This is a genomic window from Rhizobacter sp. P5_A1, from assembly GCF_056400745.1.
This window is the reverse complement of record NZ_JBFUKR010000002.1, coordinates 224008-334653: the sequence shown is the minus strand read 5'-3', so window position 1 is coordinate 334653 and position 110646 is coordinate 224008. Positions and strand designations below refer to the sequence as shown.

110 protein-coding genes, 2 tRNA genes and 1 pseudogene (1 of these 113 only partly in view) are annotated in these 110646 nt (G+C 68.1%); 65 read left to right on the top strand and 48 right to left on the bottom strand.

Annotated elements, in window-relative coordinates; all coding sequences use genetic code 11:
• Positions 1–66: 66 nt before the first annotated feature.
• Complete coding sequence (locus AC1DTW_RS03410; RefSeq protein WP_477979135.1) at positions 67–723, top strand: GntR family transcriptional regulator; 657 nt, start codon at positions 67–69, stop codon at positions 721–723.
• 4 nt (positions 724–727) lie between these two features.
• Here the strand turns inward: AC1DTW_RS03410 and AC1DTW_RS03405 are convergent, their stop codons facing one another.
• From AC1DTW_RS03405 to AC1DTW_RS03395, 3 genes are read right to left on the bottom strand one after another with little or no spacing between them, the layout of a single operon-like run.
• Positions 728–1723: an aromatic ring-hydroxylating dioxygenase subunit alpha gene (locus tag AC1DTW_RS03405; RefSeq protein WP_477979133.1), complete on the bottom strand. Its 996-nt coding sequence runs from the start codon at positions 1721–1723 to the stop codon at positions 728–730.
• A 17-nt stretch (positions 1724–1740) separates the two neighbouring features.
• Positions 1741–2859, bottom strand: a complete 1119-nt coding sequence (locus tag AC1DTW_RS03400) for a BMP family ABC transporter substrate-binding protein (protein ID WP_477979131.1) — start codon at positions 2857–2859, stop codon at positions 1741–1743.
• An 8-nt stretch (positions 2860–2867) separates the two neighbouring features.
• Positions 2868–3689, bottom strand: a complete 822-nt coding sequence (locus AC1DTW_RS03395) for an outer envelope protein (RefSeq protein WP_477979129.1) — start codon at positions 3687–3689, stop codon at positions 2868–2870.
• Between the two features lie 332 nt (positions 3690–4021).
• On the opposite strand from AC1DTW_RS03395, the gene AC1DTW_RS03390 reads away from it, so the two are divergent.
• The 11 genes from AC1DTW_RS03390 to AC1DTW_RS03340 all read left to right on the top strand — a co-directional run bounded on the left by AC1DTW_RS03390 (position 4022) and on the right by AC1DTW_RS03340 (position 14472).
• Positions 4022–5056, top strand: a complete 1035-nt coding sequence (locus AC1DTW_RS03390; protein ID WP_477979127.1) for an aromatic ring-hydroxylating dioxygenase subunit alpha — start codon at positions 4022–4024, stop codon at positions 5054–5056.
• The gene (locus tag AC1DTW_RS03385) at positions 5053–6471 is read left to right on the top strand and encodes an amidohydrolase family protein (protein ID WP_477979125.1); all 1419 of its coding nucleotides are present in this window, start codon (positions 5053–5055) and stop codon (positions 6469–6471) included. The genes AC1DTW_RS03390 and AC1DTW_RS03385 overlap by 4 nt, the downstream gene beginning before the upstream one ends.
• A gap of 14 nt (positions 6472–6485) precedes the next feature.
• Positions 6486–7133, top strand: coding sequence for a TetR/AcrR family transcriptional regulator (locus AC1DTW_RS03380; RefSeq protein WP_477979123.1), 648 nt, complete (start codon positions 6486–6488; stop codon positions 7131–7133).
• A gap of 95 nt (positions 7134–7228) precedes the next feature.
• A complete protein-coding gene (locus tag AC1DTW_RS03375; RefSeq protein WP_477979121.1) occupies positions 7229–7816 on the top strand; it encodes an NAD(P)H-dependent oxidoreductase in 588 nt (195 codons plus the stop codon).
• Between the two features lie 4 nt (positions 7817–7820).
• Positions 7821–9107: an amidohydrolase family protein gene (locus AC1DTW_RS03370; RefSeq protein WP_477979119.1), complete on the top strand. Its 1287-nt coding sequence runs from the start codon at positions 7821–7823 to the stop codon at positions 9105–9107.
• Positions 9104–9565: a RidA family protein gene (locus AC1DTW_RS03365; RefSeq protein WP_477979117.1), complete on the top strand. Its 462-nt coding sequence runs from the start codon at positions 9104–9106 to the stop codon at positions 9563–9565. The genes AC1DTW_RS03370 and AC1DTW_RS03365 overlap by 4 nt, the downstream gene beginning before the upstream one ends.
• A gap of 19 nt (positions 9566–9584) precedes the next feature.
• Entirely contained in the window at positions 9585–10442 is an 858-nt protein-coding gene (locus AC1DTW_RS03360) for a creatininase family protein (RefSeq protein WP_477979115.1), read from the top strand.
• Positions 10443–10476: 34 nt separating this feature from the next.
• Positions 10477–11484, top strand: coding sequence for an ABC transporter substrate-binding protein (locus AC1DTW_RS03355; RefSeq protein ID WP_477979113.1), 1008 nt, complete (start codon positions 10477–10479; stop codon positions 11482–11484).
• Complete coding sequence (locus AC1DTW_RS03350; protein WP_477979110.1) at positions 11484–12293, top strand: ABC transporter ATP-binding protein; 810 nt, start codon at positions 11484–11486, stop codon at positions 12291–12293. The genes AC1DTW_RS03355 and AC1DTW_RS03350 overlap by 1 nt, the downstream gene beginning before the upstream one ends.
• Positions 12290–13099 (top strand): ABC transporter permease, encoded by an 810-nt coding sequence (locus tag AC1DTW_RS03345; RefSeq protein ID WP_477979108.1) that lies wholly within the window; start codon positions 12290–12292, stop codon positions 13097–13099. The genes AC1DTW_RS03350 and AC1DTW_RS03345 overlap by 4 nt, the downstream gene beginning before the upstream one ends.
• 17 nt (positions 13100–13116) lie before the next feature.
• Entirely contained in the window at positions 13117–14472 is a 1356-nt protein-coding gene (locus AC1DTW_RS03340; protein WP_477979106.1) for an FAD-binding oxidoreductase, read from the top strand.
• A gap of 20 nt (positions 14473–14492) precedes the next feature.
• Here AC1DTW_RS03340 and AC1DTW_RS03335 read toward each other — a convergent pair whose 3' ends face one another.
• A complete protein-coding gene (locus tag AC1DTW_RS03335) occupies positions 14493–16100 on the bottom strand; it encodes an alpha/beta fold hydrolase (RefSeq protein ID WP_477979104.1) in 1608 nt (535 codons plus the stop codon).
• Positions 16101–16192: 92 nt separating this feature from the next.
• Here AC1DTW_RS03335 and AC1DTW_RS03330 point away from each other — a divergent pair, with 92 nt between their 5' ends.
• From AC1DTW_RS03330 to AC1DTW_RS03320, 3 genes are read left to right on the top strand one after another with little or no spacing between them, the layout of a single operon-like run.
• A complete protein-coding gene (locus AC1DTW_RS03330) occupies positions 16193–16789 on the top strand; it encodes an RNA polymerase sigma factor (protein ID WP_477979102.1) in 597 nt (198 codons plus the stop codon).
• A 15-nt stretch (positions 16790–16804) separates the two neighbouring features.
• Positions 16805–17143, top strand: coding sequence for a hypothetical protein (locus tag AC1DTW_RS03325; RefSeq protein ID WP_477979167.1), 339 nt, complete (start codon positions 16805–16807; stop codon positions 17141–17143).
• Positions 17140–18423 (top strand): MFS transporter, encoded by a 1284-nt coding sequence (locus tag AC1DTW_RS03320; RefSeq protein WP_477979100.1) that lies wholly within the window; start codon positions 17140–17142, stop codon positions 18421–18423. The genes AC1DTW_RS03325 and AC1DTW_RS03320 overlap by 4 nt, the downstream gene beginning before the upstream one ends.
• Before the next feature lie 62 nt (positions 18424–18485).
• On the opposite strand, the pseudogene AC1DTW_RS03315 reads toward AC1DTW_RS03320, so the two are convergent.
• The 4 genes and pseudogenes from AC1DTW_RS03315 to AC1DTW_RS03300 all read right to left on the bottom strand — a co-directional run.
• Positions 18486–18782 (bottom strand): annotated as a pseudogene (locus tag AC1DTW_RS03315) (DoxX family protein); the annotation flags it as partial.
• A gap of 1 nt (position 18783) precedes the next feature.
• A complete protein-coding gene (locus tag AC1DTW_RS03310; RefSeq protein WP_477979098.1) occupies positions 18784–19557 on the bottom strand; it encodes an HvfC/BufC family peptide modification chaperone in 774 nt (257 codons plus the stop codon).
• On the bottom strand, positions 19550–20386 hold the full coding sequence (bufB, locus tag AC1DTW_RS03305; RefSeq protein WP_477979096.1) for an MNIO family bufferin maturase: 837 nt from the start codon (positions 20384–20386) through the stop codon (positions 19550–19552). Before bufB ends, AC1DTW_RS03310 begins: the two co-directional genes overlap by 8 nt.
• Before the next feature lie 37 nt (positions 20387–20423).
• Entirely contained in the window at positions 20424–20696 is a 273-nt protein-coding gene (locus AC1DTW_RS03300) for a BufA1 family periplasmic bufferin-type metallophore (RefSeq protein ID WP_477979094.1), read from the bottom strand.
• A 184-nt stretch (positions 20697–20880) separates the two neighbouring features.
• Here AC1DTW_RS03300 and AC1DTW_RS03295 point away from each other — a divergent pair, with 184 nt between their 5' ends.
• Positions 20881–21168, top strand: coding sequence for a hypothetical protein (locus AC1DTW_RS03295; protein WP_477979092.1), 288 nt, complete (start codon positions 20881–20883; stop codon positions 21166–21168).
• Here AC1DTW_RS03295 and AC1DTW_RS03290 read toward each other — a convergent pair.
• Both AC1DTW_RS03290 and AC1DTW_RS03285 read right to left on the bottom strand, forming a co-directional pair.
• Positions 21119–22228 carry a hypothetical protein gene (locus AC1DTW_RS03290; protein ID WP_477979090.1) on the bottom strand — a complete coding sequence of 370 codons (1110 nt, stop codon included), beginning with the start codon at positions 22226–22228 and terminating at the stop codon, positions 21119–21121. The two genes, AC1DTW_RS03295 and AC1DTW_RS03290, sit on opposite strands and share 50 nt — an antisense overlap.
• Before the next feature lie 97 nt (positions 22229–22325).
• Positions 22326–22402: transfer RNA gene (locus tag AC1DTW_RS03285), tRNA-Met, on the bottom strand.
• Between the two features lie 100 nt (positions 22403–22502).
• Here AC1DTW_RS03285 and ftsY point away from each other — a divergent pair.
• The gene (gene ftsY / locus AC1DTW_RS03280) at positions 22503–23693 is read left to right on the top strand and encodes a signal recognition particle-docking protein FtsY (protein ID WP_477979088.1); all 1191 of its coding nucleotides are present in this window, start codon (positions 22503–22505) and stop codon (positions 23691–23693) included.
• A gap of 6 nt (positions 23694–23699) precedes the next feature.
• On the opposite strand, the gene AC1DTW_RS03275 is transcribed toward ftsY, so the two are convergent.
• Entirely contained in the window at positions 23700–24455 is a 756-nt protein-coding gene (locus AC1DTW_RS03275) for a DUF2726 domain-containing protein (RefSeq protein WP_477979086.1), read from the bottom strand.
• 22 nt (positions 24456–24477) lie between these two features.
• On the bottom strand, positions 24478–25851 hold the full coding sequence (gene ffh, locus AC1DTW_RS03270; RefSeq protein WP_477979084.1) for a signal recognition particle protein: 1374 nt from the start codon (positions 25849–25851) through the stop codon (positions 24478–24480).
• A 51-nt stretch (positions 25852–25902) separates the two neighbouring features.
• Between ffh and AC1DTW_RS03265 the strand changes: the two genes are divergently transcribed.
• The 8 genes from AC1DTW_RS03265 to AC1DTW_RS03230 all read left to right on the top strand — a co-directional run bounded on the left by AC1DTW_RS03265 (position 25903) and on the right by AC1DTW_RS03230 (position 36533).
• The gene (locus AC1DTW_RS03265; protein WP_477979082.1) at positions 25903–26742 is read left to right on the top strand and encodes a cytochrome C assembly family protein; all 840 of its coding nucleotides are present in this window, start codon (positions 25903–25905) and stop codon (positions 26740–26742) included.
• Between the two features lie 12 nt (positions 26743–26754).
• A complete protein-coding gene (locus AC1DTW_RS03260) occupies positions 26755–26997 on the top strand; it encodes a PP0621 family protein (RefSeq protein ID WP_477979080.1) in 243 nt (80 codons plus the stop codon).
• Complete coding sequence (locus AC1DTW_RS03255; RefSeq protein ID WP_477979078.1) at positions 26994–28910, top strand: sensor histidine kinase; 1917 nt, start codon at positions 26994–26996, stop codon at positions 28908–28910. Before AC1DTW_RS03260 ends, AC1DTW_RS03255 begins: the two co-directional genes overlap by 4 nt.
• A gap of 26 nt (positions 28911–28936) precedes the next feature.
• Positions 28937–30484, top strand: a complete 1548-nt coding sequence (locus tag AC1DTW_RS03250) for a sigma-54-dependent transcriptional regulator (protein ID WP_477979077.1) — start codon at positions 28937–28939, stop codon at positions 30482–30484.
• Positions 30485–30486: 2 nt separating this feature from the next.
• Complete coding sequence (ampD, locus tag AC1DTW_RS03245) at positions 30487–31077, top strand: 1,6-anhydro-N-acetylmuramyl-L-alanine amidase AmpD (protein ID WP_477979075.1); 591 nt, start codon at positions 30487–30489, stop codon at positions 31075–31077.
• 411 nt (positions 31078–31488) lie between these two features.
• A complete protein-coding gene (locus AC1DTW_RS03240) occupies positions 31489–34425 on the top strand; it encodes a ribonucleoside-diphosphate reductase subunit alpha (protein WP_477979073.1) in 2937 nt (978 codons plus the stop codon).
• A 170-nt stretch (positions 34426–34595) separates the two neighbouring features.
• The gene (locus AC1DTW_RS03235; protein WP_477979071.1) at positions 34596–35813 is read left to right on the top strand and encodes a ribonucleotide-diphosphate reductase subunit beta; all 1218 of its coding nucleotides are present in this window, start codon (positions 34596–34598) and stop codon (positions 35811–35813) included.
• 285 nt (positions 35814–36098) lie between these two features.
• On the top strand, positions 36099–36533 hold the full coding sequence (locus tag AC1DTW_RS03230) for a histone H1-like DNA-binding protein (protein WP_477979069.1): 435 nt from the start codon (positions 36099–36101) through the stop codon (positions 36531–36533).
• A gap of 98 nt (positions 36534–36631) precedes the next feature.
• Here the strand turns inward: AC1DTW_RS03230 and AC1DTW_RS03225 are convergent, their stop codons facing one another.
• The 17 genes from AC1DTW_RS03225 to dusB all read right to left on the bottom strand — a co-directional run bounded on the left by AC1DTW_RS03225 (position 36632) and on the right by dusB (position 52795).
• Entirely contained in the window at positions 36632–37540 is a 909-nt protein-coding gene (locus tag AC1DTW_RS03225) for a carbohydrate kinase family protein (protein WP_477979067.1), read from the bottom strand.
• A gap of 54 nt (positions 37541–37594) precedes the next feature.
• Positions 37595–38590 carry a zinc-ribbon and DUF3426 domain-containing protein gene (locus AC1DTW_RS03220; RefSeq protein ID WP_477979065.1) on the bottom strand — a complete coding sequence of 332 codons (996 nt, stop codon included), beginning with the start codon at positions 38588–38590 and terminating at the stop codon, positions 37595–37597.
• A 32-nt stretch (positions 38591–38622) separates the two neighbouring features.
• Positions 38623–39525, bottom strand: coding sequence for a 50S ribosomal protein L11 methyltransferase (prmA, locus tag AC1DTW_RS03215; protein ID WP_477979063.1), 903 nt, complete (start codon positions 39523–39525; stop codon positions 38623–38625).
• Between the two features lie 124 nt (positions 39526–39649).
• Positions 39650–40999, bottom strand: coding sequence for an acetyl-CoA carboxylase biotin carboxylase subunit (gene accC, locus AC1DTW_RS03210; RefSeq protein ID WP_477979061.1), 1350 nt, complete (start codon positions 40997–40999; stop codon positions 39650–39652).
• 11 nt (positions 41000–41010) lie between these two features.
• On the bottom strand, positions 41011–41454 hold the full coding sequence (gene accB / locus AC1DTW_RS03205) for an acetyl-CoA carboxylase biotin carboxyl carrier protein (RefSeq protein ID WP_477979059.1): 444 nt from the start codon (positions 41452–41454) through the stop codon (positions 41011–41013).
• Positions 41455–41788: 334 nt separating this feature from the next.
• Positions 41789–42289, bottom strand: a complete 501-nt coding sequence (locus AC1DTW_RS03200; protein ID WP_477979057.1) for a TlpA family protein disulfide reductase — start codon at positions 42287–42289, stop codon at positions 41789–41791.
• A gap of 14 nt (positions 42290–42303) precedes the next feature.
• The gene (locus AC1DTW_RS03195) at positions 42304–42900 is read right to left on the bottom strand and encodes a hypothetical protein (RefSeq protein WP_477979055.1); all 597 of its coding nucleotides are present in this window, start codon (positions 42898–42900) and stop codon (positions 42304–42306) included.
• Between the two features lie 51 nt (positions 42901–42951).
• Complete coding sequence (locus AC1DTW_RS03190) at positions 42952–43731, bottom strand: transglycosylase domain-containing protein (RefSeq protein WP_477979053.1); 780 nt, start codon at positions 43729–43731, stop codon at positions 42952–42954.
• Positions 43728–44573 carry a shikimate dehydrogenase gene (aroE, locus tag AC1DTW_RS03185; RefSeq protein WP_477979051.1) on the bottom strand — a complete coding sequence of 282 codons (846 nt, stop codon included), beginning with the start codon at positions 44571–44573 and terminating at the stop codon, positions 43728–43730. Before aroE ends, AC1DTW_RS03190 begins: the two co-directional genes overlap by 4 nt.
• 83 nt (positions 44574–44656) lie before the next feature.
• The gene (locus tag AC1DTW_RS03180) at positions 44657–45523 is read right to left on the bottom strand and encodes an energy transducer TonB (protein ID WP_477979049.1); all 867 of its coding nucleotides are present in this window, start codon (positions 45521–45523) and stop codon (positions 44657–44659) included.
• A 7-nt stretch (positions 45524–45530) separates the two neighbouring features.
• A complete protein-coding gene (locus AC1DTW_RS03175) occupies positions 45531–47597 on the bottom strand; it encodes a ribonuclease catalytic domain-containing protein (protein ID WP_477979047.1) in 2067 nt (688 codons plus the stop codon).
• Positions 47598–47625: 28 nt separating this feature from the next.
• Positions 47626–48174, bottom strand: coding sequence for a crossover junction endodeoxyribonuclease RuvC (gene ruvC, locus AC1DTW_RS03170; protein ID WP_477979045.1), 549 nt, complete (start codon positions 48172–48174; stop codon positions 47626–47628).
• A 10-nt stretch (positions 48175–48184) separates the two neighbouring features.
• Positions 48185–49156 carry a phosphatidate cytidylyltransferase gene (locus AC1DTW_RS03165; protein ID WP_477979043.1) on the bottom strand — a complete coding sequence of 324 codons (972 nt, stop codon included), beginning with the start codon at positions 49154–49156 and terminating at the stop codon, positions 48185–48187.
• 1 nt (position 49157) lies between these two features.
• On the bottom strand, positions 49158–49775 hold the full coding sequence (locus AC1DTW_RS03160; RefSeq protein ID WP_477979041.1) for a lysophospholipid acyltransferase family protein: 618 nt from the start codon (positions 49773–49775) through the stop codon (positions 49158–49160).
• A 160-nt stretch (positions 49776–49935) separates the two neighbouring features.
• Entirely contained in the window at positions 49936–51513 is a 1578-nt protein-coding gene (purH, locus tag AC1DTW_RS03155; RefSeq protein WP_477979039.1) for a bifunctional phosphoribosylaminoimidazolecarboxamide formyltransferase/IMP cyclohydrolase, read from the bottom strand.
• The gene (locus AC1DTW_RS03150) at positions 51510–51749 is read right to left on the bottom strand and encodes a helix-turn-helix domain-containing protein (RefSeq protein WP_056461487.1); all 240 of its coding nucleotides are present in this window, start codon (positions 51747–51749) and stop codon (positions 51510–51512) included. The genes purH and AC1DTW_RS03150 overlap by 4 nt, the downstream gene beginning before the upstream one ends.
• Positions 51746–52795, bottom strand: coding sequence for a tRNA dihydrouridine synthase DusB (gene dusB / locus AC1DTW_RS03145; RefSeq protein WP_477979036.1), 1050 nt, complete (start codon positions 52793–52795; stop codon positions 51746–51748). Before dusB ends, AC1DTW_RS03150 begins: the two co-directional genes overlap by 4 nt.
• 111 nt (positions 52796–52906) lie before the next feature.
• Between dusB and AC1DTW_RS03140 the strand changes: the two genes are divergently transcribed.
• Both AC1DTW_RS03140 and AC1DTW_RS03135 read left to right on the top strand, forming a co-directional pair.
• Positions 52907–53392, top strand: coding sequence for a YqaA family protein (locus AC1DTW_RS03140; RefSeq protein WP_477979034.1), 486 nt, complete (start codon positions 52907–52909; stop codon positions 53390–53392).
• Positions 53393–53407: 15 nt separating this feature from the next.
• Positions 53408–54904, top strand: a complete 1497-nt coding sequence (locus AC1DTW_RS03135) for a carboxypeptidase M32 (RefSeq protein WP_477979032.1) — start codon at positions 53408–53410, stop codon at positions 54902–54904.
• Between the two features lie 61 nt (positions 54905–54965).
• Here AC1DTW_RS03135 and AC1DTW_RS03130 read toward each other — a convergent pair whose 3' ends face one another.
• Both AC1DTW_RS03130 and AC1DTW_RS03125 read right to left on the bottom strand, forming a co-directional pair.
• Positions 54966–55493 carry a phasin family protein gene (locus AC1DTW_RS03130; protein WP_477979030.1) on the bottom strand — a complete coding sequence of 176 codons (528 nt, stop codon included), beginning with the start codon at positions 55491–55493 and terminating at the stop codon, positions 54966–54968.
• Positions 55494–55575: 82 nt separating this feature from the next.
• Positions 55576–57321, bottom strand: a complete 1746-nt coding sequence (locus AC1DTW_RS03125; RefSeq protein ID WP_477979028.1) for a diguanylate cyclase — start codon at positions 57319–57321, stop codon at positions 55576–55578.
• Between the two features lie 186 nt (positions 57322–57507).
• On the opposite strand from AC1DTW_RS03125, the gene AC1DTW_RS03120 reads away from it, so the two are divergent.
• Positions 57508–59505: an SDR family oxidoreductase gene (locus AC1DTW_RS03120; RefSeq protein WP_477979026.1), complete on the top strand. Its 1998-nt coding sequence runs from the start codon at positions 57508–57510 to the stop codon at positions 59503–59505.
• Positions 59506–59562: 57 nt separating this feature from the next.
• Here AC1DTW_RS03120 and AC1DTW_RS03115 read toward each other — a convergent pair whose 3' ends face one another.
• From AC1DTW_RS03115 to AC1DTW_RS03100, 4 genes are read right to left on the bottom strand one after another with little or no spacing between them, the layout of a single operon-like run.
• A complete protein-coding gene (locus tag AC1DTW_RS03115) occupies positions 59563–60165 on the bottom strand; it encodes an ABC-type transport auxiliary lipoprotein family protein (RefSeq protein WP_477979024.1) in 603 nt (200 codons plus the stop codon).
• Entirely contained in the window at positions 60162–61148 is a 987-nt protein-coding gene (locus AC1DTW_RS03110; RefSeq protein ID WP_477979022.1) for an MlaD family protein, read from the bottom strand. The genes AC1DTW_RS03115 and AC1DTW_RS03110 overlap by 4 nt, the downstream gene beginning before the upstream one ends.
• A gap of 36 nt (positions 61149–61184) precedes the next feature.
• A complete protein-coding gene (locus AC1DTW_RS03105) occupies positions 61185–61955 on the bottom strand; it encodes an ABC transporter ATP-binding protein (protein WP_477979020.1) in 771 nt (256 codons plus the stop codon).
• A 9-nt stretch (positions 61956–61964) separates the two neighbouring features.
• Positions 61965–62729 (bottom strand): MlaE family ABC transporter permease, encoded by a 765-nt coding sequence (locus tag AC1DTW_RS03100; RefSeq protein WP_477979018.1) that lies wholly within the window; start codon positions 62727–62729, stop codon positions 61965–61967.
• A gap of 120 nt (positions 62730–62849) precedes the next feature.
• Between AC1DTW_RS03100 and argB the strand changes: the two genes are divergently transcribed.
• The 14 genes from argB (at position 62850) to tatC (ending at position 71309) form a co-directional block, all read left to right on the top strand.
• A complete protein-coding gene (gene argB, locus AC1DTW_RS03095; protein WP_477979016.1) occupies positions 62850–63785 on the top strand; it encodes an acetylglutamate kinase in 936 nt (311 codons plus the stop codon).
• On the top strand, positions 63782–64699 hold the full coding sequence (locus tag AC1DTW_RS03090) for a DMT family transporter (RefSeq protein WP_477979014.1): 918 nt from the start codon (positions 63782–63784) through the stop codon (positions 64697–64699). The genes argB and AC1DTW_RS03090 overlap by 4 nt, the downstream gene beginning before the upstream one ends.
• Positions 64696–65439 carry a pyrimidine 5'-nucleotidase gene (locus AC1DTW_RS03085; protein ID WP_477979012.1) on the top strand — a complete coding sequence of 248 codons (744 nt, stop codon included), beginning with the start codon at positions 64696–64698 and terminating at the stop codon, positions 65437–65439. The genes AC1DTW_RS03090 and AC1DTW_RS03085 overlap by 4 nt, the downstream gene beginning before the upstream one ends.
• Positions 65436–66107, top strand: a complete 672-nt coding sequence (slmA, locus tag AC1DTW_RS03080) for a nucleoid occlusion factor SlmA (RefSeq protein WP_477979010.1) — start codon at positions 65436–65438, stop codon at positions 66105–66107. Before AC1DTW_RS03085 ends, slmA begins: the two co-directional genes overlap by 4 nt.
• 18 nt (positions 66108–66125) lie before the next feature.
• Positions 66126–66806, top strand: coding sequence for a ligase-associated DNA damage response endonuclease PdeM (gene pdeM, locus AC1DTW_RS03075; protein ID WP_477979008.1), 681 nt, complete (start codon positions 66126–66128; stop codon positions 66804–66806).
• 66 nt (positions 66807–66872) lie between these two features.
• Positions 66873–67745 (top strand): ATP-binding protein, encoded by an 873-nt coding sequence (locus AC1DTW_RS03070; protein WP_477979006.1) that lies wholly within the window; start codon positions 66873–66875, stop codon positions 67743–67745.
• Positions 67742–68212: an NUDIX domain-containing protein gene (locus AC1DTW_RS03065; protein WP_477979004.1), complete on the top strand. Its 471-nt coding sequence runs from the start codon at positions 67742–67744 to the stop codon at positions 68210–68212. The genes AC1DTW_RS03070 and AC1DTW_RS03065 overlap by 4 nt, the downstream gene beginning before the upstream one ends.
• Positions 68209–68607, top strand: coding sequence for a phosphoribosyl-AMP cyclohydrolase (hisI, locus tag AC1DTW_RS03060; protein WP_477979002.1), 399 nt, complete (start codon positions 68209–68211; stop codon positions 68605–68607). Before AC1DTW_RS03065 ends, hisI begins: the two co-directional genes overlap by 4 nt.
• Positions 68604–68957: a phosphoribosyl-ATP diphosphatase gene (locus tag AC1DTW_RS03055; protein WP_477979000.1), complete on the top strand. Its 354-nt coding sequence runs from the start codon at positions 68604–68606 to the stop codon at positions 68955–68957. Before hisI ends, AC1DTW_RS03055 begins: the two co-directional genes overlap by 4 nt.
• Positions 68954–69343: a DUF4870 family protein gene (locus tag AC1DTW_RS03050; RefSeq protein WP_477978998.1), complete on the top strand. Its 390-nt coding sequence runs from the start codon at positions 68954–68956 to the stop codon at positions 69341–69343. Before AC1DTW_RS03055 ends, AC1DTW_RS03050 begins: the two co-directional genes overlap by 4 nt.
• 10 nt (positions 69344–69353) lie before the next feature.
• Positions 69354–69701 carry a histidine triad nucleotide-binding protein gene (locus tag AC1DTW_RS03045; RefSeq protein ID WP_477978996.1) on the top strand — a complete coding sequence of 116 codons (348 nt, stop codon included), beginning with the start codon at positions 69354–69356 and terminating at the stop codon, positions 69699–69701.
• Between the two features lie 61 nt (positions 69702–69762).
• Positions 69763–70002 (top strand): Sec-independent protein translocase subunit TatA, encoded by a 240-nt coding sequence (gene tatA, locus AC1DTW_RS03040; protein WP_477978994.1) that lies wholly within the window; start codon positions 69763–69765, stop codon positions 70000–70002.
• 34 nt (positions 70003–70036) lie between these two features.
• Entirely contained in the window at positions 70037–70522 is a 486-nt protein-coding gene (gene tatB / locus AC1DTW_RS03035) for a Sec-independent protein translocase protein TatB (RefSeq protein ID WP_477978992.1), read from the top strand.
• A gap of 4 nt (positions 70523–70526) precedes the next feature.
• Complete coding sequence (gene tatC / locus AC1DTW_RS03030) at positions 70527–71309, top strand: twin-arginine translocase subunit TatC (RefSeq protein ID WP_477978990.1); 783 nt, start codon at positions 70527–70529, stop codon at positions 71307–71309.
• Positions 71310–71331: 22 nt separating this feature from the next.
• Here the strand turns inward: tatC and AC1DTW_RS03025 are convergent, their stop codons facing one another.
• The gene (locus AC1DTW_RS03025) at positions 71332–72498 is read right to left on the bottom strand and encodes a S1C family serine protease (protein ID WP_477978988.1); all 1167 of its coding nucleotides are present in this window, start codon (positions 72496–72498) and stop codon (positions 71332–71334) included.
• A 110-nt stretch (positions 72499–72608) separates the two neighbouring features.
• Between AC1DTW_RS03025 and pdxA the strand changes: the two genes are divergently transcribed.
• The gene (gene pdxA / locus AC1DTW_RS03020; protein WP_477978986.1) at positions 72609–73649 is read left to right on the top strand and encodes a 4-hydroxythreonine-4-phosphate dehydrogenase PdxA; all 1041 of its coding nucleotides are present in this window, start codon (positions 72609–72611) and stop codon (positions 73647–73649) included.
• Here pdxA and AC1DTW_RS03015 read toward each other — a convergent pair.
• Both AC1DTW_RS03015 and mscL read right to left on the bottom strand, forming a co-directional pair.
• The gene (locus tag AC1DTW_RS03015) at positions 73646–76174 is read right to left on the bottom strand and encodes a DUF1631 family protein (RefSeq protein ID WP_477978983.1); all 2529 of its coding nucleotides are present in this window, start codon (positions 76172–76174) and stop codon (positions 73646–73648) included. The two genes, pdxA and AC1DTW_RS03015, sit on opposite strands and share 4 nt — an antisense overlap.
• Positions 76175–76313: 139 nt before the next feature.
• Complete coding sequence (mscL, locus tag AC1DTW_RS03010) at positions 76314–76742, bottom strand: large conductance mechanosensitive channel protein MscL (protein WP_477978981.1); 429 nt, start codon at positions 76740–76742, stop codon at positions 76314–76316.
• A 151-nt stretch (positions 76743–76893) separates the two neighbouring features.
• Between mscL and petA the strand changes: the two genes are divergently transcribed.
• From petA to AC1DTW_RS02980, 6 genes are all read left to right on the top strand, one after another.
• Entirely contained in the window at positions 76894–77493 is a 600-nt protein-coding gene (gene petA / locus AC1DTW_RS03005; protein ID WP_477978979.1) for a ubiquinol-cytochrome c reductase iron-sulfur subunit, read from the top strand.
• Between the two features lie 72 nt (positions 77494–77565).
• Positions 77566–78966: a cytochrome b gene (locus AC1DTW_RS03000; RefSeq protein WP_477978977.1), complete on the top strand. Its 1401-nt coding sequence runs from the start codon at positions 77566–77568 to the stop codon at positions 78964–78966.
• 26 nt (positions 78967–78992) lie between these two features.
• On the top strand, positions 78993–79763 hold the full coding sequence (locus AC1DTW_RS02995; RefSeq protein WP_477978975.1) for a cytochrome c1: 771 nt from the start codon (positions 78993–78995) through the stop codon (positions 79761–79763).
• A gap of 136 nt (positions 79764–79899) precedes the next feature.
• Entirely contained in the window at positions 79900–80511 is a 612-nt protein-coding gene (locus AC1DTW_RS02990) for a glutathione S-transferase N-terminal domain-containing protein (RefSeq protein ID WP_477978973.1), read from the top strand.
• A gap of 17 nt (positions 80512–80528) precedes the next feature.
• Positions 80529–81059, top strand: a complete 531-nt coding sequence (locus tag AC1DTW_RS02985) for a ClpXP protease specificity-enhancing factor (protein WP_477978971.1) — start codon at positions 80529–80531, stop codon at positions 81057–81059.
• Positions 81060–81110: 51 nt separating this feature from the next.
• A tRNA-Thr gene (locus AC1DTW_RS02980) sits at positions 81111–81186 on the top strand.
• A 55-nt stretch (positions 81187–81241) separates the two neighbouring features.
• On the opposite strand, the gene AC1DTW_RS02975 is transcribed toward AC1DTW_RS02980, so the two are convergent.
• A complete protein-coding gene (locus tag AC1DTW_RS02975; RefSeq protein WP_477978969.1) occupies positions 81242–81571 on the bottom strand; it encodes a hypothetical protein in 330 nt (109 codons plus the stop codon).
• A 16-nt stretch (positions 81572–81587) separates the two neighbouring features.
• On the opposite strand from AC1DTW_RS02975, the gene AC1DTW_RS02970 reads away from it, so the two are divergent.
• From AC1DTW_RS02970 to AC1DTW_RS02960, 3 genes are all read left to right on the top strand, one after another.
• Entirely contained in the window at positions 81588–82559 is a 972-nt protein-coding gene (locus AC1DTW_RS02970; RefSeq protein WP_477978967.1) for a M23 family metallopeptidase, read from the top strand.
• A 222-nt stretch (positions 82560–82781) separates the two neighbouring features.
• Entirely contained in the window at positions 82782–85535 is a 2754-nt protein-coding gene (gene secA / locus AC1DTW_RS02965; protein WP_477978965.1) for a preprotein translocase subunit SecA, read from the top strand.
• A gap of 28 nt (positions 85536–85563) precedes the next feature.
• Positions 85564–87342 carry an ATP-binding protein gene (locus tag AC1DTW_RS02960; RefSeq protein WP_477978963.1) on the top strand — a complete coding sequence of 593 codons (1779 nt, stop codon included), beginning with the start codon at positions 85564–85566 and terminating at the stop codon, positions 87340–87342.
• Between the two features lie 47 nt (positions 87343–87389).
• On the opposite strand, the gene AC1DTW_RS02955 is transcribed toward AC1DTW_RS02960, so the two are convergent.
• Together AC1DTW_RS02955 and AC1DTW_RS02950 are read right to left on the bottom strand one after the other, a co-directional pair.
• On the bottom strand, positions 87390–88334 hold the full coding sequence (locus tag AC1DTW_RS02955; protein ID WP_477978961.1) for a crotonase/enoyl-CoA hydratase family protein: 945 nt from the start codon (positions 88332–88334) through the stop codon (positions 87390–87392).
• The gene (locus tag AC1DTW_RS02950) at positions 88331–88978 is read right to left on the bottom strand and encodes an iron-containing redox enzyme family protein (RefSeq protein ID WP_477978959.1); all 648 of its coding nucleotides are present in this window, start codon (positions 88976–88978) and stop codon (positions 88331–88333) included. Before AC1DTW_RS02950 ends, AC1DTW_RS02955 begins: the two co-directional genes overlap by 4 nt.
• Before the next feature lie 183 nt (positions 88979–89161).
• Here AC1DTW_RS02950 and argJ point away from each other — a divergent pair, with 183 nt between their 5' ends.
• Positions 89162–90391 (top strand): bifunctional glutamate N-acetyltransferase/amino-acid acetyltransferase ArgJ, encoded by a 1230-nt coding sequence (gene argJ / locus AC1DTW_RS02945; RefSeq protein ID WP_477978957.1) that lies wholly within the window; start codon positions 89162–89164, stop codon positions 90389–90391.
• Here the strand turns inward: argJ and AC1DTW_RS02940 are convergent.
• Positions 90379–91167: a hypothetical protein gene (locus tag AC1DTW_RS02940; RefSeq protein ID WP_477978955.1), complete on the bottom strand. Its 789-nt coding sequence runs from the start codon at positions 91165–91167 to the stop codon at positions 90379–90381. The genes argJ and AC1DTW_RS02940 overlap by 13 nt on opposite strands.
• 250 nt (positions 91168–91417) lie before the next feature.
• Between AC1DTW_RS02940 and AC1DTW_RS02935 the strand changes: the two genes are divergently transcribed.
• From AC1DTW_RS02935 to AC1DTW_RS02925, 3 genes are all read left to right on the top strand, one after another.
• On the top strand, positions 91418–91594 hold the full coding sequence (locus AC1DTW_RS02935) for a hypothetical protein (RefSeq protein ID WP_477978953.1): 177 nt from the start codon (positions 91418–91420) through the stop codon (positions 91592–91594).
• 157 nt (positions 91595–91751) lie between these two features.
• Positions 91752–93119 carry an MFS transporter gene (locus AC1DTW_RS02930; RefSeq protein ID WP_477978951.1) on the top strand — a complete coding sequence of 456 codons (1368 nt, stop codon included), beginning with the start codon at positions 91752–91754 and terminating at the stop codon, positions 93117–93119.
• Between the two features lie 23 nt (positions 93120–93142).
• Positions 93143–93733 carry a GNAT family N-acetyltransferase gene (locus AC1DTW_RS02925; protein WP_477978949.1) on the top strand — a complete coding sequence of 197 codons (591 nt, stop codon included), beginning with the start codon at positions 93143–93145 and terminating at the stop codon, positions 93731–93733.
• Here AC1DTW_RS02925 and ugpQ read toward each other — a convergent pair.
• The 5 genes from ugpQ to ugpB form a co-directional block, all read right to left on the bottom strand.
• Positions 93716–94474 carry a glycerophosphodiester phosphodiesterase gene (gene ugpQ, locus AC1DTW_RS02920; RefSeq protein ID WP_477978947.1) on the bottom strand — a complete coding sequence of 253 codons (759 nt, stop codon included), beginning with the start codon at positions 94472–94474 and terminating at the stop codon, positions 93716–93718. The two genes, AC1DTW_RS02925 and ugpQ, sit on opposite strands and share 18 nt — an antisense overlap.
• A gap of 2 nt (positions 94475–94476) precedes the next feature.
• Positions 94477–95544: a sn-glycerol-3-phosphate import ATP-binding protein UgpC gene (locus AC1DTW_RS02915; protein ID WP_477978945.1), complete on the bottom strand. Its 1068-nt coding sequence runs from the start codon at positions 95542–95544 to the stop codon at positions 94477–94479.
• Between the two features lie 12 nt (positions 95545–95556).
• Positions 95557–96408 carry a sn-glycerol-3-phosphate ABC transporter permease UgpE gene (gene ugpE / locus AC1DTW_RS02910; RefSeq protein ID WP_477978943.1) on the bottom strand — a complete coding sequence of 284 codons (852 nt, stop codon included), beginning with the start codon at positions 96406–96408 and terminating at the stop codon, positions 95557–95559.
• 12 nt (positions 96409–96420) lie between these two features.
• On the bottom strand, positions 96421–97305 hold the full coding sequence (ugpA, locus tag AC1DTW_RS02905; protein ID WP_477978941.1) for a sn-glycerol-3-phosphate ABC transporter permease UgpA: 885 nt from the start codon (positions 97303–97305) through the stop codon (positions 96421–96423).
• Positions 97306–97387: 82 nt separating this feature from the next.
• Positions 97388–98710 (bottom strand): sn-glycerol-3-phosphate ABC transporter substrate-binding protein UgpB, encoded by a 1323-nt coding sequence (ugpB, locus tag AC1DTW_RS02900; RefSeq protein WP_477978939.1) that lies wholly within the window; start codon positions 98708–98710, stop codon positions 97388–97390.
• Between the two features lie 227 nt (positions 98711–98937).
• On the opposite strand from ugpB, the gene AC1DTW_RS02895 reads away from it, so the two are divergent.
• The 9 genes from AC1DTW_RS02895 to xrtB all read left to right on the top strand — a co-directional run bounded on the left by AC1DTW_RS02895 (position 98938) and on the right by xrtB (position 110301).
• Positions 98938–102843, top strand: a complete 3906-nt coding sequence (locus tag AC1DTW_RS02895; RefSeq protein ID WP_477978937.1) for a DUF3683 domain-containing protein — start codon at positions 98938–98940, stop codon at positions 102841–102843.
• An 82-nt stretch (positions 102844–102925) separates the two neighbouring features.
• Positions 102926–103342, top strand: a complete 417-nt coding sequence (locus AC1DTW_RS02890; RefSeq protein ID WP_477978935.1) for a gamma-butyrobetaine hydroxylase family protein — start codon at positions 102926–102928, stop codon at positions 103340–103342.
• Between the two features lie 12 nt (positions 103343–103354).
• Positions 103355–104086, top strand: a complete 732-nt coding sequence (gene ubiE, locus AC1DTW_RS02885) for a bifunctional demethylmenaquinone methyltransferase/2-methoxy-6-polyprenyl-1,4-benzoquinol methylase UbiE (RefSeq protein WP_477978933.1) — start codon at positions 103355–103357, stop codon at positions 104084–104086.
• A gap of 34 nt (positions 104087–104120) precedes the next feature.
• Positions 104121–104882, top strand: a complete 762-nt coding sequence (locus tag AC1DTW_RS02880) for a hypothetical protein (RefSeq protein WP_477978931.1) — start codon at positions 104121–104123, stop codon at positions 104880–104882.
• 259 nt (positions 104883–105141) lie between these two features.
• Entirely contained in the window at positions 105142–106182 is a 1041-nt protein-coding gene (locus tag AC1DTW_RS02875; RefSeq protein WP_477978929.1) for an EpsD family peptidyl-prolyl cis-trans isomerase, read from the top strand.
• A 54-nt stretch (positions 106183–106236) separates the two neighbouring features.
• Positions 106237–107064, top strand: a complete 828-nt coding sequence (epsE, locus tag AC1DTW_RS02870; RefSeq protein ID WP_477978927.1) for a polysaccharide export protein EpsE — start codon at positions 106237–106239, stop codon at positions 107062–107064.
• Positions 107065–107081: 17 nt separating this feature from the next.
• On the top strand, positions 107082–108506 hold the full coding sequence (epsF, locus tag AC1DTW_RS02865; protein ID WP_477978925.1) for a chain length determinant protein EpsF: 1425 nt from the start codon (positions 107082–107084) through the stop codon (positions 108504–108506).
• Positions 108503–109411 (top strand): chain length determinant protein tyrosine kinase EpsG, encoded by a 909-nt coding sequence (gene epsG, locus AC1DTW_RS02860; protein WP_477978923.1) that lies wholly within the window; start codon positions 108503–108505, stop codon positions 109409–109411. The genes epsF and epsG overlap by 4 nt, the downstream gene beginning before the upstream one ends.
• Complete coding sequence (xrtB, locus tag AC1DTW_RS02855) at positions 109408–110301, top strand: exosortase B (protein ID WP_477978921.1); 894 nt, start codon at positions 109408–109410, stop codon at positions 110299–110301. The genes epsG and xrtB overlap by 4 nt, the downstream gene beginning before the upstream one ends.
• 20 nt (positions 110302–110321) lie before the next feature.
• Here the strand turns inward: xrtB and epsI are convergent, their stop codons facing one another.
• Positions 110322–110646: the final stretch of an exosortase-associated protein EpsI, B-type gene (epsI, locus tag AC1DTW_RS02850; RefSeq protein ID WP_477978919.1), read on the bottom strand. Its footprint extends 377 nt past the window's final position; only the last 325 of its 702 coding nucleotides appear in the window; its start codon lies off the right edge, out of view — the gene reads right to left on this strand; the stop codon is at positions 110322–110324.

The window sequence follows — 110646 nt, the reverse complement described above, 5'->3', positions numbered from 1 at the left end:
GAGAATTGCCGTCCGTAGAATGAAGCAACGCAATCATCGGATCAAGCGAATCCAACTCTGACCGACATGCAGCCAGAAGTGATTGGGCGGATCATTGCAGACGCGATCCTGGAGCGACGGCTCATCCCGGGCCGCAGGCTCAATGAACTCGAGTTGTCCAGGCTCCTGGGCGTCAGCCGCTCGTTGGTGCGTTTCGCGTTGCTGGGGTTGCATCACGATGGCTTGGTTTCTTTCGAGGTCAACCGAGGGGCCTTCGTTGCCAAGCCGACCCTGGACGAGGCCCATTTTCTGTTCGAAGCCATCGCGGCGAACGAGCGGTCGGCGGTCGACATCGTTCTCGCAGCGCCGGCCTTGCCGGCCCTGGACAGCCTCAAGAGCGTTCACAGCAAGCAAGTCAAGGCGCATGCAAAGGAACAGATGCGCTTGTCGGAACAACTCGCGATCGACTTTCACCGCGAGCTGGTCGCGCTCACGGGCAACCCCCTGCTGATCGACGCGCAACGCAAGCTGCTTCTGCGGTATCGGATCGTCACGGCGGTCTTCAAGACCGAGCTCGACTACTGCGCGCTGGAGGATCACCACGGTGAATTGATCGAGCTGCTGCAGAGCGGATCGGCCGCGCGCCTGCGGCGACTGATCGACACCCACTGGCGGCTCGTGATCCGCGGGCACATCAGCGCTCAGCCGGGTGTCGAGGACCTGTCGGAGGCGCTCCGCCTGTGAAGGGTCAGCACACGCCGAATCCGACGCCACGCTCTCGAAGGTAGCGCCGATAGGCCGCCGAGCTGCGGTCGGCCGCGCTGTGCAATTCGATCGCGCCCGCGCGCTCCGAAATCGGCAGGCGTTTGGGCGATTGCGATTCGAGCACCGGCCGGTCCTGGCTGAAGATCGTGTCCTGGAAGGCTTGCAGCGTCTCGTCGGGCGACTTGAAGTCGTTCATCGCCAGGCGAAACCACACGCGGCTCGATTCGGCCGAGACCGGGCAGATGAACAGCGCAATCGACTCTCGAAAAGCGTCGATGCCGACGCTCGCGGCATCGGGCACCTTGCACAGCACCGCCGTGTAGGGCGCGTTCACCTCATACGTGTACTCGACCATCGCACCGCTCTCGGCATGGACACTCGAACGCGGCTGCCATGCCCGGCAGCCGGTCGCCAGAAACCCGTCCGCGGTGGTGTCGACGCGGTAGTCGTCGATCGCCATGTGCGCGCGGTCGCCCAGCCAGTCTTCGTGGACGAATGCGAAGTGCGCCATGTCGAGAAAGTTCTCGACGATTCGGGGCGCGCTCGTCGCTACGTCGTAGGGGCCGCAGGTCACCTTGCGCAGGCGCTGGTCCTGCTCTGCCACGAACGCCGGCGGACCGTGGTCGTCGGTCGCCGCGCTATCGAGCCGTACCCACAGAAGTCCGCAATGCTCCCGCACGGCGTGGGCAGTGACACGATGGGCTTGCGGCGGCGCAAAGCCCGGCAGCGCGGGGATCGCCACGACCCGACCGCCGCCTTCGAAGCGCCAGCCGTGGTAGGGGCACTCCAGCTCGCCGCCACGGATGCAACCCAGCGAGAGTCGCGCGCCGCGGTGCGGGCAGCGGTCGACAAAGGCATGCGGCGCGCCGGTCTTGTCGCGCCACAGCACGAGCGGCTGCTCGAGGAGTTGCACGGCCATCGGCGCCGCGCCAAGGCTCGTGACGCTCGCCACGGGGTGCCACAGACTTTGTTCGATCATGCCGTGCGTCGCGCCGCTTACTTGGCCGGCGACTTGCCTTCCACGCCCTGGACGTAGAAGGTCACCTTGCTGTTCCACTCGTCGTCGGCGACCTTGTCCTTGGCCAGCACTTCCTTGCCGGTGTTGTCGAACAGCGGCCCCTTGAACACGGCGAGCGTGCCGTTCTTCAGCCCGGCCTTCGCCTTCTCGACCAGCTTCTTCGTGTCCTCCGGCACGCTGGCGGCGATCTTGACGAAGTCGTTCATGCCCTCCTTGGTGCCCCACTTCGTGGCACCGGTCTTCCACGTCTTGTTCAGAACGTCGTCGACAGCCTTCTCGTAGTACACGCTCCAGGTCAACACGCAGGATCCCAGGTGGGCCTTCGGCGCAAAGCTGCTCATGTCGCTGTCCCAGCCAAACGCGTTCTTGCCGTTCTTCCCCGCGGTTTGCAGCACGGCGCTCGAATCGGTGTTCTGCAACAGCACGTCGGCCCCCCCGTTGATCAGCGCTTGCGCCGCCTCACCTTCCTTCGGCGGATCGAACCAGGCGTTGACCCACACGACCTTCAGCCTGGCCTTCGGGTTGACGCTTTGTGCGCCGAGCAGATAGGCGTTCAGGTTGCGCATCACTTCGGGGATCGGGAAGGCGCCGACGAAGCCGAGCGTGTTGGTCTTCGTCGTCTTGCCGGCCACGATGCCGGCCAGGTAGGCGTCTTCGTAGAAGCGACCTTCGTACACGCGCAGGTTCGGCGCGGTCTTGTAGCCGGTGGCGTGCTCGAAGTAGACGTCCGGGAAGTCCTTGGCGACCTTCTCCATGGCGTCGCCGTAGCCGAAGCTGGTGGCGAAGACGAGCTTGTTGCCCTGGGAGACGAGGTCGCGGATGACCCGCTCCGCATCCGGTCCCTCGGGCACGTTCTCGACGAAGGTCGTCTGAATCTTGGCACCGTACTTGGCCTCGAGCGCCTTGCGTGCAGTGTCGTGCGCGAAGGTCCATCCGGCGTCGCCGACCGGTCCGACGTAGATGAAGCCGATCTTCAGCGGTCCGGCGGCCGATGGTGTCGCTGCCGTGGCCAGCGGGGCCGTCAGCAGTGTCGTCGCGGCCAGCGAAGCCGTGGCTGCGATGGTGGTCAGCAGAGTTCTTCTGTGCATGGTCGTCATCTCGATGCTCAGAAGTGGTACTCGGCGCGCACCATCGGCGTGTGCGCGGTCGCACCCGGGCCGGCGCCCGAGGCCACGGTCGGGTTGCCGAACTTGTTCTTCCAGTACTCGTACTCCAGGCCGATCAGCGCCGTGTGCTTGGGCAGGCCCATCATCACGCCGGCGTCGACCATCAGCGTCATGTCGATGTGGGTCTCGGGTGCAGTGCTGCCGCCGAACTCGTTCTGGCCTTTCGAGCCGATATAGAGCGCATAGCCGTTGAACGACAGCGGCAACGAGCCGATCGGGATGCCCCAGTCGAGCTCGAGCGCGCCGTGCGTCTTGTAGTAGTAGCGCGAGATGCCGCCGGGTGCGTTGCTCTCGCGGAAGACGAGCGCGCTCAGGTTGGCGAAGCCGGGCACGTCGAGCATCAGCGTCGGGCCGGCAACGAGCATCTGCTTCCTCGAGGCGTAGCCGTCGTTCTTGGTGTTGAAGTCGAAGCCGGCGGTCACGCCGACGCCGCGCACCGGGCCGAACTTGAGCTCCTTGCCGCTGACCTTGCCGAGGTCGAGCACGTGGCGGTAGAGGGCGTAGACCTCGCGCGCGCCGGAGCTGCCAGCCACGCCGCCCGCCGGGTCGTTGTGGTCGGAGGCGAGCATGTCGACGTTGAAGAAGTTCGTGCCGTACTTGTAGCCGCTGGTGTGGGTCAGCGCGATGATGCCCTTCTTGATGTCCCTTCGCGAACCATCGGCGTTGTTGTCGTAGGGCTCGGCGAACGAACTGCCGTAGCGTGCGCTGATCGAGGTGTCGCTCCAGTCTGCGGCATGCACCGCCGACGGGATCGCGGCCATGACGGATGCGCTGAAGATGACGGCGCGAACGATAGACCGTTGTACGAACGGGAGCGTGAACATTGAGTGCCTGGAAGGGTTGGTGAGGCCCCGGTCGTCGCACGATCTATGCCAACAATCGACTGCGTATTGTCGGCAATCATGGTTGCCAGCCGAGACAGCCGACAACTCGATGGCACAGCGATTGCTAGATGCTCGACTGAGTAGAAGCCGGCAACGGCGCGCCGAAGTCGCGCGTCGTGGGTCATTGCTCCGGGGGCGGTCATGCGACCGCTCTGTGCCCTCACGGGCGTTTGTGTTCGCCATTGAACCCAACGGAGGAAACGCACACCATGTTGGTGACTCAGCAACCCGTCTTGCGCCGCTTCTGGTACGCACTCTTTCCGATCAGTGCGATCGCGGACGGCCCCAAGCCGTTCACGCTGCTCGGCGAGCACCTCGTGGTGTGGAAGACGGCCGACGGCATACCGGCCGCGTTGCGCGATCGCTGCTGTCACCGCACCGCCATGTTGTCCAAGGGTCAGGTGGTCGACGGCCAGATCGTCTGCGGCTACCACGGCTGGACCTACGACTGCAGCGGCCGCTGCGTGCGCATCCCGCAGTTCACCGACGGCGAGCAGATCCCGGCCGGCGCCAAGGTGCCGGCCTTTCGTTGCCAGGAGAAATACGGCTACGTGTGGGTGGCGCTCGATGACCCGCTGCGCCCGATTCCCGAGTTTCCCGAAGACGGCCGGCCCGGCTACCGCCGCATCTTCCAGCTCTACCAGGAATGGAAGACGAGCCCGGTGCGCATGATGGAGAACTCGTTCGACAACGCGCACTTCTCGTTCGTGCACCGCGGCACCTTCGGCGATGCGCAGCGGCCGGTGCCGAAGACCTACGAACTTGTCGAGACCGACTACGGCTTCGAGGGCGAATCGAGCGTTCCGATCCTGAACCCGCCGGCCGCGCACCGCGTGACCGGCTCCGACGCACCGACCGTCACGCGCCACCTCGTCAACCGCTACTACCTGCCGTTCGCGCGGCGTTTCGGCTGCAGCTACGACAGCGGCATCGACCACATCATCTACAACTGCGCGACGCCGATCGACGACGAACGCATGATGCTGGTGCAATGGCTGTACCGCAACGACACCGAAGCCCAGTGCACGGCGCAGGAGCTGATCGACTGGGACGGCGCGGTGACCGCCGAGGACCGCGAGATCCTCGAGGCAACCGACCCCGACGCCTGCATCGACACGCGGCGCCGGCAGGAATTCCACATGCCTTCGGACAAGCCGGGGCTGCTGATCCGCAAGCTGCTGATGGCGCTGTTGACGGAACACGGCGAGACCGAAGTGCATCGACCTGCGTTGGCCAAGCCATGAGCGGGCTGCTGATCCGAAACGCCGCCGCGATCCTCACCGGTATGCGCGCAGACGCTGCACGCGTGCGCGGGCCCGACATCCGTGTGCGCGGCAGCAAGATCGCCGCGATCGGCGCGCTCATGCCCGAGCCCGGCGAGCCCACGATCGACGCGACCGATTGCGTCGTCTACCCGGCCTGGATCAATACCCATCATCATTTGTTCCAGTCGCTGCTGAAGGGCGAACCGCAAGGCTTGAACGCGACGCTGACGCCGTGGCTCGCGGCCACCCCGTATCGCTTTCGGGCAGGCTTCGATGCGCAGCGCTTTCGCCTGGCCGCGCGCATCGGCCTGGTCGAACTCGTGCTGTCCGGCTGCGGCACGGTGGCCGATCACAACTACCTGTACTACCCGGGCATGCCCTTCGATGCCTCGGCGATCCTGTTCGACGAGGCCGACCGGCTCGGCCTGCGCTTCGCGCTGTGCCGCGGCGGTGCGACCTTGACGCGCCAGCTCGAGGCCGAATTGCCGCTCGCGCTGCGGCCCGAGTCGCTGGACGCCTACCTCGCCGACCTCGAGCGGCTCGCCGCCGCGTACCACGACCCGGCGCCGGACGCGTTCCGCCGTGTCGTCGCCGCGCCGACGACGCCGCTGTTCGCGATGCGGCCGGTCGAGCTGAGCGACACCGTGCACACCGCGCGTCGCCTCGGGCTGCGGCTGCACTCGCACCTGTCGGAGACCGTCAACTACCAGGACGCCGCACACGCGCAGCACGGCCTGTCGCCGATCCGCTTTGCCCAGGAGGTCGGCCTGCTCGGCGATGACGTCTGGTTCGCGCACCTCGTGAAGCTCGATGCCGAGGAGATCGCGCTGCTGGGCGCCACCGGCACCGGCATCGCGCACTGCCCGCAGAGCAACGGGCGCCTGGGCAGCGGCATCGCGCCGGTGCGCGCGCTCGAAGACGCCGGCGTGGCGGTGTCGATCGGGGTCGACGGCGCGGCGTCCAACGAGGCGGCCGACATGATCTCGGAAGTGCATGCCGCGTGGTTGATGCAGCGTGCGCGCGGCGGCGAGGCGGCCACGGCCTTGTGTCGAGGCGGCGCGGGCGAGGCCGGCGCGCGCGATGCGAGCGTCGAGGACGTGGTGCGCTGGGGCACGGCCGGTGGCGCGCAGGTGCTCGGACTGACCGACATCGGCTGCCTCGCGCCCGGCATGGCCGCCGACATCGCGGTCTATGCCCTCGACCGGGATCCGCGCCACTTCGGCCTGCATGACGTGGCGGTCGCCCCCGTCGCCAGCGGCGGTCGCGCGCACCTGCGCGCCCTGCTCGTTGGCGGAAGACGCGTCGTCGAGCACGGCGACATCCCCGGCCTGGATCTGGCCGAACTCGGCCACGCGGCTCGCGCCGCGGTGCGCGAACTGCAAGCGTGGGCATGATCCAATGGACACTCATGAGGCCAGACGTTTCCGAACTTCCCACCCGTTCGCGAGCGCGCCTGGGGCGCGAACGCATCCTCGCGCAGATCCGCGAAGCCGCCATCACCGAGTTCGGGCTGCACGGCTTCAAGGGCGCCTCGACGCAGGCGATCGCCGAACGTGCCGGGCTGACCAAGCCTCAGCTGCACTACTACATCAAGGGCAAGGACGAGCTTTACGAGGAGTTGCTGTTCGCGGTGCTGCAGGGCTGGTCCGAAGCCTTCGCGTTCGACGCCTCCAGCGTCGACCCGCGCCGCGTGCTGACGCACTACATCCACAAGAAGCTCGCCTACGCGCTCGACAACCCGGGCCTGTCGCGCATCTTCACCAACGAATTGCTCGGCGGCGGACCCAACCTGCAGCGCTACTGGCCGCTCGCGGTGCGCTCCACGCAGGCGAAGGTCGACCTGATCAACGGCTGGATCGCGAAAGGCCTGATGCGCCCGCTCGACGCACGCCTGCTGCTGATGCACATCTGGGGCATGACGCAGCACTACGCCGACTACGCGGTGCAGGTGCGCGTGATGCTGGGCCAGGCGCCGGATGCACCAATAGACCGCGAACCGATTCAGCGCGAGCTCACCGCCCTTGTGCTGATGGGCTGCGGTCTCGCACCGGAATAGGCCGCAACGGCAAGGGCGCAGCCACGGCGGCGCAGCCGCAGGCTGGCACCGTACTTGCGACTGTCTGACCACCAGATCAGATCAAACGGTCAGATATGCGCGTGCTCGTGATCTACTCCCATCCGGTCGAGACCAGCTACAGCGCGGCCGTGCACGCGCAGGCGGTCGCCAGCCTGCGCGCGGCCGGCCACGAGGTCGACGACTGCGACCTGTACGCTGAAGACTTCAACCCCGTGCTGTCGCGCGCCGAGCGCCTGGGCTACCACGACATCACCTCGAACCGGCAGCCTGTCGCGCGCTACGTCGAGCGGCTCGAATGGGCCGAGGCGCTGGTGTTCTGCTTCCCGACCTGGTGCTTCGGCCTGCCGGCGATGCTGAAGGGCTTCTTCGACCGCGTGTTCTTGCCTGGTGTCGCGTTCGACCTGAGCGATCCGAAGAACGTCAAGCCGGCGCTCACGCACATCCAGCGCATCGCCGCGGTCGTCACCTACGGCCGGCCACGCTGGACCGCGTTCATGATGGGCGACCCGCCGCGCAAGGTGATCACGCGCTACCTGCGGGTGCTGACCGGCGGCCGCGCGAAGGTGGACTACCACGCCTACTACCACATGAACGTGGCGACGCGCCCGCAGCTCGACCGATTCAGGCTGCGCGTCGGCGCGGCGATGGCGCGATTCGGATGAGTGCATGAACGCGGCGGCACCGAGCACCCTTCTTCGAGCGCGACTGCCGCGCTGGAGCCTGCCGGCCGCGTGGCCGATGCGGGGCGCCGAACCGCAGCTCGCCGATGTGCGGCTGGCCGCGGGCCGCATCGAATCCATCGCGCCGCACGATGGCACGCACACCGACGGCTGGGATCTGCACGGCGCACCGATGCTGCCGGGTCTGGTCGAGGCACACACCCACATCGACAAGGCCTTCACGCTCGCGCGCCTGGGCGCCTTGAAGCCGGGCCTGCTCGCCGCCATCGAGACGATGACCGCCGACCGCGAGACCTGGACCCTCGCCGACGTGCACGAGCGCGCCTCGCGCTGCCTGCAATGGGCGTTCGAGGCCGGCGTGGTGAAGCTGCGCACGCACTGCGACTGGTGGGAGCCGCAGGGCACACCGCTGGCGTGGAACGTGCTGCGCGCGCTCGGCGAGGAATGGGCCGGCCGCATCGCGCTCGAGCGCGTGAGCCTGATCGCGCTGCACCTGTTCGCCGAGCGCGCCGGCGCGCGCACGCTGGCGAAGACCGTCGCGGCCGGCGGCCCCGGCGCGTGCCTCGGCGCCTTCGTGCATTCGACGAATTGGAGTGCGCTGTCGCTGCGCCACGTGTTCGAAGCCGCCGAAGAGTTCGGCCTCGATGTGGACCTGCACTGCGACGAAGAGCTGAACCCGCAGGCCGAGGGCCTCGCCACCACCGCGGCGCTGCTGTGCGAGATCGGCTTCAGCGGTCGCGTGGTGTGCGGCCACACCTGCGCGCTCGCGGCCCAGCCGGAAGCACAGGCGCTGGCCACGCTCGACGCGGTCGCCGCGGCGCCGATCACGATGGTCTCGCTGCCCACCACCAACCTGCTGTTGCAGGACGCACAGACCGGCCGCACACCGCGCCGGCGCGGCCTCACGCTGGTCAAGGAGGCACGCGCGCGCGGCATCCCGCTGCTGATCTCGACCGACAACGTGCAGGACGCGTTCTGCCGCGCCGGCAGCTTCGACCCGGTCGAGGCGCTGGCGGTCGGCGCGCTCGCGGCGCAGCTCGAGCAGCCTTTCGACGAGTGGTCGGAATCGATCTGCCGCGGCGACTGGCTGACGCGCACGCCGAATGCGCCGCCGTTGCGTGTCGGCGCCATCGCGGACCTGGTGATCTTCGGCGCCGCCGATGCACACGGCTGGCCGACGCGCGCGCAATCGCGCGTGGTGCTGCGTGCCGGGCGGGTCGTGGCCGGCAGCGTGCCGGGGAACTGGCAGAACGTGACGGAGACATCGCGATGAACCCATCGATCCCCGGCATCGCCCAACCGCTGGCCCGCTACGCGGCCTATCGCCGCGTCGGCGACTTCGTCTTCCTGTCCGGCGTGATCGCCGTCGACCCGGCCGCCTCGACCATCGTCAAGGGCTATGCCGACATCCCCGACGCGGCGGCCGAACAGCTGGGCCGCACCGGCGAGTTCTCGACCGACATCAAGGAAGGTCCGATCCTCGCGCAGAGCTGGTACGTGCTGGACCGCATCCGCCAGACCGTCGAGGCCGCGGGCGGGCAGATGACCGACGTGTTCAAGCTCGTGCAGTACTTCAGGAACCTGGACCACTTTCCGCATTACAGCCGCGTTCGCAAGCTGTTCTTCACCGGCGAGCCGCCCGCGTCCACGGTCGTCGAGGTCAGCGCCATGCTGCCGACCGCCGAGATCCTGATCGAGGTCGAGGCCACGGCTTACCTGCCTTCACGCTGAGCTTTCCGAGGAACCCACCATGCTGCATGGCTACAACCCGCCGCACCGCTTTCTTCCCTACCTGAGCTGGACCGAGATCGCGGCGCTGCCCGACCGCGAGAACACCGTGATCGTGCTGCCCACCGGCGCGACCGAACAGCACGGCCCGCACCTGCCGTGCGCGGTCGACACCGTGATCAGTTCGGGCGTGGTCGGGCATGCGCTGGCGCGGCTCGCGCCCGAGGTGCCGGCGTATGCGATGGCGCCGATCACCTACGGCAAGTCGGAAGAGCATCTGCACTTTCCAGGCACCATCACGCTGACCGGCGAGACCCTGCTGGCGACGATGATCGAGGTCGCCGAATCGGTCTATCGCGCCGGCTTTCGCAAGCTGCTGATCGTCAACGGCCACGGTGGCCAGCCGCAGATCATGGAGATCATGGCGCGCGAGATGCGGCTGCGCCATGGCGACTACATCGTCGTTCCGCAACACACCTGGCGCCTGCCGCACGTGGCAGGCCGCTACATGTCGGACCGCGAGAAGAAGCTCGCGATGCACGCCGGCCATGCCGAGACGGCGATCATGCTGGCGCTCGCGCCCGACACCGTGCACATGGAGCGCGCGGTGACCAACTACCCGCCGGAGTTCCCGTCGAAGCTGCTGTCGCCCGACGGCCGTCCGGCGTGTGCCTGGACCTCGCGCGACTTCGGCCCGAGTGGAATCATCGGCGACCCGCTGCCCGCCACGCTGGAGCAGGGCGAGGCCATTCTCGATTCGCTGGCCGCGAGCTGGGCCCAGGCCATCACCGAGCTGCACGAGCTGCGCTGGGCCGCGCGCAGCGAGCCCACCTGGGGCCGTGCGCAGCACACCGGCCACGTCCAGCAGACCCTCGAGTGACGCCATTCATTTCATCCCACCAGGAGTTCACGCCATGACCGCAACTGTGTCTTCTTCCTTCCGCGCCGCAGGCTGGCGCGCACTCGGGGCCGGGTTGCTCGGCCTCGCCACGCTGGCACCGGCGCACGCCGAAGAGAAGTTCGTCTACATGACCAACTGGTTCGCCGAGGCCGAGCACGGCGGCTTCTACCAGGCGGTGGCCACCGGCCTGTACAAGAAGGCCGGGCTGGACGTGACCATCAAGATGGGCGGCCCGCAGGTCAACATCTTCCAGCTGATGGCGGCCGGCCAGGCCGACTGCGTGATGGGGTCGAGCGACCTGCAGATCATGCAGACGCGCGAGAACGGCCTGCCCATCACGACCGTCGCCGCGATGTTCCAGAAGGACCCGCAGGTGCTGATCGCGCACGAAGACGTGAAGACCTTCGAGCAGCTGAAGGGCAAGACGATCCTGATCGCGGCCAGCGCGAACCAGGGCTACTGGCCCTGGGTCAAGGCCAAGTTCGGCCTGACCGACGCGCAGACCCGGCCGTACACCTTCAACATCCAGCCCTTCGTTGCCGACAAGAACACCGTGCAGCAGGGCTACATCACGTCGGAGCCCTACGCGATCCAGAAGGCCGGCGTGAAGGCCAACGTGCTGGTGTTCAGCGACTTCGGCTACCCGGCCTACGCCACCACGGTGTCGTGCATGGACAAGACCCTGAAGGAACGCAAGGTCGCAGTCGCTGCATTCGTCAAGGCCACCGCCGAAGGCTGGAAGAGCTACCTGGCCGACCCCGCACCGGGCAATGCCCTGATCAAGAAGGACAACCCCGAGATGACCGACGACCAGCTCGCCTACAGCGTGGGCAAGCTGAAGGAGTCGGGCATGGTCACGGGCGGCGACGCGGCCAGGCTGGGCATCGGCGTCATGACCGAAGCGCGCGCGAAGGCGAGCTACGACTTCATGGTGTCGTCCAAGCTGCTGGACCCGGCCAAGGTCAAGCTGGCCGACACCTACACGGCCGAGTTCATCAAGGACGTGAAGGTCCTGCCCTGATGCTGGCTCCCGCCGCGTCCGCGCCTGCCGCCATCGAGGTGCTGTCGGCGGAAAAGACCTATCCCGACGGCACCCACGCGCTGCAAGCGGTCGACCTGCGTGTCGAGGAGGGCGAGTTCGTCACGCTGCTCGGCCCGTCGGGCTGCGGCAAGAGCACGCTGCTGAAGATGATCGCCGGCCTGCTCGAACCGAGCGACGGCCGCTTGCTTCTGTGGCGCAAGCCGGTGTCACTGACCGCGGCGTCGGAGCAGAAGCTGGCGTTCGTGTTCCAGTCGCCCACCCTGATGCCCTGGGCCAGCGTGCAGGGCAACGTTCGCCTTCCGCTCGACCTCGCCGGCGTACCCCGGCCCGAGGCCGACGCACGCGTGACCGATGCGCTCGAGTTGGTCGGGCTCGACAGGTTCGCAGCCGCCCTGCCACGGGCGCTGTCGGGCGGCATGCAGATGCGGGTCTCCATTGCCCGCAGCCTGGTGACCGACCCGCATCTGCTGTTGATGGACGAGCCTTTCGGCGCGCTCGACGAGATCACCCGACACAAGCTCGATGCCGAGCTGCTGGGACTGTGGTCGCAGAAGAAGCTCACGGTCGTGTTCGTCACCCACTCGATCCACGAGGCGGTGTTCCTGTCGACCCGCGTCGTGATGATGGCGGCGCGCCCCGGTCGCGTCGTCGAGGAGTTCCACATCGACGAGCCGTACCCTCGTACAGCGGACTTCATGGTGACGCCGCAGTTCAGCCGCTACGCCAAGCAGTTGCAGGACAGCCTGCTGCGGGCCAGCACGGTCGCGCCCGAGGCCACAGGCTCATGAGCAAGGCGGCCGTTCCGTGGATGCAGCAGCCGCGGGTGCAGCGCATCGTCTACCCGGGGCTCGTCGCGATGGTGCTGATCGCGGCCTGGCAGGGTCTGGTCGTCGGCATGGACCTGCCGCCCTATCTGGTGCCGTCGCCGTTCCTGATGGTGAAGACGCTCTTCACCGACTGGGCCGCGCTCGGCTCGGCGCTGCTCGTCACGCTCGAGATCACGGTGCTCGCGTTCGCGGTGGCGACGGTCGCGGGCGTGCTGATCTCGTTCCTGTTCGTGCAGAACAAGCAGATCGAGACCGCGCTCTTTCCGTACGCCGTTCTCTTGCAGGTCACGCCCATCGTCGCGGTGGCGCCGCTGATCATCATCTGGGTCAAGAACCCGACCGCATCGATGGTGATTTGTGCTTCGCTGGTCGCGCTGTTCCCGATCATCTCGAACACCACGCTCGGCCTGCGCAGCATCGACGTCGACCTGCAAAGCTACTTTCGCATGAACCGGGCGACGCGCTGGCAGACGCTGATGCGGTTGCGCATCCCGAGCGCATTGCCCTACTTCTTCGGCGGTCTGCGCATCTCCAGCGGCCTGGCGCTGATCGGCGCGGTGGTGGCCGAGTTCGTCGCCGGCACCGGCGGCAGCGGGGCGGGGCTGGCCTATCAGATCCTGCAGGCGGGCTTTCGGCTGAACATCCCGCGCATGTTCGCGGCCTTGCTGCTGATCTCGCTGACCGGCGTTGCGCTGTTTGCCGCGATGGCGTGGATGACGCGGCGGGCGCTCGGAGCGTGGCATGCCAGCGAGACATCGCACGACTGACCACTTCCGGGTACCTCATGAACGCCGATCCCGCCCTCGTTGCCCGCCTGCCTCTCGAACTGCCCGCCCTCGAGTGGATCACCGACCTGCCGCGCGTCGCGCGCCTGTCACAGGACTTCGCCTGGTTCAGCCCGGTGCTCAAGCGCCAGCTCGCCGACAAGACCGCCGAGATTGCGGTGCGCCCGCGCACCGAGGCCGAGGTCCGCGCCGTGGTCGGTGCCTGCGCGCGCGACGCGATCCCGATCACCGTACGAGGCAGCGGCACCGGCAACTACGGCCAGGCGATCCCGCTGCACGGCGGCGTGATCCTCGACATGAGCGGCTACAACGCCTTCGGCTGGGTGCGCGGCGGCGTGGGCCGCGCGCAGGCCGGTATCCGACTCGCTGAATTCGACCGCCAGGCGCGGCCGCTGGGCTGGGAGCTGCGCTGGCTGCCGTCGACCTTTCGCAGCGCGACGCTGGGTGGCTTGTTCGGCGGGGGGTTCGGAGGTGCGGGCTCGATCACCTACGGGCCGATGGCCGCCGCGGGAAACGTGCTCGGCGTGCGCGTGATGACGGTCGAGTCCGAGCCCCGCGTGATCGAGCTGCGCGCTCCCGACGCGATGCTGCTGCACCATGTGTACGGCACCAACGGGATCGTGCTCGAACTCGAGGTGGCGCTCGCACCTGCGCTGGACTGGATCGAGAGCATCGCGACCTTCACCGCTTTCGAGGTCGCGCTCGAATTTGCCAGCGGCCTCGGCAGCGCGCCGGGACTGGTCAAGAAAGAGGTTTGCTTCCTCGGCGCTCCGGTGCCCGACCACATGGCCGCGCTCGCCGACTACCTGCCCAAGGGCTGCCACGCGGTGCTCGTCGTGATGGCCGAGTCGTCGCAGGCCGGCATGGAGGACATGGCCACGGCCGCGGGCGGCCGGATCAGCTACCGCAAGACCGCGGCCGAGTCGGGCAACCGCACGCTGCTCGAATACACCTGGAACCACACGACGCTGGTGGCGATGAAAGTCGACCGTGGCCTGACCTACATCCAGAGCGGCTTCGAACCCGCACGCCATGTCGAGCAGGTCAAGGCGCTCGAGCGGCTGCTTGCCGGCGAGGTGATGATGCACTTGGAGTTCCTGCGCACCAAGGACGGCGCCTTCAACTGCAGCGGCCTGCAGCTGATCCGCTTCACCAGCGAAGAACGCCTGAACGAGATCATGCAGATCTATCGCGAGCACGGCGTGACCATCAACAACCCGCACGTCTTCATCCTCGAGGATGGCAAACAGGGGCAGCTCAACCCAGCGGTGGTCGAGCTGAAACGGCGCTTCGATCCGCAGGGCCTGCTCAACCCGGGAAAGATGCGCAGCTGGGCCGCGCCGCATTCCGACTGAGTCGCATCGCGCACGCGAACTCATCGCGGGCGCGAGGAGGGCTCCCATACATCAGGGGTCGTCGCAACCAGCTCCTTCAGATTCGTCCACGCCGCTGCGCCGGGGAGATCGGTGCGGCCCTGCACCGCGGCGACCGCGAAGGCGACCGATCGGTCGCGGATGCGGTCGATCTCCGATTGCGGCCAGGTCTCCATCGAGTGCGGCCCGCGTGCGACGGCGATCTCCTTCAGGCCGCGCACGCGGTCGTAGGCGGCGATGGTGCCTTCGAGGCTCTCGGCGCGGTCCCACAGCCCCTTTGCGAAGAAGACCGCGGGCCACGATCTCATGCTCGCCAGCACCGCGGAGTTCGGATAGAACGCGACGAAATTGTCGGCCGCCATGCCGCCGAGAAACAGATTCCGGTCGGCGAGATCGCGTGCGTCGGGCAGGTAGCCGGCGCCGCTGACGAACGACGCGAAGAGGATCGCGCCCTTGATGTTGGCAAAGCCCTTCGGCGCATCGCAGCGCACCGCTGGCAGGTCGTAGCTGCAGCTGCCGGCGTAGTTCTTCGTCATCGCCCAGCCGGTCGCCATCGAACCGCGCGAATAGCCGAGCAGCAGCAGCGGAATCTGGCGCGCCTTCATGCCGGCCATCAGCCGCCCGCCCGCGGCCGCGCCTTCGAACAACTCGCCGCGCGGCGTCAGCAGCCGCAGGCCGCGGCCGCTTTCCATCTGGTCGAGCACGCGGAAGATGTCTTCGCCTTGCTCCAGCGTGTTGGTGTCGCTGAAGCCGCCGGACAAGCCCTCGCCGCGCCGGTCGTAGGCCAGCACGTCGAAGCCGGCGCGGTTCAACGCGTGGATCTGGTCGCGCCACAGGCGCATGCCGATCCCCTCGGTCGTCGCGTTCGGGTACGGCACCGACGTGGCGCGGCGCGTGACCGCGTCGATCGTGACGGCGACATCGGCCGGATGCTGGATCGCGGTCAGCTGCCCGCCGCCGCCCGGGCTCATGATCACCAGCGCGCGGCTGCGGCCGCCGCGGCCGTCGTCCACGCCCGCGCCTTCCACGTACCAGCCGCGCAGCCTGATCTCGCCCTGCATGTTCAGCTTCAGGCGTTCGAGCGGATCGCGCGGCACCGTGAACTCGACGACATGGGTGCGGCTGTCGGCCTCCGCGACGGCTTCGTGGTACGGCGCCTTCGCGAAGAAGCCGGGCTTGCGGATCTGCGCCAGGTCCACGCGGCCTTCCGGATCGATCTTGCCGATCGGGTCGACCATGCCGGTGACGCGGGTCGCGCGCTCCTTGTTCGGCGGGAGCCAGCGCTGCATCTGGTCGCCGATGCGCTTGAAGCACGCGGTGTCGATCTTGCATTCGGCCCAGCGCGCCTTGAGCTTCGCATCGGTGAATTCGCCGACGTAGAAGTCGCCTGGGTAGCCGGCGGGCGGCCGGTTCGCCGTCAGCAGCAGCGGCACGCATTGCGTCGCGCCGTTCGGTTGCGGCAAGAGATAACCGGGAAGCTCGCTGTTCCGGTCGGCGCCGACCCAGGCCTGGCAATCGGTGGGTGGCGCGACCCGCGCGATGGGCAGTGCCGAGCAGGCGGTGAGCGCGGCAAGACACGCGATGCCGAACGCGGCGATCCTGGCTTTCATCGGGGATCCTTTGCAGGTGGGGCTCGATTGTAGAAATGCCCTGCGTCCCGCGGCCGCCGACAATATTCCCGATCCTGAAACGTCTTCAAGGCATGGACCCGCCGCCGCCCGCACTGACGATGACCGACCGAGGCGAGGACCGAGACAGCGTCATCACCGCGACCGTGCTGCGCGAGCGCGCGAGGCTTGCCGGCTTCATCCGGCGCAGCGTGCGCGATCAGTCGGATGCCGAGGACATCCTGCAGGACGTCTTCCACGAATTCGTCGAGGCCTACCGGTTGCCCGAGCCGATCGAGCAGGTCAGCGCGTGGCTGTTCCGCGTCGCGCGCAACCGCATCGTCGATCGGTTTCGCAAGAAGAGGGAGCTGCCGCTCGACGACATTGATGACGCCGGCGACGACGACGCGAGTGCCGACTACCGGCTCGATCTCGCACTGCCGTCGCCGGACGCCGGCCCGGAAGCGCAATACGCGCGCGGTCTGCTGCTCGACGCGCTGCAGCAGGCGCTCGCCGATCTGCCACCGGAGCAGCGCGAGGTCTTCGTCGCGCACGAGATCGAGGGTCTCAGCTTCAAGCAGCTGGCGGCGCACAGCGGCGTGCCCGTCAACACGCTGCTCTCGCGCAAGCGTTATGCGGTGCTGCAACTGCGCGCGCGGCTTCAACCGATTTACGACGAACTCGATGACTGAAGGAGAAGGAAGATGATGATGTCGAAGGCGAGATTTGTGGGTCGGGCCGTGCTCGGCGTGGCGGCGGTGGCCGTTCTCGGCGTGCTGGTGATGGCGTTGTGGAATGCGATCGTGCCGGAGCTGTTCACCGGCGCGCGGTCGGTCGACTACCTGCATGCGCTCGGGCTGCTGCTGCTGTGTCGCATCCTGTTCGGCGGCTTCCGCGGCCACGGCGGTTGGCACATGCAGCGCCACTGGACGCGGGGCCGTTGGAGCGCGATGACGCCCGAGGAGCGCGAACAGTTCCGCCGCGGCGCGCCATGGGGCCGGCGTGAAGGCCGTGAGGAAGGACGCGGCGAAGGTCGCGGCGAATGACCGCCGCCGTCGCGCCGGCGCTGGCGCCGTTCTCGCGCTACCAGAAGACCGCCGTCTGGATGCTGGCGTTCCTGCAGTTCGCCGTCATTCTCGACTTCATGCTGATGGCGCCGCTGGGCGCGCTGATCATGCCGGCGCTGGCGATCGAGCCGAAGCAGTTCGGCCTCGTCGTGTCGGCCTATGCGTTCAGTGCCGCCGCGTCGGGCCTGCTGACGGCCGGCTTCGCCGACCGCTTCGATCGCAAGAAGCTGCTGCTGTTCTTCTACGCCGGCTTCATCGTCGGCACGCTGTGGTGCGGGCTCGCGCAGAGCTTCGAGACCCTGCTGCTGGCGCGCGTGGTCACCGGGCTGTTCGGTGGTGTCATCGGCTCGGTCGTGATGGCGATCGCGACCGACCTGTTCCCGCCGCAGATGCGCGGCCGCGTGATGGGCCGGATCCAGACCGCCTTCGCGGCGAGTCAGGTGCTGGGCATCCCGATCGGCATCTACCTGTCGAACCGCTGGAACTGGCACGTGCCGTTCATCGCGATGGCCGCGCTCGGCGTGGTTGGCGGGCTGGCCGTGAGCTGGCGCATGCGGCCGGTCGCCGACCACCTGAACGTGCCGCAGCAGCACAGCCCGTGGATGCACCTGCTGCACACGCTGACGGTGCCGCGCCACGGGGTCGCGTTCGCGACGACGGCCTTGCTGACGACCGGCGGCTTCATGCTGATGCCGTTCAGCAGCGCCTTCGTCGTCAGCAACCTCGGCATCGACCTGCACAGCCTGCCGACGGTCTACCTGGTCACCGGGCTGTGCACGATCTTCGTCGGGCCGGCGATCGGACGCGCTGCCGATGCGTTCGGGACGTTCCGCGTCTTCACGCTCGGCACGGCGCTGTCGATCGTGATGGTGCTGATCTACACGCGGCTCGGCCCGGTCTCGTTGCCGGTGCTCGTGATCGTCAACACGGTGATGTTCGTCGGGATCTTCTCGCGGATGATCCCGTTCCAGGCGATCGCGTCGTCGGTGCCGACCAGCGTCCAGCGCGGCTCGTTCAACGCGATCAGCGCGTCGATCCAGCAGCTCTCGGGCGGCTTCGCGTCGGTCGTCGCCGGTCACATCGTGACGCTCGCGCCCGACGGCAAGCTGCAGCATTTCGACCAGGTCGGCTACGTCGTCGTCGGAACTTCGCTGGTCGCGTTCGCGCTGCTCTGGCGCCTGCGCAAGATGATCTCGTCGAGCGAAAGCTTGCCGGGCCCGAACACCAGCAGCGCCAGCAGGACCGAGCCCCAGGCGTAGTGCGAATTGATCGCGGCCGGGCACTCGAAGCCGAACAGGTCGGGGTACGAGACCACGGCCATCACGTTGACGACGAACAGGCCCGCGGCGCCCAGACGCCCGGCCAGGCCGAGCGCGATCAACACCGGGAACGCCAGCTCGCCGAACGTGCCGATGGTCGCGGCGAGTTCGGGCGGCAGCACCGGCACCTGGTAGGTCTCGCGGAACAGCACCAGCGTGCTGCCCCAGTCGGCGATCTTCAGCAGGCCCGACCGGAAGAAGATCAGCGACACGTAGAGGCGCGCCGCCAGCAGCAGCACCGGCTGCAGCCGATCGATCTGGCTGGCGATGCGCAAGCCGCGCTGGATCAGGTGGTTCATGTCACTCCTTGTCGATGGTGAAGCCGCAGATCACGTTCGACGCGATCAGTCGGGCCAGCAGCGCGCCGAGATCGAAGCCGGCATCGACCCCCAGTGCTGCCTCTGCAGAGGCGCCGAGCGCAGCGCCGCCCAGGCTGCTGCCGATGAACGCCGCGTCGCCGGCGGCCAGGGTCGCGACGCCGACGCGAAAGCCGTCGCGCGAAACCAGCGCGCATTCGCGCACCGCCCAATCGACGCTGAATTCGCCGTCGAAGCCCGGTTGATGGATCAGCCAGACGCGCGCGATCGGAAAGCTCGAATCGACGATCGCGGTGCCGGCGGCCCAGTCGAAGCGGATCGTCGGCCTCTGCGCCGGCGCGACCTGCGCGAGCGCCTGCCGGTCGCAGGCTGGCGCATCCGCGGCGCCGTACGCGCGCTGCGCGGCCCATTCGAGGCGTGCCAGGTCGGGCAGGTACGGCAGCGATTGAGTGTGCGGAAATTCGGCGATGAAAGCGGCGAACGTGCCACCGTAGTCGTTCAGGTCACCGCTCGTCGACGGGACGGCACGCTGGTAGGCGCGCGCCAGGCCATCGAAGAACTCATCGCCGACGACCTGCCGCAGCACGGGGTACGCGGCGGCCAGCGCCTTCGTCGCCGCGGCCGTGATGTTGGCGCGGTAGATCGCCAGGCGCTGTTCGATCAGCGCGGCGTCGCCGGCGAGCCAGCGTTCGGCACGCGGTGCTGCGCCGTCCAGCGCGCTCGCCAGGTCGTGCTGGAGGGCGAGCAGTTCAGGCATGCACGACCTCGATCGACTGGCGTGCGATCGACGCCGCGCTGGCCGCTTCGTCGAGCAGCACATCGAGCGTCGGGAGATCGGTGTCCCATTCGATCAGCGTCGGCTTCGGGCCGAAGCGCCGGCAGGCCGCTTCGAACAGCGCCCAGACATCGGCGCAGACACGTGCGCCGTGGGTGTCGATCAGGCAGTCGCCGGTCGCGTCGTGCCCGGCCAGGTGCATTTCGCCGATCGTCGCGGACGATAGCTCTGCCAGGCGCGCGACCGGGTCGAAGCCGAAATTGACGGCGTTGACATACAGGTTGTTGATGTCGAGCAGGATGCCGCAGCCGGTGCGCCGTGCCAGCTCGGCGAGCAGCGCGGTCTCGGTCATGTCGTCGTCGCGGTAAGCAAAATAGACCGAGACGTTCTCGACCAGGATCGGCCGGTTCAACGTGTTCTGGACCCGGTCGACGCGCTCGGTCAGCAGCGCGAGGGTCTCGCGGCGGTTCGGCATCGGCAGCAGGTCGTTGAAGTGCCGCGCACCGAGGCCGCCCCACGACAGGTGCTCGGACACCAGCGCCGGCTCGACACGCTCGACCAGGCGCTTCAGCTTGGCGAGATGCGGCTGCGCGATCGCGTCGGCCGAGCCGAGCGAGAGCCCGACGCCGTGCAGGCTGATCGGGTACGCGGCGCGCGCCCGTTCGAGCGCGTGCATCGAGGCGCCGCCGTCGAGAAAGAAGTTCTCGCTGTGCACCTCGACGAATCCGAGCGCGGGCGCGCGCTCGAACACCTCGCGGTAGTGCGGCTGGCGCAGGCCGATGCCGACGGCCCGGGTCGGGAGCGTCTCCATCGCCGTTGCTCTGCGCCTGCGCTTCGCGGCCGGTGGCCTACTTCTTCGGCGCCGCCATCATCCCGCCCATCTTTTCGCAGGTGCCCTTCTCGACGTACTTCCAGTCGCCGGGGTCCTTGTCCTTCGTCGCGGTGCCGGCGCAGGCATGCGAGCCCGACGCGCTCGCGCAGTCGTTCTGGCCGGCCTTCGCGACGCCGAAGCACTTGTCCTTGCTCGGGTCGGCCGCGACCGGGCCGGCCTGGGCCGCGGAGATGGCGCCGAACGCCAGCATCGAGGCGAGTGCGGACTGGATGAAATGTTGCTTGTCCATGGAAGCTCCTTGAGGGTTGAGTCGATTGCACCGTGATCCGGCACGAACCGTCTGTCGACCGACCGGGAGCTTCCTTACGCGCTCTCTGGAGAAAAAGCGGCGCTGCATCGCCCCGCGTAAGCAATGCGAGGCGCGCTCGACTGATTCGCGGAGTCATGACCGCGAACCCGTCTGCGAGCGCCCGATGAAGATGAACACGCTGTTCCAGAGATGGGTGCTGACGCGCCTGTGGCTGACCTTCGTCGTGCTCGGCCTGAGTTTCCTGGCCTTCGGCGTCGGCACGCTGAACATCGGCTTGCTGCTGATGGCGAACCTGCACCTGCTGGGCGAGTACGGCTGGCAGGCGATCATGGACGGCGCGCTGCGGCAGCTGCTCGAACTGGCGGCGACCGGCTACCTCAGCATCTCGGCCTACGTGGTGTTCAAGGCCTGCGAGCACCGGCTGTCGGACTGGCTCGGCCACGGAGGCTGAGCGCTGCTCGCGAGAAGGAACTGCTCGCACTCGAACAGAAGCTCACGCTGCTACATCCGAGGTGCAAACCAATCAGCGGCGCCCAAAAGTAGTCGGCGTCGCGGTTGAATGCAAGGTGCGCGGCGGGAGCAAACATCTTCCGCAGATGGTTGTCGGTGAACGGCTTGTAGGAACTCTTCTGCCTGGACTTCCGAGACTTCAGGGCCTTGGTGCGCTCTGAAAGCTTGTCGGTGGGGTCGCTGGCGGTTGCTTGCACAGCCAGGGCATAGACGAAGAAGGACCGAACGTCTGAGATTTTCTTCAGTACGGTCCCAGGAGCCACGAATGAATCTTCATCTGAGGTGCCCGCGGCTGAGAGGTGCCGTCGGACCCGCATCGAATTGAAGAATGACTCGATGTGGCGCCGTTCGATTTCGTGTACCCACGGGTCCGCGCCCAAGCCTGCGAACTGCGCCGCGAGATGGACGCAGAGCGCCCGCAGCAGACGCCTCTTGTCCTGAAGCGTGCGTGAGTTGTTCTCGGTGCTGTTGCTCTTGCTTTCGACGAAGGCGTCAATGGCTTGCGCCATTCGCATCGGACTGGCCACCGATGCGGAGGCGGCAGGCTCGTTGGCCGGGCGAGGTGCGTCGATGATTTCGCGAATCATGCGCATGCGCTCGACGACTTCGGGCCTCTCTTTGCTCAGGTTGTAGGCGTCGCGGTCTTCCTGTCGCGCGCGCACGCGCTCAAGCATCGCCTCTCTGAAGTCTGGATTCTTTTCGAGAAAGAGCTGGTAGTTCTGCTGGTCCTCGAGCGAGTCGATGCGAACCACGCCGTCGATGCTCCAAGCCTCTTTGATGGTGACGCCCAGGGCATCGAGCAATCCGCGTTTCTCTGACATCGTGCGACTTCCTTCGAGCCGTGCGTTGACCCAGGCGGCAAGTAACCGCGCCTGGCGGGGGTCTTTGGTGCGCAGCGAACAGCGGACCTCTTGTCGTTTTCGGCTGGCTGCCGGAACGCTTGAGGGCTCGCTTTGAAGGATGACGCGAATGAAGTAGGTACCGCTGGGTTTGCGGTACAAGCGTGGTGTCTTGACGGAGCCCAAGTGGCACCCCCCAATGGCACCCCTGGCAAAGAAAAAGGCTTGTAAGTCGTTGACTTACAAGCCTTCTGGGTTTTGGTGGCGCTTCAGGGATTCGAACCCCGGACCTGCGGATTATGATTCCGTCGCTCTAACCGACTGAGCTAAAGCGCCTGAGCCCATAATTATAACGTCGCTTTGACGCCCTCCGGCCGCCCGCGCGTGACCCGCCGCGCAGTCGCGCTCTTCACCGGCTTCAAGCCCTCCCGCCCGCATGTTCAGCTTCTTCAAAAAGAAACCGGCGCCCGCCGAGCCCACGCCTTCTTCGCCTCCCGTTGTGCCGTTGGCGCCTGCACCGGCCGAGGCAGAAAAGCGCAGCTGGTTCGACAGGTTGCGCGGCACGCCACCCGAGGCGGCGGAGCCGCCGCCAGCGCCCGCCGCCGAGCCCGCTGCCGCGGAAGCTTCGGCCGCGACAGTGCCGGCGCCATCGGTCGACATGCCGCCCGAGGCCGAGCGCCGCCGCTGGATCGACAAGCTGCGCGGCGGTCTGCGCAAGACCGGGTCGAGCATCGCGCAGGTCTTCACCGGCACGCAGATCGACGACGCGCTGTACGAAGAACTCGAGTCCGCATTGCTGATGGCCGACGCCGGCGTGAAGGCGACCGAGTTCCTGCTCGCCGACCTGAAGCAGCGCGTCAAGCAGGCGCGGGCGAGCGAGCCGCAGGCGGTGAAGGCGCTGCTGGCCGATGCGATCGCCGACCTGCTCGCGCCGCTGGAGCGGGGCCTGCGCGTCGGCGAACACGTGCCGACGGTGATCATGGTCGTCGGCGTCAACGGTGCCGGCAAGACCACGAGCATCGGCAAGCTGACGCGCCACCTGGCCGACGCAAAGCAGAAGGTCTTGCTCGCCGCGGCCGACACCTTCCGCGCCGCCGCGCGCGAGCAGCTCGCGGTGTGGGCCCAGCGCGCGGATGCGCGCACCTTGGGTGCCGGCAGCCAGGTCGAGATCGTCGGGCAGGACGGCGGCGATCCGGCCGCGGTGACCTTCGACGCGGTGGTCGCCGGCAAGGCGCGCGGCTGCGATGTCGTGATCGCCGACACCGCGGGGCGCCTGACGACGCAGACCCACCTGATGGACGAGCTGAAGAAGATCCGCCGCGTGATCGCGAAGGCGCAGGAAGGCGCACCGCACGAGGTGCTGCTCGTCGTCGACGGCAACACCGGCCAGAACGCGCTGGCGCAGGTGCAGACCTTCGATGCCGCGCTGCAGCTGACCGGCCTGATCATCACGAAGCTCGACGGCACCGCGAAGGGCGGGGTGCTCGCGGCGATCGCGCTGTGGTCGCGCGAGCGCTCGCGCGGCGGCGCGGCGGCGTTGCCGGTCTACTTCATCGGCGTCGGCGAGAAGCTCGAAGACCTGCAGACCTTCAGTGCGCGCGAGTTCGCGCAGGCGTTGCTGAGCTGATCGCGCCTATCGCTTGTTGAGCGGCGCCGCACCGGAATCGAGATCGTCGAACCAGGTCGACGGCGGCGGCTCGAGCAGCTCGATCTTCTCGTCCAGCGTCGAGTCGCGGTCGGAGTCTTCGAACGGGCTGCTGCCGGCCGGCGCGGGCGACGCTGCTGCGGGCGCGACGGTCGCGGCCGCAGCGGCGGCAGCCACCGCAGCGGCCGCTGCCGACGTGACGGCCGGCGCCGCGGCGGTGCCAGCTGCCAGGGTCTCCTTGGGGCGCGGCAGCAGCACCTCGCGGGCGGCGTCGACCGATGGCAGCGCGTTCTCGCTCCACACGTGCAGCGGAATCCGCGCCGCCTTCAGCGTGCGGCCGATGCGCGCCAGGCGCTTGCGCGCGCGGTCGTTCTCCTGCGGCGCCTGCAGCTCGACGACCGAGACCACCTGCGCCGCCATGTCGCAGACCACGAAGTCGACGCACTGGTAGCCGACGCGGCGCAGCCAGTCGGCATACGAATTGCGTTTCGGCACGTTCAGGAAGCGCGAGAGCGGCACCTGCGCGAGGATCATGTACTCGGGCAGCGCCCGCATCAGCGTGCCCAGTGCGACGCGCTCCGGTGTGCTGAGCACCCGCGTGGCCTGCGGCGGCCAGCCGGTGACGGTGTCGATGCGGTCGGCGACCTTCTCGGAGCCTGCGCCGCCGCCGCGCTGCCTGAGCCACAGCCACGCCAGCAGCGCGACGACCACCAACCCGATCAACACGATCTGCAATGTAGACATTCGTCAGCTCCCCGATGGCCTCTCAGCGCATGCCGCCCAGACCCTTCATGCCGCCCATGCGCTTCATCATCTTCATCATGCCGCCGCCCTTCATCTTCTTCATCATGTCGCGCATCTGCTCGAACTGATTCAGCAGGCGGTTCACCTCCTGCACCTGCACGCCGGCGCCGGCCGCGATGCGGCGCTTGCGCGTGGCCTTCAGCAGGTCGGGCTTGCGTCGCTCCAGCGGCGTCATCGAGCAGATGATGCCCTCCATGCGGCGCATGTCGCGCTCGGCGCGGTTCATGTCGGCGGCGCCGACGTTCGCGGCCTTGCCGCCCATCATCTGCGTCGGCAGCTTGTCCATCAGGCCGGCCAGGCCGCCCATGTTCTTCATCTGCGAGAGCTGCGAGAGAAAGTCGTTCAGGTCGAAGCTGTCACCCGACTTGACCTTGTCGACGAGCTTCTGGGCCGCCGCCATGTCGACGCCCTTTTGCACCTCCTCGACGAGGCCGACGATGTCGCCCATGCCGAGCACGCGGCCGGCGTGGCGCTGCGCGTCGAAGACCTCGAGGCCGTCGATCTTCTCGCTGACGCCGGCGAACTTGATCGGCGCGCCGGTGATCTGGCGCACCGACAGCGCCGCGCCGCCGCGCGAGTCGCCGTCCATCTTGGTCAGCACGATGCCGGTCAGCGGCAGCGCTTCCTTGAAGGCCTTCGCGGTGTTGATCGCATCCTGGCCCTGCATCGCGTCGACGACGAACAGCGTCTCGACCGGCTTCAGCGCGGCGTGCAGCTCGCTGATCTCGCGCATCAGCGCTTCGTCGATGCCCAGGCGGCCGGCGGTGTCGACCAGCAGCACGTCGATGTAGTGCTTGCGCGCGTAGTCGAGCGCCGCGAGCGCGATCGCGAGCGGCTTGTCGTCGCCGCTCGACGCGAACCACTCGGCGCCGGCCTGCTTCGTGACCAGCTTCAGCTGCTCGATCGCGGCCGGGCGGTAGACGTCGGCCGAGACCGTCAGCACCTTCTTCTTGCGCTTCTCGATCAGGTGCTTCGCGAGCTTCGCGGTGGTCGTCGTCTTGCCGGCGCCTTGCAGGCCGGCCATCAGGATCACCGCGGGCGGTTGCGCGGCGAGGTTGATGTCGGCGACGCCTTCGCCCATCGTCGCGGCCAGCTCGCGATTGACGATGCCCACCAGCGCCTGACCCGGGCTGAGCGAGCCGACGACCTCGGCGCCGAGCGCCTTGTCCTTGACGCGGGCGATGAAATCGCGCACCACGGGCAGCGCGACGTCGGCCTCGAGCAGGGCCATGCGGACTTCGCGCAGCATCTCCTGCACGTTGTCTTCGGTGATGCGGGCCTGGCCGCGCATCGTCTTGACCAGGCGACTGAGCCGGTCGGTGAGGGTGGAAGCCATCGGGAGGTGGCGCAGCCCGAGGCGGCCCGGGCGCGAAAGTACACTGTGTGCATGATTCTATCGTTGGGCCCCGGAGCGACAGGCGCATCGGCTTCTGCATGGGCGCTCGGGCTGCCGAGCCTGCTGGCGCTGGCCGCGTACGGCACGGCCGCGACCTTCGGCGAACGCTTCGCGGGCGTCCTGCGCACGGCCTTGCTGGCCGGCTGGCTCGCGCATGCGATGGCGATCTTCGTCGACATCGCCGGCATCGGCAGCGATGTCGTGGCCGCGCGCTTCGGCTTCGCGCCGGCGCTGTCGATGACCGTGTGGCTGGTGCTCGCGGTGTACCTGATCGAGAGCCGCTTTGTGCCGTTGCCGGGCGCGCGCCGCGGGCTGGCCGTGCTCGGCATCGTCGTCGTCGTGCTGGCCTGGATGTTCCCGGGCGAGGTGCGCCCGCAGGTCGTGTCGCGCTGGGCACCGCTGCACTGGGCGCTCGGGATCGCGTCGTACGGGCTGTTCGGCGCCGCGGTGCTGCACGCCGCGATGCTGAACCGCGCCGAGCGCCTGATGCGGCCCGGCACTGCGGTCGCCGGCGGCGCGGGCGGGGGCATGCCGCTGCTGCAGCTCGAGCGCATGACCTTCCGCTTCGTCGGCGCCGGCTTCGTCGTGCTGTCGGCCGCGCTCGCGCTCGGCGCCTGGTTCGCGAGCCCGTGGCGCTGGGATCACAAGACCGTGTTCTCGATGCTCGGCTGGCTCGTCTTCGCCGGGCTGCTCGCCGGGCGCCGTGCCTTCGGCTGGCGCGGACCGACGGCGACACGCGGTGTCTATGCGGGCGCGGCGCTGCTGCTGCTCGCGTATGTCGGTTCGCGCTTCGTGCTCGAGGTGCTGTTGCACCGCGCACCGGCGGTCTGACGGAGCGAGCGCATGAAGTTCCTGCTGTTCCTGATCGCGGTGTTCGTGCTGTTCTGGCTGCTGCGCCGCAGCTGGCGCAGCGTGCAGCGGCCGCCGCCGTCACGGCCGGCAGCACCCGATGCGCCGCAGCCGATGCTGACCTGCGCGCAGTGCGGCCTTCACCTGCCGCGCGACGAGGCGCTGCCCGGCCGCGGCGGCGTGTTCTGCGGTGCCGCGCACCGCGAGGCGTTCGAGCGGGCGCATCCCGAGCAATGAGCACGAGCAGCGAGCGCGCAGCCGAACGCCGCCACGCCGAGCGTCGCCGGCTGCGCCGGCCGGTCGCTGCCGACGAGTCGTGGTTCGGCGCGTTCAGCGCGGACGGCGACACGCAGGTGCGCGAAGACGATGCGCCGTACGACGACGTGCCGGCACCGGAGCCGGACCCCGAACACGAGTACGACGACGCGCGCGGCGATTCGCGTTTTCTGTCGCGCACCGCCGCACAGGTCGTCGAGTCGGGCCAGACCGCGTTCGAGCGCCTGTATCGCGCCTTCGTCGCGGCGCGTGCGGCGCTCGGGCTGGCGCTGGTCGTCGCGCTCGCCGGCGGCGGGCTGTTCGGCCTGCGGCCGACCGCGGCGGTGATCGCGATCAGCCTGACCTACGCGGCGCTGTCGACCGGCCTGTGGCTGCTGCCGCGCTATCACCGCGTCCAGACGCCGCGCACGATGGCGCACCTGCGCGGCGCGCAGTGGCTGGCGACGATCGGCGTCGACCTGTTCTGCTTCATGGCGCTGCACGTGCTGGCGCCGGGATCGACGCTGAACTACGTCGCGCTGCTGGTGCTGCCGGTGTTGATGGCCGGCGTGCTGACGCCGCGCATGATGGCGCTCGCGACCGCCGCGACCGTGACGCTCGGCCTGCTCGCCGCGGCGTGGCTGACGAGCGCGCGCGGCGCCGAGGGCACCGTGCAGATGACGCAGGCGGCGCTCGCTGGCACCGGCTTCTTCGTGATCACGGTGCTGGCCGGCGAGCTTGCCGGGCGCCTCGCGCGCGAGGAGCTCACCGCGCGCGGCAGCCTCGAGATGGCGCGCCAGCAGGCGCAGCTGAACCGCCTGGTGATCGAGGAGATGCAGGACGGCGTGCTCGTCGTCGACCGGCGCGGCCGCGTGCGCGCGGCGAACCCGGCCGCGCGCCGCCTGCTCGCGCCGAGCGGGATGAGCCGGCCCGCGCCGTTCCAGCTGCGCGGCGTGCAGGCCTGGGACGCGCTGGTCAGGGCGGTCGAGCGCGCGTTCGGCGAGGCCACGTGGCCCGAGGCGGGGCGCGATGTCGTGCTGCAGTTCGAGACCGGCTCGGCCAACGCGCTCGGCGCACAGCGCACGCTGCGTGTGCGCGTGCGCTTCACGCGCAAGCGCGAGCCGCAGACGATCGAGGAATTCTGCGTGCTGTTTCTCGAGGACGTGCGCAACATGCAGGCGCGCAGCCGCCAGGAGAAGCTCGCCGCGATGGGCCGCGTCTCGGCCGGCATCGCGCACGAGATCCGCAACCCGCTCGCGGCGATCTCGCAGGCCAATGCGCTGCTCGCCGAAGACGCCACCGATCCGGCGCAGCGCCAGCTGATGCGCATGGTCAGCGACAACGTCGAGCGCCTGAAGCGCATCGTCGACGACGTGATGGAGGTCGCGCCCGGCGCGGTACCCGATGTCGGCGTGATCGACGCGAGCACGCTGGTCGCCGCGGTGTGCACCGAATGGGCCCGTGCGAGCGGTGTCGCGCTCGGCGAGGCCAGCGTGCTGCAGTTGCAGCTGCCGAACGAACCGCTGGGCGTGCTGTTCGATGCCGAGCACCTGCGACGCGTGCTCGTGAACCTGCTCGACAACGCCTATCGCCACGCCAGCCGCGAACCCGGCGCGATCCAGCTCCGGCTCGATTCGCGTCACGAAGGGCAGGCGTTTCTGAGCCTGGCGAGCGACGGGGCGCCGATCCCGCCGGAGGTCGAGCCCTATCTGTTCGAGCCGTTTTTCTCGACCCGCAGCCGGGGCACCGGGCTGGGCCTGTATATTTGCCGCGAACTGTGTGAACGCTATGGCGCCAGCATCGACTATCGTCTGCGCGCCGAGGGCGTGGGCCAGCGCAACGAATTCTTCGTCGATATGCAGCGCCGGGCATTGAGCCAGTCTCAGCCAGCCTAGCCAACGCGGCCGATCCCGCTCACTCAATGACCAACCCTTCGCATTTCAGCCTGCTGGTCGTCGACGACGAGCCCGACCTGCGCACGCTCTACGAGCTGACGCTGCTGCGCGAGGGTTACGACATCGAAACCGCCGGCACCGTGCAGGATGCGCAGCTGCATCTGAAGGACCGCGTCTACAGCGCGGTGATCACCGACATGCGCCTGCCCGACGGCACCGGACTGGACGTGCTGCGCTGGCTCGAAGAAAACGGCCGGCGCGAGAAGACGATCGTGATCACCGCCTATGGTTCGGCCGAGAACGCGGTCGAGGCGCTGAAGGCCGGCGCCTACGACTACCTGACCAAGCCGGTCGACCTGAAGCAGTTTCGCGCGGTGGTCGCGTCGGCGCTCGGGCGGGCGGGCTCGATCGCGGCGCCGACGATCGACCCGGCGACGCTGCCGTCCGAGAGCGGCGCACCGGCGACGGCCGCTCCGCGCCCGGCACCTGCGGCACCCGCCCCGGCTGCGCCGGTGAGCCAGGCCTTGAACCGCATGGCCGGCCATTCGGCGGCGATGCAGCAGGTGCGCGCGCTGGTCGACAAGGTCGCGCGCAGCATGGCGCCGGTGCTCGTCAACGGCGAGTCGGGCACCGGCAAGGAGCTGGTCGCGCGTGCGATCCACGAGATCAGCGTGCGCAGCGGCCAGCCCTTCGTCGCGGTGAACTGCAGCGCGATCCCCGAGCAGCTGCTCGAGGCCGAGTTCTTCGGCTACCGCAAGGGCGCGTTCACCGGTGCGATGGAAGACCGCGAGGGATTCTTCCAGGCCGCGAACGGCGGCACGCTGTTCCTCGACGAGATCGGTGATCTGCCGCTGCCGATGCAGTCGAAGCTGCTGCGCGCGATACAGGAGCGATCGGTGCGACCGGTCGGCGCGGTCGTCGAAGTGCCGGTCAACGTGCGCCTGCTCAGCGCCACCCACAAGGATCTGGCGGCCGAGGTGCACGCGGGCCAGTTCCGGCAAGACCTGTACTACCGCCTGAACGTGATCCAGATTCGCGTGCCGCCGCTGCGCGAGCGGCTCGAAGACCTGGTGTCGATCAGCGAACGCGTGCTCGAGCGCATCGCGCGCGATGCTGGTGTGTCGCCGGCGCCGCGCCTGACGCGCGACGCGCTGGTGCACCTCGAGCGCTACGCGTTCCCCGGCAACGTGCGCGAGCTCGAGAATCTGCTCCACCGCGCGGTCGCGCTGTCGGGCGGCGAGACGATCGACGTCTTCGACCTCGGGCTGCCCGAGTCGGTGTTCACCGACACAGCCGCGCAGGAGCTCGACCTGATCACCGAGAACACGCGCGGCGACGTGCTGCAGGCAGTGCGCGACCTGCCGCCGCTGGTGCCGGTCGAAGAGCCCTTGCCCGACGACCTCGAGCGCCACCTCGACGAGGTCGAGCGCGACATCCTGGTGCGGGCGCTGGAGCGCCATCGCTTCAATCGCACCGCGGCCGGCGCGAGCCTCGGGCTCTCGCTGCGCCAGATGCGCTACCGCATGGCGCGACTCGGCGTCAACGTGGGCGGCGACAGCGCGGAGCGCGAGTGACGGTGGTGAACGTTGCCGCGGCCTGGTCCGACGGCTGGCTCGAAGGCGTGCGCCGCTGCGCTTCGCCGAACTTCGGGCCGCGGCCCGACGGCGTGGCGATCGAGCTGGTGCTGATCCACTCGATCAGCCTGCCCCCCGGCGAGTACGGCGGCGAAGCGATCGAGCAGCTGTTCACGAACCGGCTCGACTGGGACGCGCATCCGTACTACCGGCAGATCTGCGGGCTCACGGTCTCGGCGCACTTCCTGATACGGCGCGATGGTGAACTGCTGCAGTTCGTCTCGTGCGACGCGCGCGCCTGGCATGCCGGCGTATCGGCGTGGCGGGGCCGCAGCGACTGCAACGATTTCTCGATCGGCATCGAGCTCGAGGGCCTGGAAGGCGAGCGCTTCGATGCGCCGCAATACCGCGCACTGGCGCGGCTGATCGCGGCGCTGATGCAGCGCTATCCGATCGCGGCGGTGGCCGGCCACGAGCATGTTGCGCCCGGCCGCAAGAAGGATCCCGGCAGCGGCTTCGACTGGGCGCGGTTGCGCAAGCTGTCGCACTTGCCGGCCCCGTATTTTCCCGAGGGCGTGGTCGAGGCGCGCTGAGACGCGTGCGGCCCCGAACACCGCGCCGCGCTCGAATCGGCGCGGGCTGGCGCGCGAAATCGAGCGCATCGCGAAGCGCGGCGCGGGTCCGCCGCGCGAGACCGCGTGCGGCTGCGCGCCAGCGGCGTCGGCCCGCCACGCCGCCGTGCGGCGGCGCTTGCGTGCTGAAAGCCGCGTGATCGCCGACACGCTATACGTAGTGCTTGAAGTGCCGAGAGGCCCCAGATATAGTGTCTCTTCGTGCTATTCTTCAACGCTCTTTTCGTTGCTTCCTGCACTGTTTTCAAGACACCCGCCGCCTCGACCAACGAGCCCGCATCGAGTGCCGCCAGAACCTCTCGGCCGCAGCTCACGGCGTGTTGAAACCAGGAACTTCATGAACCGACAACACCAGACCAACGAGGGCCCACCATGCAAGCCGTAACCACCCCTTCCCAACCCGCCGCCGCCCTGCGGCCGATGAGCAACGCGCCCGCTGCGGCCCCGTCGGTGTACCAGGGCTACCAGGTCATTCGCCGCAACGGCGCGGTGGTGTCGTTCGAGCCGAACAAGATCGCGGTCGCGCTGATGAAGGCGTTCCTGGCAGTGCACGGCACGCAGGGTGCGGCTTCTGCGAGCGTGCGCGAGACGGTCGACGGCCTGACCGAATCGGTCGTGCGCGCGCTGCTGCGTTCGCGTGCCGGCGGCGGCAGTTTCCACATCGAAGACGTGCAGGACCAGGTCGAACTCGGCCTGATGCGCGGCGGCCACCATGAAGTGGCGCGCGCCTATGTGCTGTACCGCGAACGCCGCACGCAGGAGCGCGCGAAGCAGAGCCACCCGGCACCAGCGGCCGAGCCCGCGCTGACGGTGCTCGACCGTGGCCAGCGCGTGCCGCTCGATTTCGCGAGGCTGCAGACGGTGATCGAGTCGGCCTGCGCCGGCCTCGGTTCCGAGGTCAAGCCCGACCCGATCATGGCCGAGACGAAACGCAACCTGTACGACGGCGTGCCGATGGACGAGGTGCACAAGGCGTCGATCCTGGCCGCGCGCACGCTGATCGAGAAGGATCCGGGCTACACGCGTGCCACCGCCCGCCTGCTGCTGCACACGATCCGCCGCGAGATCCTCGGCGAGGAAGCGCTGCAGTCCGACATGCACACGCGCTACGCCGAGTACTTCCCCGGCTTCATCAAGAAGGGCGTGCAGGCCGAGCTGCTCGACGACAAGCTGTTGCAGTTCGATCTGGCCCGGCTCGGCGCAGCGCTGAAGGCCGATCGCGATCTGCAGTTCGACTACCTCGGCCTGCAGACGCTGTACGACCGCTACTTCCTGCACATCGACGAGCAGCGCATCGAGCTGCCGCAGGCCTTCTACATGCGCGTCGCGATGGGCCTCGCGCTCGGCGAGATCGACCGCGAGGCGCGCGCGATCGAGTTCTACGAAGTGCTGTCGAGCTTCGATTTCATGAGCAGCACGCCGACGCTGTTCAACGCCGGCACGCGGCGCTCGCAGCTGTCGAGCTGCTACCTGACGACCGTGGCCGACGACCTCGACGGCATCTACGAGGCGCTGAAGGAGAACGCGCTGCTGAGCAAGTTCGCCGGCGGCCTCGGCAACGACTGGACCAACGTGCGCGCGCTGGGGAGCCACATCAAGGGCACGAACGGCAAGAGCCAGGGCGTCGTGCCGTTCCTGAAGGTCGTCAACGACACCGCGGTCGCGGTCAACCAGGGCGGCAAGCGCAAGGGCGCCGTCTGCGCCTACCTGGAGAGCTGGCACCTCGACCTCGAAGAGTTCCTCGAGCTGCGCAAGAACACCGGCGACGATCGCCGTCGCACGCACGACATGAACACCGCGAACTGGATCCCCGATCTGTTCATGAAGCGCGTGATGGACGGCGGCGACTGGACCCTGTTCTCGCCCAGCACCTGCCCGGACCTGCACGACAAGTTCGGCAAGGCCTTCGAAGTGGCGTACGCCGCCTACGAGGCCAAGGCCGCCAGCGGCGAGATCAAGCTGTTCAAGAAGACGCCGGCGCGCGATCTGTGGCGCAAGATGCTGTCGATGCTGTTCGAGACCGGGCATCCGTGGATCACGTTCAAGGATGCCTGCAACGTGCGCTCGCCGCAGCAGCATGTCGGCGTCGTGCACTCGAGCAACCTGTGCACCGAGATCACGCTGAACACCAGCGAGACCGAGATCGCGGTCTGCAACCTCGGCTCGGTGAACCTGGTGCATCACCTGACGCGCGTCGACGGCCCGAACGGTCCGACGACCCAGATCGATCACGCGAAGCTGAAGAAGACCGTGTCGACCGCGATGCGCATGCTCGACAACGTGATCGACATCAACTACTACGCGGTCAAGAAGGCACGCGACTCGAACCTGCGCCACCGGCCGGTGGGCCTGGGCATCATGGGCTTCCAGGACGCGCTGTACGAACTCGGCGTGCCGTATGCCTCGGACGCCGCCGTCGACTTCGCCGACCGCTCGATGGAAGCGGTGTGCTACCAAGCCTACTGGGCCTCGACCGAGCTCGCTGCCGAGCGCGGCCGCTATTCGAGCTATCGCGGCTCGCTGTGGGACCGCGGCATCCTGCCGATCGACTCGCTCGATCTGCTCGCCGAGCAGCGCGGCGGGTACGTCGAGGTCGATCGCAGCAGCACCCTCGACTGGAACGCACTGCGCGGCCGCATCCGCGAGCACGGCATGCGCAACTCGAACTGCGTCGCGATCGCGCCGACCGCGACGATCTCGAACATCATCGGCGTCAGCGCGTCGATCGAGCCGTCGTTCGGCAACCTGTCGGTGAAGTCGAACCTGTCGGGCGAGTTCACGGTCGTCAACGAGTACCTCGTGCGCGACCTGAAGAAGCTCGGGCTGTGGGACGACGTGATGGTGATGGATCTCAAGCACTTCGACGGCTCGCTGCGCCGCATCGACCGCGTGCCCGAAGAGCTGAAGGCGCTCTACGCGACCGCGTTCGAGATCGAAACGCAGTGGCTCGTCGAGGCCGCGGCGCGGCGCCAGAAGTGGATCGATCAGGCGCAGTCGCTCAACATCTACATGGCCGGCGCATCGGGCAAGAAGCTCGACGAAACCTACAAGCTCGCGTGGCTGCGCGGCCTCAAGACGACCTACTACCTGCGCACCGTGGGCTCGTCGCACGCCGAGAAATCGACCGTCAAGGCGGGGCACATGAACGCGGTGTCCAGCGATGGCGGCGTGTCGACGGCGGCAGCGAAAAGCGCGTCGACGAGCAGCGCTGCGCCGGTCGATGCGGCGCTGAGTCTGAACCACGTCGATCCGGCGACCGACATGAAGTTCTGCGCGATCGACAACCCGGATTGCGAAGCGTGTCAGTGATGACGCAAGCGATCACGCGATCGATCGCACACGCGATGCGGCATCGCGCAGCGATGCATCGATAGCGATGTCGATGCGATACCGCAACAAGCAACGCGCGCGAATGTCAAGAAGTGCTTGGGGTTCTCGCGCAACACTCTCATAATTGGAACGCACAGGAAAATTTCACCATGCTGGTTTGGGAAGAAGAAGCCAAGTCCTCGACAGTTCACACCGCAAGCCTTGCGCAGACACAGCCGTCGCTCGCGCAGGTCGCTCGTCTGTCACCAGCGATGATGGGTTCGGCCACCGACGCGATGGCCGTCGACGCGAAGGCCGTGAATCACGGCGACGCTGCAACCCGCCACGCGAACGACGGTGACGCTGCCACACGCCGCGTCAAGGCCGCCGACAAACGCATCATCAACGGCCGCACCGACGTCAATCAACTGGTGCCGTTCAAGTACAAGTGGGCGTGGGAGAAGTACCTCGCGACCTGCGCGAACCACTGGATGCCGCAAGAGGTCAACATGTCGCGCGACATCGCGACCTGGAAAGACCCGAACGGCCTGACCGACGACGAACGTCGCATCGTCAAGCGCAACCTCGGCTTCTTCGTGACCGCCGATTCGCTCGCCGCGAACAACATCGTGCTCGGCACCTATCGCCACATCACCGCGCCGGAGTGCCGCCAGTTCCTGCTGCGTCAGGCGTTCGAAGAAGCGATCCACACGCACGCGTACCAGTACATCGTCGAATCGCTCGGGCTCGACGAGAGCGAGATCTTCAACGCGTACAACGAGGTCAAGTCGATCCGCGACAAGGACGAGTTCCTGCTCCCGTTCATCGGCGAGATCATGGACCCGAACTTCCACACCGGCACGCCCGAGAACGATCAGAAGCTGTTGAAGTCGCTGATCGTGTTCGCCTGCCTGATGGAGGGGCTGTTCTTCTACGTCGGCTTCACGCAGATCCTGGCGCTCGGGCGCCAGAACAAGATGACCGGCGCGGCCGAGCAGTACCAGTACATCCTGCGCGACGAGTCGATGCACTGCAATTTCGGCATCGACCTGATCAACCAGATCAAGCTCGAGAACCCGCAGCTCTGGACGGCCGAGTTCAAGGCCGAGATCAACGCGCTGTTCCACGAAGCCGTCGAACTCGAGTACCGCTACGCCGAAGACACGATGCCGCGCGGCGTGCTCGGCATGAACGCGTCGATGTTCAAAGGCTATCTGCGCTACATCGCGAACCGGCGTGCGACGCAGATCGGCCTCGAAGCGCTGTTTCCGAATGAAGAGAATCCGTTCCCGTGGATGAGCGAGATGATCGATCTGAAGAAGGAACGCAACTTCTTCGAGACCCGCGTCATCGAGTACCAGAGCGGGGGCGCGCTGTCATGGGATTGAACACCACCGGCCGCGGGACCGCCGGACGTTGACATGAAGGAATCGGGCAAGCGGTCGAAAGGCCTCTTGCCTGGAGTCTCTTGTGCCGATATGGGCAGGAGCAAGTGAAGGATCAAGATTTGCGATGCGTGATGGGCCGACAAAGAAGCGGCGCACTCGGATCGCTACTGGATTCATCGTACTGGGGCGCCCCTCCTGGGCAGACTTCGGACGGTGAATAGCCGTTGCACCCCGGCGCGCCGGAGTGGAGCGGTTCTTTTTGCAACTTGATCAAGGAGAAACGAAATGGCAACTGCAAAGAAGGCTCCGGCGAAAAAGGCCGCTGCGAAGAAGGCTCCGGCCAAGAAGGCCGCCGTGAAGAAGGTCGCCGCGAAGAAGGCACCGGCGAAGAAGGCCGCTGCGAAGAAGGCTCCGGCGAAGAAGGCCGCTGCGAAGAAGGCGCCTGCCAAGAAGGCGGCGGCGAAGAAGGCTCCGGCGAAGAAGGCCGCTGCGAAGAAGGCGCCTGCCAAGAAGGCGGCAGCGAAGAAGGCTCCGGCGAAGAAGGCCGCTGCGAAGAAGGCGCCTGCCAAGAAGGCCGCCGCGAAGAAAGCAGCGAAGAAGCCTGCGGCCAAGAAGCCGGCGGCGAAGAAGGCCGCTGCTGCGGTCGCGCCGGCTGCGCCCGCGAAGACTTCACTGAGCCCGCAGGCCGCCTGGCCTTTCCCGACCGGCAGCAAGCCCTGATAGGGCCTGTCTGAGTGGTCAACAGCCCGGCTCCTGCCGGGCTGTTTACTTTGTGGCGTCGGCTTTCGCGGGGCTGCTTGCTTCGCGAAAAGACGGCCTCAGAGGTTCTCGAGAACCGCGGGACCCAGCGCGTGGTTCTGCCCGCCCCGGAACGCGACCTTGATCGCGCCGATCCGGTTGCCCAGCGCGACGCTTCGCTCGAGCGACCAGCCGCGTTCGATCCCGTACAGCAGTGCCGCGCGGAAGGTGTCGCCGCAGCCGGTCGGATCGATCACGGCCTCGGCCGTCACGCCGGGGATGCGCTTGCATACGCCTTGCTGCCACAGGTCGCAGCCTTCGGCGCCGAGCGTCACGACAATCCCGCGCAGGTGCGAGCGCGACAAGGATTCGAGCGTCTCGCCGGTGCGCTCGCAAAGCATCTGACCCTCGTAGTCGTTGACGGCCAGCCAGCTCGCCTGCGCGACGAAGTTCCTCAATTCGGCACCGTCGAACATCGGCAGTTGCTGGCCCGGATCGAAGATGAACGGGATCTTCGCCCGCGCCAGTTGCGCGGCGTGCTGCAGCATCGCATCGCGCCCGTCCGGCGCGATGATCGCGACGCGGATGTCGCTGCCTTGCGGTACCTCGTTGAGGTGCGCCGACTGCATCGCGCCGGGGTGGAACGCGGTGATCTGGTTGTTGTCGGTGTCGGTGATGATGATCGCCTGCGCGGTGTGGGTGTCCGGGATCGTGCGCATGAACTCGGTGCTCGCGCCCCATGACTCGACGCGTCGCAGGTACTCGGCGCCGTCCAGGCCGATCGCCGCCATGATCAGCGGCTGCCCGCCGAGCTGGCTCAGCGAGTAGGCGATGTTGCCCGCGCAGCCGCCGAACTCGCGCCGCAGCGTCGGCACCAGGAACGAGACGTTCAGGATGTGCAACTGCTCCGGCATGATCTGCTGCGCAAACCGCCCGGGAAAGGTCGCGATCGTGTCGAAGGCGAGTGAACCGCAAATCAAGGCCGACATGAGAACTCCAGAATCGATGAGTGAGTGGCGGGGCCAAAGGGGCCGCCGCCGGTTTCAGGGGTAGAAGACTTCGACCGTGTAGCCGGTGACCTTGGCACCGGCGACCGCCAGCACCGACTGCAGCGCCGACTCGCCGCCCGGCTTGATCAGCGCCGACGCGACGCGAAAATCGCGCGGCGTCAGCACCCGGCGCGCGACCAGCTGCCCGCTCGCGTCGGTCAGGCTCAGATCGACCGATGGCAGCGCCACCGTCATCGCGCCGCGGTTGCGCAGGACCACCGACAGGCTGAACGCATCGGCCGCGGCCGCGCGCGCCAGCGCGGTGTTCTCGACCGCGACGTCGTCGATGCGCCGCGGCGCTTCGACCGTGCAGGCCATCGCGCCGCACCACGCGGCCAGCATCGGGCCGGCTTCCGGCCAGCGCGCCGCGATCGGATCCCGGAAGTGATGTGCGGCCTGCAGCCCCAGCGCCGTGAGCAGCGCGAGGACCGCCGACGCGGCGAGCGCGCGCATCCGCGGGCTGCGCCAGCGCGCCGCGCGGCGCGCGCGCTCGAGGAACTCCGGCGCGCCCGCCCGCTCGGCGGTCTCGTCGTCGATGTCCGGCAACGCCGCGCCGGCAAGCAGGGCCGAGGGCTGTGCGCCGTCTTCTGCAAGCATGTCGGGATCGAACTGCGCATCGGGGAACTCGAGCCGATCGCGTTCGCTGACGCGCGTCGCCGGCGTCGAGTCGTGGTCGGATTCGCGCGGACCCATCAGCTGCGCATCGATCTTGTCGATCTGCGGGTCGTCGCCGTCACCGCCGGTCGTCGCGTCGCCTGCATCGGGCGCCGACGCGGGCATGCCCGACATCGATGCCGCGGCGCCAGACGGCAGGGTCACGGTCGCGGTCCAGTCCGATGGCGCGTCCCGCTCCAGATCGAACAGGCCCTCGAGCGCGTTGAAGACCTCGTTGCAGCGGCCGCATCGAACCCAGCCCTCGGAGACCTTCAGTTGGTCCTGCACGACCCGGAAGACGGTGCCGCAGGCAGTGCAGCGGGTGGCCAGGCTCATCGAGAAGACGCAATCGTCGGCACGTCGGCGCGTCAGGCGGCGCGGCGCGCCGTCATCAGGATCCAGCCGTCCTCGGTGTCGGCCACCTGCAACGACAGCCACGGCGCGTAGGCCGCCTTCAACTCGTCGGCCTGCCGTTCGAGGATGCCGGCCAGCACCAGATCGCCGTCGGGCGCGACATGCCCGCACAGCAGCGGCGCGAGCAGCTTCAGCGGTGTCGCGAGGATGTTCGCGAAGACGAGCGGATACGCGCCGTGCGCCGCATCGGGCAGCCCGGCGTCGAGGCTGACGCCGTTCGCCAGCGCGTTCGCGCGCGTCGACTCGACCGCGGCCGGGTCGATGTCGACCGCGTCGATGCCGCTCGCGCCGTGCAGCGCGGCGCCGATCGCGAGGATGCCCGACCCGCAGCCGTAATCCAGCACCCGCTGCCAGCGTGACGTGCGGCTCGCCGGCTGCCGGGCGGTCCAGCGCAGGCACATGCGTGTCGTCGGATGGGTGCCGGTGCCGAACGCGAGACCGGGGTCGAGCCGGATCACCCGTGCCGCGCCGGCCGGCGGTTCGTGCCAACTCGGCACGATCCAGAACTCGGGCGTGACCGGCACCGGCGCAAACTGCGACTGGGTCAGCCGCACCCAGTCCTGTTCTGCGACCGCCTGGATCGCCTGCACATGCACCTCGCACGCCCAGTCCTGCGCCAGCAGCAGCGTCGCCGCCTCGGTGGCCGAGGCTTCGTCGGCGAACAACGCGCGGATCACCGAACGCTGCCACCCGGCACCCGGCGCCGGCATGCCCGGCTCGCCGAACAGCGCGTGCTCGGCGGCAGTGTTCGCATCGGCGTCTTCGACCGAAACCGACAGCGCATCGAGCTCGTCGATCAGCGCGTCGCCGACGTTCTCGACGCAGTCTTCCGACGCCAGCAGCAGCAGTTCAACCATGGTGATGGCGACGATCTCGGTCCAGCGCCGGGCCGCCATGGGCCACGAAGAGGCCCACGGCGTGGACCTCTGCGGACCGAGGTCCCCTCGGGGGACGACGCCGAAGGTGTCTTGGGGCCGTCATCTAGCGCTTGTGCTGGCCCAGCCAGCCTTCGAGGTAATGGATGTTGGTGCCGCCCTCGATGAACTTCGCGTCGACCATCAGCTCGCGGTGCAGCGCGATGTTGGTCTGGATGCCCTCGACGACCATCTCCGACAGCGCAATGCGCATCCGCGCCAGCGCCTGCTCGCGCGTGTCGCCGTGGACGATGATCTTGCCGATCATCGAGTCGTAGTGCGGCGGCACGTAGTAATTCGTGTACGCATGCGAGTCGACGCGCACGCCGGGGCCGCCCGGCGGGTGCCACATCGTGATGCGGCCCGGCGACGGCGTGAACTTGTACGGGTCCTCGGCGTTGACGCGGCACTCCAGCGCATGCCCGCGCATCTGGATGTTGCGCTGCAGAAACGGCAGCTTCTCGCCGGCGGCGATGCGGATCTGCATCTGCACGATGTCGATGCCGGTGACGAGCTCGGTGACCGGATGCTCGACCTGCACGCGGGTGTTCATCTCGATGAAGAAGAACTCGCCGTTCTCGTACAGGAACTCGAAAGTGCCGGCACCGCGGTAGCCGATCTTCTTGCAGGCGGCGGCGCAGCGCTCGCCGATGCGCTCGATCACGCGGCGCGGGATGCCGGGCGCCGGCGCTTCCTCGAGGATCTTCTGGTGGCGACGCTGCATCGAGCAATCGCGCTCGCCCAGCCACACCGCGTTCTTGTGCTCGTCGGCCAGCACCTGGATCTCGATGTGGCGCGGGTTCTCGAGGAACTTCTCCATGTACACGGCCGGATTGCCGAACGCAGCGCCGGCCTCGCCGCGCGTCGTCTGCACCGCGTGGATCAGCGCCGCCTCGGTGTGCACGACGCGCATGCCGCGCCCGCCGCCGCCGCCCGAGGCCTTGATGATCACCGGGTAGCCGACCGCGCGGGCCACCTTGATGATCTCCTTCGGGTCTTCGGGCAGCGCGCCGTCGGAACCGGGCACACAGGGAACGCCGGATTTGATCATCGCCTGCTTGGCCGACACCTTGTCGCCCATCATGCGGATCGACGCCGGGGTCGGGCCGATGAACGTGAAGCCGCTGCGCTCGACCCGCTCCGCGAAATCGGCGTTCTCCGAGAGGAAGCCGTAGCCCGGATGGATCGCCTCGGCGTCGGTCACCTCGGCTGTCGAGATGATCGCCGGCATGTTGAGGTAGCTCTGCGCCGAGGGCGGCGGGCCGATGCAGACCGCCTCGTCGGCCAGCTTCACGTACTTGGCGTCGCGGTCGGCCTCGGAATAGACGATCACCGACTTGATGCCCAGCTCGCGGCAGGCGCGCTGCACCCGCAGAGCGATCTCTCCACGATTGGCAATGAGAATCTTCTTGAACATGTGCGACGGCCTTATTCGATGATGAACAAGGGCTGTCCGAACTCCACGGCCTGGCCGTTCTCGCACAGGATGCGGGTCACCGTGCCGGCCTTGTCGGCCTCGATCTCGTTCATGATCTTCATCGCCTCGATGATGCAGATCGGGTCGCCTTCCTTGATCGTGTCTCCGACCTCGGCGAACGGCTTCGTGCCGGGGTTGGCCGAACGGTAGAAGGTGCCGACCATCGGCGACTTGACCGCATGGCCGGTCTGGACCGGCGCGGCAGGTGCTTCGGCCACGACCGGCGCGGCCGCGGGCGCGATCATCGGCGGCGCGGGCGCATAGTGCATCTGCACCGGCGCGGCAGGTTCGGTCTTGACGATGCGCACCTTGCCGTCGGCTTCGGTGATTTCGAGCTCCGAGATGTTCGATTCGGAGACAAGGTCGATCAGCGTCTTCAGCTTGCGAAGGTCCATGGCGTATCAAGTCCTGTCGGTGGGGCGGCCGCAGCGGGCGCGCCAGTGGGGGCGATCAGGAACCGAATGCCGAAGAACGGCGCCGTGACCGGCTGCGCTCGTTCTGCATCGTTCCCGCCGCCCCGCGTCGTGATCTGTTCAAGACGAGGGCCCATCTCTAGGGCCCTTGTTGGTTCGTTTCGTTTGTCTTGCGGGCCACGAGAGCTCGCGCTTCGGCAACAACAAAGACGAATACTTTACGCGGGTTGATCGAAATTGCCCGCTGTTGACAAGAATTAAATCCGCGTTATGGGTTTTGGCCTCGACACCCGTCGCAACCGGGCTCATCGGTGCATCAGCCCAGCGATTTGACCCAGGCCTGCAGGTCCGCCGGCGCCACGATCCCCAGCTTGCGCTCGGCGAGGCGGCCCTGGCGGTCGAACACGGCGGTGAACGGCAACCCCCCGCCGCTGTTGCCGAGCTGGCGCGCAAGCCCGATGCCGTCGCTGCCTGCCAGCCCGATCGCAAAGCCGACCGGATGCTTGCCGAGGAACTCGAGCACCGGGGCCAGATTGTCCACGGCGATCCCCGCAACCTGCCAGCCGGCCGCCGCCTGCTCGCGCTGGAAGCGGTCGAGCAGCGGCAGCTCGCTGACGCAGGGCGGGCACCAGGTGGCCCAGAAGTTCAGCAGCAGCGGCCGACCCCGAAATGCGCTCAACGCCATCTGGCCGCCGGTGGGTTGGTCGAACTTCAGCGCCCAGAGCGCTGCCTCCGGTGCGGGCGCCGGCGCGCGGCCACGCCACAGCGCGGTGCCCAGGCCCGCCGCACCCGCCAGCGCAGCCACGCCGGCCAGCATCGCGCCGCGCCGCCTCATGGCGCCGCAAGCAGCTTGCGCAGCGCGGCCAGGTCGCCGCGCTGCGAGCGGCCGCCGCCGTCGGGTTTCAGCGCGCCGCGCAGATCGTCGTGATCGAGCACGCTCAGGTGCACGGTGATGTTCTCGCCGAGCTCGGCGCTGTCGTGCGCGACGCTCAGCACGTCGATCGGCTCCCCACGCGGGCCGGGGCGGCTGCCGACGTCGTAGTCGACCTTGCGATCGATCAGCGCGAGCTCGGCGGCCTTCGAGTCGTCGCAGAAGAGCTCGAGGTGGATGTTGTTCAGCCGGGTCGCGGTGCCGCGCCAGACCGCGCCGGTCAGGTGCGGCCGAAACTCCGCGAGCTGCTCCATCCACAGGCCGGCGATCGTGCGCAGCGCCGCGAGCTCGGCCGGTTGGGTTGCGGCGCAGAAGATCGCCAGGTAGCTGCGCACCTCGTCTTCGACGAGGTCGTTGCCGGGCAGCTCGCTGGCGCGCGTGCCGGGCCGCCCCAACGCGCGCGCCGCGCGGCGCTTCGCGGGGCCGTATTCCATGCCTTCTTCGACGACGAGGCGCGCGGCCGTCGCGGCGATCTCTCCGGTCAGCGCTGAGCTCATGCGTGATTCTAGGAACCGGCGGCGCGGCACATCGACCTGCGGGTCATGCGGTCACGGCAGCTCGACGGCCGCCATGCGTGCGCCGACCGTCCCGGCGCGGCCGATCACGTAGGGCGAACCGGGTCGCTTCTCGAAGCGTTTCGGTGCCGGCAGCATCACCGCCAGCTGCGCCGCCTGCGCCGCGCCGAGGTTGCCGGCGCCGACGTGGAAATAATGCTGCGCGGCGGCCTCGGCCCCGAACACGCCTTCGCCCCATTCGACGTTGTTCAGGTAGATCTCGAGGATGCGCTGCTTGCCGAGCACGCCCTCCAGCATCAGCGTGATCGCGAGCTCCTGGCCCTTGCGCAGCAGGCTGCGTTCGCCGCCGAGAAACAGGTTCTTCGCGAGCTGCTGCGTGATCGTCGAGCCGCCGACGATCTTCGGCTGCGCGCGCACCGCCGGCCGCACGGGCAGGGCCTTGCCGGTCGCAGTCTTCTGCAGGCGCCGGGCCAGCTGCTCGTTGATCTTCTCGACCCGGGCCTCGGCCTTCTGGTTGCGTTCCCAGGCCTTCTCGAGCGCGTCCCACTCGACGCCGCTGTGCTCGCTGAAGCCCGCGTCCTCGGAGGCGATCACCGCGCGCTTCAGGCTCGGCGAGATGCGCTCGTACGGCAGCCACTGCTGGCGCCAGGCGAGCGCATGTTTCTCGGTCAGCAGCCGCCATGCCTCGGAGCGCTGGAACGTCGTCGACTGCGGGTCGACCAGCGTCATCAACGCGATGCGCGCGAGGAAATACAGCTGCAGCGCGAGCGCGGACACAAACAGCAGCACGGCGAGGCGCCAGGCCGCCTTCACGATGAAGCGTCCCGCGCGGCAGCGGTCATGCGCTCGCGCAGCGCGACGAGCACCGGTGCCGTCTGCGGGCGCACGCCGCGCCAGAGCTCGAACGCCGCGGCGGCCTGCTCGACCAGCATCCCGAGGCCGTCGCGCCCTTGTGCGCCATGCGCGGCGGCCCAATCGACGAAGCCTTGCGCGGCCGGGCCGTACATCATGTCGAGCGCCAGCGCGCCGGGCGCGAGCACCGCCGGCGCGACCGGGATGCCGGCGCCCTGCATGCTGCTGGCCGACGCGTTGACCACGACATCGAAATCGCGCTCCGGTGCGTCCAGCGACGCGGCCCGCAGCATGCACGAACCGGCCGCGGGATCGTGCCGGCGGACCAGCGCCCGCGCCTTGTCGAGCGTGCGGTTGGCGACGACGAGCTCGGCCGGGCGCGCCGCGAGCAACGGGCCGAGCGCGCCCGCCGCCGCACCGCCCGCGCCGATCAGCAGCACGCGCCGGCCGGCCAGCGCGACGCCGGCGTTGCGCTCGATGTCGTTGACCAGGCCGATGCCGTCGGTGTTGTCGGCCAGCCATCCGGCGGGGTCGAAGCGCAGCACGTTCGCGGCCTGCGCGAGCGCCGCGCGTTCGCTGTGCCGCGGCGCCAGCCCGAACGCATCGAACTTGAACGGCACCGTGACATTGCAGCCCCTCACGCCGCTGGCCGCCAGCGCGCGCACGGCATCGGCGAAGCCGTCGAGCGGCACCAGCAACCGGCCGTAGCTCATCGCCTGGCCGGTCTGGCGCGCGAACTCGGCGTGGATGAACGGCGATTGGCTGTGCTCGACCGGGTTGCCGGCGACGACGTAGTGATCCATCGAGGTCAATGGTGCACCCTTCGCGCTGTGCGCGGTCCCGCCGAGCGGGAGTTGAGCCCCTTCGGGCGGCCGGGCGGGACTCATCAGCGGGACGGGGCCGCGGTGAGCGTCGTCTCGAGGCCCTCTTCGCGCGTGAACTTGAAGCGCGAGGTGATCACGAGCTGGTCGGCGCGCCGCCGCATCGCCGCGTTGAACGGCCCGAACGGCGCGGCCGCACGCACGATCGCGACCGCGCGGCGATCCAGCACCTTCGAGCTCGATGGCCGCACGATCTCGGTGTCGACGACACGCCCGGCGGCGTCGACCGTCACGTTCATCGTCAGTTCGCCGTACAGCTTGCGGCCCTGGTTCTCGGGGAAATTGCGTGTGCCGCGGTCTTCGATCTTGCGGCGCAGCTGGTCGTAGTACATCGCGTAGACCTCTTCGCGCGTCGCCGGGCTGATGTAGCGCTTCTTCGGGCGCGCATTCTCTTCGTTGACGCGCTTCTCGATCTCGGCCAGCAGCTGCACCAGCTGGCGCCGCCGCTCCTCCTGGGCCTGCTCGTCGGGGTTGCCCTGCTCGCGCTGCGGGTCGGGTGCAGGCAGCAGCGCGAGCTCGCGGCGGATCTGCGCGAGCAGCTGCTGCTGCGTCTCCTGCAGTTGCTCGATGCGCTTGCGCGCCTCTTCGTTCGCGTCACCGGTCTCGAGCGTGGCCGAGGGCGGCAGCGGCGAGGTCGCGCGGCCGGCCTCGGCCTCGCCGCCGCCGGCCAGCGCGGCCTGCGCGATGGCCTGCGCCTTCTCGGGCGGTTCGCCGGAGCGCGAATTGACGAGGATCACCTCGAGCGGCGTGTCCTGGAAGATGCGATTGAAGCCCTCGGGATCGACGATGCGCACCGCCAGCAGCGCGATGTGCACGCCGAACGAGACGATCAGCGCGATCTGCAGGGTCGAGAGTTTGCGCAGCAGCTGCATGGGCGCGTCAGGTGGCGGGTGCGGCGTCGGCGGTTTGCGGCGGCGCTTCTTCGCCGGCGTCGGCCTGCACGTCGATCGCGAGCGTCAGCGGGCCGGCGCTCTCGGCGAGTTCGTCGGCATCGGCTTCAGTGCTTGCAGTGTCGAGCGGCGCGGCCACGTCGTCGAGACGCGCGATCACGCTGGCATGCACGTCGAGCGTCAGCAAGTCGGTGCCGCCGACGCGCACGCGCACATGCGCGCCGCGCGGCAGGCTGTCGGCACCGACGGCGCGGAACACCAGCGGCAGCGTGTCGGCGCGCACCAGGCCGTCCTTCATCACGACGGCGTCGAGCTCGTGGATGTCGTCCTGCGCCAGCGCGCGCAAGGTCCAGTAGCGCTCGATGCCTTGCTGGAAGCCGTTGTACTCGGCATAGGCCGAATCGAAGGCCGAAATGATCGCGAACAGGTGCACGTCCTTCGGCTTGAACGGCGCCGCCAGCGCGGCGCTGCGGCCATGGCGTGCGCACGCAATGATCTGCCACTGATTCACCAGGTCGACATAGCGGCGCAGCGGCGAGGTCGCCCAGGTGTACTGCGCGACACCCATGCCGGCATGCGGCGCCGGCTTCGTGCCCATGCGCACCTTCACGCCCGGCGCCATGCTCGCCTGGCTGCGGTAGATGCCGGGCACGCCGTTCTGCGCGATCCAGCCGCCCCAGGTGCAGTTGGCCAGGATCATCGCCTCGGCGACGATCAGGTCGAGCGGCGAGCCGCGTTGCCGGGTCATGATCAGCACGCGTTCGGCGCCTTGCGGCTCGGTGCCGTCGAGGCCATCACCCCGCACGAGGCGGAAGTTGTAGTCGGGCCGGTTGAAGTTCTCGGGCTTGCCGCGCACGACCTCGCGCTGCGCCTTCAGATGGCGCGCGAGGCGGAAGGCGAACGCGAGCTCGGGTGCGAACTCGTAGGGCGCCGGTTCGGCGCCGAGCAGCGTCGCCTCGGTGATCACCGTGTCGAGCTGATCGTGGCGCAGGTTCGCGCCGATCGGCACGCGCTCCAGCTTGGTCTCGCTGCCGGTGACCGCCAGCGTGGCTTCGTCCAGCGTGAGGTACAGGGAGACGGCCGGACACTCGCGCCCGGCGATCAGCGTGTAGGCCTGCACCACCTCGTCGGGCAGCATCGTCAGCTTGTGGCCGGGCATGTAGACGGTCGACAGCCGTGCGCGCGCGACCTGGTCGAGCGCGGTGTCCGGCGTGAAGGCCAGTCCCGGCGCCGCGATGTGGATGCCGAACGTGACCGTGCCGCTGCCCAGGCCCTGCACCGACAGCGCATCGTCGATCTCGGTCGTCGCCGAATCGTCGATCGAGAACGCGCGCACCGGGGCGACCGGCAGCGCCTCCTTGATGGCAGGCGCCTGCAGCGCCGGGAAGCCGGTGCCCTTCGGGAAGTTCTCGAACAGGAAACGCCGCCAATGGAACTGGTACGGCGAATCGATCGCACCCGCCGCCTTCAGCAATTCGAGCGGCGCCTTCTGCGAACGGCGCGCGGCCTCGACGACCGCCTTGTACTCGGCGGCGTTCTTGTCGGGCTTGAACAGCAGCTTGTAGAGCTGCTCGCGCACCGGCGCCGGGCATTGGCCCTGGATCAGTTCGCCGGCCCACGCGTCGATCTGCGCGGCGATCTGCTTCTTGCGCTCGATGCCGAGCAGCGCGGCCTTGACGATCTCTTCCGGCGCCTTGCGGAAGTTGCCCTTGCCGAGCCGACGGAAGTAGTGCGGTGCCTCGAACAGCCGGAACAGCGCGGCGGCCTGTTTGTCGATGCCGGCGCTGGCCTCGAAATACTCGCGCGCCAGATCGCCGAAGCTGAACTCGGTGTCGGGCGCGAATTCCCAGGCGAGGTCGAGGTCGATCTCTTTCGCCAGCGCCTGCGCCGAGGCGATCAGCTCGGCAGGTTGCGGCTTGTCGAACTTGAGCAGCACGTTGGCTGACTTGACCTTGACGCGCTTGCCGGAGTCGAGCTCGATCTGCATCGAGGTGTCGGCTTCCGTCATCACGCGGCCGGCGAGGAACTTTCCGGCTTCTTCGAAGAGGGCATACATGGGTGCAATTGTCGCCTGAGCGATTCCCTCAGTAGCTGCGCCCGCGTCGGTACTGCGCGTGCGCGCGCGGCGCCAGCGTCGCAGTGCGCGCGAGTGCGGCCAGCGACGCGCCGGCATGCGCGTGGCAGATCGCGAGGCCGAGCGCGTCGGCGGCGTCCTTGCCGGGCAGGCCGGGCAGCGCGAGCAGCCGCATCACCATTTCCTGCACCTGTTCCTTGCGCGCCTGGCCGTGGCCGACGATCGCCTTCTTCATCTGCAGCGCGGTGTATTCGGCGACGGTCAGCTCGGCCGTGACGAGCGCCGTCAGCGCCGCGCCGCGCGCCTGCCCGAGCAGCAGCGTGGACTGCGGGTTCACGTTGACGAACACGATCTCGACCGACGCGCAGGTCGGCTGGTAGCGCTGCGCGATCTCGCGCACGCCGTCGAAGATCACCTTCAGGCGCAACGGCAGCGAGCCGGATTCGACCGACTCGGTCTTGATCGTGCCGCTCGCGATGTAGTGCAGCCTGGAGCCCACCGATTCGATCACGCCGAAGCCGGTCGTGCGCAGGCCGGGGTCGATGCCGAGGATTCGCATGGCAAGCAGCCTACACGCCGAAGTACCAGCGCACCGAATGGAAGAACACCGGCGCTGCAAAACACAGCGGCGCGACGCGGTCGAGCAGCCCGACCGCGCCGGTCACCGAGGCCTTGCCGCCCCACGAGCGCACGCCGGCGTCGCGCTTCAGCGCGTGCATCACGAACTCGCCGAGCGTGCCGCTGCCGCCGGCGATCAACCCCATCAGGATCGCGCCCCAGGGGGTTCTGAACGGTGTCGACCAATAGAGCAGCCCGCCGGCGAGCGCCGCGGAGCCGGCGCCGATGCCCCAGGCGCGCCACGAGAACGAGCGGCTGATCGCGCGCGCCACCGGGCGGCGGCGCAGGCGCCGGCTCGCGGCCTCCTGCACGATCTGCGCGATCGCGACGACGACGACCAGGTACAGCACGAGGAACGCGCCGCGGTCGCGGTAGTCGGGCAGGTCGAGCAGCAGCAGTGCGGGTGCATGGCTCATGCCGTAGACGCAGACCATGATGCCCCACTGGATCTTCGCGGTGCGCTCGAGAAAGCGCTGCGGGTCGTTGCCGAGCGCGCTGACGACCGGGATCGCGAGGAACACGTAGACCGGGATGAACACCGTGAACAGATTGAACTGCTGGTTCGCGACGATGAAGTACTGCAGCGGCAGCACCGCGAAGAACGCGAGCAGCAGGCTGCGGTGATCGCCGCGCCGCGTGTGCGTCAGCGTGACGAACTCGCGCAGCGCGAGAAACGAGACCAGGCCGAACAACAGCGTCGAGACGATGCCGCCGGCGACCCACGAAATCCAGAACAGCACCGCGCCGATCCAGACCGCGCGCAGATCGCGCTTGAACTGCTCGTGCGCCGTCAGCTCGGCATCGCTGCGATCGCGCAGCGTGCGGCTGAACGCGATCACCGTGACGACGCTCAGCATGCCGAACAGCACGACGAACAGCAGGCCGATCTGCTGCGAAACGGTCAGGTGGCGAAGTGCGCCCATGTCAGTGGACTGCGCGCAAGGCCATCACCGCGTTGCGCGCGCGCTCGAGAAAGCCGCGCTTGTCTTCGCCGGGGAACAGCTGCAGCGGCTTGCCGAAGGTCACCGAGCACAGGATCGGTACCGGCACGACCTCGCCCTTGGGCATCACGCGCTGCACGTTGTCGATCCACGCCGGAATCAGCGGCACTTCGGGGAAGGCCTCGGCCAGGTGGTACAGCCCGGCCTTGAACGGCGCCGGGTCGACCTTGTTGCCGCGTGTGCCCTCGGGAAAGATCACCAGCGAGTCACCGTGGCGCAGCGCCTCCGTCAGCGGTTCGAGCGGATCTTCGTCGTCGCTGCGCTGGCGGCTGACGTAGACCGCGTTGAAGATCTCGCGCGTGATCCAGTGCTTCAACTTCGAGCTGGTCCAGTAGTCGCGCGCGGCGATCGGCCGCGTCACGCTGCGCAGGTCGCGCGGCAGCGCGGCCCAGATCAGCACCCAGTCAAAGTGGCTCTGGTGGTTCGCAAAGTAGATGCGCTGCTCTGCCTTCGGCGGCGCGCCGTACCAGTGACCCTGCGCGCCGGTGATCAGCCGGGCGACGCCAGCGAGCGCGAGGCCGGCGAGCTCGGGGAGCTTCATCGTGTGCGTGCCGACGTCGATGCGGGAGCAGGCCGGCGGGGCGCTCTGCTCCGCTCATGTCCCCCGGCGTCGGCCTCCCGATGGCCTTGGCCGTCGCGACAGCCGAACGACTGCTTCGAGCCGAAGGCGGACATCGAAAGCGACCGGGCGCTGGTGACGTTCAATGCCGGAAGTGCCGCACGCCGGTCAGCACCATCGCGATGCCGCGTTCGTTCGCCGCCGCGATCACCTCGTCGTCGCGGACCGAGCCGCCGGGTTGGATCACGCAGGTCGCGCCGGCATCGATGACGACATCGAGCCCGTCGCGGAACGGGAAGAACGCGTCGCTCGCGACCGCCGAGCCTTGCAGGGTCAGGCCGGCGTTCTCGGCCTTGATGCTGGCGATGCGCGCCGAGTCGATGCGGCTCATCTGGCCGGCGCCGACACCCAGCGTCATGCCGCCGCCGCAGAACACGATCGCGTTGCTCTTGACGTACTTCGCGACCTTCCATGCGAACAGCAGGTCGTCAAGCTGCCGGGGTGTCGGCTGCAGCGCCGTCGCGCACTTCAGTTCGGCGCCGGTCATCTCGCGGTTGTCGGCGCTCTGAATCAACAGGCCCGAGCTGACGCGCTTGAGCTCCTGCGCGTTGCGACCGCGTGACCCGTCGGCAGGTAGCGGAATCCGCAGCACGCGCGTGTTCGGCTTCGCCTTGAAGATCGCCAGCGCCTCGGGCGTGAAGCTCGTGGCCATCAGCACTTCGACGAACTGCTTCGCGATCAGCGTGGCGCCGGCGCCATCGAGTTCGCCATTGAAGGCAATGATGCCGCCGAAGGCCGAGGTCGGATCGGTCTTCAGGGCCTTCGCATAAGCCTCGCCCGCGTTCGCGCCGAGCGCGACGCCGCACGGGTTCGCGTGCTTCACGATCACGCAGGCCGGTGTCTCGAACGACTTCACGCACTCCCACGCCGCATCGGCGTCGGCGATGTTGTTGTACGAGAGCTCCTTGCCCTGCAGCTGCGTGGCGGTCACGAGCGAACCGGGGGCAGGGTGCAGGTCGCGATAGAACGCGGCGCTCTGGTGCGGGTTCTCGCCGTAGCGCAGGTCTTGCAGCTTGACGTAGCTCGGGTTGACCTGGGCCGGGAACGCTTGACGCGTGCCGTCGGCGTTCAGCGACGACAGGTAGTCGCTGATCGCGCCGTCGTAGTTCGCGATGCGGTTGAAGGCCGCGACAGCCAACGCGAACTTCGTCGCGCGGCTGACGGCGCCGCCTTGCTGCAACTCGGCGAGCACGCCGGCGTACTGCGACGCGTCGGTCAGCACCGCCACATCGTTCCAGTTCTTCGCGGCCGAGCGCACCATCGCGGGGCCGCCGATGTCGATGTTCTCGATCGCCTCCTCGAGCGTGCAGCCGGGCTTCGCGACCGTCGCCTCGAACGGGTACAGGTTGACGACCAGCAGATCGATCGTCGCGATGCCGTGTGCGCTCAGCGCTGCCATGTGCTCGGGCAGATCGCGTCGCGCGAGCAGGCCGCCGTGGATCGTCGGGTGCAGTGTCTTGACGCGGCCGTCGAGCATCTCGGGAAAGCCGGTGTGCGCGGCGACCTCGGTGACCGGCAGCCCGGCGTCGGCGAGCAGCTTGGCGGTGCCGCCGGTCGACAGCAGCTTGATGCCGAGCGCATGCAGCGCGCGGGCGAATTCGAGCACGCCGGTCTTGTCGGAGACCGAGAGCAGGGCAGTGAGCGGGTGTCGTTGTGTCATTTGATCAGCTTGTGGTCGAGCAGCTTGCGGCGCAGTGTGTTGCGATTGATCCCGAGCCACTCGGCCGCGCGGCTCTGGTTGCCCTCGGCGTGCTTCATCACGACGTCGAGCAGCGGCTTCTCGACCACGCCGAGGATCATCTCGTACATCGCCGCGGGTTCGACGCCGCGCAGGTCTTTGAAGTAGATCTCGAGGCTGTCGCGAATGCACTCTTCGATGTGGGTCGGCTTCTTCATGCGAATGCGCTTTCTTCTGTCTCTTGTTCTTCGATGGCCGAATCGCCCGCACGCGGCAACAGGCGGTGCACCTCGGCGAGCGCGTCGAACCAGTCGGTGACGGCACGCACCTGCGCCTCGCAGGTCTCGAGCAGGTTCATGCGGGCGCGGAACGCCTCGCCGCCGGGCAGCGCGCGCACGGTCCAGCCGATGTGCTTGCGCGCGGTGCGCACGCCGGCAAACTCGCCGTACAGCCCGTAGTGATCGTTCAGGTGTTCGAGCAGCCAGCTTTTCGCCTGCGCGACCTCGGGCGCCGGCAGCGGCGTGCCGGTTTCGAGAAAGTGCGCGATCTCGCGAAAGATCCACGGCCGGCCTTGCGCGGCGCGGCCGACCATGATCGCGTCGGCGCCGGTCGCCGCGAGCACGTCGCGCGCCTTCTCGGGTGAATCGATGTCGCCGTTCGCGACCACCGGGATGCGCAGCGCGGACTTCACCGCGGCGACCGTCGCGTATTCGGCGGCACCCTTGTAGCCCTGCTCGCGCGTGCGGCCGTGCACCGTGACCATGGCGACGCCGGCGCTCTCGGCGGCGCGCGCGAGGCGCAGTGCGTTGCGTTCGGTATCGCACCAGCCGGTGCGCATCTTCAGCGTCACCGGCACGTTGCGCGGCGCGCAGGCAGCGACCACCGCGTCGATGATCGAGAGCGCGAGCGGCTCGTCCTGCATCAGCGCCGAACCGGCCCACTTGTTGCAGACCTTCTTGGCCGGGCAGCCCATGTTGATGTCGATGATCTGCGCGCCGCGGTCGATGTTGTAGGCCGCGGCCTCGGCCATCATCTGCGCGTCGGTGCCGGCGATCTGCACGGCGATCGGCGCGACCTCGCCGTCGTGGTTCGCGCGGCGGCTGGTCTTCAGGCTGGCCCAGAGATCCTTGCGCGAGGTCACCATCTCGCTGACCGCGTAGCCGGCGCCGAGCCGCTTGCAGAGCTGGCGGAACGGCCGGTCCGTGACGCCGGCCATCGGGGCGGCGAAGAGGCGGTTCGCCAGCGGGATGTGGCCGATCTGCATGGCGAGGGTGGCTGCGGGTCTGCTGAAAAAGGAGGCAGAAGTATAGCGGCGGCCCGGCGGCCCCGAGTCCGGGTTCGACCCCCGGTCGCGGGCTGTTCATAATCCTGCGCGATGGAAGCCTGGGTCGAATCGCTGTTGCCGCTGCTGGCCTTGCCGAGATTCGGGCTGAGCACGCTGTTCGTGATCTCGTTCGTGTCGGCCACGCTGCTGCCATTGGGCTCGGAGCCGGCGGTGTTCGGCTTGATCAAACTCAACCCCGAGATGTTCTGGCCGGCGATCCTGGTCGCGACCGTCGGCAACACGGCCGGCGGCGCGGTGACCTGGTGGATGGGCTATGGCGCCGAGCGCGCCTACGAGCACGTTAGCCACCACAAGCCGACCGATGCGCGCGCGGTGCGCTGGCTCGAGCGCTGGGGCACGAAGGCCTGTCTGCTGTCATGGCTGCCGATCGTCGGCGATCCGTTGTGCGCGGTCGCCGGCTGGCTCCAGCTGCCGTTCTGGCCGTGCCTGATCTACATGGCGATCGGCAAGTTCCTGCGCTACGTCACGATGACGAGCGCGATGCTCTGGTTCTGGCCCGGGCAATTCATGCAGTAGAGGGTTCGAGACGAAATGAGCAGCAGCCACACCGCATACGACGAGCTGGCCGGCATCTGGACCCGGCTGCACCGCTTCCAGCACCTGCAGTCGATCGCCGGCTGGGACCAGGCCGCGATGATGCCGACCAAAGGCAACCAGGCCCGCGCCGACGCGATGGCCGAGATGGAAGGCCTGCTGCACGGCATGCGCACCGACCCGAGGCTGGCCGATCTGCTGCAGCGCGCCGCGGCCGAAGGCATCGATGCGTTCGCGCGTGCGAACCTGGGCGAGATCCGGCGCGAATGGCGCGTCGCGAACGCGCTGCCGCAGGCGCTGGTCGAGACGCTGTCGCTCGCCGGTGCGCGCTGCGAGCACGCCTGGCGCACGCAGCGGCCGGCGAACGACTGGGCCGGCTTTCTGCAGAACTTCCGCGAGGTTCTGAAGCTCGGCCGCGAGGTCGCGCAGCGCCTCGCCGATGCGACCGGTCTGGCGCCCTACGACGCGCTGATGGACCAGTACGAACCCGGCACGACCCGCGCCGATGTCGACCGTGTCTTCGGCGATCTGCAGCAATGGCTACCCGGCCTCGTGCAGCAGGTGCGCGAGCGGCAGGCGCGCGAGACCGTGATCGAACCGGTCGCCCCATTCCCGAAGGCCGCGCAGCGCGCGCTGAGCCTCGACGTGATGGCGCTGCTCGGCTTCGACTTCGACGCCGGCCGGCTCGACGAGAGCGCACATCCGTTCAGCGGCGGCGTGCCCGAGGACACGCGTCTGACGACGCGCTACCGCGAAGACGATCTGATGCAAAGCCTGATGGGCACGATCCATGAGACCGGCCACGCGCGCTACGAGCAGAACCTGCCGCGCGAGTGGCTGGGCCAGCCGATCGCGCACGCGCGCTCGATGGGCATCCACGAGAGCCAGAGCCTGAGCTTCGAGATGCAGCTCGGGCGCAGCCGGGCCTTCGCCGAACTGCTCGCGCCGCTGCTGCGGCAGCGCTTCGGCGACCAGGCGGCATTCGAGCCGGACAACCTGCACCGGCTGATGACCCGCGTCAGACCCGGCCTGATCCGCGTCGACGCCGACGAGCTGACCTACCCGGCGCACGTGATCCTGCGCTACGGCATCGAGACGAAGCTGATCGACGGCACGATCGAGGCCGACGACATCCCGGCGCTGTGGGACGAAGGTATGCAGTCGCTGCTCGACCTCGACACGCGCGGCAACTACACCGACGGCTGCCTGCAGGACGTGCACTGGACCAGCGGCGCGTTCGGCTACTTTCCCTGCTACACGCTCGGCGCGATGTATGCGGCGCAGTGGTTCGCGGCGATCCGGCGCATGCACCCCGATCTCGATGCGTGCATTGCGCGCGGCGAACTGTCGCCGGCGCTGGATTGGCTGCGCGACAACATCTGGCGCCAAGGCAGCCGCTGGCGCACCGCCGAACTGGCGACGCGGGCGAGCGGCGAAGCGCTGAACCCGTCGCACTTCCGCCGGCACCTCGAGACGCGCTATCGCGGCGCCTGACGCCGGATCTCGGATGCGACGAGGGGCGCCGCAGCGCCCCTCGTGGTCTCGGAATCCGCGCTCAGGCCGCGGTGGACTTGCGCGCCGTCGCGCGTTTGGCAGGCGCCTTCTTGGCGGCGGCCTTCTTCGCCGGCGCCGCGGCCTTCGTCGCCGGCGCGGTCTTCGACAGCTTCGCGACCTTCGCGCCGAGCTCGTCGATGCGCGCCATCAGCGCGTCCACGTCCTTCGCCGACGGCACACCGAGCTTGTTCAGCGCCTTTGCAGTGCGCTCCTCGAAGATGCCTTCGAGCTTGTCCCAGTGCTGACCCGCCTTGGCCTGCACGTCGCCGGCCATGCTGGTCATCTTGCTGGTGACTTCGCTGATCTTCTCTTCGGCGGCCGAGCTGGTCTTCTTCTGCAGCGTCGCGCCTTCCTTGACCAGCGCCTCGAAGACCTTCGTGCCCTCGGCCTGCGCGCGCGAGAACGCGCCCATGCCGGCGAGCCAGATCTGCTGCGCCGAATCCTTCACCTGGCCGGCGAGCGCGCTGTCGAACAGGCGGCCGGTGGAGGCGGCCTGCTTGGCGGCCATCTGCTTGAGTTTCTTGACCATCGTGCGTGTCCTTTGGCGAATGAAGCGCAGCGGTGCGCTGCGAGCCCGCGTGACTATAGGAGGCCGCCGTGGAGAGCGCAGCCTAATCGCCTGCCGCAACGACCACGCGATTGCGCCCGCCGCGCTTGGCGTCGTACAGCGCAGCGTCGGCGTGCTCGATCATCCGGCCCCACGGGTCGCCGCAGCGCGCGGCCAGCGTGCCGAAACTGGCGCTCACCGTGACGCAGCGACCGTCCGGCAACGCGATCGGCGTGCCGGCGATGTCGCGACGCAGTTGCTCGGCGAGCCGGGCCAACGGTGCGCCGTCGAGTCCGGGCACCAGTACCGCGAACTCTTCGCCGCCGAAGCGCGCCACGCTGTCGCCGGCGCGGCAATTGGCCTTGACGCGCCGGGCGACTTCCTGGAGCACCGCGTCGCCGGCGCCGTGGCCGTAGGTGTCGTTGACGAGCTTGAAGTAGTCCAGGTCGAACAGGATCAGCCCGATCGCCTGCGGGGCCCCGGCCGGCGTCGAGGCGAGCACCCGGCCGATCGCGTCGAGTGCGCGCCGGTTCAGCAGGCCCGTCAGCGCGTCGTGCTCGGCCTGTTCCTTCAGCCGGGCGCTGGCGACCTGCCGATCCTGTTCGACCTGGTACTGGCGCAGCCGGCTGTCGTGCAGCACGTCGAGTGCCGACATCAGCGCGCGAACCTCGAGGCCGCCGCCCGGCGCGCGCGGCCGCTTCGGCGGTGGCGGATCGCCGGCCAGCGCCAACAGCTCGTGCTTGACCCGCAGCAACGGGCCGAAGATGCTCCGCCCGGCGGCCACGAGCAGGCCCAGCACGAGCGCGAGGATCGACGCGGCCACCGCGATGGTCGACCCGAGCAGCCGGCTCGCCCGGGTGATGTCGGCCTCGACGCGCTGCTGCGTGATGCCGATGATGGTGTCGCGCAGATCCTCGACCGCCTTCATTTCCGGGACGTAGCGCGACGTGAACTCGGTGGCGCTCAGCGCGCGCTGCGCCGGCCCCGGTGCCGGAGGGACGATGCTTCGCACCAGCGTCAGCCCGTTGCCGAAGTAGTGCTGCTCGATGTCGGCCTTCACCGCCGGCACGCGGCTGTCGCCGCTGTACAGCGCGATGTGGCGATCGAGCAGCACGCGCAGTTGCTCGAGGCGGCCGAGCAGGAAGCCGATGCGCGCGAGGCGGGTTTCGTCGAAGGCCTGACCGGTCGCCAGCGGCGGGATCAGCTGCGAGCCGAGCTGCCCGGCGTATTCGCGCGTCTCGCCCATCAGGCGCGCCATCATCACGTCGCCCGCCAGGCGCGAGTCGTCGGCCATGACCGCGGCGCCGCTGGCCGAAACGATCGGGTCGAGCGCACCGACCACCGCGAACATCGCGTCGATCACGGCCTGCACGTCGCCCGGCGTGCGCCCGGCCAGCGGCCGCGCCGCCGTCGCATCGCCGAAGGCACGCGCCGCCGCCAGCTGCGCGCGCGCCTGCTCGATCGGCGCCGCCAGCGCTTTCAGGCGCCCCGTCGCGTCGGCCGACACATGGCGGGCGAGATCGTCGAGCGCGGCGTCGCTGCGGGCGCGGAACTGCGCCAGCCGATCGTGCGAGGGACTGTGTGCCGCGGGCTCCTCGCCGAGCACGCTGTTGAACGGGCCGCGCTCCGCCGATACGCGGTTGGCGGCGAGCAAGGCCGCATGAAACCCCTCCACCAGGATCAGCGCCTCGCGGCCACGGTGCCAGTCCCGGTAGGTGGTCCAGACGAGTTGCGCGCTCAGCAAGCTCACGCCGAGCGAGACGGCGGCGGAGCCCAACCAGAGTTTGCGACTGAGCGAGAGCGGCTTCAAGGAACGGGCGGGCGTTGGCGGGGAAGGTCTGCGCGCAGCGGCGCAGCCGGGTTTCGTGGGGACCGATCGTCGCTCGTGGCGCGCTCGCTGGCCCGTAGCATAGCTCGGCGCCCCGGGTAAACGGGCAGGGGTGCGTCCGGATGATTGGTCAAGAATGCGCGCTGTCGAAACGCTTCAAGGACCAACATGCACTACTTCGTCACCGGTGCGACCGGCTTCATCGGCAAGCGCCTGGTCAAGACACTGCTGGCGCGCCGCGGTGCCACCGTGCACTTCCTGTTGCGGCCGGAGAGCGAAGGCAAGGTCGCGGGGCTGCTCGCGTACTGGGGTGTGACCCGGGCCAAGGCGATCCCGGTCTTCGGCGACCTGACCTCGAAGAAGCTCGGCATCGGCGCGGACGACCTGAAGAAGCTGAAGGGCAAGATCGACCACGTCTACCACCTCGCCGCGGTCTACGACCTCTCGGCCGACGAGGAATCGCAGGTCCGGGTCAACATCGAAGGCACGCGCAACGCGGTCGAGTTCGCGAAGGCGATCGACGCCGGGCACCTGCACCACGTCAGCTCGATCGCCGCGGCCGGCATGTACGAAGGCGTGTTCCGCGAGGACATGTTCGACGAGGCCGAGGGCCTGGAGCACCCGTACTTCATGACCAAGCACGAGAGCGAGAAGATCGTGCGCAAGGAGTCGAAGGTGCCATGGACCGTGTACCGCCCGGCGCTCGTCGTCGGCGATTCGCAGACCGGCGAGATGGACAAGATCGACGGCCCGTACTACTTCTTCAAGCTGATCCAGCGCATGCGCCAGATCCTGCCGCCGTGGATGCCGAGCATCGGCCTCGAAGGCGGGCGCATCAACATCGTGCCGGTCGATTTCGTCGTCGCATCGCTCGACCACATCAGCCACTCGAAGGCCGAGCTGAACAGGAAGTGCTTCCACCTCGTCGATCCGAACGGCTACCGGGTCGGCGACGTGCTCGACATCTTCAGCAAGGCCGCGCACGCGCCGAAGATGAACCTGTTCATCAACGCGGCGCTGCTCGGCTTCATCCCGAAGAGCGTCAAGAAGGGAATGATGGCGCTCGCGCCGGTGCGCCGCGTGCGCGCCGCGATCATGAAGGATCTGGGTCTGCCGGACGACATGATGACCTTCATCAACTTCCCGACCCGCTACGATTGCCGCGAGACGACGACCGCGCTGAAGGGCTCGGGCATCGAGTGCCCGGACCTGCGCGACTACGCGTGGCGGCTCTGGGATTACTGGGAACGCCACCTCGACCCGGCGCTGCGGATCGACCATTCGCTGCGCGGCACGGTTGCCGGCAAGGTCGTGCTCGTGACCGGCGGCTCGTCGGGGATCGGCCTGGCCGCGGCGGTCAAGTTCGCGAAGGCCGGCGCGATCACGATCATCTGCGCGCGCGATGAGGCCAAGCTAGCCGAGGCGCAGCGCGAGATCCTGGCCGAGGCCGGCAAGGACGCGACCGTCGTGACCTACTCGGCCGACATCGCGAACGAGGAAAGCTGCAAGGCCTTCGTCGAGCAGCTGACGGCCGACCACGGCGGCGTCGACTACCTGATCAACAACGCCGGGCGCTCGATCCGGCGTGCGATCGAGGCCAGCTACGACCGCTTCCACGACTACGAGCGCACGATGCAGCTGAACTACTTCGGTTCGCTGCGCATCACGATGGGGCTGCTGCCCGGCATGGTCGCGAAGCGCAAGGGCCATGTCGTCAACATCAGCTCGATCAGCGTGCTCGTCAATGCGCCGCGCTTCTCGGCGTATGTCGCGTCGAAGGCCGCGCTCGATGCGTGGACGAGCTGCGCCGCGAGCGAGTTCGCCGACCAGGGCATCACGTTCACGACCGTCAACATGCCGCTGGTGCGCACGCCGATGACCGCGCCGACGAAGATCTACGACAACATGCCGCTGCTCTCGACCGACGAGGCCTCCGACCTGATCGTGCAGGCCTGCGTCGACAAGCCGGTGCGCGTCGCCACAAGGCTGGGCATCTCGGTCGAGCTGCTGCACGCGGCCGTGCCGCGCATCACGCAGATCCTGATGAACACGACCTTCCGGATGTTCCCCGACAGCGCCGCGGCGAAGGGCGAGAAGGGCGGCAAGGCGACGCTCTCGGCCGAGGCGATCGCGATGTCCCAGATGATGCGCGGCATCCACTTCTAGGGCCCCGTTCTCTGCCGCCCGGGCTCCTCGGCGCGGGGCGCGCCGCGCGCACCGCTTCTAGCGCTTGTTGACGCTGCGCACCATGGCGGCCGCCTCGGCCGCCACTTTCTGCAGTGCGTTCGCGATGGCCTGCGCCTGGCCTTGTGCGGTGTCGGCATCGACCGGAACATCGGCACCGACCTCGCTCGTCTGCGGCGCCGATGCCGGCGTGCCGTAGCCGCTGACCGTGATGCGCGCGCGCGCCCGCAACTGCTGGGCGCCGCGCTGGTAGTCCAGCGGCGCGAGCTCGACCTGCAGGTTCAGGGCCGGCACCGGCTCGCCGCAAGTCGTGTCGCAGATCGCCCAACCGGGCAGCTGCTGGCGCAGCGCCGCGACGAAGCTGCGCGACACGCCGATCTCGATGCGCTCGGCCCAGTAGGTGTTCGGCCATTCGGCGAGCGTCGCGGCATCGGCGCGGTAGCGCACGCGGCGCGCGATCAGGTACTCGGGGATGCCGACGCGCCGCACCGCGAGCAGCGGCGCCGACGCGGCGGCCGCGGGCGGCGCCGCTGACGCCGGCGTGGCCGCCGGCAGGGTCAGCAGCACCGGCGCTGGCGACGGCGACGCGCAGGCCGCGACCACGACGGCGCAGGCGATGCAGGCGAGCTTCAAGACGTTCATTCGCGCTTGTTCCCGAAGATGACGGCGTTCGGTTTCTCTTCCAGCAACTCGCTCCAGTCGCGCAGGCCGCGCGCGGCTTGCGAGAGATCGCGCATCGCCGCGTCCAGGTCGCCGCGCAGCGAGGCGTTCGGCGCGGTCATCTCGGCCACGCGGAGCATCGCCAGCCGCGCCGATTCGGCCGCCTCGCGCGTGCCGGCGAGCGTGCGTTGCAGATCGGGCTGGGCGCCGACGACGGTCTGGCGCGTCGCGTCGGAGAGTTGCGTGATCGAGTTCAGCGTCGCGGCCGAGTTGACCTGCACCAGGCGGATCGCCTCGGTCGCCGCCTTCAGCGTGTCGCGCGATGCCGCGCCCGCGTTCGCGATCTCGCCGGAGACGCCCTGCAGCACCTTCTGCGTGCCGTCGAGCGTGTGCTGCACCGAGGTCAGCGTGCCGCGCAGTTCGCGCACGGTGTCGCGCACGTCCTGCACCGTGTCGCGCAGCGGCAGCTCGGCGACCTGCTCGATCAGCGCGCCGAAGCGCTCGGCCAGCGCCGGGATCTCGGGCTTGCTGCTGTCGCCGAGCAGCGTCGACGGCGTGCTCGGCACGAAGTCGAGTTCGATCGACTTCTGCCCGGTCACGAAGCTCTGCGCCACAAGCCGCGCGCGCAGCCCGCGCTGCACCAGCGTCGGCAGGTCGACCGGCGCGCTCTTGTCGGTGCCGTTGAAGCGCAGCGCCTCGGTGCGCAGCCGGATGCGCACCGGCACCAGCGCGTTCAGCGTGTCGCGGTCGACCTGGATGCTGATGTCCTCGACCTGCCCGATCGTCACGCCCCGGAAGCCGACCGGCGCGCCGACATAGAGGCCGGTGACGTTGCCCTTGTAGAAGATCATCGCCTCCTGCTGCTTGCGGAACAGGTCGTTGCCGCTCAGCCAGAGCACACCGGCAACGCCCATCACCAGGGCTGCGAGCACGAAGGCGCCGATCAGCAGGGCATTGCGTTTCATGGCGAGGCCGGAGCGGTTGAAGGCATGGTGGGAATGCTACGGGGTCGAGCCGTCTTCTGCCGCCGCCGGCTCCTCGCGGGCGAGAAACGCGCGCACGGTCGGGTGCGTCGCGCTGTCGCGCAGTTCGCGTGGGCTGCCATGCGCGATCGGGGTCTTGCTGTCGGCATCGAGAAAGATGCCATCGTCGGCGATCGCGAACAGGCTGGGCAGTTCGTGGCTGACGAACACGACCGCGCAGCCGGTGCGGTTGCGGATGTCGAGCACCAGGTTGTCGAGCTTCTTCGAGCTGATCGGGTCGAGGCCGGCGGACGGCTCGTCGAGGAACAGCAGCGGCGGCTGAGGTCCGATCGCGCGCGCCAGGCCGGCGCGCTTCTTCATGCCGCCGGACAGGTCCGACGGATAGAAGTCGGCGAACTTGCCGAGATCGACCCACTCGAGCACCTCGCGCGCACGCGCCTCGCGCTGCGGGGCATCGAGCCGCCCCTGCTGCTCGAGCGGCAGGCAGACGTTCTCGAGAATCGTCATCGACGACCACAGCGCGGCGCTCTGGAACAGCATGCCGAAGCCGGCGCGCAACGTGTTCTGGGCCGCCTCGTCGGCGGCCCAGTAGTCGACGCCGCTGTAGGTCACGCGCCCACGGGCCGGTCGCAGCAGCCCGACCATGTGCTTCAGCAGCGTGCTCTTGCCGCAGCCGCTGCCACCCATGATCGCGAAGATCGTGCCCGCTTCGACCTCGAAGCTGACGCCGGTCTGGATCAGCCGCTCGCCGAAGCGCATCTCGAGGCCATCGACCGTGAGCAGCGTCATCGCCGGCGCCTAGATTCCGAGCGCGTTCGCGCAGACCGCGAACACCGCATCGAGCACGATGATGCCGACGATGCTGACGACGACCGCGTTGGTCGTCGCGATGCCGACGCCGGCCGCGTTGCGCTGCGCGAAGAGCCCGCTGTAGCAGCCGACCAGGCCGATCAGCACGCCGAACACGAATGACTTGGCGATGCCCAGGCCCAGATGCGACCAGTCGAGCGCGAGCACGGTGCGGTCCATGTAGGCGGCCGGCGAGATGTCGAGCATGCCGGCCGAGACGATCATGCCGCCGAACAGGCCGGTGATGCAGCCATACACGTACAGCAGCGGCATCATCAGGAACAGCGCGAACACGCGTGGCAGCACCAGGAAGTCGATCGCGTTCAGGCCCAGCACCTCGAGCGCGTCGACCTCCTCGTTGGTCTGCATCGTCGCGAGCTCCGCGGCGAACGCCGCGCCGGTGCGCCCGGCCATCACGACGGCGGTGATGATCGCGGCCATCTCGCGCGCGACCGCAATGCCCACCAGGTCGGCCACGTAGATGCCGGCGCCGAACTTGACCAGCTGCACCGCGCCGACGAACGCGAGGATCGCGCCGACCAGCACGTTGACGACCGTGACGATCGGCACCGCGCGGGCGCTGCAATCGGCCGTCACGCGGCCCAGGTCCTTCAGGCGAAACTGCCAGCGCCCGGCGATCGCCTCGAAGGCGGAGATCAGCACGTGTCCGAGAAAGGCGACCGGCCGGACGGGGAGGATCGAGGCGAGCTGCATGGGGTGAGCGGCATTGTGCCGCGTCGGCCGCGGCGCGGCGCGCGCCGCGGCCGCCTTCGCGAAGCGCGCCGGAGTCGGCCCCTACAATCATTTTCAGCACGATCAACCAGCGAGCCGACCATGACCACCGACGGATCCCAAGCGGCTCCAGGCGCCGCCGCCGACACCCCCGATCTCTCGCACATCTCGCCGCGCGACAAGGCCGAGATCCTTGCGCAGGCGCTGCCGTACATCCGCAAGTTCCACGGCAAGACGATCGTGATCAAGTACGGCGGCAACGCGATGACCGACCCGGCGCTGCAGCAGGATTTCGCCGAGGACGTGGTGCTGCTCAAGCTCGTCGGGCTGAACCCGGTCGTCGTGCACGGCGGCGGCCCGCAGATCGAGGAGGCGCTCGCGAAGGTCGGCAAGAAGGGCACGTTCATCCAGGGCATGCGCGTGACCGACGACGAGACGATGGAGGTCGTCGAGTGGGTGCTCGCCGGCCAGGTGCAGCAGGACATCGTCGGGCTGATCAATGTCGCCGGCGGCAAGGCGGTCGGCCTGACCGGGCGCGACGGCGGGCTGATCCGCGCGCGCAAGCTGAAGATGGTCGACCTGAAGGACCCGAGCAAGGTGCACGATGTCGGCAACGTCGGCGAGATCGAGTCGATCGACCCGAGCGTCGTCAAGGCGCTGCAGGACGACCAGTTCATTCCGGTGATCTCGCCGCTGGGCTTCGGCGAGCACAACGAGAACTACAACATCAACGCCGATGTCGTCGCCGGCAAGCTCGCCGAGGTGCTGAAGGCCGAGAAGCTGATCATGCTGACGAACATCCCCGGCGTGCTCGACAAGGCCGGCAAGCTGCTGACCAACCTCTCGGCGCGCGAGATCGACGAGCTGTTCGAGGACGGCACGATCAGCGGCGGCATGCTGCCGAAGATCGACTCGGCGCTCGCCGCGGCGAAGAACGGCGTCAACACCGTGCACATCATCGACGGCCGCGTGCCGCACGCGATGCTGCTCGAGGTGCTGACCGAGCAGGCCTACGGAACCATGATCCGTTCGCATTGAATTCGCGCCCGGACCGATCGAACGCCGCGCTGCTCGCCGCCTGCGGGGCCGGCGCGCTGTGGGGCACCGGCGCGCTCGTCGTCAACCTGCTGATCCGGCGCCACGGCTTCAGCCCCGAGACGATCTCGTTCTGGCGCTTCGTCGTCGGCTCGGTCGTGCTGCTCGCGGTGTTCGGCCGGCCGGCGCTGTGGCGGGCGGTGCGGCCGCAGCTTGGGTTGGTGCTTGCGTCAGGGGCCTGCATGTCGTTCTACGTGCTGTGCTGGTTCCTCGGCATCGAGCGCATCGGCGCGTCGATCCCGACGCTGATTGCGTTGTGCCTGCCGCCGGTGCTGGTGACGATCGTCGCGGTGCTGCGCGGGCAGGAGCGCGTCGACGCGCCGCTGCTGATCGTGCTCGCCGCGGCGCTCACCGGCACCGCGCTGATCGTCGCGCGCCACGGCGGCAGCTCGGGTGAACTGCCGGCGGGCGTGATGCTGGCCGGTGTCGGCTTCTCGATCGCGTCGGCGGTGCTTTACGCGGCCTTCACGCTGGTCAGCGGGCGCCTGTCGCAGCGCCTCGGCGCCGGGCCGATGACGACCTGCCTGACGATCGTCGCGGCGCTCGTGATCGGCCTGTCGTCCCTCTATCGGCCGCTCGCCTGGCCGGCCGAGGTCGCGCCCGAGGCCTGGCTGCTGTACCTCGGCGTCGTCACCGCGGCGCTCGCGCTGCTCGCGTTCAGCTGGGGCGCGGCGCGGCTGACGCCGACCGCGTTGACGGTCGCGACGCTGGTCGAACCGCTGACCGCGGTCGCACTGTCGGCGCTGCTGCTGGGCGAGCAGCTCAGCGGCTGGCAGTGGCTCGGCGGCGCGCTGCTGATGGGCAGCATCTGGGGGCTGAGCGTGCGCCAGGCCGGCCCGCAACGGAGCGTCGCGTGAAGGCGTCGTCGACCCGCCGGGTCTGGTTGTTCGACCTCGACAACACACTCCACGACGCGAGCCATGCGGCGTTCGGCGCGACCAATGTCGCGATGAACGAGTACATGGTCAGCCACCTCGGCATCGACCTCGAGGAGGCCGGCCGCTTGCGCCAGCACTACCTGCGCCGCTACGGCGCGACGCTGCTCGGCCTGGTACGGCACCACGGCGTAGCCGCCGCGCATTTTCTCGAGCAGACGCACCAGCATCCCGGGCTCGAGGACCGGCTGCGCATGAGCCGTCATGACCGGGCCGCGCTGCGGCGGCTGCGCGGCCGCAAGTACGTCCTGACGAATGCACCGCGCGCCTACACGATGCGCGTGCTGAACACGCTGCACCTGGCCGAGCTGTTCGACGGCGTGCTCAGCATCGAGGACATGACGATGTTCGGCCATTTGCGGCCCAAGCCCGATGCGCGCATGTTCCGCAGCATCGCGGCGCGCCTGAAGGTGCAGCCTGCCGACTGCGTGCTGGTCGAAGACATGCTCGACAACCAGAAGGCCGCGCGCGGCCTGGGCATGCGCACCGTGTGGATGCAGCGCTACCTCGGCGGGCGCTATCGCGGACACCTGCGCTTCGGCCCCGACGGCGGCGCCAACAACGCTTCGCGGCCCCTCGAAGTTGGTGTTCACCCTTGCCCTAGCCCGCGCTACGTGTGTGCCAAAATCCGTTCGCTGCAACAGCTCGTGACGCTGCGATGAACGACCCTTCCGAAGCCAGCGCCGAGCCCGCCGATCCGATCGATGAAGCTGTCCGAGCGGCAGAGCCCGCGCTGGCCGCCCCGGTTCGCAAACGTCCGAAGCCCGGCGAGCGCCGCGTCCAGATCCTGCAGACCCTGGCCGGCATGCTCGAACAGCCCGGCGCCGATCGCATCACGACCGCCGCGCTGGCCGCGAAGCTCGATGTTTCCGAGGCCGCGCTGTACCGGCACTTCGCGAGCAAGGCGCAGATGTTCGAGGGCCTGATCGAGTTCATCGAGCAGACCGTGTTCACGCTCGTCAACCAGATCCACGAGCGCGAGGCCGCCGGCGCCGTGCAGGTGCAGAAGATGCTGACCGTGCTGCTGCAGTTCGCCGAGAAGAACCCCGGGATGGCGCGTGTCATGGTCGGCGATGCGCTGGTGTTCGAGAACGAGCGCCTGCTCGCGCGCATGAACCAGTTCTTCGAGCGCTTCGAGTCGCAGCTGCGCCAGGGCCTGCGCGGCATGGCCGATGCAGCCGGCTCGGCCACACCGACCGTCGATGCGAACGCACAGGCTTCGGTGCTGACCGCGTTCGCGGTCGGTCGCCTGCAGCGCTTCGCGCGCTCCGGCTTCAAGCGCAGCCCGACCGAGCACCTCGAGGCCGCGCTGCGCATGCTGGCGCCGTAGGCGAATCCCGCTCCTTCGATGAGTGCGGCGGCCACCGTCACCCTCGAGATCGCCGGCAGCACGCTGATGCTGCTGCCCGAGAAGGTGATCTTCCTGCCCGACGCCGATACCTTGCTCGTCGCCGACGCGCACATCGGCAAGGCGACCAGCTTTCGCCAGCTCGGCGTGCCGGTGCCGTCGGGCACGACCGGCGAGACGCTCGCGGCGCTGACCCGGCTGATCCACCGGCTGGCCGTCACGCGCATCGTTTTTCTCGGTGACTTCCTGCATTCGGCGCGATCGCTCGGCGCCGACACATCCGCGGCGCTGCTGCGCTGGCGCGAACTGCACAGTGCGGTCGAGTTGACGCTGGTGCGCGGCAACCATGACGACCGCGCCGGCGACCCGCCGGCCGTGCTCGACATCCAGCCCTTCGACCAGCCGTTGCGGCTGAAGGGCCTGGCGCTGAGCCATCACCCACGGCCGGCGGCCGGAGCGTTCGTGCTCGCCGGGCACCTGCACCCTTGCGTCAGCGTCGGCGGGCGCGCGCACGACCGGCACCGGCTGCCGTGCTTCTGGTTTTCGAACCAGGTCGGCGTGCTGCCGGCGTTCGGCGCATTCACCGGGATGCAGGCCATCCGCGCGCGACCCGGCGAGCGCGTCTTCGCGGCCGCGCCGGACCGCGTGTTCGAGCTGCTGCCGAGGGCGAAGGGCGCCTAGATCGGGCGCCGCTACACTGCCGCTTCCCCGCGCCCGCCGCGGCGTCTTCTCGCCCTACGCATGCCCATGCCCACCGACTCCCTGAGCCACCTGATCGCGCGCGCCGAGGCGCTGCTGAGCCGCCTCGAAGCGGTGCTGCCGCACCCGTTGAGCGCGCCGGACTGGTCGGCCGCGATCGCGTTCCGCTACCGCAAGCGCGGCGGCTCGGGCTGGATCGAGCCGGTGCGCCACGTCGCGACGATTCGCCTGGACGCGCTGGTCGAGGTCGAGCCGCAGAAGGAACGGCTGCTGCGCAACACGCGGCAGTTCGTCGATGGCTTCGGCGCCAACAACGTGCTGCTGACCGGCGCGCGCGGCACCGGCAAGAGCTCGCTGATCAAGGCCTGCCTGAACGAGTTCGCCGCGCGCGGGCTGCGCCTGATCGAGGTCGACAAGGCCGACCTGGTCGACCTGCCCGACATCGTCGACCTCGTCGCCGAGCGGTCGGAGCGCTTCATCGTGTTCTGCGACGACCTCAGCTTCGACGAGGGCGAGCCGGGCTACAAGGCGCTGAAATCGATCCTCGACGGCTCGATCTCGCAGGCCTCGGACAACGTGCTGATCTACGCCACCAGCAACCGCCGCCACCTGCTGCCCGAGTACATGAAGGAGAACCTCAGCTACCAGCACCTCGAGAACGGGGAAGTGCACCCGGGCGAGGTCGTCGAAGAGAAGATATCGCTGAGCGAGCGGTTCGGCCTGTGGGTCAGCTTCTACCCGTTCAGCCAGGACGAGTACCTCGCGATCGTCGCGCAGTGGCTGCGCGGTTTCGGCGTCGACGAGGCGGCGATCGCCGCGGCGCGCCAGGAAAGCCTGGTCTGGGCGCTCGAGCGCGGTTCGCGTTCGGGGCGCGTCGCGTTCCAGTTCGCGAAGGACTACAGCGGAAGGCACCACGCGTGACAGGCGCCGTCGAGCGCGAGCCGGTCGATGCCGAAGGCCGGGAGCCGCGCCGTCCGGTGGACGTCGCGGTGGGGGTGCTGATCAACCCGAGCGGCGAGTTCTTGCTGACCTCGCGCCCCGAAGGCAAGGTCTACGCCGGCTACTGGGAGTTTCCGGGCGGCAAGCTCGAAGCCGGCGAGTCGGTCGAGGCCGCGCTGCGGCGCGAATTGACCGAGGAGATCGGCATCGAGATCGGCAGAGTCCACCCGTGGAAGACCGAGATCGTCGACTACGCACATGCCCGGGTCCGGTTGCACTTCTGCAAGGTCTTCGAGTGGTCCGGCGCGTTCGAGATGCGCGAGCGCCAGGCGATGGCCTGGCAGGCGCTGCCGGTGCGGGTCGGCCCGGTGCTGCCGGGCACGTTGCCGGTGCTGAAGTGGTTCGCCGAGGAACGCGGCTTTGAAGGCGCCACTACACTGCCCGTATGAACTGGCTCGACGACGTGAAATGGGACGCGCAGGGCCTCGTGCCGGTGATCGCGCAGGAGCTCGGCAGCAACGACGTGCTGATGTTCGCGTTCATGAACCGCGAGGCGCTGGCGCGCACCGCCGAGCTCGGCGAGGCGGTGTACTTCAGCCGTTCGCGCAACCGGCTCTGGCACAAGGGCGAGGAGAGCGGCAACGTCCAGAAGGTGCATGAACTGCGGCTCGATTGCGACAACGACGTCGTGCTGCTGAAGGTCGAGCAGCTCGGCCACGCGGCGCACGAGCCCGGCATCGCCTGCCACACCGGCCGGCACTCGTGCTTCTTCCAGCTGTTGAAAGACGGCGCGTGGGAGACCGTCGAGCCGGTCTTGAAAGACCCGGAGCGCATCTACAAATGACGACCAGTTCGAACGACACTTTGGCGCGCCTGGCCGGCGTGATCGAAGCGCGCCGTGCCGGCGACCCCGACAAGAGCTACGTCGCGCGGCTGTTCCACAAGGGCAACGATGCGATCCTGAAGAAGATCGGCGAGGAAGCCACCGAGGTCGTGATGGCCTGCAAGGACGGCATGCCATTGAAGATCGTCGGCGAGGTCGCCGACCTGTGGTTTCACTGCATGCTGGCGCTCAGCGCCCATGGCTTGACGCCGGCCGACGTGCTGGCCGAACTGGAGCGCCGCGAGGGGCTTTCGGGCCTCGAGGAATTCGCGGCGCGCAAATCACGACAACGCGACGAGGACGGAACATGAACGACATCATCGAAGGCGGCGCCGCGACGACCCAGCACGAGGATTCGCTGCGCACGATCGGGCACATCAGCTATGCGCTGCACGCGATCGTCGCGGTCGGCGCGGTGTTGCCGGGCTTCCAGCCGGGCATCCTGCTGCTGCTCGTCGCGTTCGTCCTCGACCTCGTCAAGAAGGACGATGCGCGCGGCAGCTGGCAGGAGTCGCACTTCAGCTGGCGCATCCGCAGCGTGCTGTGGGCCGGCGTGCTGTATGTCGTGACGATCCCGCTGTGGTTCCTGCTCGTGCTGCCGGGCTGGATCGCATGGGGGGTGATCTCGATCTGGTTCCTGTACCGCGTGATCCGCGGGTGGCTGGCGCTGAACGACCGGCGCGCGATGCCGCAATGAGGGCACCATCATGAGCCACGACCCCAGCTGCATCTTCTGCAAGATCGTCGAAGGCAAGATCCCGAGCCGCAAGGTCTACGAGGACGACGACTTGCTCGTGTTCCACGACATCGCGCCGTGGGCGCCGGTGCATGTGCTGATGATCCCGAAAGAGCACGTGCCGACGATGTATGAGCTCGAGTCGCGCCATGCGCCGCTGCTGGGCCGGATGCTCTCGATGGCGCCGGGGCTGATGCGCGAACTCGGCGTGACGAACGGCTTCCGCACGCTGATCAACACCGGCGAGGACGGCCGGCAGGAAGTCCAGCACGTCCACATCCATGTGATCGGCGGCCCCCGCCCGTGGCTCAAGGGGTAGGCGGAAGGGTCATACAAAGTCGGTAACCTAGAATTACTCGATCGTCGTTAGGAGAAAAGACATGGGTTCATTCAGCATCTGGCACTGGCTCGTCGTGCTGCTGATCGTCGTTCTGGTGTTCGGCACCAAGAAGCTCAAGAACATCGGCACCGATCTCGGTGGCGCGGTGAAGGGTTTCAAGGACGGCGTGAAGGATGGCGGCGCGTCTGCCGACGCGGCAGCACCGCCGGCGCAGGTCAACAACACCAGCAAGGCGAACGACGCCAACACGGTCGACGTGGAAGCGAAGACCAAGTCGTGACCGGATTCGGCCCGGCCGGCGAGCGCGAGCTGCAATGATCGACTTCGGCTTCGACAAGATCGCGCTGATCGGCGCCGTCGCGCTGATCGTGATCGGCCCCGAGAAATTGCCGCGGGTCGCGCGCACGGTCGGCCACATGATCGGCAAGGCGCAGCGTTACGTCGCCGACGTGAAGGCCGAGGTCAATCGCTCGATCGAGCTCGAAGAGCTGAAGAAGATGAAGACCGAGTTCGAGGATGCGGCACGCAACGTCGAGCAGACCGTCTCGAACGAGATTCACCAGACCGGCGCGGAGCTCGAGAAGTCATGGAATGCCGGCGACACCGTGCTGCCGCTGAACAGCGGGCAGCACGAAGGCTGGACGCCACCTTCGCCCGAGTACAAGCACCCGAAGAAGAACTGGCGCCTGAAGCGCGGCGCGACGCCGCAGTGGTACAAGCAGCGCGCCGGCGTGCGCGTGAAGGCCCAGTCGGGCGCGGCGCGCGTCGCGCGGTTCCGGCCGCCGCGTTCGGCGGCCTAGCGCGATGAGTACCCCTGGGGACAAGCCCGACGAGCTGGAGGGCACCGAGCAGCCGTTCGTCTCGCACTTGATCGAGCTGCGCGACCGGCTGATCCGTGCCTGCATCGCGATCGGCGTGTGCTTCGGCGTGCTGATGGTCTGGCCCGGCTCCGGCGGCCTGTACGACCTGCTCGCGGCGCCGCTGGTCGAGCACCTGCCGAAAGGCGGCACGCTGATCGCGACCAGCGTCATCTCGCCGTTCCTGGTGCCGCTGAAGATCACGCTGATGGCGGCGTTCCTGCTCGCGCTGCCGGTCGTGCTGTACCAGGTCTGGGCCTTCGTCGCGCCGGGGCTGTACACGCACGAGAAGAAGCTCGTGCTGCCGCTGGTGATCTCGAGCACGCTGCTGTTTTTCGGAGGTGTCGCGTTCTGCTACTTCTTCGTGTTCGGCAAGGTGTTCACGTTCATCCAGAGCTTCGCGCCGAAGAGCGTCTCGGCGATGCCGGACATCGAGGCCTACCTGAGCTTCGTGCTGACGATGTTCATCGCGTTCGGCGCCGCGTTCGAGGTGCCGATCGCGGTGGTCGTGCTGGCGCGTCTGGGCATCGTCAGCATCGACAAGCTGAAGGAATTTCGCGCCTATTTCGTCGTGCTGGCGTTCATCGTCGCCGCGGTGCTGACGCCGCCCGACGTGGTTTCGCAGCTCTCGCTGGCGATCCCGATGGTGATCCTGTACGAGATCGGCATCCTTGCCGCAGGGATCTTCATCAAGCACACGCAGGCGCCGGCCGAAGACATGCAACGTTAGCCGAGCTGCCCGGCCCGGCGCGTCACTGCTCTTCGCGCTGCTTTCTCGGGCGCTGCCCGACCGTGACCTCGACCTGCAAGGCCTTGTCGCCGCGCTGCACGCCGATCGCGGCGACCGCCTTCGGCTTCAGCGACGCGACCGCGGTCAGCAGCTGGTAGCTGTTCGCGATCGGCGTTCCGGCCACGCTGACGACCACGTCGCCGGGCCGCAGGCCGCCCAGGCTGGCCGGGCCGCTCTGCAGCACGCCGGTGATCAGCACGCCCTCCTTGACCGGCAGGTTCAGCGTCTGCGCGATGTCGGCGGTCAGGTCGCGCTGCTCGATGCCGATGAAGCCGCGCGTCACCTGGCCGTCCTTGATCAGCGTCTCCATCACCTGTCGCGCGGTGCTGACCGGGATCGCAAAGCCGATGCCCAGGCTGCCGCCGGTGCGCGAGTAGATCGCGGTGTTGATGCCGAGCAGGTTGCCGGCGGCGTCGACCAGCGCACCGCCCGAGTTGCCGGGGTTGATCGCAGCATCGGTCTGGATGAAGTTCTCGATGATGTTGATGCCGAGCTTGTGGCGCCCGAGCGCGCTGACGATGCCCGAGGTCACCGTCTGGCCGACATCGAACGGATTACCGATCGCGAGCACCACGTCGCCGACCTGCAGTTTGTCGGCATCGCCGAAGCTGATGGTCGGCAGCCGGTCGAGCCCGATCTTCAGCACCGCGATGTCGGTCTCGGGATCGGTGCCGACGAGTTTGGCACGCGCCTGGCGGCCGTCGCTCAAGGTCACCTCGATGTCGTCGGCGCCGTCGATCACGTGGTGGTTCGTCAGCAGGTAGCCATCGCCGGAGACGATCACGCCCGAGCCGAGGCCGATCTGGGGATCGGCGCGCGCCTGGCGCGAACGCTCGCCGAAGAAGAACTGGAACACCGGGTCGTCGCTGCGCGCGCCGCGCGGGGGCGCCTTGCTCGCGGTGATGCTGACGACCGCCGGCGCGGCGCGCTTCGCCGCGGCGCTGTAGCTGGTGACCGCACCGCCCGGCAGGGCCGCCGGCAGCGGCTGCGACGGGCTCGTGCTGATCGAGACGACGCTCGGCAGCGTCGCGCCGCTGCGAACCCACTCCGGCTTCAGCGTCGCGACGACGAACAGCACCGCGACCGCGACCGTGACGGCCTGCGAGAAGATCAACCAGGATTTGCGCATGCGAACTCGTGTGGAGGGCCGCCGTGCGGGCGAGGCGCGGCCTGTGCACGGATTATCGGCGATGCCCCGGCGCCGAACGGCCCCCGCCGCGAATCGCGACAATGCGCGTCATGGCTTCCGATCCCACTTCCGCAGCGCCGCAGCGGCCGATCGCGCTGACGATGGGCGACGCCTGCGGCATCGGCCCCGAGATCATCGCGCGCCTGTTTCGCGGGCCGGCGGGCGCGGGCTGCGTCGTGCTCGGCGATGTCGGCGTGATGCGGCGGGCGGCCGGCTTCACCGGCGGAATGCTCGCGGTCGCGCAGGTCGAGGATGCCGCCGCCGCGCGGGCGGTGCCGCCGAACTGCATCCCGGTGCTGCAGGTCGATGGCTTGCCGGCGGACCTGCTCGCCGCACCGCTCGGCCGTATTGACGCGCGCGCCGGTGCGGCGGCTGCCGCGTGCATCGCGCGCGCGGTCGACCTTGCGCGCGCCGGCGAGATCGCCGCGATCGTCACGGCGCCGATCCACAAGGAGGCGCTCGCGGCCGCCGGCGTGCGCTTCCCCGGTCACACCGAGATGCTGCAGGCGCTTGCCGCCGCGCCGGGCAGCGCGCCGCCGCCGGTGCGCATGATGCTGGCGAACGACGAACTGCGCACGGTGCTGGTGACGATCCACCTGTCGCTGCGCCGCGCGATCGAGGCCGTGAGCTTCGACGCGGTGCTCGAGACGATCCGCATCGCGCACCGCAGCGCAGCGCGCTGGGGCATGCCAGCGCCGCGCATCGCGGTCGCGGGGCTGAACCCGCACGCCGGCGAGGGCGGCCTGTTCGGCGACGAGGAGCTGCGCATCATCGCGCCGGCCGTCGAGGCCGCGCGCGCCGAGGGCATCGCCGCGAGCGGCCCGTTCGCGCCCGACACCGTCTTCATGCGCGCGCGCGATGCGGCCGGGCACCCGGGCGAGTTCGACATCGTCGTCGCGATGACGCACGACCACGGGCTGATCCCGGTCAAGTACCTCGGCGTCGAGCACGGCGTGAACGTGACGCTCGGGCTGCCGTTCGTGCGCACCAGCCCGGACCACGGCACTGCGTTCGACATCGCCGGCACCGGCCGGGCCGACCCGAGCAGCCTGATCGCCGCGCTGAAGATGGCGCGGCGCCTCGCCGCTTAGTGTTTCGTTGCCGTGCCGAGCGCCGCGAGCTGCTTGCGGGCGCGCAGCGTCGCACGCTCGATCAGGTAGGCGCTCTCGACCGCGCGGAAACGGTTCGTCTCGCACATCCGCGTGAGCATGCGCGCGGTCATCGAGATCGTTTCCTGGTGCTTCTGGCCGCGCGTGAACACAAAGAAGCCACGACCGGCGCTGACGTGCGCGAGGCGCACCTTCTGCCACTCGTCCTTCAGGTGCATCTGGTAGGCGAAGCCGAGCTTGATGTGGTCCATCAGCTGCGGCCCGCGCGTCGGTTCGGCCGGCTCGGCAGGGCTCAGGCTGAGGTCGATGTCGATGCCGGGCAGCTCGACGGGAGTCGAATCGTCTCCACCGGTGGTGGGGCCTGCCGATGCTTCGTCGCCGAGGTCGATGTCGACGGTGCCCGACCAGTCGACCGCGCTCTCGTTGACCAGGCCGACGCTTTTCGCTTCTTCGGCCGAGAAGCGCTGCGCGAGCAGTTCGGCATCGACCTCGGGCACCGGGTCGGACGGCGACAGCATCTCGCTGCGCGGCACCGGGATGTTGAAGATGTTCTCGAGCTGCTTGACCAGCATGTTGTGGTCGAGCTCGGTCAGCGGCGGCGCCTTCAGCGACTCGGCATGCGACGGCAGCAGCGCGGCGAAGAACTCGCGCTGCGCCGCCTCGGGCCACCCGACCAGCAGCATGCCTTCGTTCAGATCCTTCATCAGCGCCGGCAGCTGCATCAGGAACTTCTTGCGCAGCGTCGGCAGCCCCTTCGGCTGGATGCTCATGACCAGATCGCGGCCGACGCGGCGATAGCGTTGGGCGCGGTCGGAGTCGGGGCCTTCGCGGGTCACGGCCAGCACCAGTGCCTGGCTCCAGACCTGGGCCAGAAAGTTGCGCAGGTACTCGGGCAGCGGCAGCGGCGTCAGCGCGCTCTGCAGCTGCAGCATGTAGCGCTGCTGCAGCCGCAGTTCGGCCTCCTTGTTGCCGAGCGTGCCGACCGCGCCCTGCTGGTGCACCTGCTCGTGCGTCTGTTCGGCGATGAAGCCCTCGAGCGCGGCAAGCTTGGCGCTGTAGAGCTCGATCTGGTCGAAGTCGCCTTCGACGATTTCCTGCACCAGTTCGCGCACGCGGTCGAGAAAGTGCTTGCCGGGGCCGTCGTTGAAGTCGTCGAACGCGCAGGCCAGCGACGCGATCCGGTTGACGAAGCGCCGCACCGGGTGCCGACGCGACGTGAAGAAGCTCGAGTCGTTCAGCGCCATGCGCAGCACCGGCAACTGCAGTCGCGCGATCTGCCGCGCCATCTGCGGCGGCACGCGGCTGTCGGACAGGATCTGGTCGAACAGGCTGCCGACGACGTCGATCACCATGTGGTCGAGCTTGCCGCCCGAGACCTGCATCAGCTCCTCGCGGTGGGCGCGGATCAGGTTCACCGCCATCAACCCGGTCAGGCCGTCGGCGCTCGTGTACGGGGCCGCGCCGCCGTGCGACACCGCGCCCGTGCCGGCCGCGCCGTAGCGGGAGGCGCTCGCGAGCGCGCCGGGGCCGCTGCTGTGGCGCGAGACCCCATCGAGCTCGCCGGGGCGGCTGGCGACGGCCGTCAGGTGGCGCAACAAGGCCATCAGTTGCGCATCGGCCTGGCTCGAGCTCAGGCCGGAGCGCGAGTTTCGACCCGAGTCTGAGAAGCTGCCGCTGCCCGAGCTCGACGGGCCGCCCAGGCCGTTCATGCCGCTTGCGCCGCCAGCTCCGCTGCGCCGCCCGCCGAGACTGCCGCCGACGCTGCTGCCGGAGCCCGACGACGGCAGCGTGTCGAGATCGCTCTGCTGGCTGCGCGTGCTGCTCAGGGTCGTGTAGCCGGAGTTGACGCCCATGCCCGGCCCGTCGACCTGGCGCACCGACAGCAACGCGGGCTGCACGCCACGCGCCTGCAGGCCGCGCAGGATCTGCGTGTAGCACTCAGGCATCGCCTTGGCCACCTCGGCGCCGAGCTCGCGGGCGAGCAGCCGGCGCGTCTCGGGCTGGTCCGAGACCGCCTCGATCGCGCGGTACAGCGAAGCGCCGACGACCTCGGCGCGCAGCGGGTTGCGGTCGTGGGCGGTGCGCGCCCCCAGCAGCAGTGCGCTCACGTAGGTCGCGAGCTCCTGCAGCTCGGATTCGCTGGCATGCGCGATCTGTTGGCCGATCCGGTCGGCCTCCATCCGGCCTTCCATTTCACTGTCGTCGACCAGCGTCAGGGTCTGCCAGCTGGTGGCGGCCAGCGTGCGCCTGGTCTCCACGGGCGGCACGATGTCGTCGCCGACGCGTCGGCCCAGCTCGAGCGCGAAGGTCTGGTGCAGCGTGCCGATGTTGCGGCGCAGGTCGATCTGCGCGGTCAGCAGCAGGTCGCGTTCGCCGCTGCGAGCGCCCGATTGCGACATCGGCCCCAGTCCCTCCGACACCCGACCCGCGACCACCGTCAGCGTCGTGCGGATCTGGTTCACGGCCGCGTCGAGTGCGGTTCGCAGCTGGGTGTCGATCGGGGTCATCTCGGGTGGTTGGCGCGCCTTTGCCGGCGCTTGCGGCATCGCTGCCAGCCTAGCGCACATCCTTCAAGTATGGGCCCAAAACTGCGGGCAAAAAGCCCGCGTCCTCGGGGTGTTGCGCGGCCGGCAACACGTCCGGCGGCTACTTCTTCAGCGCGTCGCGAATTTCGCGCAGCAGCAGCACGTCTTCGGGCGTCGCCGGCGGCGGCGGTGCGATCGCCGTCAGTTTCAGGCGATTGATCTGCTTGATCATCATGAAAATGATGAAGGCGAGGATCACGAAGTTGATCGCCACGGTGATGAAGTTGCCGTACGCGAACAGCGGCACGCCGGCCTTCGTCAGTGCCTCGTAGGTCATCGGCCCGCTGTAGTTCGGCGGCGGGCTCGACAGCATCACGAAGTAGTTCGAGAAGTCGAGGCCGCCGAACAGTCGACCGACCACCGGCATGATCAGGTCCTTGACGATCGAGTCGACGATCTTGCCGAAGGCCGCGCCGATGATCACGCCGACCGCGAGGTCGATGACGTTCCCTTTCAGCGCGAATTCCCTGAACTCGGATGCGAAAGACATCGTGGCGCTCCTGTGTCGGTTCGTGGGTCCGCACCAGGCGCGGGCGGGTCGCCGCGTAGTATTCCGGAGCTCGGCGCGAAGTCAAGCGCCTTGACACGTCCGCTAGAATGCCGGGTTGGCCCCGATCTGAAGTCAAGTTCCGAGGAAACCTATGAGTGACCAGCAAATCGACAGCAGCAAACGCACCTGGATCATCGCCTCCAGCTGTGCCGGTGCTGTCGGTGCCGGCTTTGCCGCCGTTCCGTTCGTCAGCAGCTTCCAGCCTTCGGAGCGCGCGCGCGCCGCCGGTGCCGCCGTCGAGGCCGACATCAGCGGCCTGAAGCCCGGCGAGAAGATGACCGTCGAGTGGCGCGGCAAGCCGGTGTGGATCGTGCGGCGCACGGCCGAGCAACTCGCGCAGCTGTCGAAACTCGACGCCGCGCTGGCCGACCCGAAGTCGAAGCGCACCAACTTCGCCGAGACGCCCGAGTACGCGCGCAACGACTGGCGCTCGATCAAGAAGGAGTACCTGGTCGTCGTCGGCATCTGCAGCCACCTCGGCTGCTCGCCGAGCGACAAGTTCGCGCCGGGACCGCAGCCCTCGCTGCCGAACGACTGGGAGGGCGGGTTCCTCTGCCCTTGCCACGGCTCGACCTTCGACATGGCAGGCCGCGTCTTCAAGGACAAGCCCGCCCCCGACAACCTCGAAGTGCCGCCGTACATGTACCTGTCGGACACCCGGCTGATGATCGGCGAAGACAAGAAGGCCTGAGCGCGCGCGATTCCGATCGCAGCAGACGCTGAAACGCAGGCACCACGACGGCACCCAGGAGTAACCACCAACATGGCCGAATACCACGAAGCCCCCGCCAACGCGAACGCGGGCCAGAAGCTGCTGAACTGGGTCGACAACCGGTTCCCGCTGACCAAGCTCTACAACGAGCACATGGGCGAGTACTACGCGCCGAAGAACTTCAACTTCTGGTACATCTTCGGCTCGCTCGCGATGCTCGTGCTGGTGATCCAGATCGTCACCGGCATCTTCCTGGTGATGAACTACAAGCCGGATGCGAGCCTCGCGTTCGCGTCGGTCGAGTACATCATGCGCGACGTGCCGGGCGGCTGGATCATCCGCTACATGCACTCGACGGGTGCCAGCGCATTCTTCATCGTCGTCTACCTGCACATGTTCCGCGGGCTGCTGTACGGCTCGTACCGCAAGCCGCGCGAGCTGGTCTGGATCTTCGGCTGCGGCATCTTCCTGTGCCTGATGGCCGAGGCTTTCATGGGCTACCTGCTGCCGTGGGGCCAGATGAGCTACTGGGGCGCGCAGGTGATCGTCAACCTGTTCTCCGCGGTGCCCTTCATCGGCCCCGATCTGGCGCTGCTGATCCGCGGCGACTTCGTCGTCGGCGACGCGACGCTGAACCGCTTCTTCAGCTTCCACGTGATCGCGGTGCCGCTGGTGCTGCTCGGCCTCGTCGCCGCGCACATCATCGCGCTGCACGAGGTCGGCTCGAACAACCCGGACGGTGTCGAGATCAAGGCCAAGAAGGATTCGAAGGGCATTCCCCTCGACGGCATCCCGTTCCACCCGTACTACACGGTTCACGACATCTACGCGGTCAGCATCTTCCTGATGATCTTCAGCGCGGTGATGTTCTTCGCGCCGACCGGTGGCGGTTACTTCCTCGAGTTCAACAACTTCATCGAGGCGAACCCGCTGAAGACCCCGGCACACATCGCCCCGGTCTGGTACTTCACGCCCTACTACTCGATGCTGCGCGCGACCACCGACCTGATGGTCAACATCCTCGCGGTCATCGTCGCGCTGGCGGCCGTGCTGGGCATCGTGCGCGGCGGCTTCAGCGCGATCGGCAAGGCGGTGCTGGGCATCGTCGCGATCGTCGCGATCGTGATGCTGAAGTACTTCGATGCGAAGTTCTGGGGCGTCGTGATCATGGGCGGCGCGGTCGTGATCCTGTTCTTCCTGCCCTGGCTCGACCGCAGCCTGGTCAAGTCGATCCGCTACCGGCCCGACTGGCACAAGTACCTGTATGGCGTGTTCGTGTTCTTCTTCCTGATCCTGGGCTACCTCGGGTCGCAGCCGCCATCGGATGTCGGCAACTACGTCTCGCAGCTCGGTACGCTGGTCTACTTCGGCTTCTTCCTGCTGATGCCGTGGTGGAGCCGCCTCGGCACCTTCAAGGCCGTGCCCGACCGCGTGACCTTCGCCGCCCACTGACGCGCGCCGCCCGGAGTACCCAGACAATGAAAAAACTCGTTCTCTCCCTGCTGATGTCGTTCGGGCTGATCGCCGGCGCGGCGGCCAATGAAGGCGGCTACCACTGGGACAAGTTCCCGGTCGAGAAGCTCTCCGACGTGGCCGCGCTTCAGCATGGCGCCAAGCTGTTCGTCAACTACTGCCTGAACTGCCACTCGGCCAACTACATGCGCTACAACCGCATGCACGACATCGGCCTGTCGGACAACGACATCAAGAAGAACCTGCTGTTCGCGACCGAGAAGGTCGGCGACACGATGAAGGTCGCGCTCGACCCGAAGCAGGGCAAGGACTGGCTCGCCGCCGCGCCGCCCGACCTGACGCTGATCGCGCGTTCGCGCGCCGACATCGGCAAGGGCAGCGGCGCCGACTTCCTCTACACCTATCTGCGCACGTTCTATCGCGACGACACCAAGGCGACCGGCTGGAACAACCTGGTCTTCCCCGATGTGGCGATGCCGCACGTGCTGTGGGAGCTGCAAGGCCAGCGCGTCGCGAAGTTCGTCAACGAGAAGGATCCGCACGACCCGAGCAAATCGGAGCACCGCTTCGAGGGCTTCGAGCAGACGACGCCGGGCAAGCTCGACGAGCGCGGCTACGACGAGGCGGTTGGCGATCTGGTCGCCTACCTGCAATGGATGGGCGAGCCGGCGCAGGAACACCGCGTGCGCATCGGCGTCTGGGTGCTGCTGTTCCTCGGCGTGCTGACCGTGTTCACCTGGCGGCTCAACGCCTCGTACTGGAAAGACGTGAAGTGACGTCGTCCTCGCTCGCAGCCCGATCGGGCTTCGGGCACCGCGCGCAGTGGTGGCCCGACCCGGCCGACCACTGCGTTTCCGCTTTTGAATCGCCGACTCGCTGACCCGAGACGGCCAGACCCAAGGATCCGCCGCCATGATGGTGCTCTATTCCGGAACGACCGACCCCTACTCGCACCGCTGCCGCTTCGTCCTGTTCGAGAAGGGCATGGACTTCGAGATCCGCGACGTCGACCTGTTCGCGAAGCCCGAAGACATCGCGCTGATGAACCCGTACAACGAAGTGCCGATCCTGGTCGAACGCGACCTGATCCTGTACGAGTCGCACATCATCAACGAGTACATCGACGAGCGTTTCCCGCACCCGCAGCTGATGCCGGGCGACCCGGTCGCGCGTGCCCGCGTCCGGCTGTTCCTGTTCAACTTCGAGAAGGAGCTGTTCGCGCACGTCAACATGCTCGAATCGCGCGGCATGAAGGGCACCGACAAGCAGCTCGAGAAGGCCCGCGCGAACATCCGCGACCGCCTGACCCAGCTCGCGCCGATCTTCCTGAAGAACAAGTACATGCTCGGCGACGACTTCTCGATGCTCGACGTCGCGATCGCGCCGCTGCTGTGGCGCCTCGACTACTACGGCATCGACATGTCGAAGAACGCGGTGCCGCTGCTCAAGTATGCCGAGCGCATCTTCTCGCGACCGGCCTACATCGAGGCGCTGACACCGTCCGAAAAGGTCATGCGCAAGTAACTGCAGGCGAGCCCCGCATGAGCAGTCCTCCGATCGCCCCGGCCACGGCGGGTTCGTCGACCCGACCGTACCTGATCCGCGCACTGCACGACTGGTGCACCGACAACGGCTTCACGCCGTACGTCGCGGTGTTCGTCGACCAGCACGTGCAGGTGCCGAGCGAATACGTCAAGAACAACGAGATCGTGCTGAATGTCGGCTTCGAGGCGACCAGCTCGCTGAAGCTCGGCAACGAGACGATCGAGTTCAAGGCGCGCTTCGGTGGCAGCTCGCGCGAGATCGTCGTGCCGATCGATCACGTCATCGCGATCTACGCGCGCGAGAACGGCCAGGGGATGGCGTTCCCGATGCCGACCGACGGGCAGACCGGTGCGTCGTCGACGAGCGGCGCCGAGGCGCCCGCCGCGATCACCGCGCCGCGCGGGCCGCGCCTCGCATTGACCGACGCGCCGGCGCCGAAGGCCGACACGCCCGTCGAGGCCGGCGACAAGGAGCCGCCACCCGAGCCGCCGTCCGGCGGGCGGCCTTCGCTGAAGCGCGTCAAATAGCGCCACGTATACTTTTCAACGTTTCAGAGTGCATGGCGCCCGCCATGCCGCGCCGGCTTAGCTCAGTTGGTAGAGCACCCGCCTTGTAAGCGGAAGGTCGTCAGTTCGATTCCGACAGCCGGCACCACAGCCTTGTTCAGGCACTCGCGCACACCTTGACGGCCCTCGTGCGGGCCGGCCGTTCAGCTCGATTGAACCTTGACCCGGATTGCGCTAACCTGCCAGCCCCGTTCCCGCAGGATCTCTTCGAGGCGGGGTTGCAGCTGGCGCAGCTTGGCGGCCACCGAGGCGTTCGCGGCCAGCAGCGACCAGCCGGCGTCGTCGACCGGCCCGGGCCTGACGTGAGCGATCAGCGCCGCCGGCAGGCCGGGGCGGATCGCCGCGAAGCGCGCGTTCGAGTCGTGCATCAGTTGCTGCAGCCGCGCGAGCGGCGCGCTCTGCTGCAGCGCCTGTTCGATGCGCAGCGCATCAGGGGTGACCGGCAGCGGTCGCGAAGAATGCTTTGGGTTCACCCGAGGGAGTGTAGCGATGCAGATCTTGATCACGCACGGCAGCCTGGCTCGCACGCGCGTGCTGCGCTTCAACCGCTGGCAACTCGGGGCCGCGTTGCTCGGGCTCACGCTGGCGCTGATGCTGTTCTCGGGCACTGTCTACCACTTCGTGTTCCTGAAGGCGGCGCGCGAGGGCTGGCCGCTCGTCAGCCCGCTGATGCGCCTCGTGGTGCGCGATGAATTCGCGCAGCGCGACCGCTTCATGCGCGAGAACCTCGACGCGATGGCCCAGAAGGTCGGCGAGGTGCAGGCCAAGCTGATCAAGCTCGAGGCGATGGGCGAGCGCGTGTCGACAGCGGTGGGCGTGAAGCCGGAGGAACTGAAGGCCGTGCCGAAGAGCGGCGCCGGCGGCGGGCAGGGCGGCCCGTTCGTGCCGTTCACGGCCGACGCCGCGATGTCGCTCGAGCGCCTGAACGGCGTCGTCAGCTCGCTCGACATCGAGGCCGACCAGCGCACCGATGTCTTCACGCTGCTCGAATCGCGCCTGCTCGAATCGCGGCTCGCGGCGCTGATGATCCCGAACAGCCGACCGGTCGAGGGCGCGATCGGCTCGGGCTTCGGCTTTCGCTCCGACCCGTTCACCGGGCGCGCCGCACTGCACACCGGGCTGGACTTTCCCGCCGAGTCCGGCACGCCGGTGCGCGCCGCGGCCGGTGGCATCGTGCTGGCGAGCGAGTACCACCCGGAGTACGGCCGGCTCGTCGAGATCGACCATGGCAACGGCCTGGTCACGCGCTACGCGCACAACTCGCGCGTGCTGGTCAAGGCGGGCGATCTGGTCCGGCGCGGCCAGGTGATCTCGGAGGTCGGCACGACCGGTCGCTCGACCGGGCCGCACCTGCACTTCGAGGTGCTGGTCGACCGCGTGCCGCAGAACCCGGCCAGGTTCCTGGCCGGCGGTGCGGCCGCGCTCGCGGCGGCCACGAAGCCCGCAGCCCTGCGCCGTTGAGCCCGACCCGGCGAAACCGGGCGCGAATGTTAAAATTCGCAGCTTTGGCTGCGCCGCCGCGCCCGGGGATACCTTGAGTGGGCGGCTTGATTTGGCGGCTTGCCGCCCGCAGCTCCGATCCACACGCCAGCAAGGCGCCGCACCGAAGACCGCGCCAATCCCGCTTGGCTCGATCCCCGCTCGAGTGGCCTCGCTGCCTCGCCTCCCAACCCCAGACGCCGCATGTTGCCCAAGCTTCTCACTTCGATATTCGGTAGCCGCAATGACCGCCTGCTGAAGCAGTACCGGCAAGTCGTGGCCCAGGTCAACGCGTTGGAGCCGCAGTTCGAGGCGCTCGCCGACGCCGAACTCCTCGCGAAGACCGACGAGTTCCGCCGGCGATTCCAGGACGGCGAGGCGCTCGACAAGCTGCTGCCCGAAGCTTTCGCCGTCGTGCGCGAAGGCAGCAAGCGCGTGCTGAAGATGCGCCACTTCGATGTGCAGCTGATCGGCGGCATGACCTTGCACAACGGCAAGATCGCCGAAATGCGCACCGGCGAGGGCAAGACGCTGATGGCGACCCTGCCGGTCTATCTGAACGCGATCGCCGGGCGCGGCGTGCACGTCGTCACCGTCAACGACTACCTCGCGAAGCGAGATGCCGAGTGGATGGGGCGGCTGTACAACTTCCTCGGCCTGTCGGTCGGCGTGAACACGCCGCAGATGAGCCGCGAAGAGAAGCAGGCCGCCTACGCCGCCGATGTGACCTACGGTACCAACAACGAGTTCGGCTTCGATTACCTGCGCGACAACATGGTGCAGGACATCGCCGATCGCGTCGCGCGCGGCCTGTCGTACGCGATCGTCGACGAGGTCGACTCGATCCTGATCGACGAGGCGCGCACGCCGCTGATCATCAGCGGCCAGGCCGAAGACCACACCGAGATGTACGTGCGCATCAACGCGGTGGTGCCCAAGCTGAAGAAGCAGATCGGCGAGCTCGATCTGCGCACCGGCGAAGGCGTGATCGACCCGGGCGACTTCACGGTCGACGAGAAGAGCCACCAGGTCTTCCTGACCGAAGACGGGCACGAAAACGCCGAGCGCATCCTCGGCGAGGCCGGGCTGCTGGCCGAGGGCGCGAGCCTGTACGACCCGGCCAACATCACGCTGATGCACCACGTCTATGCGGCGCTGCGCGCGAAGCACCTGTACAACCGCGACCAGCACTACGTTGTGCAGGACGGCGAGGTCATCATCGTCGACGAGTTCACCGGCCGCCTGATGACAGGGCGGCGCTGGTCCGACGGCCTGCACCAGGCGGTCGAGGCGAAGGAGGGCGTGCAGATCCAGAGCGAGAACCAGACGCTCGCGTCGATCACGTTCCAGAACTACTTCCGCATGTACGGCAAGCTGTCGGGGATGACCGGCACCGCCGACACCGAGGCCTACGAGTTCCAGGAGATCTACGGCCTCGAGACCGTCGTGATCCCGCCGAACAAGCCGACGATCCGCAAGGACGAGCTCGACCTCGTCTACAAGACCAGCCGCGAGAAGTTCGAGGCCGTCATCAAGGACATCCGCGAGTGCCATGAGCGCGGTCAGCCGGTGCTCGCCGGCACGACCTCGATCGAGAACTCCGAGCTGATCTCGGGCCTGCTGCAAAAGGCGAAGCTGCCGCACAACGTGCTGAACGCGAAGCAGCATGCGCGCGAGGCCGAGATCGTCGCGCAGGCCGGGCGCCCGGGCGTGATCACGATCGCGACCAACATGGCCGGTCGCGGCACCGACATCGTGCTCGGCGGCAACGTCGAGAACCAGATCAAGGTGATCGACGCCGACGACGCGATCCCCGCCGACGAGAAGGCCGCGCGCGCGAAGCAGCTGCACGACGAATGGCAGAGCCTGCACGACAAGGTCAAGGCCGAGGGCGGCTTGCGCATCATCGCGACCGAACGCCACGAGTCGCGCCGCATCGACAACCAGCTGCGTGGCCGTTCGGGCCGCCAGGGCGACCCGGGCTCGTCGCGCTTCTACCTCTCGCTCGACGACTCGCTGATGCGCATCTTCGCGGGCGACCGTGTGCGCGCGATCATGGAGCGGCTGAAGATGCCCGACGGCGAGGCGATCGAGGCCGGCATCGTCACGCGTTCGATCGAGAGCGCGCAGCGCAAGGTCGAGGCGCGCAACTTCGACGTGCGCAAGCAGCTGCTCGAATACGACGATGTCAGCAACGATCAGCGCAAGGTGATCTACCAGCAGCGCAACGACATCCTCGAGGCGGCGAGCCTGAACGAGCAGATCGCGAACCTGCGCCAGAGCGCGATGACCGACGTCGTGCGCACCTACGTGCCGGCCGACAGCGTCGAGGAGCAATGGGACCTGGCCGGGCTCGAGAACGTGCTGCGCGAAGAGTGGCACCTCGATCTGGGCCTGCGCGCGGACGTCGAGAAGAGCGCGTCCATCACCGACGAAGAGATCGCCGAGAAGGTCACGCAGGCGGCCGATGCCTCGTTCAACGCCAAGGTCGAGCGCGTCGGGCTCGAGCAGTTCACGCCGTTCATGCGCATGATCCTGCTGCAGTCGATCGACTCGCACTGGCGCGAGCACCTCGCTGCGCTCGACTACCTGCGCCAGGGCATCCACCTGCGCGGCTACGCGCAGAAGAACCCGAAGCAGGAGTACAAGCGCGAGGCCTTCGAGCTGTTCTCGCAGCTGCTCGATGTCGTCAAGATGGACGTGACGCGCGTGCTGATGACGGTGCGCATCCAGTCCCAGGAAGAAGTCGAGCAGGCGGCCGAGGCGATCGAAGAGCGTGCCGAGCGCATCAGCAACGTCACCTACACGCACCCGAACGAAGACGGCAGCGTCTCGTCCGGCGACGAGGAGTCCGACGTGGCGACGCTCGTCGCCGAGGTGCCGAAGGTCGGCCGCAACGACCCGTGCCCTTGCGGCAGCGGCAAGAAGTACAAGCAGTGCCACGGCCGGCTGGCCTGACGACGCGCCGCGCAGTTATGCTCGGCGGATGACCGACGGGGCCACCACAGAAGCCGGCGCAAGACACGAATTGCTGCGGCTCGCGCTGCACAATTCGGCGCGCAGCGTGCTGCTGCAGGTCGTCGCCGTCGCCGTCATCGCCGCGATGGGCGTGCATGCCAACCGGCCCGGAACGGCCGCCATCGTCGCCGGGATCGGCATCGGCGTCGCGGCCTGGCGGCTGTTGATCTCGCGTCGCCACGCGCAGCTCAAAGGGCCTACCGAAGCCGCGCTGATGCGCCTGCAGGTCGAGCTCGAAGGCAACGCGGCGCTTTCCGGCGCGATGTGGGCGATCGCGACGCTGGCCATCTACCCGGCGCTGCACGGCACGCTGGGCACGACCTACGTCGGCATGGTGTTCGGCTCGATCACCGTGGCTGCGTTCTTCATGACGCTGGTGGGGCGCTCGTTCCAGATCCTTTCCAGCATCCAGCTCGGCGCGCTGATCGTCGTCTGCCTGGCGAGCGAGGCCGTGCGGTCGTTGCCGCTCGCGATGCTGGCCGTGATCTTCGGTGTCACGCTGTACCGGGCGGCGCGCGAGTTCAGAGCGACGGCGACCCGCGCGATCCAGCACAGCCGCGAGGCCGACGCTGCAAACGCCTCGCTGCAGCGCGCGAAGGAGCTGGCCGAGTCGGCGAACCTGGCGAAGTCGCAGTTCCTCGCGACGATGAGCCACGAGATCCGCACGCCGATGAACGGCGTGCTCGGTGCGCTCGAACTGCTGCGCCGCTCGACGCTGGATGCCGACCAGCGCCGCCTGGTGCGCACCGCGGCATCGTCGGGCTCGTCGCTGATGACGATCCTGAACGACGTGCTCGATCACTCGAAGATCGAGGCCGGCAAGCTCAACCTGACGAGCGCCCCTTTCTCGCTGCACGCGCAGTGCGTCTCGGTGATTTCGCTGTTCCGCGGCAACGCCGAGGGCAAGGGCCTGAAGCTGACGCTCGATCTCGAGCCCGATGTCGAGGAGTGGGTGATCGGCGACGCCCAGCGTCTGAAGCAGGTGCTGCTCAACCTCGTCGGCAACGCGATCAAGTTCACCGAGCGCGGCGAAGTCGTGATGCGGATCGCGCCGCAGCGTGCCGCGGCTGGAATGACAGGCGTGCTGTTCGAGGTGCGCGACACCGGCATCGGCATCCCGGCCGACGCGATGCAAGGCCTGTTCGAGCCGTTCCACCAGGTCGACGGCACGCGCAGCCGACGCCGTGGCGGGACTGGGCTGGGTCTGGCGATCAGCCAGCGCATCATCGAGGCAATGGGCGGCAAGATCGAGGTCAAGAGCCGCCCGGGCCTGGGCTCCCGGTTTCGCTTCGGCCTTGCGTTCGAACCCGACCGCGCCACCGTGCATGTGGCGCAGAACGACTCGGCCCTCGGTGGGCTCGATGGCGATTCGGCGCTGATGGGCAGTGTGCTCGTGGTCGAGGACAACGAGGTCAACCGGATGATCGCACGCGAGGTGCTGCAGTCGCTCGGCCTGGACGTGATCGAGGCCGGCGACGGCCGCGAGGCGCTTCGGCAGCTCGCCGCGCACAACGTCGATGTCGTGCTGATGGATTGCCAGATGCCGGTGATGGACGGCTATGCCGCGACACAGGAGATCCGCAAGCGCGAGGCGCGCATGGGCCTGCCGCGCCTGCCGGTGCTGGCGCTGACAGCGGATGCGTTCGACGAAGACGCGGCGCGTTCGCGCGAGGCCGGCATGGACGCCCACCTCGCGAAGCCCTATACCCGCGACCAGCTGCAGGAGCTGCTGAAGACCTGGCTCTGAGGCGAGCGAGGCGGCCCAGCCCGGTCAGCGCGCGTCCGTGATGAACCTCAGGCGAACGCGCCCCATTCGGTGACGCCGGTGCGCTCTTCGCCCCACGCGGTGTCGAGCTCGATCTGCTTGATTTCGGCCACCGCGCCCTCGTTGCCGCCACCGGCCTTGCGCACCTGGGCGCGCGCGAGGCGCTCCATCAGTCGCAGGTCGCGGTCGGTCAGTTGCAGCGCCGTCTCGACCCACTGGTCGACGATCGTCATCAGCGACTCGTAGGTGATCGGTGCGGCGTGGCGCCGTGCCTCGAGCGCCGCAAGCGTGCCGCGCAGGCGCGGGCTGACCGAGCGGATCACCGCTTCGACGGCGGCCTCGCCTTCGCCGTCTTCGACCACCAGGTCGACCAAATGATGCCGCCGGAGCTGATCGGCGGTGTACAGGCGGCCCGACAGGATCATCTCGTTCGCGACCGCGAAGCCGGCCTTGCGGATCGTGAAGTCCCACGCGCCCATGCCGGGGAACAGGTTGAACAGCACTTCCGGGAAGCCGGCCTGCGCGCTGCGCTCGAAGATGACCTTGTGAAACGGCATCACCGATTCGAGGCCGCCGCCGAGCGTGTCGCCCTGCACCAGCACGGTGGTGTGCACGCCCAGCTTCGATGCGTTCTCCATCCACCACACCAGATCGATGCAGCGCCGTCCGTACAGGCGCAGCGACTCGACATCGCGCGCCCGGATCAGCAGCACGAAGAGCGAGAGGTCGCCGCCGAAGTTGAAGACGCCGGGCACATCGGAGGTCATCACGTAGTGCTTGACCAGCCCCGGGTTCTCGGCGATGTCGCTGAAGACGCGCTGCAGCTCGGCCATCGCGGCCAGGCTGTAGCACTGGATCGGCTTGACGCAGGTGCGCAGGCGCAGCGCGGCAAGCTCCTCGCTCCATTCGAGGCGGATGTACTTGTAGGGCCGCGTCATCAGCGTCGCCAGCGCGGCGGCATGCTCCGGCCTCATACGGCTTCGAACACGCGCGTGAAGTAGTAGAAGTTGACCATCGTCGACTCGACGATGGCCTCGCGCGCGTCGTCGTCGGTGATCGTGTTCAGCACCTGGCGCAGCGTCGCCATGTGTTCGGCGTCCATCGTCGCGTGCGAGCTGATGAACGAGACGCCGCGCTCGCCCTCGAGCAGCAGCGATTCGCGGATCGCCGACGAGAAGGTGCCGCCGTAGACCGAGGCGATCACCTCGAGCGCGTACATCATCCCGAGCACCGCGCAGGGGTGGCGTCGATCGGCGGCCCAGTAGTTGTAGCCGTTCAGCGCCAGCGTGTGGATCCCGGCCTTGTGCGCGCGCGTGTCGGCATGGCCGACGCCGATCGCGTCGAGGTCGTTCATCACCCACTCCTCGTGCCCCGATTCCTCGTGCATGTGCTCGTACAGGTAATAGCGCACCTGGCGCTGCGCGTCGGGCACGCGGCTGGCGGCCGCGGCGCACACCGGGTTGAAGTGCCAGACCACGTGGTACAGCTCGAGCAGCAGCCTGCGATAGCGCTCGATGCTCATGCCGTGCGCGACGGCGTCGAGCACGACCGGGTTGGTCTCGAAATCACGACGCGCTTCGTCGGTGCGCATCACCAGATCGGCAAAGAAAGGCAGCATGGGGTTTCCGTCAACGTGGTTTTGTATTTGGCGCCGTCAATCTTGGGATTGACGCGTGGCTCGATGCATGTTCCGGGCCGACTCTAATGCAGCTTGCCGGTGCTGAACATTGGCAAGCCTTACAGGGTCGTCGATTCGAGTTCCTACAATCCTCGGCCATCCCTCTCTCACTGCGAGCCGCCCATGCCCGTGAACCTGCAAGCCCCCGATCCGAATTGCCTTCATCCCGTCCCCGGCGTCGAGCTCGGCATCGCGATGGCCGGCGTGCGCAAGGCGAACCGGCGCGACCTGACGGTCGTGACGATCGCGGAAGGCTCGACGGTCGCCGGCGTGTTCACGCGCAACCGCTTCTGCGCCGCGCCGGTGCAGCTGTGCCGCAGCCACCTCGCGCGCAGCGCGAGCCCGCGCGCGATCGTCGTCAACACCGGCAACGCCAACGCCGGCACCGGCGAAGACGGCCTGGCGCGCGCGTTCGAGACCTGCACCGCGCTCGCGGGCCACTTGAAGATCGCGCCCGAACAGGTGCTGCCGTTCTCGACCGGCGTGATCATGGAGAGCCTGCCGGTCTCCGCGATCGTCGCCGGCCTGCCGGCCGCGTTGGCCGATCTCGCCCCCGACCATTGGGGCGTTGCGGCGGAGGCGATCATGACGACCGATACGCTGCCGAAGGCGGCATCGGCGCGGCTGCAGATCGGCGGCAAGACCGTCACGATCACCGGCATCAGCAAGGGCGCCGGGATGATCCGGCCGAACATGGCGACGATGCTCGGCTTCGTCGCGACCGACGCGGTGATCGCGCCGGCACTCATGCAGGCGCTGGTCCAGGACGCGGCCGACCAGTCGTTCAACCGCATCACGATCGACGGCGACACCTCGACCAACGATTCGTTCGTGCTGATCGCGACTCACCGCGCCGGTCATGCCGAGATCACGCAGTTCGATGCGGGCGATGGCAAGCGCCTGCGCGACGCGGTCGTCGACGTCTCGCGCCAGCTCGCGCAGGCGATCGTGCGCGACGGCGAAGGCGCGACCAAGTTCATCAGTGTGCAGATCGACGGCGGCCGGACCGAGGACGAGTGCCGCCAGGCCGCCTACGCGATCGCGCACTCGCCGCTGGTCAAGACCGCGTTCTTCGCCAGCGACCCGAACCTCGGGCGCATCCTGGCGGCGGTCGGCTATGCCGGCATCGCCGACCTCGACCAGACGAAGATCGACCTGTTCCTCGACGATGTACACGTGGTGCAAAGCGGCGGCCGGCTCGCGAGCTACCGCGAGGAGGACGGCCAGCGCGTGATGAAGCAAAGCGAGATCACGGTGCGCGTCGACCTGCACCGCGGCGCGGCCTCGACGACCGTCTGGACCTGCGACCTCAGCTACGACTACGTCAAGATCAACGCCGACTACCGCAGCTGAGTGCGCGCGGCGGCGCGCAGCAGCCACAGCGCGGCGAGCGCCGCGAGCAGGTGCTTCAGCGTGTGCCCGCTGGTGAAGCCCAGGGCATCGAGGACCGGCTGGTCCGCGAGCTCCATCAGCTTCGCCGCGGCATACAGGCCGAGCACGGCCCACCAGTCGCGATCGCGCAGGGCGCCCGCTGCGGACGCCGGCAGCTTCAACCACAGCGCGGCGGGCGCAAGCAGCATCGGCAGAAACTGCACGAACAAGTACGGGCGCAGGTCGCCGATCCCGCGTTGCTCGCCGAGCCACCACCAGGCGACCGACGCGCTTGCCAGCACGGTCGCCGACGCGAGTGCGGGGACGCCGGCCCAACGGCTGTCGACGCGCTCCGCCAGCAGCGCGCAGCTCAGCAGCGCGCAGGCGCAGGCGATCGGCAATCGGTCGAATACCAGCGCGCCATTGCCGGGCGCCCAGTGGTACAGCGCCGAGCCGAATGCGGTGCCGATCATCGCGACGGCAAAGCCGCACCAGAGGTGGCGCCGGGCATGCGTCGAACGCAGGTGGATGCGCAGCCCCCACAGGCCGATCAGCGCGAACGGCAGGTTGCTCAGCACGTTCTCGGCGTTCGGCAGGCCGAGCCAGCTGCGTGCGTCGGCGAACGCGTGATAACCCTCCCATTGCGGGATCGGGCCGCGCAGGCCGAGCGCGATGGCGAGCAGTGCCGCGATCGCGAGCAGCCACAGGGCCGGGCGGTGGCGGGTCAATGGCGGTGAGGAATGCGTCGATGAAGACATGGTGTGGGGTGTTGAGTGAAGACGGCGCGGCCATCGTGTCGCGGCTGCCGTGCTCTGCGCAAGGCGCATCGGCGGCGGTCGCACACGATGCGTCCGCCGGTATCGGCAGACGCAACGACTACAGGCACCCGCTCATCCCCAATCGAGTGGACTCGATGCAACGCCGCGGCGCTTGCCCGTCTTGCGCGGCCGCCGTTGCCGCTGCTACGATGCGCACTCGAAATCGATCGACCCCCATCGGACACGCGCAATGAGCCAGCCCCTTCACCACCACGACCACACCGCCGCGCGCGGTGAGCCGTGCGTCGGCGCGGTCTGGCTCGACTCCGGCATCACGCCCGGGCTCGTCGTCGTCGACTCGAATCGACCGGCCATCGTCGCCGTCGCCGCACGCGGGCTGCTGATGCAGTTCGGCGCTGCGCACTAGTCCCTCTCGGCATCCGCTTCCGACCCAGGAGCTTCCGCTGAGAGATCAGCGGAAGAATCGGATCCACGCTCCTGTCTTTCGCTGCCCCGGGTCTACCGACCCAGCAAGGCATCTACCCGATGCCCGCGAGACAGAGCAGAAGAAAGAGGTGAAGACCATGAGACGGGTCTTGATGAACTGGAGCACCGGCCTGCTGGCCGGCATGCGAGCGCGATTCGCGTTGCCCGCCGACGACCTGCTGCACAACCTGGCCTACCGGCGCCTGTGGACGTCGATCCTGATCAGCTCGTTCGGCGGGCAGGTGACGATGCTCGCGCTGCCGCTGACCGCCGCCGTGCTGTTGCACGCGAGTCCCACGCAGATGGGCCTGCTGACCGCGATGGAGATCGCGCCCTTCGTGCTGTTCTCGCTGCCGGTCGGCGTGTGGCTCGATCGCGTCCGCAAGTTGCCGGTCTACATCGCCGGCGAGACGCTGCTCGCGTTCGTCGTCGCGAGCGTGCCGTTCGCGTGGTGGATGGGCTGGCTGGCGATGCCGTGGATGTACGTCTGCGCGTTCCTGCTCGGTACGATCTTCACGATCGCCGGCTCGGCGGCGCAGATCGTGCTGACGCAGGTCGTGGCACGCGAGCGGCTGGTCGAAGCGCACGCGAAGAACGCACTCGCGATGTCCGGTGCCGAGGTCGCGGGGCCGGGGCTGGCCGGCGCGTTGATCAAGCTGGTCGGTGCGCCGCTCGCGCTGCTGGTCGACGCGGCGCTGCTGCTCGTCTCGGCGGCGATCCTGCGTGGCGTCGTGATCTTCGAGGACGTGCGCCCGCGCAGCGACGCGCACTTCCTGCGCGACCTGCGCGCCGGCGTGCGCTTCGTCGCGCGCCATCGCCTGCTGATGTCGCTCGCGATCGCGGTCGGCGTCTGGCAGATGTGCCACAACGCGGCGATCGTCGTGCAGATCCTGTTCGCGACGCGCACGCTGGGCCTGTCGGAACAGGCGGTCGGCCTGAGCTACATGGGCATGGGCGTCGGCACGATCGTCGCGAGCGTGTTCGGTTCGCGCTTGAGCCGCCGCATCGGGCCGGGGCCGTGCCTGGTGCTCGGCTTCGCCGTGTGCGGCGCCGGCTGGCTGCTGCTCGCGGCGGCGCCGGCGAACGTGTTCGGCGTGGCCGCGTTCGCGCTGATGCTGATGCTGTTCTCGACCGGCGCGGTACTCGTGTTCATCAACTTTCTTGCGCTTCGCCAGGCGGTCACGCCGGTGCCGCTCCTGGGCCGGATGACGAGCACGATGCGCTGGCTGATCCTGATCCCGGCCGGTCCGGGCGCGCTGCTCGGCGGCTGGCTCGGCGAGCACTTCGGGCTGCGCAGCTCGCTCGCGTTCGCCGGCTGCAGCGCATTGCTGCTCGCGGTCGTCGCGTGGCGCACGCCGGTGATCCGCGGCGTGCGTGCGCTGCCGCAGCCCGAGCGCGAGCGCGACTGGATCGGCGCCGAAGCCGATGTTCGTGCGGCACGCCCGGCTGCCGAAGCAACGACCTGACCCTGGACGACGGAGAAGACGACATGGATGCGCTGCTCGAAGACGTGCCCGAATACCTCGCGACCGAACGCCTGATCCTGCGCGTTGCGCGCGGCAGCGATGCCGCGGCGCTGAACGCTGCGGTGTGCGAGTCGCTCGACGACCTGCGCCGTTACATGCCCTGGGCGCAGACCGCGCCATCGCTGGCGCAGAGCAACGCCGATTGCCGCCGCATGCAGGCGAAGTTCCTGTTGCGCGAGGATCTGACGCTCTTCACGTTCGAGCGCTGCGCCGACGGCGGCGAAGGCGACTTCGTCGGCGGTACCGGCCTGCACCGCATCGACTGGAACGTGCGCCGTTTCGAGCTGGGCTACTGGTGCCGAACCAGCCGGCAGGGGCGTGGCTACGTGACCGAGGCGGCGCAGGCGCTGACGGCTTTCGCATTGGACACGCTGCGCGCGCGGCGCGTCGAGGTCCGGATGGACGACACGAACGAGCGCAGCTGGCGGGTCGCGCAGCGTTCCGGCTTTGCGCTCGAGGGCGTGTTGCGCAGCGAACTGCTGAACCTGCAGGGCGAGCCCCGCGATACCCGGATCTACGCGCGCGTTGCCGAGGCGTCAGGCGTGAACGCCTGAGGCGCCCGGCGGCAGGCGATCGACCGCGTCGGTGATGATGCCGTCGATGCCGAGCGCGACCAGGCGCCGCGCCTCGGCCGCGTCGTTGACGGTGTAGACCAGCGCGCGCATGCCGGCACCGTGGAGCTGGGCGAGCAACGCGGCGTCCATGAGCTCGAAATTGGTCACGACGGCAGCGCAGCCGAGTGCCCGGGCCTGCTCGAACCAGCCGTCGACCAGGGTGTCGAGCAGCAGCGCGCGCGGGAGGCTCGGCGCGGCCTCGTGCGCGGCCAGCAAGGCCTCGGGGCTGAACGAGCTGAGCAGCGGCGGCACGGCCTGGCCGGCCCACAGCCGCGCCGCTTCGATCGCGACGACGCGGCCGGTGCGTACCTCATCGCCGGGTGTCGGCTTGATCTCGATGTTCAGCGTGAAGCCGTTGCCGATGCAGTAGGCCGCGACGCCGGCGAGGCTCGCGATCGGCTCGCCGGCGAAGTCGCGGCTGTGCCAGCCACCCGCATCGAGCCGCGCGAGTTCTCCCCAGTTCAACTGGCTCGCCGCGCCATGGCCCGAGCTCGTGCGCTCCAGCGTCGCGTCGTGGAGCAGAAACGGCACGCCGTCGGCGCTGAGTTTCAGGTCGCACTCGAACGCGCGATACCCGTGCGAGGCGCCGCGATGGAACGCCGCGAGCGTGTTCTCGGGCGCAAGTTTCCCGGCACCGCGGTGCGCGATCCACAACGGGTACGGCCAGTCCGGCAAGCTCATGCTCAGACGCGCTTCGTCGTGGCCGCGTCGAACCAGTGCAGGTGCTCGGGTGTCGTCGTCAGCGAGACCACGTCGCCGGCCTTCGGCGGCGGCAGCGTTGCATCCAGGCGCACCGTGAACAGCGTCTCCCCGACCCGGCCGTACACGAGCCGTTCGGCGCCGAGCATCTCGAGCGCCTCGACCTTCAACGGCCAGCCGGCCGAGCCATTGCGGCTCAGCTCGGTGTGCTCGGGCCGCAGGCCCAGGATCAGCTCGCCGCTGCGCGGCGCGGCAGCGGCCAGCGCCAGCGACTGCCCGCCCGCGATGAAGCGCGAACCGTCGGCCTGGCCCTTGATCAGGTTCATCGGCGGCGAGCCGATGAAGCTCGCGACGAAGGTCGTCGCGGGCCGGTGGTAGACCTCGTCGGGCGTGCCGATCTGCTCCATGCGGCCCGCGTTCATCACGATCATGCGCTGCGCGAGCGTCATCGCCTCGACCTGGTCGTGCGTGACGAACAGCGAGGTGACGCCGAGTTCGGCGTGCAGCTTCTGGATCTCGAGGCGGGTCTGGGCGCGCAGCTTCGCGTCGAGGTTGGACAGCGGCTCGTCGAACAGGAAGACCTGCGGCTGGCGCACGATCGCGCGCCCCATCGCGACGCGCTGGCGTTGCCCGCCGGAGAGCTCGCGCGGCTTGCGCTGCAGGTAGGCGCCGAGCTCGAGGATCTTCGCGGCCTTGTCGACGCGGACCTTGATCTCCTCCACCGGCACCTTCGCGATCTTCAATCCGTAAGCCATGTTGTCGAAGACGCTCATGTGCGGGTACAGCGCGTAGTTCTGGAACACCATCGCGATGTCGCGCTCGCTCGGCTCGGTGTCGTTGACGACGCGCCCGCCGATCGCGATCTCGCCATTGGTGATTTCCTCGAGGCCGGCGACCATGCGCAGCAACGTCGACTTGCCGCAGCCCGACGGGCCGACGATGACGATGAACTCGTGGTCGACGATCTCGGCGCTGACGCCGTGGATCACCGGGTTCGCCTTCGGCCCCGTGCCGTAGCGCTTGACGACGTTTCTGAGGGAGATGGATGCCATGTCGTTGTGTGTTTACTTTTCGGTGTCTACCAGGCCCTTGACGAACCAGCGCTGCATCAGGATCACGACGACCGCCGGCGGCAGCATCGCCATGATCGCGGTGGCCATCACGATGTTCCACTCGTTGCCCGAGTCGCCGCCGGCGATCATGCGCTTGATGCCGACGACGACCGGGTACATGTCTTCGCTGGTCGTCGCGAGCAGCGGCCACAGGTACTGGTTCCAGCCGTAGATGAACTGGATCACGAACAGCGCCGCGATCGAGGTCTTCGACAGCGGCAGCAGGATGTCCCAGAAGAAGCGCATCGGCCCGGCGCCGTCGATGCGCGCGGCCTCGACCAGCTCTTCGGGAACGGTCAGGAAGAACTGGCGGAACAGGAAGGTCGCGGTCGCCGACGCGATCAGCGGGATCGTCAGGCCGGCGTAGCTGTTCAGCAGCCCGAGGTCGGCGACGACCTTGTAGGTCGGCAGGATGCGCACCTCGACCGGCAGCATCAGCGTCACGAAGATCGCCCAGAAGAACAGGCCGCGCATCGGGAAGCGGAAGTACACCAGCGCGAACGCCGACAGCAGCGACACCGCGATCTTGCCGAAGGTGATCACGAGCGCGGTGACCAGGCTGACCCACATCATCCGCCCGACCGGTGCGTTCGAGCCCGCGCCGCCGCCGTGGCCGGTCAGCGCGGCGACGTAGTTCTCCCAGAAATGGCCGCCCGGCAGCATCGGCATCGGCAGCTGCACGATTTCCTGCGAGGTGTGCGTCGACGCGACGAACGCGAGGTAGAGCGGGAACGCGACGATCAGGATGCCCAGGAGCATCATCGCGTGCGCGAGCAGCCCGAGCGTGGCGCGGCGTTCAACCATGAGACTTCGCCATCAGTAGTTCACCTTCTTCTCGACATAGTGGAACTGCAGCACCGTCAGCGCGACGACGATCAGCATCAGCACGACCGACTGCGCCGCCGAACTGCCGATGTCGCCGCCCTTGACGCCGTCCTGGAAGACCTTGTAGACCAGGATCACCGTGTCGCGCCCCGGGCCGCCGCTGGTGGTCGCATCGATGATCGCGAAGGTGTCGAAAAACGCGTAGACCATGTTGATCACGAGCAGGAAGAAGGTGGTCGGCGACAGCAGCGGAAACTGGATCGACCAGAAGCGCCGCCATGGGCGCGCGCCGTCGATCGCCGCCGCCTCGATCAGCGACTTCGGGATCGACTGCAAGCCGGCCAGAAAGAACAGGAAGTTGTACGACAGCTGCTTCCAGACCGCCGCGGCGACGATCAGCGACATCGCGTGCGTCGAGTTCAGCAGGTGGTTCCACTCGAAGCCGAAGAACCTCGAGAGGCCGAAGGCGACGACGCCGATCGACGGCGAGAACATGAACACCCACAGCACGCCGGCCACCGCCGGCGCGACCGCGTACGGCACGATCAGCATCGTCTTGTAGAACAGCGCGCCCTTGATGATGCGGTCGGCGAAGATCGCCAGCACCAGCGACAGCGCGATCCCGAGCACCGCGACCAGCACCGAGAAGAGCGCGGTCGTCTTGAACGATTCGAGGTAGGCCGAATCGCCGACCAGCGTCTTGAAGTTGTCCAGACCCGCCCACTCGGTGGACAGGCCGAAGCTGTCCTGAACCTGAAGCGACTGCAGCACCGCCTGCGCCGCGGGCCAGAAGAAGAACACGCCGATGATCGCCACCTGCGGCGCGAGCAAGGCCCAGGGCAACCAGGCGGAGTTGAAGCGAACGCGCTTTTCCATGAGGCTCGGATTCAGTCAATGAACCCGACCGCGCCGGCGACGGCAGGGTCGGGTCGGCACACGGGCGGGCGCCCGGGAAGGGTCAGGGCGCCGGCGCCTTGTTGGCGCGCTCGAAGCGCTCGAGCTGTTCGTTGCCGCGCTTCATCGCGTCTTCGAGCGCCTGCTTCGGTTCCTTCTTGCCGGACCAGATCGCCTCGGTCTCTTCATCGAGGATGGTGCGGATCTGCACGAAGTTGCCCAGGCGGATGCCGCGCGACTTGTCGGTCGTCTTGCGGATCATCTGCGTCACCGCGACATCGGTGCCGGGCTTGTCCTTGTAGAAGCCCGACTTCTCGGTCAGCTGGTAGGCCGCCATCGTGATCGGCAGGTAGCCGGTGCGCTTGTGGCTGGCCGACTGGACCTCGGGGTTCGACAGGTACTTGAAGAACTCGGCGACGCCCTTGTACTCGGCCGGCTTCTTGCCCGCCATCACCCACAGGCTCGCGCCGCCGATCGCGGTGTTCTGCGGCGCGCCCGGCACATCGGGGTAGTACGGCAGCGCCGACAGCCCGTAGGCGAACTTCGCGCCCCTCGCGACATCGGCATACGAACCCGACGAGCCGGTGAACATCGCGCACTCGCCCGAAACGAACGACGGCACCGCGACGCTGGCGCGGCCCTTGTAGACGAACAGGCCCTGCTTGGCCATGTTCGAGAGGTTCTCGAAGTGGCGCAGGTGCAGCGGCGAGTTGAACGCGAGGCGCGCGCCGGGGCCGCCGAAGCCGTTGTTCTGGGTCGCGAACAGCGTGTTGTGCCACAGCGAGAAGCTCTCGAGGTGGACCCAGCTCATCCAGCTCGTCGTGTAAGGGCACTTGCTGCCGGCCGCCTTCAGCTTCGCGGCCGCCAGCGTCACTTCGGGCCAGGTCGTCGGCGCCTTGTTCGGGTCGAGGCCGGCGGCCTTGAAGGCGTCCTTGTTGTAATAGAAGATCGTCGTCGAGCTGTTGAACGGGAACGACATCATCTCGCCGTTCGGCGCGGTGTAGTAGGCCGACACCGCGGGCACGTAAGCCTTCGGATCGAAGCCGACGCCGCTTTGCTTCATCACCTCGCCGACCGGCTTGACCGCGCCCTTGGCGGCCATCATCGTCGCGGTGCCGACCTCGAACACCTGCAGGATGTGCGGCGCGTTGCCGGCCCGGAATGCGGCCATCGCCGCGACCATCGATTCGTCGTAGTTGCCCTTGAAGGTGGGCACGACCTTGTACTCCTTCTGGCTCGCGTTGAAATCCTTCGCCAGGTCGTTGACCCATTCGTTCAGGCCACCGGTCATCGAGTGCCACCACTGGACCTCGACCTGGGCCTGTGCCGGGCCCGACATGGCCAGCGCGAACGCACCGCAGGCGATTGCGAGAGACTTGAATTTCATGACAACTCCGTGAGTGTTTGGGTCGGTTCGTGGCCAACCCGGCAGTGTGCGTCGGCTTTGTGACACGCGCGTTTATCGCCGTGAAGCGGCAGCGCAGCAATTGGGATGAACCTCAGGTCGGCATGCGGCCGCGTTGCCGCATGTCCGCCATGCTGCAGTGCCACATGGGGCTGCGGTAACATGCTGCCTCAAGTGCCAACGCGGGTGCCGACGAGCGCCCGGCCCCCATGAACGCACCCATCCCACTGAGCCAGATCACCGCCGCCGCGACGGCCGCGCAGCACGCGCCGCGGCTGCGCGAGATTCCCTACAACTACACCTCGTTCTCCGACCGCGAGATCGTGATCCGGCTGTTGGGCGCGCGCGCCTGGGAGGTGCTCAGCCGCCTGCGCGACGAGCGTCAGACCGGCCGCTCGGCGCGCATGCTGTACGAGGTGCTCGGCGACATCTGGGTCGTGCAGCGCAACCCCTACCTGCAGGACGACCTGCAGGCCAACGCACGTCGGCGCGGGCTGCTGATCGATGCGTTGCATCACCGATTGGGCGAGGTCGAGAAGCGGCGCACGCCGGCGGTCGATCCCGAGCGCGATGCCGCGGTCGGCGAACTGCTCGGCCTGGCCAGCGCGGCGGTGACCGCCTTCGCGGAGCAATTCGACGCGGTCGCCGAGCTGCGCCGACGCACGGCCAAGGTGCTCGGCCGCGTGACCGCGAAGGACAACATCAAGTTCGACGGCCTGTCGCGCGTCTCGCACGTGACCGATGCGACCGACTGGCGCGTCGAGTACCCGTTCGTCGTGCTGACGCCCGACACCGAGGCCGAGATGGCCGGGCTCGTGAAGGGCTGCGTCGAACTCGGCCTGACGATCATTCCGCGCGGCGGCGGCACCGGCTACACCGGCGGCGCGATCCCGCTGGTCTGGAACAGCGCGGTCATCAACACCGAGAAGCTCGAGGCGATGACCGAGGTCGAGATGCTGACCTTGCCGGGCCTGAACCGCGAGGTCGCGACCATCTGGACCGAGGCCGGCGTCGTCACGCAGCGCGTTGCCGATGCGGCGGAGCGCGCCGGCTTCGTGTTCGCGGTCGACCCGACCTCGGCCGAGGCCTCGTGCATCGGCGGCAATGTCGCGATGAACGCGGGCGGCAAGAAGGCCGTGCTGTGGGGCACCGCGCTTGACAACCTCGCGTCGTGGCGCATGGTCACGCCGGAGGCGAAGTGGCTCGAGGTCACGCGGCTGAACCACAACATGGGCAAGATCCATGATGTCGAGGTCGCAAGCTTCGAGCTGCGCTACTTCGACGCGTCGGGCAAGAAGCTCGAACGCAGCGAACGTCTCGACATTCCCGGCAGCATCTTCCGCAAGGAGGGCCTCGGCAAGGACGTGACCGACAAGTTCCTCGCCGGCCTGCCGGGCATCCAGAAGGAGGGTTGCGACGGCCTGATCACGAGCGCGCGCTGGGTCGTGCACAAGATGGCGGCGCACACGCGCACGGTCTGCCTCGAATTCTTCGGCAACGCGAAGGACGCCGTGCCGTCGATCGTCGACATCAAGGACTTCATGTTCGCCGAGGCGAAGCGCGGCGGCGCGATCCTCGCCGGCCTCGAGCACCTCGACGACCGCTACCTGCGCGCCGTCGGCTACGCGACCAAGAGCAAGCGCGGCGGCCTGCCGAAGATGGTGCTGTTCGGCGACATCGCCGGCGACGATGCCGACGTGGTCGCGCGCGCCACCAGCGAGGTCGTGCGCCTGGCCAACGGCCGCGCCGGCGAAGGCTTCATCGCGGTCAGCGCCGAGGCGCGCAAGAAGTTCTGGCTCGACCGCAAGCGCACCGCGGCGATCAGCAAGCACACGAACGCGTTCAAGGTCAACGAGGACGTCGTGATCCCGCTGCCGCGCATGGGCGAGTACACCGAGGGCATCGAGCGCATCAACATCGAGCTGAGCCTGCGCAACAAGCTGGCACTGGCCGATGCGCTCGAGGCCTTCTTCGAGCGTGGCGACCTGCCGCTCGGCCGCAGCGACGACGCCGGCGAGATCGCATCGGCCGAGCTGCTCGAAGACCGCGTGCAGCAGGCGCTCGCGCTGGTCCGCGAGGTCGGCGCGCAGTGGCGCCACTGGCTGGCGCACCTCGACGTCGCCGAGCACGGCGCGACGCGCAGCTACTTCGAAGAACTGCAGGACCACACGCTGCGCGCGTCGTGGAAGACGCAGATCCGCGCGCCGCTGCAAAGCATCTTCGCCGGCGCGGCGCTCGCGCCGATCGTCGACGCGTGCCAGAAGATCCACGGCCAGGTGCTCAAGGGCCGCGTCTGGGTCGCGCTGCACATGCATGCCGGCGACGGCAACGTGCACACCAACATCCCGGTCAACTCCGACAACTACGAGATGCTGCAGACCGCGCACGAAGCGGTTGCGCGCATCATGAAGCTCGCGCGCAGCCTCGACGGCGTGATCTCCGGCGAGCACGGCATCGGCATCACGAAGCTCGAGTTCCTGACCGAGGCCGAGATGGCCGACTTCACGGCCTACAAGCTGCGCGTCGACCCCGAAGGGCGCTTCAACAAGGGCAAGCTGCTGCGCGACACGTCGTTGCGCGCCGACCTGACGAACGCCTACACGCCGAGCTTCGGGCTGATGGGCCACGAGTCGCTGATCATGCAGCGCAGCGACATCGGCGAGATCGCGAACTCGATGAAGGACTGCCTGCGCTGCGGCAAGTGCAAGCCGGTCTGCGCGACGCACGTGCCGCGCGCCAACCTGCTCTACAGCCCGCGCAACAAGATCCTCGCGACCTCGCTGCTGGTCGAGGCCTTCCTGTACGAAGAGCAGACGCGGCGCGGCATCTCGATCAAGCACTGGGAGGAGTTCGAGGACGTCGCCGACCACTGCACCGTCTGCCACAAGTGCCTGAGCCCGTGCCCGGTCAACATCGACTTCGGCGACGTCTCGATGAACATGCGCAACCTGTTGACCAAGCTCGGCAAGAAGAGCTTCCGCCCGGGCAACAAGATGGCGATGATGTTCCTGAACGCGACGAACCCGCAGACGATCAAGGCGCTGCGGGTCGGCATGGTCGACATCGGCTTCAAGGCGCAGCGCATCGCGAACAACCTGCTGCGCGGGCTGGCGAACAAGCAGACGGCCGCGCCGCCGGCGACGATCGGCAGCGCGCCGATCAAGGAACAGGTGATTCACTTCATCAACAAGAAGATGCCGGGCGGCCTGCCGAAGAAGACCGCGCGCGCGCTGCTCGACATCGAGGACAAGGATTACGTCCCGATCATCCGAGACCCGAAGACGACCACCGGCGAGACCGAGGCGGTCTTCTACTTCCCCGGCTGCGGCTCCGAGCGTCTGTTCTCGCAGGTCGGCCTGGCGACGCAGGCGATGCTGTGGCACGCCGGCGTGCAGACCGTGCTGCCGCCGGGCTACCTGTGCTGCGGCTATCCACAGCGCGGCTCGGGCCAGTTCGACAAGGCCGAGAAGATGATCACCGACAACCGGGTGCTCTTCCACCGCGTCGCGAACACGCTGAACTACCTCGACATCAAGACCGTCGTCGTCAGCTGCGGCACCTGCTACGACCAGCTGCAGGGCTACCAGTTCGACAAGATCTTCCCCGGCTGCCGGATCATCGACATCCACGAGTACCTGCTCGAAAAGGGCATCACGCTGGCGGCGGCGCCGGGTGCGGAGTCGGCCGGCGGCTATCTCTATCACGACCCTTGCCACACGCCGATGAAGCTGCAGGAGCCGATGAAGACCGTGAAGGCGCTGGTCGGCGCGAACGTGCTCGAGAGCAAGCGCTGCTGCGGCGAAAGCGGCACGCTGGGCGTCACGCGGCCCGACATCTCGACGCAGGTTCGCTTCCGCAAGGAAGAAGAGCTGCGCAAGGACGAGCTCGCGCTGCGCGCAACGGGAGCGGTGGCCGCGACCGGGCCGGTGAAGATCCTGACCTCGTGCCCCAGCTGCCTGCAAGGCCTGTCGCGCTACACCGGCGACCTGACCAACGGCCTGCTCGAGGCCGACTACATCGTCGTCGAGATGGCAAATCGCATCCTCGGGCCTGACTGGATGCCCGACTATGTCGAGCGGGCGAATGATGGCGGGATCGAGCGGGTGCTGGTCTAGGGCGGCGCGTCGCAAGCCCCCGAGGCCAGCCGGGGCAGGGCGCTTGGCTACACTGCGACGGCATCATCTTCAGAAAACCCGCATGGCTGGCCTGACCGCGAATTCTCCGCAACCGACGTCGATCACCGTGCACCAGCAGTCGCGCATGCTGGAGGTCGGTTTTGCGGATGGCGCGCAGTTCCGCATCCCGTTCGAGCTGATGCGGGTGTACTCGCCCTCGGCCGAGGTGCAGGGCCACGGCCCCGGTCAGGAAGTGCTGCAGACCGGCAAGCGCGAGGTGGGCCTGAACGGCCTCGAGCCGGTCGGCAACTATGCGGTGCAGCCGAGCTTCACCGACGGCCACGACACCGGCATCTTCTCTTGGGACTACCTCTACTTCCTCGGCTCGCAGCAGGACGAGCTGTGGCGCAAGTACGAGAGTCGACTGCGGGAAGCCGGCATGAACCGCGACGCACCGATGCCCGAGAAGGCCGCGGCGGGCTGCGGCCACTCACACTGACGGCGCGACGCGATGAGCGACACCCATTTCGGCTTCCAGACTGTCGACGAGAGCCAGAAGGCCGGTCGCGTGCGCGGCGTGTTCGACTCGGTCGCGTCGAAGTACGACGTGATGAACGACCTGATGTCGATGGGCCTGCACCGCGCGTGGAAGGCCTACACGGTCGCGGTCGCGAACCTGCGCGAGGGCCAGAGTGTGCTCGACATCGCCGGCGGCACCGGCGATCTCGCGCGCGCGTTCGCGAAGAAGGTCGGCACGAAAGGCACGGTCGTGCACACCGACATCAACGAGGCGATGCTGCGGCAGGGGCGCGACCGGTTGCTCGATGAAGGCCTGGTGCTCCCGACGCTGATCTGCGACGGCGAAGCGCTGCCGTTTCCGACCGATAGTTTCGATCTCGTCAGCGTCGCGTTCGGGTTGCGCAACATGACGCACAAGGACAAGGCACTGGCCGAGATGAACCGCGTGCTCAAGCCTGGCGGCCGCCTGCTGGTGCTCGAATTCTCCAAGGTCGCGAAGCCGCTCGCGAAGGCCTATGACTGGTACTCGTTCAACGTGCTGCCGCGCATCGGCCAGCTTGTTGCCGGTGACGCGCAGAGTTACCGCTACCTGGCCGAGTCCATCCGCATGCACCCCGGTCAGGCGGAACTGAAGACGATGATGAAGGCGGCCGGCTTCGGCCATGTCGACGTGCACAACCTGAGCGCCGGGGTCGTCGCGCTGCATGTGGGCATCAAGTGCTGACGAGCCCCACCCAAAGTCGTTGAGCGCGGACGCCATGGCTTCGCAACCCGGAACCGGCTTCGAGCGCGCCTGCCGCGTGCGAGCGGGATGGCCGTCCGGCGCGCCGCTGGGCCTGTGCTTCGGTCTGCTGCTCGCGCTCGGCGCGAACGAGGCCTGCGCCACCGCGCTGGGTACCCTCGCCACCTCGGTGGGTCTGTTCGCGGCGCTGGCCGCGCTGCTCGTCGTCAAGAGCTGGCCGGCGCACTTGCCGGCGGCGGCGCTGTCGACGGCGGGCGGGGCGCTGCTGATTGCCGGGGGCGCTGCGTGGCTTTGGCGGGCGCGTGCGGCGAGCCCGGTCGGCGCGGCGCGCTCGTTCGCTGCAACCGGCAGGGCGGGTGAGCGCGCTGCCAGCCGCCCGGTGCGCGGGACCCGCGTTGTCTTGCCCCGCTGCTTCGAGCACGACGCGCTGCTAGTCGAGTTGCGTCTGCATTTCGTGCGCCTGCAGGAGGCCTGGGATCTCGGCGCGATGGCGGCGTTACAAGGGCTGACAACCCCGGAGATGCTCGCGGAGTTTTGTCTCGAGCAGCCAGCCTGCATCGGCGCGGCGTCGAGCCGCACCGATGTTGTCACGCTGCAGGCCGAGTTGTTCGCCTTCGAGGAACTGGGCGGAGCCTTCGTCGCCAGCGTCGAGTTCTCGGGCCTGATGAGGCACGCGCCAGGCGATGTGGCTGCGCCGTTTCGGGAACTCTGGATGCTGATGAAGACACAGCACGGTGGCTCGGGCTGGAAGCTGGCCCGCCATCAGGCCCTGCTCTGAATCGACCGATCAGCCCCATACCGGCGACTTGTTCACGTTTCCATGTGTGTCTGTGGCGCTGGCTCCTGCAGTTAGGGGTTGCTTCGCGGACATGCTTCACAAGTACACTGCGAGACCTTCGGATCCATCAACAGGTGGACCGGGAATCGAGCCGCGAGCGGCTCGAACAAAGCCCGCTGATGCCTGCCTGCGCGGGCCTCATCGGCGGGTTTCAATACTTGACGTTGGGGGCGATTTGCGAATGATTTCAAGACTTGAGTTGCCAGCCGAGAAAACCGGCCTGCCGGCTCGCGCCGGCATCGCGGCGATGATCGTGGCAGCCCTGGTTCTGGCGGGCTGCGGCGACAAGAAGGACAAGCCCGCCTCGCAGACCGCGGCCAAGGTCAACAAGGAAGAGATCACCGTCCACCAGATCAACTTCGTGCTGCAGCAGCAGCGGGGCCTGGCTCCGGAGCAGGCTGCATCGGCGAGTAAGCAGGTGCTGGAACGCCTGATCGACCAGGAGCTGGCGCTGCAGAAGGCGCAAGACCAGAAGCTCGATCGCGATCCGCGTGTCGTGCAGCAGCTCGAAGCGGCGCGCCGCGAGATCATCGCGCGCGCCTACGTCGAGAAGATCTCCGCCGGCGCGCCCAAGCCGAGCCCGGCCGAGATCAAGGCGTACTACGAAGCCCATCCACCGTTGTTCAAGGAGCGCCGCGTCTACAACCTCCAGGAGCTCGCGATCCAGGCCAAGCCCGAGCAGGTGACCGAGCTGCAGGCGAAGCTGGCTTCGGCCAAGGGTCTGCCGGAGTTCGTCGACTACCTGAAGACCAACGACTTCAAGTACAGCGCCAACCAGGCCGTGCGCGGGGCCGAGCAGCTGCCGCTGGCGAGCCTGGACAAGTTCGCGCAGCTGAAGGACGGCCAGACCATCTTCACCCGTGCGCCGAACGGCGCGCAGGTCGTGTTCCTCGCCGGCTCGCGCAGCCAGCCGGTCGACGAAGCGCGCGCGACGCCGGCGATCGAGCAGTACCTGTGGAACGAGCGCAAGCGCAAGGTCGTCGAGGACGACGTGAAGGCGATGCGCGGTGCCGCCAAGATCGAGTACGTGGGCGACTACGCGAAGGGCGGTTCGAAGGAAGTGAAACCGGCACCGGCGACTGCCCCCGAGCCGCCGCCGGTGACGACGATCGCGCCACCGATGCCCGCGGGCTCGATCCCGAGCGCGGCGCCGAACATCGAGGTCGAACCGATCAACACCGCGCCGGCTTCGTCGCCGGCCGCGGGCACGCTCGAAAAGGGCATCAAGGGTTTCAAGTGACGGTCGCCTGAACGGCGCCTGCCATCCGATTTTCACCGAAGCACGAGACCAAAAATGCGCAACATCCTCCGCTATTTGTTCCTGGCGCTGACCCTCTGCTCGAGCGCGTTCGCCCAGACCAGCCCGTCCGCCTCGGCGGCTTCGGCGCCCAAGGCCGAAGCCGTGCTCGGCGTCGGCGACACGCTCAAGATCACCGTCTACCAGAACCCCGACCTGACCGTCGACGGCGGGCGCATCTCCGAGACCGGCCAGATCAACTTCCCGCTGATCGGCAACGTCACGATCGGCGGCCTGACCATCTCGGCGGCCGAGCAGAAGATCGCGAAGCAGCTGCGCGACGGCGGCTTCGTGCTGCGCCCGCAGGTCTCGATCCTCGTCAACCAGATTCGCAGCAGCGTGATCTCGGTGCTCGGCCAGGTGGGCAAGCCGGGCCGCTATCCGATCGAGACGGTCGGCGCGAAGGTCTCCGAGATGGTCGCGACGGCCGGTGGCGTCGTGCCCGGAGGCGCCGACGTCGTCACGCTGGTCGGTACGCGCAACGGTCGCCCGATCAGGCTCGACGTCGACCTGCCGGCGATCCTGCAGTCGGGCAAGAGCGAGCTCGACATCCCGGTCGAGAACGGCGACATCATCTATGCCGACCGCGCACCGAGCGCCTACATCTACGGCGAAGTGCAGCGTCCGGGCCAGTTCAAGCTCGAGCGCGGCATGACGTTGATGCAGGCGCTCGCGCAGGCCGGCGGCCTGACCGCTCGCGGCACCCAGCGCGGCATCAAGGTGCATCGGCGCGATGCGAGCGGCGCGGTCAGCATCACCGAGCTCGACCTGAACGATCCGGTCGGGCGTGACGACGTGATCTACGTCAAGGAATCCCTCTTCTAGACGAAGGGGCGGAAATCATGTCGATCAAACAGATATGGCGCATCGTCTGGGCGCGCAAATGGCTCGTGCTGGCGCTGCTGGTACTGGTCTCGGTCGCTGGAACCGCGACGACGCTGCTGCTGCCGAAGCAGTACACCGCCGAGTCGGCGATGGTCGTCGAGGTGCGCATCGACCCGGTGCTCGGCGCGATTGCGCCGAGCCTGGCAGCACCTGGCTACATGGCCACGCAGATCGACATCCTGAAGAGCGAACGCGTCGCGGCGCGCGTGGTCAAGATGCTGGGCGTCGAGCGTTCGCCGTCGGCCGTCGCACAGTGGCGCGACCAGACGAATGCGAAGATCCCGCTCGAGCGCTATTTCGCAAACCTGTTGCAACGCGGGCTGAACGTCGAGCCGTCGCACGGCAGCAATGTCATCAACGTGTCGTTCGCGGCGCAGGATCCGCTCTTCGCGCAGGCCGCCGCGAACGCGTTCGTGCAGGCCTACATGGACATCTCGGTCGAGTTGCGCGTGGCGCCGGCACGCCAGTCGACCGCCTTTCTGGAAGACCAGACCAAGGTGCTGCGCAACAACCTCGAGACTGCGCAGGCGAGGTTGTCGAAGTTCCAGCAGGAGCGCGGCATCGTCGTCTCCGACGAGCGCTTCGACCAAGAAAACGCCCGCTACCAGGCGCTGACGACGCAGCTGAGCGCGGCCCAGGGCGAGCGTGTCGATGCCGAGACGCGTTCGCGCAACTCGGGGAGTCCCACGTCACCCGACATCTTGTTGAGCCCAGCTGTCCAGGGATTGAAAAGTCAGCTCGCAACCGCTGAAACCAAGCTGACGGAAATGAGCGCAATGTGGGGCAAGAACCATCCGTCGCGCGTCCAGCTCGAGGCGCAGATCGGTGAACTGCGCCAGCAGATCGGATCGGAGTCGAGGCGTGTGTCCGGTGGCACCTCGACCCAGAGCCGCAGCAGCGGCCAGAAGGTCGCCGAGCTGCAGTCGCTGATCGAAGAGCAGAAGAAGAAGCTGCAGGCCATGCGTGCCGATCGCGATCTCGAGGCGGTCATCAAGCGCGATGTCGACACGGCTCAACGTGCGTACGAAGGGATCAGCTCGCGCGTCGGCCAGTTCACGCTCGAGAGCCAGAACAACCAGGCCAATACACGGCTGCTGAGCCCGGCCGTCGAACCGCTGGAGCCGTCGCGGCCGAAAGTGGCGGTCGGCATTGTCGGATCGATCGTCGGTGGGCTCGTGCTCGGCATGCTCGCCGCGCTCGGTTGGGAGCTGGTCGACCGGCGCGTGCGCGATCCGGAAGACATGCTCGTGATGGCCGGCGTGCCGGTGATCGGCGTGCTGCGGCCTGAAGGATCGAAGCGGCCGGTCTTCCGCAGGCTGCTGCAGATCGGCCCGATGAGCCCGCCTCGACCCCTGCTCACCGCATCGGGAGCGCGTTCATGAAGATGACGGTGTCGATGTTGTCCGGTGCGCCGCGCGTGAGCCGGTCGCTGGGTGGCATCCTGGTCGACAGCGGGCTGCTGAAGCCCGAGGACGCCGAGCGCGTGCTGCTGGTGCAGAAAGAGCACAACCTGCGCTTCGGTGATGCCGCGGTGCGGCTCGGGCTCCTGACCGAAGCCGATATCCAGTACGCGCTGTCACGCCAGTTCGCCTACGCCTACTTGCGCCGGACGCCGGGCGACAAGAAACCCGTCAGCGACGAGCTCGTGGCCGCGTACGAGCCATTCAGCGCGCGCGTCGAACAGCTGCGCGCGATTCGCAGCCAGCTGATGCTGCGCTGGTTCGACAAGGCCGACCAGCGCCAGGTGCTCACGATTGTCGGTACCGAGCGCGGCGAGGGCCGCAGCAACCTGGCCGCGAACCTGGCCGTCGTCTTCTCGCAGCTCGGCGAGCGCACTTTGCTGGTCGATGCCGACATGCGCAATCCGCGCCAGCACGAACTGTTCTACCTCGAGAACAAGATCGGGCTGTCGACCGTGCTGTCGGGCCGCTCGCGCGAAGAGGCGATCGTGCGCATCCCCGATCTCGCGGGGCTGTGCGTGCTGCCGGCGGGGCCGATTCCGCCGAACCCGCTCGAGTTGCTGAATCGCCTTAACTTCGACGAGTTCATGCTGCAGGTCAAGTCGACCTTCGACATCGTGATCATCGACACGCCCGCGATGGCGGTCGGCGAGGATGCCGCGATGATCGCGGTGCGCACCGGCGCGGCACTCGTCGTCGCGCGCAGTTCGCAGACCCGCGTCGCGGCGTTCAGCGATCTGGTCCAGGGGCTGATGAATGCAGGCGTCAGCGTGGTCGGGTCGGTGCTGAACGAGGTGCCGGCAGCCAAGAAGGTCAAGGACAAGTGAGCACGGTGCTGCCGTCGAGCCCAGCGGCGCAGCGGCACATCGGCTGGCTGACCGCGATGGCCGGCTTCGCGGCAATGTACCTGCCGTTGTACTGGTGGGCGTTCGAGGGCATCTGGCAGACCGAGGAGCAGGGCCACGGCGCGATCATTCTTGCGGTGCTGGTGTGGCTGTTCTGGACCCTGCGGCATGAGATCGACGCGGCGCCGGTCGAGCCGGTGCCGTCGATCGGCTGGCCGCTGTTCGGGTTCGGGTTGCTCGTCTACTTCATCGGCCGCGTGTTCGACATCGCGATACTCGAGTTCGGCTCCCAGCCGCTCGTCGTCACCGCGGCGCTGTTGTTGCTGCGCGGCAAGGCGGCGATCCGGATCGCATGGTTCCCGCTGCTCTACTTCGTGTTCATGATTCCGCTGCCGAGCGTGCTGGTCGACGCGATCACCGGCTCGTTGAAGGGGCTGATCGCCAACATCGTCGAGGCGCTGCTGTACGCAGTGGGCTACCCGATTGCGCGCAGCGGCGTGATCTTGTCGATCGGTCCGTACCAACTGCAAGTTGCCGATGCTTGCTCGGGCTTGCACTCGATGTTCAGCCTGTCGGCGCTCGGTACGCTGTTCATGTACATCATGGGCCGCAAAGGCATGCTGCACATGGGGATCATGCTCGCGGCTATCTTGCCGATTGCGTTCATCGCCAACATCGTGCGCGTAATGACGCTGGTGCTCGTGACCTACCACCTGGGCGACGAGGCCGGGCAGGGCTTTCTCCACGGCGCTGCCGGGATGGTGCTGATGCTGGTCGCGCTGATGTTCTTCTTTTTCCTTGACATGGCACTGGACCGGATCTTGCCGCCGGCGCGAGAGCCGGCCCAGCCGCCAGCGGGTGTCGCACGGTAGGTTGAGACGTCGCCCGTCAGTCAATTGGTCGGCGGCGCCGCGGCAGCTTCCAAGCCGCTAAGTTGCTTGCGGGTCATGGGTGATACTGCCGCCATCATATCGGCGGTGAACTTCTGCTGCATCGCAAAACCTCGGCTCGCGTCATTGTCGATCGAGGAGATGCGAAACAGCAGGCCGTCCGGAATCTGTCCAGTCAACCCTAGGCGGATCTCGGCGATGCGTTGGTCGAACTTCGAGCGGATGATCTGGTCGCCAACGGTGAGCCAATAGGTTACCGGTTCGATACGCGGCCCGAAGCTGGTGTTGAGGCGACGAACCTCGATGTTGCCGAATGCAGTGGCAAGC

Bases quoted from the DNA above. Each gene is read 5' to 3' on its own strand.
- AC1DTW_RS03410 (WP_477979135.1), top strand. From the start codon at position 67: ATGCAGCCAGAAGTGATTGGGCGGATCATTGCAGACGCGATCCTGGAG.
- AC1DTW_RS03405 (WP_477979133.1), bottom strand. From the start codon at position 1,723: ATGATCGAACAAAGTCTGTGGCACCCCGTGGCGAGCGTCACGAGCCTT.
- AC1DTW_RS03400 (WP_477979131.1), bottom strand. From the start codon at position 2,859: ATGACGACCATGCACAGAAGAACTCTGCTGACCACCATCGCAGCCACG.
- AC1DTW_RS03395 (WP_477979129.1), bottom strand. From the start codon at position 3,689: ATGGCCGCGATCCCGTCGGCGGTGCATGCCGCAGACTGGAGCGACACC.
- AC1DTW_RS03390 (WP_477979127.1), top strand. From the start codon at position 4,022: ATGTTGGTGACTCAGCAACCCGTCTTGCGCCGCTTCTGGTACGCACTC.
- AC1DTW_RS03385 (WP_477979125.1), top strand. From the start codon at position 5,053: ATGAGCGGGCTGCTGATCCGAAACGCCGCCGCGATCCTCACCGGTATG.
- AC1DTW_RS03380 (WP_477979123.1), top strand. From the start codon at position 6,486: ATGAGGCCAGACGTTTCCGAACTTCCCACCCGTTCGCGAGCGCGCCTG.
- AC1DTW_RS03375 (WP_477979121.1), top strand. From the start codon at position 7,229: ATGCGCGTGCTCGTGATCTACTCCCATCCGGTCGAGACCAGCTACAGC.
- AC1DTW_RS03370 (WP_477979119.1), top strand. From the start codon at position 7,821: ATGAACGCGGCGGCACCGAGCACCCTTCTTCGAGCGCGACTGCCGCGC.
- AC1DTW_RS03365 (WP_477979117.1), top strand. From the start codon at position 9,104: ATGAACCCATCGATCCCCGGCATCGCCCAACCGCTGGCCCGCTACGCG.
- AC1DTW_RS03360 (WP_477979115.1), top strand. From the start codon at position 9,585: ATGCTGCATGGCTACAACCCGCCGCACCGCTTTCTTCCCTACCTGAGC.
- AC1DTW_RS03355 (WP_477979113.1), top strand. From the start codon at position 10,477: ATGACCGCAACTGTGTCTTCTTCCTTCCGCGCCGCAGGCTGGCGCGCA.
- AC1DTW_RS03350 (WP_477979110.1), top strand. From the start codon at position 11,484: ATGCTGGCTCCCGCCGCGTCCGCGCCTGCCGCCATCGAGGTGCTGTCG.
- AC1DTW_RS03345 (WP_477979108.1), top strand. From the start codon at position 12,290: ATGAGCAAGGCGGCCGTTCCGTGGATGCAGCAGCCGCGGGTGCAGCGC.
- AC1DTW_RS03340 (WP_477979106.1), top strand. From the start codon at position 13,117: ATGAACGCCGATCCCGCCCTCGTTGCCCGCCTGCCTCTCGAACTGCCC.
- AC1DTW_RS03335 (WP_477979104.1), bottom strand. From the start codon at position 16,100: ATGAAAGCCAGGATCGCCGCGTTCGGCATCGCGTGTCTTGCCGCGCTC.
- AC1DTW_RS03330 (WP_477979102.1), top strand. From the start codon at position 16,193: ATGGACCCGCCGCCGCCCGCACTGACGATGACCGACCGAGGCGAGGAC.
- AC1DTW_RS03325 (WP_477979167.1), top strand. From the start codon at position 16,805: ATGATGTCGAAGGCGAGATTTGTGGGTCGGGCCGTGCTCGGCGTGGCG.
- AC1DTW_RS03320 (WP_477979100.1), top strand. From the start codon at position 17,140: ATGACCGCCGCCGTCGCGCCGGCGCTGGCGCCGTTCTCGCGCTACCAG.
- AC1DTW_RS03310 (WP_477979098.1), bottom strand. From the start codon at position 19,557: ATGCCTGAACTGCTCGCCCTCCAGCACGACCTGGCGAGCGCGCTGGAC.
- bufB (WP_477979096.1), bottom strand. From the start codon at position 20,386: ATGGAGACGCTCCCGACCCGGGCCGTCGGCATCGGCCTGCGCCAGCCG.
- AC1DTW_RS03300 (WP_477979094.1), bottom strand. From the start codon at position 20,696: ATGGACAAGCAACATTTCATCCAGTCCGCACTCGCCTCGATGCTGGCG.
- AC1DTW_RS03295 (WP_477979092.1), top strand. From the start codon at position 20,881: ATGAAGATGAACACGCTGTTCCAGAGATGGGTGCTGACGCGCCTGTGG.
- ftsY (WP_477979088.1), top strand. From the start codon at position 22,503: ATGTTCAGCTTCTTCAAAAAGAAACCGGCGCCCGCCGAGCCCACGCCT.
- AC1DTW_RS03275 (WP_477979086.1), bottom strand. From the start codon at position 24,455: ATGTCTACATTGCAGATCGTGTTGATCGGGTTGGTGGTCGTCGCGCTG.
- ffh (WP_477979084.1), bottom strand. From the start codon at position 25,851: ATGGCTTCCACCCTCACCGACCGGCTCAGTCGCCTGGTCAAGACGATG.
- AC1DTW_RS03265 (WP_477979082.1), top strand. From the start codon at position 25,903: ATGATTCTATCGTTGGGCCCCGGAGCGACAGGCGCATCGGCTTCTGCA.
- AC1DTW_RS03260 (WP_477979080.1), top strand. From the start codon at position 26,755: ATGAAGTTCCTGCTGTTCCTGATCGCGGTGTTCGTGCTGTTCTGGCTG.
- AC1DTW_RS03255 (WP_477979078.1), top strand. From the start codon at position 26,994: ATGAGCACGAGCAGCGAGCGCGCAGCCGAACGCCGCCACGCCGAGCGT.
- AC1DTW_RS03250 (WP_477979077.1), top strand. From the start codon at position 28,937: ATGACCAACCCTTCGCATTTCAGCCTGCTGGTCGTCGACGACGAGCCC.
- AC1DTW_RS03240 (WP_477979073.1), top strand. From the start codon at position 31,489: ATGCAAGCCGTAACCACCCCTTCCCAACCCGCCGCCGCCCTGCGGCCG.
- AC1DTW_RS03235 (WP_477979071.1), top strand. From the start codon at position 34,596: ATGCTGGTTTGGGAAGAAGAAGCCAAGTCCTCGACAGTTCACACCGCA.
- AC1DTW_RS03230 (WP_477979069.1), top strand. From the start codon at position 36,099: ATGGCAACTGCAAAGAAGGCTCCGGCGAAAAAGGCCGCTGCGAAGAAG.
- AC1DTW_RS03225 (WP_477979067.1), bottom strand. From the start codon at position 37,540: ATGTCGGCCTTGATTTGCGGTTCACTCGCCTTCGACACGATCGCGACC.
- AC1DTW_RS03220 (WP_477979065.1), bottom strand. From the start codon at position 38,590: ATGAGCCTGGCCACCCGCTGCACTGCCTGCGGCACCGTCTTCCGGGTC.
- prmA (WP_477979063.1), bottom strand. From the start codon at position 39,525: ATGGTTGAACTGCTGCTGCTGGCGTCGGAAGACTGCGTCGAGAACGTC.
- accC (WP_477979061.1), bottom strand. From the start codon at position 40,999: ATGTTCAAGAAGATTCTCATTGCCAATCGTGGAGAGATCGCTCTGCGG.
- accB (WP_477979059.1), bottom strand. From the start codon at position 41,454: ATGGACCTTCGCAAGCTGAAGACGCTGATCGACCTTGTCTCCGAATCG.
- AC1DTW_RS03200 (WP_477979057.1), bottom strand. From the start codon at position 42,289: ATGCTGGCCGGCGTGGCTGCGCTGGCGGGTGCGGCGGGCCTGGGCACC.
- AC1DTW_RS03195 (WP_477979055.1), bottom strand. From the start codon at position 42,900: ATGAGCTCAGCGCTGACCGGAGAGATCGCCGCGACGGCCGCGCGCCTC.
- aroE (WP_477979051.1), bottom strand. From the start codon at position 44,573: ATGGATCACTACGTCGTCGCCGGCAACCCGGTCGAGCACAGCCAATCG.
- AC1DTW_RS03180 (WP_477979049.1), bottom strand. From the start codon at position 45,523: ATGCAGCTGCTGCGCAAACTCTCGACCCTGCAGATCGCGCTGATCGTC.
- AC1DTW_RS03175 (WP_477979047.1), bottom strand. From the start codon at position 47,597: ATGTATGCCCTCTTCGAAGAAGCCGGAAAGTTCCTCGCCGGCCGCGTG.
- ruvC (WP_477979045.1), bottom strand. From the start codon at position 48,174: ATGCGAATCCTCGGCATCGACCCCGGCCTGCGCACGACCGGCTTCGGC.
- AC1DTW_RS03165 (WP_477979043.1), bottom strand. From the start codon at position 49,156: ATGGGCGCACTTCGCCACCTGACCGTTTCGCAGCAGATCGGCCTGCTG.
- AC1DTW_RS03160 (WP_477979041.1), bottom strand. From the start codon at position 49,775: ATGAAGCTCCCCGAGCTCGCCGGCCTCGCGCTCGCTGGCGTCGCCCGG.
- purH (WP_477979039.1), bottom strand. From the start codon at position 51,513: ATGACACAACGACACCCGCTCACTGCCCTGCTCTCGGTCTCCGACAAG.
- AC1DTW_RS03150 (WP_056461487.1), bottom strand. From the start codon at position 51,749: ATGAAGAAGCCGACCCACATCGAAGAGTGCATTCGCGACAGCCTCGAG.
- dusB (WP_477979036.1), bottom strand. From the start codon at position 52,795: ATGCAGATCGGCCACATCCCGCTGGCGAACCGCCTCTTCGCCGCCCCG.
- AC1DTW_RS03140 (WP_477979034.1), top strand. From the start codon at position 52,907: ATGGAAGCCTGGGTCGAATCGCTGTTGCCGCTGCTGGCCTTGCCGAGA.
- AC1DTW_RS03135 (WP_477979032.1), top strand. From the start codon at position 53,408: ATGAGCAGCAGCCACACCGCATACGACGAGCTGGCCGGCATCTGGACC.
- AC1DTW_RS03130 (WP_477979030.1), bottom strand. From the start codon at position 55,493: ATGGTCAAGAAACTCAAGCAGATGGCCGCCAAGCAGGCCGCCTCCACC.
- AC1DTW_RS03120 (WP_477979026.1), top strand. From the start codon at position 57,508: ATGCACTACTTCGTCACCGGTGCGACCGGCTTCATCGGCAAGCGCCTG.
- AC1DTW_RS03115 (WP_477979024.1), bottom strand. From the start codon at position 60,165: ATGAACGTCTTGAAGCTCGCCTGCATCGCCTGCGCCGTCGTGGTCGCG.
- AC1DTW_RS03110 (WP_477979022.1), bottom strand. From the start codon at position 61,148: ATGAAACGCAATGCCCTGCTGATCGGCGCCTTCGTGCTCGCAGCCCTG.
- AC1DTW_RS03105 (WP_477979020.1), bottom strand. From the start codon at position 61,955: ATGACGCTGCTCACGGTCGATGGCCTCGAGATGCGCTTCGGCGAGCGG.
- AC1DTW_RS03100 (WP_477979018.1), bottom strand. From the start codon at position 62,729: ATGCAGCTCGCCTCGATCCTCCCCGTCCGGCCGGTCGCCTTTCTCGGA.
- argB (WP_477979016.1), top strand. From the start codon at position 62,850: ATGACCACCGACGGATCCCAAGCGGCTCCAGGCGCCGCCGCCGACACC.
- slmA (WP_477979010.1), top strand. From the start codon at position 65,436: ATGAACGACCCTTCCGAAGCCAGCGCCGAGCCCGCCGATCCGATCGAT.
- pdeM (WP_477979008.1), top strand. From the start codon at position 66,126: ATGAGTGCGGCGGCCACCGTCACCCTCGAGATCGCCGGCAGCACGCTG.
- AC1DTW_RS03070 (WP_477979006.1), top strand. From the start codon at position 66,873: ATGCCCACCGACTCCCTGAGCCACCTGATCGCGCGCGCCGAGGCGCTG.
- hisI (WP_477979002.1), top strand. From the start codon at position 68,209: ATGAACTGGCTCGACGACGTGAAATGGGACGCGCAGGGCCTCGTGCCG.
- AC1DTW_RS03055 (WP_477979000.1), top strand. From the start codon at position 68,604: ATGACGACCAGTTCGAACGACACTTTGGCGCGCCTGGCCGGCGTGATC.
- AC1DTW_RS03050 (WP_477978998.1), top strand. From the start codon at position 68,954: ATGAACGACATCATCGAAGGCGGCGCCGCGACGACCCAGCACGAGGAT.
- AC1DTW_RS03045 (WP_477978996.1), top strand. From the start codon at position 69,354: ATGAGCCACGACCCCAGCTGCATCTTCTGCAAGATCGTCGAAGGCAAG.
- tatA (WP_477978994.1), top strand. From the start codon at position 69,763: ATGGGTTCATTCAGCATCTGGCACTGGCTCGTCGTGCTGCTGATCGTC.
- tatB (WP_477978992.1), top strand. From the start codon at position 70,037: ATGATCGACTTCGGCTTCGACAAGATCGCGCTGATCGGCGCCGTCGCG.
- tatC (WP_477978990.1), top strand. From the start codon at position 70,527: ATGAGTACCCCTGGGGACAAGCCCGACGAGCTGGAGGGCACCGAGCAG.
- AC1DTW_RS03025 (WP_477978988.1), bottom strand. From the start codon at position 72,498: ATGCGCAAATCCTGGTTGATCTTCTCGCAGGCCGTCACGGTCGCGGTC.
- pdxA (WP_477978986.1), top strand. From the start codon at position 72,609: ATGGCTTCCGATCCCACTTCCGCAGCGCCGCAGCGGCCGATCGCGCTG.
- AC1DTW_RS03015 (WP_477978983.1), bottom strand. From the start codon at position 76,174: ATGACCCCGATCGACACCCAGCTGCGAACCGCACTCGACGCGGCCGTG.
- mscL (WP_477978981.1), bottom strand. From the start codon at position 76,742: ATGTCTTTCGCATCCGAGTTCAGGGAATTCGCGCTGAAAGGGAACGTC.
- petA (WP_477978979.1), top strand. From the start codon at position 76,894: ATGAGTGACCAGCAAATCGACAGCAGCAAACGCACCTGGATCATCGCC.
- AC1DTW_RS03000 (WP_477978977.1), top strand. From the start codon at position 77,566: ATGGCCGAATACCACGAAGCCCCCGCCAACGCGAACGCGGGCCAGAAG.
- AC1DTW_RS02995 (WP_477978975.1), top strand. From the start codon at position 78,993: ATGAAAAAACTCGTTCTCTCCCTGCTGATGTCGTTCGGGCTGATCGCC.
- AC1DTW_RS02990 (WP_477978973.1), top strand. From the start codon at position 79,900: ATGATGGTGCTCTATTCCGGAACGACCGACCCCTACTCGCACCGCTGC.
- AC1DTW_RS02985 (WP_477978971.1), top strand. From the start codon at position 80,529: ATGAGCAGTCCTCCGATCGCCCCGGCCACGGCGGGTTCGTCGACCCGA.
- AC1DTW_RS02970 (WP_477978967.1), top strand. From the start codon at position 81,588: ATGCAGATCTTGATCACGCACGGCAGCCTGGCTCGCACGCGCGTGCTG.
- secA (WP_477978965.1), top strand. From the start codon at position 82,782: ATGTTGCCCAAGCTTCTCACTTCGATATTCGGTAGCCGCAATGACCGC.
- AC1DTW_RS02960 (WP_477978963.1), top strand. From the start codon at position 85,564: ATGACCGACGGGGCCACCACAGAAGCCGGCGCAAGACACGAATTGCTG.
- AC1DTW_RS02955 (WP_477978961.1), bottom strand. From the start codon at position 88,334: ATGAGGCCGGAGCATGCCGCCGCGCTGGCGACGCTGATGACGCGGCCC.
- AC1DTW_RS02950 (WP_477978959.1), bottom strand. From the start codon at position 88,978: ATGCTGCCTTTCTTTGCCGATCTGGTGATGCGCACCGACGAAGCGCGT.
- argJ (WP_477978957.1), top strand. From the start codon at position 89,162: ATGCCCGTGAACCTGCAAGCCCCCGATCCGAATTGCCTTCATCCCGTC.
- AC1DTW_RS02940 (WP_477978955.1), bottom strand. From the start codon at position 91,167: ATGTCTTCATCGACGCATTCCTCACCGCCATTGACCCGCCACCGCCCG.
- AC1DTW_RS02935 (WP_477978953.1), top strand. From the start codon at position 91,418: ATGAGCCAGCCCCTTCACCACCACGACCACACCGCCGCGCGCGGTGAG.
- AC1DTW_RS02930 (WP_477978951.1), top strand. From the start codon at position 91,752: ATGAGACGGGTCTTGATGAACTGGAGCACCGGCCTGCTGGCCGGCATG.
- AC1DTW_RS02925 (WP_477978949.1), top strand. From the start codon at position 93,143: ATGGATGCGCTGCTCGAAGACGTGCCCGAATACCTCGCGACCGAACGC.
- ugpQ (WP_477978947.1), bottom strand. From the start codon at position 94,474: ATGAGCTTGCCGGACTGGCCGTACCCGTTGTGGATCGCGCACCGCGGT.
- AC1DTW_RS02915 (WP_477978945.1), bottom strand. From the start codon at position 95,544: ATGGCATCCATCTCCCTCAGAAACGTCGTCAAGCGCTACGGCACGGGG.
- ugpE (WP_477978943.1), bottom strand. From the start codon at position 96,408: ATGGTTGAACGCCGCGCCACGCTCGGGCTGCTCGCGCACGCGATGATG.
- ugpA (WP_477978941.1), bottom strand. From the start codon at position 97,305: ATGGAAAAGCGCGTTCGCTTCAACTCCGCCTGGTTGCCCTGGGCCTTG.
- ugpB (WP_477978939.1), bottom strand. From the start codon at position 98,710: ATGAAATTCAAGTCTCTCGCAATCGCCTGCGGTGCGTTCGCGCTGGCC.
- AC1DTW_RS02895 (WP_477978937.1), top strand. From the start codon at position 98,938: ATGAACGCACCCATCCCACTGAGCCAGATCACCGCCGCCGCGACGGCC.
- AC1DTW_RS02890 (WP_477978935.1), top strand. From the start codon at position 102,926: ATGGCTGGCCTGACCGCGAATTCTCCGCAACCGACGTCGATCACCGTG.
- ubiE (WP_477978933.1), top strand. From the start codon at position 103,355: ATGAGCGACACCCATTTCGGCTTCCAGACTGTCGACGAGAGCCAGAAG.
- AC1DTW_RS02880 (WP_477978931.1), top strand. From the start codon at position 104,121: ATGGCTTCGCAACCCGGAACCGGCTTCGAGCGCGCCTGCCGCGTGCGA.
- epsE (WP_477978927.1), top strand. From the start codon at position 106,237: ATGCGCAACATCCTCCGCTATTTGTTCCTGGCGCTGACCCTCTGCTCG.
- epsF (WP_477978925.1), top strand. From the start codon at position 107,082: ATGTCGATCAAACAGATATGGCGCATCGTCTGGGCGCGCAAATGGCTC.
- epsG (WP_477978923.1), top strand. From the start codon at position 108,503: ATGAAGATGACGGTGTCGATGTTGTCCGGTGCGCCGCGCGTGAGCCGG.